Here is a 115,343-nt window from a genome sequence, read left to right as displayed (position 1 = left end):
GTGCAGCAGGGCAAGGCCACCACCAAGCAGGAGGACGTGGCCAAACGCCGCGAGGCCTGCGCTGGGAAAAACCGGAGTGAGCTGACCGACCGCATCGCCGCTCTCGACAAGCAGATCGAAGCGGACCGCGAGATCGCCGCCAGTCTCGATGCCATCGCGAAGGCGCTCGATGAGCGCACCAAGGCTGAGGCCGACTGCCGATCCTGCACCGACGTGCTCGAGCAGAAGCGGAAGGATCTCGAATCCGCCCGCGCCAAGCTCGACAAGTCCATCTCGGAGCATGGCTTCGCCTCCCTGGATGCCGCGCTCGCGGCCGTGATCGATCCGCAGGAGCTCAGCGCTCTCGACGGTCAGGTGCGTTCCTACGAGCAGAAGGTCACGTCCACGAATGATCAGCTCGATGCGGCGACCAAGGACCTGCGCGGCCATCTGGCGGAGGACGGCGGACGCGCCCTGCGGCTGCTGTCGCTCGATGAGCTACCCAAGAACCTCGCCCTGTGGACGGCGGGGGAGTCGGATTCCGATGCGGACGCGGAGCAGGCTGTCGCCGTCCGGCGCACGCATCTGGGCTCCGCCATCGCCGCCATCGACGGGGAGGAGCTGCGCGCCCGCCTCGGCGAGGCGTCCCAGGCGTATGACGATGCGAACAGCGCCTATGAGTCTGCGAAATCGTCATACGACGATTTCGCAGACAAGCGCCAGGCCATCGACGAAGCCGCCGACGACTGGGAGGCAACGCGCACCGAGGCCTGGCCGTACCAGCGCATGAGCCAGCTGCTGCGTGGCAACAACAGCAAGGGCGACAACGCCGATAAGCTTACGATCTCGGCATACGCGGTGCAGCAGATCTTCACCGCCGTGCTGGATGAAACCAATGTCATCCTCAGGGGCATCCACGGCGGCATCTTCCGCCTGAGCTTGGGAAGCGGGGCGAAGGGCAACGCCAAGCAGGGTCTTCCGATCTCCGTCTATGATGCGCGCACGAACAGGAACAGCGACGTCAAGACGCTGTCGGGCGGCGAAACCTTCTTCATCTCGCTGGCGCTGTCCCTGGGGCTGGCGCGCGTCGTGCAGACGCGCACGTCCGGCATCGAGATGGGCGTGTTCTTTATCGACGAGGGCTTCGGAACCCTGGACGACACCTGCCGCCGGGATGTGATCCTCGAGCTTCAGAAACTCGCGGAGCAGGGCCGGTCCATCGGCATCATCTCGCATGTCAGCCAGCTGCAGGAGAGCATCGGCACCCAGATCAAGGTGACGCGCGGCGAATCCGCCGGCGGCAAGGAAGGAGACGGGCCCAGCCGGATCGATTTCCAGCTCGTCTGAGCAAGCCGGCTCGCCTGAGCAACGAGGGGAGGGCCGCAAGGAAGGACAAACGAGGAAGAACCGCAAGGAAGAACGAGCGAGGAAGGACAGCGAATGGGACGCATACCAGCCCAATACGAGAACCAGCGGGTCGGGATCATGGGATACCGCGTGCTTGACCTTGACCTGGATGGCGTGTGCGCGGACTACCGCGGTGCCATCGCCGACTACCTGGCGCGCACGCGCGGCCTTGACCCGCGCACCTTCGGCACGAACGACTCCTACAACTTCTACACGGCCCCCGGCTGGCCCATCCGGAACAACGCGGAGTATCTCGCCGTGCACAGAGCCGCCGAGGCGGAGCATCTGTACGCCACCATGCGTCCCATCCCCGGAGCCCCGGAAGCCCTGCGCCGCCTGGCCGCCGAGCATGTGTACATCCGCATCGTCACGCACCGGCTGTTCGTCAGCGGGCAGCATCGTGCCGTCGTGTCCGACACTGCGGCCTGGCTCGACGCCAACGGGATTCCGTATATGTCGCTATGCTTCACAGGGCTCAAGGACTCCATCGGCGCCACCGTGCATATCGACGATTCGCCGGGCAACGTCGCCGTGCTGCGCGCGGCGGGGCAGCACGTCGTCGTCTTCGACCAGCCGTACAACCGCGCCGTTCCTGGACCGCGCATGCTCGACTGGAGCGACGCGGCCGTCGACAGCCTTCTCGAATGGTTCGAACGGTGGCCGTCCGACGCCGCGGTCGCCGGTGCGTGATCGGCGGCGTCTAATCACCCGTACGCATCCGCCGCATCGTGCGAATCGAACGAATAGCGGATGCCTGTGGCGGGGGACGGCAGACGGTGGGTTAGAATTGCCGTAGGAATCACATGGGCCGTCCGGTGTCCGCGCGAAGGATAGATATGCGCGGGGAGCATCCGGGCGTGCCGCGGCGGCCAAGGGTACCGGGCCGGCGCATGACCGGAAGGCGATTATGGGCGAAGGAATGATCGGGCTTGTGGGCCTTGCCGTCGTCGTTGCCGTTTTGGTCATCGTGACACTATGGCTCGCGCACAAGGCGCGCATCGCGCACGCCCGTAAGTCGGGCGACCGAAGCAACGCGCTCGGCGACGATCGCTGGGACGCCGACTACGAGTGGAGCACCCCACACGCCGATAGCGATGACGACGACCTTCGCCAGGCCGAGCAGGACTGGGCCGCCGAGAACGATTGGAGCGTCAAGCCCGACGCCGACGCCACCGTCAAGCCCGAACCCGTCATCACCTTCGATTCCGAGAAGAACTTCGCGGGCGCCCGTAAGCAGCGGCTGCGCATGCAGACCCGCGCCGAGCGCTCGAACGGCCCGAACCACTATGGCTCCGTGCCGCGCGACATCGCGTACAAGACGCAAAACGGCATCGCGCCGAGCGTGACGCGCGAGGAGCTGCGCGAACCCGTTTCCAATCCCGACATCCGCATCGCCCTGCGCGACAAGCGCCGCGTCTCTGACCGCTTCGCCAGCGGCAAGGTGGGCGAGGCCGGCGAGGAGAAGACCCGCCGTATCGTGGACGAATGGGCCAAGCGCCACCATGCCATCGTGCGCCACGGGTACTTCGTCAACCAGCAGATCAAGGATTCCGACGTCGACCACATCATCGCCTTCGAATCCGAGGGCGTGCAGCACGTCATCCTGCTCGATTCGAAGAATTACGCGCCCGGCATCTACGAACGCGGCCGCCGCAAGCTCGACAAATCCGACACCTGGGAGCTTTTCCTCCAGACCGGATCCATGGATCTGGCCGTCAAGCAGCTCGAGAACACGCTGCTGGGCATGCCGTTCCTTTCCGACGTGCATTGCTACACCGTCATCTGGTGCAGCTCGCGCACCGGCAAGGTGGTGTTGCGCGGTTTCGAGAAAGAGTCCACCATTCCGATCAATGGCGAGGACCTTCCCAAGCTGCTCAATGGCTTTTCCGACGCCAGCGAGCCGAACATGGGCATGAGCCGCGCCATCGAGTGGGCTTTCAGCCCGCGCGGTAAGACCAAGAAGACGTGGAGCCTCGGCATGGAGCGCGAGGAGGAGGCGCGTCGGCGTCGCGAGAACGGCGAAGGCAGTGGGAACGGCGGCTCGCGCGGCGGTGACGGCGGTAAAGGCGGCTCGCGCAAGGGCGGGGCGCGAAAGGGCGACGGTTCGCATAAGGGCGACGGCAAGGCCGGCTCGCGCGGAAATGGCGTGCGGCATGGGGCCGGTGGGCGGCGTGGCAAGCGTGTCGTCGGCAATTCGCGCGGAGAACACAGCGCCGCCGCGCAGATCTTCGCCGATTTCGACGAGCCGATGAGCGTACTCGAAAGCGGCATGGCGCTCGCCGCCGACGGCGCCTCCGCACCCGCGCAGGACGGTGCGCCGAAGGGTGCTGCGAAGGGTGTTGCGAAAGGTTCCGAGAAGGGCGCTGCGAAGGGCGCTGCGAAGGTTGGCAAAATCGTTGCGAAGAACAACGATGTCTCCGATGCGTCGCGGAACGATTCCGAACAGGGCGGCGAGAAGGACGGTGCGCCGTCGGACGATGGCGCCGGGGCCGAGGACCAGACGGCGCTGGCGCGGACCGCCGAGGCCGTCGAGAAGGCTGAGAAGGAGCGCGCGAATCAGCTGCGTGCCCAGGCCGAGCATGAGGTTATGGCTGAGTCCGGCGCTATGGATCAAGGCGTTGACGGGCGCGGCGCGAAGCCGGGCGAGAAGCCGGGCGAGAAGTCGGGCGAGAAACCGGGTGAGAAACCGGGAAGTGCGCCGCATCCCGCGCTGTCCCGCCAGAAGCGCCGCATGTTCCAGAAGCGCAATCGAAAGAACAATCGCAAGACCCGCAAATCCCACTGATCGCCGGTTGGTTATCGCGGTTGGTCGGTTTCCGCGGTTGCTCGGTTGCGGTCGGTCGGTTATCGCAGCCGGTTGGTTTCGTCGCCGGTTGGTCGGTTTCCGCAGCCGGTTGGTTCCCCATCCACTTTCCTATTTACCCACTTTTGCGACCTTTGGGCCGCAAAAGTGGGTGGATAGGGAGGGATTGGTTGGTGGGCCTGCTGTATCCGCTTACTTTTGTGGTCGTTTGGCCGCAAAAGTAAGCGGATAGGGTGATGGGTGGTTGGTGGGGAGCCGCAAAAGTGGGTGGATAGAGAAGGGGAAGAGGGAGATTGCTAACGATAGGGAGAGGGAGATTATCAACGATAGGGTAAGTGACGGCGCACGGCGCCAAGCACATCCCGAATGGGTGTACCATAGGAACGTTGCCCCGGTAGCTCAGGGGATAGAGCACCGCTCTCCTAAAGCGGGTGTCGTGCGTTCGAATCGCATCCGGGGCACCGTTCCGGTGCCGGGCATGCCGTCCGGCATCACGATGAACCGCGGACCGCCTGCAGGCGCGTCCGCGGTTTTCTTTTCCGCGGCGCGTGCCGTGACGATCGCGGGCGCGGCGGCGTCGCCGCCCGCGGTGGCGGCAGCGGCCCGCCTTTCGGCGCGCCGGGCCTTCTCGCGGGCGTCCGTCTCGATGGCCTTCTCGAGCTCCTCCTTGGTGGGGGCGGCCCCCATGGAGACCATGATGGTGTCGTCGGTCAGGTCGTCGAGGGACACGCCGAGGAAGGCGGCTGCCTTGACCATGTCGGCCAGGGACCATGTGGTCTTGCCAGTCATCTTCATGGAGACGGCGGATGTCTGCAGTCCCATGAAGTCGGCCAGCTCGCGCTGGGAGCGGTGCTGTGCCGTGAGGCGCTGGCGGATGTTGAAGGCGACGACGCGTTCGTAGCGCACCGTGCTCTCTTCCACCTCGTCGGTGGGGATGACGCCGGTCACATCTACCTCCGATCCATGTTGTCGAGATTCGTGTCGCGGGAATCCTGGGCGCTGGGTGTCCGTGTCATCGGAATCCGTGGCGCAGAATTCATTGCTGATATAGGGAATTCTAACGAACGAATTTGTGTTCTGTCAAATTGAACGATATTGTATATGTACAAATCAGTCAGAATGAACGATGTGAAAGGAGTCTGAACTTTGAATTTGAAGGAATGGCTTGCGGCGCATGGCGTGAGCTATCGGGAGCTCGCCGAGGGCTCCGGACAGTCCAAGGCCAACATCTCGGGGAAAGTCAACGGGCAGATCGCCTGGCAGCCGCGGGATTTGCGCTTTCTGCACGAAAGATACGGATTGTCGGCGGATTTCGTCCTCGGCATCGAGTCCCCGCCTTCGGATTCCGTGAACGCCGGCGACTGACGGCGTGAAAACTGAAGAGGGGTCCTTGGCACTCATTTCCTCATTTCCATTCCAAGGACCCCTTGGATCACTCCACAGATTCGATGGTGATAGGAGAACCTATGGAAAGCAATCCAATGCACGACCAGGAGATGACTAGACCGGTCGGCAGTCTTTGCAGACAGTCTCATTCTACCGAACGTTCCCCCGAGGCGGGGGAGACGCCCGCATGCCCCCTGCCCGAGGGACTCATGTTGCGTCTGTCCATGCTCCGCCATCCGGCTGGGAGCGCCCGGGGGAGGTCGCGATGAGCATACGTGTCCTGTGGTGGGCGATGGGGACCCACCGCGTCAGGTCGTGCACATGCCGCTGCGTGCTCATGGCCTTGGCCGACGCGACCCCGGACGACCACGGCCTGCATGCGTTCCCCAGTGCCCGTTCCATCGCCGAACGGATGGACCTGAGCCTGCGCACAGTCCAGCGCGAACTCGCGTGGATGGAATCGGCGGGCATCATCCGACGCGGCGACCAGAGCTATGTCTCGCGGTATCCGGCCCAGACCCGCCCCATCGTGTGGGACCTGGACGTCGACGGCCCCGAACCCGGGCCAGATGCCGTCGGCGCGGGTGCCAAGGCAATGCCGGCCGCTACGAAGCCCCAAAAGACCGCGATGGCGAGAGGCAAGGGAACAAGCCAAAAAACAGATACGACAAATTGTCGTAGCACCGATTCCGCCGCGACAGGATGTCGTAGCAGCTACGACACGGATGTCGCACAATATGAACTAAATAACTCTCTCAATTCCCCCCATAATCCCCCTAAAGGGGGATTGCCCCCCGTCGAAGGAAATCACGATGGGAAGAACCGCGCCGGGGGGAGCCGCGACGGAGACGGTCGCGGCGAAGCCTCGACTGCTTCCCCCGTTGCCGATTCACTCTGTCTCCTCGACGCCTTCGACGACGGGCTGCGCTCTGACCCCTACGGCGAATTCGTGCCCGAGGAACCCTCCGGTGGCATCGGGGCTCCCGGTTCCGACGGCGCGGCTGAACCCATCGTCGCACCTGCTGCCGCCCATGCGCCGGCTGCCGCCGGCGGAACATCGTACGCCGTTGCCGGAGTCCCGGCCGGTGCAACCGATGCCGCGCCGGGGGAGCGCGTCCTCCGCGCCTCTCGCCGTCTGGTGGCCGAGCACCATCGCCTCATCGGGGAACGCGGCCTGGCGCCGCGCACCTGGCCGAGGCGAGAGGTCGGCAACGCCTCGTGGCTGATCTCGACGCTCACCGAGGCCGGGCGTGACCCCGACCAGGCCGTCGACGACATCCTCTCGGCGGTCGTGTGGGCCCTGTCTCACGATTTCCACCGTGCCCGCGTGCTGACCCTTCGTTCGCTGGCGTCCGACTGGGCTGCGCTGAGACAGGACATCACCTCGCCGAGATCGCGGCAGGGGCAGGGCACCATCCGGTTCGGGCGGATATCGCCTGGCGTGACGCGCGAATCGGCGCCGGGCGTCTCCCCGGTGGTCGCCGCGTCGTACGCGCCGCACCGCCAGCTAACCCGCGCATATTCCGAGGGGCATGCCGTGTACTGGGGTGAGCAGTGGCTTGAACCATCGAACCTCGGCAAGCTCTACCAGCACTGTTACGACGAGGTGGACCCGGGCGAATGCCCGGTGTGCGCGTCGGACGCGCACAACCGTGACCATCACGGTGACATGGCGCGAATCAGGGATGCACGGAAGGAAGGAACGGCATGAACTCCTGGGACTGGACGCAGCACGCCCGGTGCTCCGAGTACCCGGCCGAGCAGAAGGACAAGATGTGGAACCTCAACCGCAACGCGGGAGCGTCGGTGGAATGTACCAAGGGCAGGAAGATCTGCGAAGGCTGCCCTGTGCGGCCCGAATGCCTCGCCACCGCCATCGTCTACGAGGAGACGGCGGGAATCTGGGGAGGCGTCAACCGTCGCATCCGCCTGCATCTGGCACGGGACGCGAAATTGTACAAGGTGTCTGGTGAAGGACTGCACGCAACGCGTGTCGCCGCCCTCGCTGGATGGATCCGCACCAATCCCGACGCCATCGACAGGGCGAAAGCCAAGGACAGCGAAGAGAAAAGGAAATCGCGCCGCCGCCGCAAGGAACAGGAGGTGTGCGACGCGGCAACACCCGCCGAGTCATCCGATGCCGAGAATCTGACGGTGACGGAACCGGGAGGCGACGGCACAACGGAGACAAGGAGGACGTCATGACGAGATTCACGTACGAGGATTGGGCTCGGCCGCTATTGCTGCCGCATGAAGCGGAGTACATCCTTCCGCCCGACACAGATGACGGTGGGGATTATCAGGTCATCGGCATGACTCTGACCGGCCCTGACCCCATCCGCGCCGAGGTGCTGCGGCTTGTGTCCCTCGACCGCAACGGCACGCCGATGCTGGACATGCTCTTCCGTCCCGTCGAGGCCAAGGAATGGCCTGAGGCGGAGGCCCTGACGGGTATCGGCCCCGCCGCAGTCGCGGGCTGCGAGCACATGTTCCGTTGCGTTCCCGACATCGCCATGACGCTTAGGTGTTGCAACCACATCGTGGGGTACAACGCGTATTTCCAGCTTGCTGCGTTGTTCAGGCGCGGAGTGACATGGCGGGCGTCGGTCACGGACGTGATGGTGGAGGCGGCGCGGATGCTCCCTCTGTGCGGGTATGAATCCCGCAAGGGTTTCCCATCGCTGAGACAGTGCGCAGAGTATTTCGGACGTGGTGAATACATGCCCAAGCATGACGCGTACGAGGACGCGCTGGCGACGCTTGAATGCTATCGGGCGATGCGGGACCACCAGCGGGATATCGAAGAATGGCGCGAAAGGACTTGAAAAGCAGACCGTGAATATATACTATAAAACTGTCAATATGACCGGTTGCACACTGGAGGTTCGATGACGGTTCTCGAATTCCCCGGACGCCGGGGCTCTCTGGCGAACCTGGGCGACGTGGCCGGACTCATCGCGACGCGCGAACGCCCGCGCGGCATTTGGCGCAGGGGCGTGCTCCGTGCCGCGCTCGAATTGCTCGAACGGTTCCCCGACGAACGCGTTCTGGTCGGCGACATCCGACGGACTCTCCTCGACGGTTCGCGGGACTGGCACGAGTACTCGGCGTCGGGCAGGGCGCTGGCGGACGAGGAAGACATCGCCCGCCGGTACCTGACTTCCCGCCGCTTCGAATCCTGGCGTGAGGGAAGCCATCCCCACATCGACCTGGTGATGATGCAGGCGAGGGCTCTGCACGAGGCCTGCGGGCTGATCGAGGAAGCGGCGCTCTTCGTCTGAGGGGCGCGCGAAATGGACGGGGACCATGTCCCGGGAAGGAGGCATCCATGAGGTCGGTGTGGCGCAGATGCTCCGACGAGCTGCCGGAAGGCGGCTGGCTCGTCATTAACAGTGCCGGGAAGATCATGCAAGAGACTCCCGAGGGTGCGCATGTGCAGTACAGCGGCGACGTTGAATCGCTCATCGACGTCGGTGCGAGGATCCGACGCGCACGCGTGCGCAGCGGCCTGTCCCAGACCGAGCTGGGAGACAGACTCGGTGTCTCACAGAGCATGGTGCGGCATTGGGAATCGTCGGACAGCCATCCGACCGACGAAACGCTCGGCCGCATCAGACGGGCGCTGGACTCTGGATTGGGGAACCGGGACGCGGGTGTCGCGGCCTTCGACGGGGGAGCGGCGCTTCGACCACAGGGACGGATGCTGCGCACCAAGGCGGGGTTCCGCCGTCTGAGAATCCAGGTCGGCTTCACGCAGGTCGCTCTCGCCGCTGCGGTCGGCATCAAGAGCGGGATGCAGCACGGCACCATCGATGCCATCGTCAAGGAGTGGGAGAACCCCGGCAGTCCAAGGGAAATTCCCGAGAAGGTCTGGGAGTTCCTCTTCGCAATGCGCAAGCGGCAGCGTGACGACGCCGCGAAGTACGTCGAGGCGCTCGTCCAGATGCATCACGATGTCTCCGCGCCCATCGAGCTGACATACTACCGCACGCAGCCGCAGTACGAGAAGTATTCAAAGCGCTCCGGGGACTGCGGCGTGTACGACGCCATGATTCGTCTGGTGGGCGACGGACTTGAGAAGCGCGGCTATGCCGTGCGGTACGTGTATCCCGAGAAAGACATTCCCGAAGCGACCGAGACGATGGAAGAGGCGATGGAAAGGATGGGACGATGACCAAGGAGACGTTGCGGCAGCGCAAGGAATGGCGCCGGTGCTCTGGGGAGCTGCCAGAGGGCGGGTGGCTCGTCATCAATGGCGTAGGCAAAGTGATGCGCGAGACCGACGACGGGCTGCGCGAACCCTACAACGGTGACGCGTCTGGGCTGATCGATGCCGGTGCACGCATACGCATCGCGCGTATCGCAGCGGGGCTGACGCAGGAAGACCTGGCGAAACGGGTCGGACTGACGCAAGGGACGCTATGGGAATGGGAATCCGGGCGGCGGAATCCCACCAGGGAAAGTCTGGACAAGGTGTTTGACGCCCTGACGCCCCACGATGGCCCGGCGTCCTCGGATGCGTCAGCTGACGGTGCGGCGGATGCAGACACCCATTCCGACGTCGCGACGAGCAGGCCGATGCCTCGCACCAAGGCCAACCTCCGCCGCCTGCGAGACGCCACCGAGACCAGTCAGGCATCGCTCGCCATCGCGGCGGGGCTCGACATCAACAACCCCGCTTCGGTGAAGGACGTGCGGCACTGGGAAGACCCGAAGAACCGGCGCTGGGCGCCGGAACCGGTGTGGCTGATGCTGGAGGACACCCTCACGGACCAGCGTGCGACGGCCAGAGAAACCGCGAAAGCCATCGTGGAGCAGCAACCCGACCGCACGATCCCCGTGACTCTGCACTATTACCGCAACCAGAACCAGTACGAGGCGGACGGCTTCTCAGGCGGCTACGGAGTGTACAACGCCATGGCCAGCATGGTCGGCGACCTCCTTGAGGACGCCGGGTACATGGTCGAGTTCCGTTACCCTGACGAGCGGCTGTGAGTGTCATCGTCGGCGTTTGGCCTCCAGAGCCATGCTGGGCGATGCGGCTAGCAGCAGTCTGATTCCTCGGTGGAGAGCGTCTCTAGCTTGTACCTGTCCCCATAACGATGCCAGAAGAATATGCGGTCATAGCGGCTGATTCTTGTCGGGGCTTTCATTTTTCGCTTTGCCATCTCGACTGCCTTGCGCGCTGTTTCTCGGTCTATCGGTTCCAGCCAGACATCCAGTTGGTTCTCCTCATCCCCGATCGGGGTCCAACCGATCCGTCTGCGCAGAAACAGATTGATGGCCGAACGCGAGGAGCCGGCTGTTCTGATGTCTTCGATGGCGTCCTCCATCATGGAGATGCTTACTTCCTTGCGCTTGAAACCATCGTCTTTCCGCATGAAGTTTGGCCGATTGTTCATCCATGGACGGTGTGCCGTCCAACCAAGTTCGGTCTTGCCTCCATCGGTATTGTCCGGCATCGGGATCGCGGCCTTCACCCGATTGATGTCGCAGAAATCGCCCAGCAGATCTTTCGAATAAAGCCAAGAACGGCACTTCGGACAGCACAACTTGCCATGCGAATCGGAAATGAGCAGGGAACGATAGATTCCTCCACGTGTTTTCGCGTCAAGGTGCGCCATGAAATCAGTGATCGCCGACTCTTCTGATTGGCTGAGCGACATGGCAAGCGCACAGAACTTGGATTCGCTCCGTTCAAGTTCTTCTCGCATTTGTCGGGAGAGCCAGATGCGGCGCGTGGAACCGCATCGATGGCACTGCGTGGCAGCACACAACAGCAGATACGTGAGCGAAGGGCGGCGCTGCAACGATGCAGATTTCCGCAGCATGTCCTTGACCCATAGCGCGAGATCCCTCCATCCGTGGTCATACCAGACGGCGAGGGAGAATGATTCCAGGTCGCACCGGAATGGGAAGCGCAGTGCGCCATCCGTTTCCTCCACTCCGTCCCACCGCGTCGATTCGAGAATGGCAACGGATCGCTGATACGCCCCCTTGATGGAGTATCGATCGGAATAGTCCTCCAGTTCGGATTCGGAAACCGGGTCGAGGGGATGAGTGCATTGCAAAGGCTCAATCCTGGAGTCAAGCCACACGCAATCGTATCCGGCTTCATGGTAATCGGTCGTTCTCTGCGAGAAATCCGATGCGTCCTGCTTCGAAAGCTGGACTTCGACGACCAGAGGGTTCCGGAGGTTGGATTCATCGAACCATATCACGGTGTCCGCTATTCGCCTCTTGCTCTCTGAGACCTCGATAGGGACTTCGGATTCCGCGCGATATCCAAGGGACCGTGCGATGCTTACAATCCACGTTTTTGTGATTGCGTGTTCCGGCGATTCGTTCTCAAGGAATCTGTACTCCGGTGGCAAGGACTGTCCTGGATACAGCGAGAAGAACTGAAAACCGTCCTTTGACGTTTTGCAGTACATCGGTATCGTGCGATCGAAGGTGGTGGTGATGACTGGTTCCTCTTTCGGCGCGTTCTTCTGGCGTCGTTGAAGGTCCAGCCATGCTGGGCGCGCCATTAGACTTGCAGCGACTCTTTCGCCATCAACCAATGCTTCCTGCATATGTTGCCCCCAACAGAATTCCAATGATTTCCGAACATTTTACTCTGAAGTCCGAAGTCCAGATCGAATGTGCCGATGCGCTCGGTGCGATCAATCCGGTTCTCCGGAAAGCCTCGGAACGCGTGCAGAGGGAATGGAAGCTCGCGTTTGGCGGGCGCTTCGCAGAGCCATGCTGCGCCTGTCCACATTTCGGGTGGAATATTCCACTGTTGGGCAAGTGCAAAGCGTTGCAATGAAGCCGTTTCGGTCGGTGTGGCTGAACGAAAAGTCCCTTCGTGGGACGGAATTGTGCACAACCCCTTGTGCGGCAATTCCGTAGTCTGCTATTTTCCTATCAATCGGTCCGGCCCCATGCCGAAAACAATGAAAGGAGATGGCAGTGAATCATGGAGCTCAGGAAGGGGATTCAGAGAAACCATATGTGATTGATGCGTTGAACGCATTCGGCGAAATCCTGAGGGAGAAACGTCTCGCGCAAGGGATGAGCGAGGAGGAACTCGCCGATACGTGCAACATTCCGGTGTCTGATGTGCGTAGTTGGGAATCCGGGAAGGACTGCCCCTTGGGCGGGATGGTGCTTCTGTGCGCGGTCCTACGCACCGATGTGTGCAGCTTATGCCGGGAGATCTCGGAACGGCTCGACCCGACGCGCGTGGATGTGGATCCAGACAGGGGCACGTACCAGGAGTTCTGGCGCATTGTCCAGGGTATGGGCGGCGACTTCATGTGGTGACGAGAACCTCTCATGGACACGGTTGTTGGGGAAACGACGGGGACAGCAGCGAGAGCACGGATTGCGACGGACGCAACCGTGCTAAAACGGGTCGCAACCAATAGGGCGGCGGCACGCACCAAGCCAAGACACGACGGCAGGGCTGCCGTCCGGAAAGGGACATCATGACAAAAACAATTCTCGCGGTGCACGCTGTGATCGTGGCGCACGCGGCAGACGCTGCGGAAGCGGCGGGGCAGTCGGTATCGCCTGGCGCCATCGTGTACATCGTAATCTGCGTATCGCTTGTGCTGACGGTCATCATGGCCATCCTCAGGCCGTTCGTGCCACTCATCGCCACGGCGTTGTCCGCCGTGGCGTCGCTGCTGGGTGCGGCGGGTCGATGGCTCTCCACCCTGGTGCGCAGCCCGCTATGCGCCTTGCTGCAGCTTGCGCAGTTCCTCCTGACCCTCGGCGGATTCGCACTGGTCGGCTGGGGCGTGTGGGAGGCGTTCCACTGGTCGGCACCCGACACGAACCGGCCGCTCGTGGTCGCCGCGTTCGTGTGCGCCGTGATGGCGTGGTTCGCGGGATCCGTCGCACAGGTGTATTCCGAACGCTTCGCACCGCTGCAGACGGCAGGGGCCATGCCTTCTGAAGATACGGCAAGGGAGGAAGATACGGCCGCGGATTGATTCGTGATGTCTCCACCGGCAGATGGCTTAAGGGCAGACAATGGCGGCGCAGGACACACCACCAGACGAAAAGGAGAAAACATGTCACTTGCGCTCACCAGCTTCGCCTCCGACGCCATCGTGCTTGCGGATGGCAGCAGCTCCATGCTGACCACGGTCCTGGAGCTGTTCACCAAGTTCGCCACCATCGGCGGCGCCCTGTGGCTCGTGTGGGGCGCCATCACCCTCGCGGGCGGTCTCAAGGACCAGAACGGCCCCCAGTTGCAGAGCGGCATCTGGCAGTGCCTCGGCGGCGGCATGATTATCGGCGCGGCCGTGCTCTTCGGCACCATCTCCGTGTAAACGGGAGGCCATGCCTTGATCGACTGGATAGTCGCGATGCTCAACGCGTTGGGCGGCGGCGTCGACGACGGCACGGTCAACCTCCTCGGGAACACACCGGCGGAGTACAACGAAACCGTCTATCAGTTCGCCCTCAACGTCAATGACGTCGCGGTCAAGCCAGTCGCGGCGGTCATACTCTCCATCATCTTCACGCTGGAGCTGGCGAAGGTCTCCACCCGCATCGACGGGGATCGCCAGCTCGGTGTGAAGATCGTCGCCGCCGCCATGTTCAAAATCGCGCTGCTTTTGGTCGCGGCGCAGAACGCGAAGCTGTTCCTTGACGCCATCAACGAAATCACTACCACGATTTTCACTGGCATCACCGACGCCATGCCCGCAGGCACGTCTGCGGCGACGAACCTTGGCGATGGTATACGCGACCAGATTGACAGCCATGACTACATGGGGCAGGCGGGCGCCATGCTGATTCTCGTCTTCCCGTTCCTTGCCGCGAAATGCGCCCAATTGGCGTTCCACGTCATCGTGCTGCTGCGTTTCTTCGAACTGTATCTGCTTACGGCCTTCAACTCGCTTCCCATCGCCTTCCTCGGCACGGACGAGACGAAGCCCATGGCCATCGGGTACTTCAAGAAGTACGCCTCCACATGCGTGAAGGCGGTGACGCTGTTCATCGGCGTGTGGATCTACCGCTCGTTCATGTCGACGTTCTCCATCGCCTCCTACGACGGCTCCAGCATCGCCGGATGGTGCATTGGCAACCTCGGCGACTTCCTGATGGCCAGCGTGCTCCTCCTGGGCATGATCGGCCTATCCAATGGCGCCGCGAAGGCACTCGTCGGGGAGTGACGACGCTCCGCATGCCCGCGCATGGGGCGAGACTACAGAAAGGGAATTCATCGTGCTCCAGATGCACGTCTACAAGGAAATCAACACGCTTGAGCCAAAGGTCATGTGGGGCCTGACATGGCGGCAGATGCTCGCCGCAGCCATCATCGTACTGTCCGGAGGCGGACTGTGGGCCGTTTTCTACTTCCTCCTCAAACAGCCGGACGTGGGCATGTATGCGGTCTTCGCCGTATGCACGCCGATAGCCGCCTACGGATGGTGGCGTCCGCAGGGGCTCAAACCGGAGGTCTACGCACGCTATGTTCTGCGCCATGTCGCCGGGCAATCCGTGTACCTACTCGATGGCAAGAAGCCACGCCAGACAGCGAACAAGAAGATGGCATACAAGGAGAAAGGAAAGAACGCACTGTGACCACGGCACCCATCATGCCCACCCAGACTCCCGGGCAGGCACCCGGATACGCATCCGGCCAGATGCCCGTGCAAACCCAGGAAGCAATGCAGGCGCAGATGCAGGACGCAATGCCGATGAAGATGCCCATGTCGGCGGCAACGCCCACGCCCATGCGGATTCCGCTGCAGACGGCAGGCCTAGCGGCGGTTCCTGTCGCAGCTCCTGCAGCGGAAACGCAGCCGGAGCCGAGAGGGGAGAAGAAGGCGAGCAGAGGACATCGAAAGGCCGCCAAGAAAGCCGAAAAGGCTAAGAAAGCGGACACAAAGCGCAAGAAAAGCTCATCGTCTTTCAAAACCGCCAAGCAGATGATTCCCTACGAATCCATGGCGGAATCTGGCGCTTGCTATCTGGGCGACGACCGGTGGAGCATCACGATGTCCATCAGCGACGTCAACTACCAGATCAGCCCCGAGGAACACCAGATGCAGATCCTCGACGGCTGGGCCAAGTGGCTCAACAACTTCGGCGAGGGATCCACAGTGCAGATCGGAATCATGACGCGCATCCTGGATTCGTCCGCCATCACCGAGCAAATCGCCATGCGTACCAGAGACGATGGGTACGACGACCTGCGCCAGGCCGAGAACCAGATCCAGCATGACAAGCTCTCCGGTCTGGCAAGCAACACGCGCACCGACAAATTCGTGACAATCGCCATCACCGAGCCGGATCCCGAGCGTGCCATGCTCACGCTCAACCGCATCGCCCTCGATGCGACGAGCCAGCTCCACGGCCTTGACGGATGCGTGGCGCGACGTATGGACCGTGTGCAGCGTCTCGACCTGCTCGCCAAGTACCTGCGCCCCGGCGAGGAATCCGGATTCGATGAGCGGAGCTTCGCCGCATCGAAACTCGCGACCAAGGATTACTGCTGCCCGTGGGCCATCGATACCAAGGACAAGCGCATGCTCACGCTTGTCTCGGGGCAACGCGAGACCTACCACCGCACGCTGTGGATCCGCGAATACCCGCCCGAGCTCACCGACCAGCTTGTTTCCGAGCTCAGCGGCATCAAGGCGAACATCAACGTTGCCATCCATCTCAAACCCTACGACCGTGGCGACGGCCTCGAACTCGTCAAGCGCACCGTGGCCGAGCTCGACATGCAGGTCATGAGCCAGCGACGGAAGAACATCAAGCAGAACATGCCCGAGGACCAGATGCCCCACGACCTGGCCGATGCCAAGGAGCAGGCGGACGAATTGCTCGACTCCCTGCAACGTTCCAACGAGCGCCTGCTGGATTCCATCGTGGTGATCGGCGTATCGGACGATGACAAGGCGCTGCTCGACCAGCACGTGAAGGACGTGACGGCCGCGTGCCGGCGCCTGTCGTGCGTGCCGGAGTCGCTGGACTACATGCAGATTGAGGGACTGCAGGCCGAGCTGCCGCTGGGCGTGCAGCCGCTGCCCATGAGCCGCACGCTGACCACGAACTCCGCCGCGATCCTGATCCCGTTCACCACGCAGGAGGTGTTCGAGCCGTCGGGCGTGTTCTACGGCACGAACGCGCAGTCCGGCAACCCGCTCGTGGTGGACCGGCGTCTGCGCATGAACCAGAACGGGTTCATCCTCGGAACCACCGGTTCCGGCAAGTCGGCGTCGGCCAAGTCGGAGATGACGAACATCTTCCTGGGCTCCGACGACGACATCGTGATCATCGACCCGGAGCACGAGTACGGCGCGCTGTGTGAGCGCTTCGGCGGGCAGGCGATACGCATCGCCGCGGACTCCGACCAGCACATCAACCCCATGGACGTGGAGCTGGGCAGTGACGAGGGCGACCCGCTGCGCCAGAAGACCAGCGCGCTCATCGCCATGCTCTCCGCGCTTCTGGGCGGTTCGGACGGCCTGGACCCCATCGAGAAGAGCCTCATGGATCGCGTGGCGCTTGACCTGTACCGGGCGCGCGTCAATGCGCCGGAGTTCACGACACCCACGCTGGTGGACCTCGCCGCCGCGCTGGAGGCCACCGGTGAGCCGGAGGGGCACAGGCTCGCCCTCGCCCTGGGCCAGTACACGGAGGGATCGTCGGCTGGTTTCGCCGGGCGCACGAACGTGAGCCTCGACAACCGGTTCGTGGTGTTCGACGTCAACGGTCTGGACGGCGAGATGAAGACGTTCGGCATGATGGTGGTGCTCGACCAGGTGTGGAACCGAGTGATCCGCAACCGCAGGCAGAGGCGCCGCACGTGGCTGTACGCCGACGAGTTCCACCGGTTCTTCAGCAACCCGTACGCCTCGAAGACCTTCCTCGACATCTTCAAGAGGGCGCGAAAGTGGGGCTTGGGAGTGACCGGTATCACGCAGAACATCGAGGAGCTGCTCATCAACGATGACGCGCGCCTCATGCTCGCCAACGCGGACTTCCTGCTGCTCATGAACCAGAACTCCACGGACGCCGACAGCCTGTGCGACCTGCTGCGACTCTCCGCAGAACAGCGCGCGTTCTTCACCGGCGTCCAGTCCGGTCAGGGCCTGCTCAAGTCCGGGGCGGCGTACATTCCGCTCGATGGGCGCATCCGTACAGACAACCCGCTCTACAAGCTGTACAGCACGAAATTCGGAGAATGATGACGAAGAGCACCAGCCACCGTTCTGCTTCCTCGAAAGGTCTGGCGTCATCCGCGTCTGCGCAGACAGGCAAAAGCATGAATGCGAAGGGCGTGAAGAAGCGTCGCAGCGAAGGTTCCTCGCCGGTTGGCGCGGTATCAAGCGTGTATTCACGCATGGGCCGCGTCTCGGGCGGGGATGAGGAAGACCAGGCGTCGAAGCATCTATCGACGTTTGCCTCCGGTGCGCGTGGCGCGACCAAGTCCAGTGCCGCTGCGGTCAAGGGTGGTGTTCGTGTGTCGAAAGCAGCGGTGTCTGCTTCGAAAGCGACGGTCAAGGGCGCCAAGGCGGCCAAAGCCGGAGCCAAGAAGGCCTCCGATGCTGCCAAACGAGCGAAGGCTCTCAAGAAGCAAGGCAAGCTCGGGTCGACCGTCAAGAACGCCGGGCGGGGAAAGATTCGCTCTCTTGCGAGGAAGGGCAAGGTCGGAATCAGGAAGGCGCCGAAGGCTATTGCCAAGAATGGTGCGAAATTTGCGAGGAAGGGCGCGGTCAAAGGTTTCAGGTTCAGCGCTACGAAAGGCATCCCTGGAGCGTATAAGGGAGCCGCGGGCGGTGCCGGGGGCGTCATGTCGCGCATGGCGGGAGACGATTCCACCGCCCAGGCCGCGGCACAGGCGACCGATATGCTGCTGAAAGCACCTGACGGTGCCGTGAGACTGGGACGCACTGCTTTCCATGGAGCCAAGAACGCGCGGAAGGTCGCGCAAACCATGAAGAATGCGCCCAAGGCTGCGCGGGCGACAATGAGGGCGGCCGCGAAAGCCGCCCAGATGGTGCGGGCCATCGCCGCGAAGGTCGCAGCGGCCGTGGCGTCGATGATTGCGGCTGCTGCGCCCATGATGGGCATCGTCGCCATCGTGGGTGTGGTGGTGGGGCTCATCATGAGCATCATCTCATGGCTGCCGTCGTTCATCGGCGGCAGGGAACAGGACCGCTGGGACTCGTACTGCATGTGCCAGGCGGCGCAGGACGGCGCCGCGCCCAACCGCGAGGCATGGCAGACGGCGAAGGATAACGCGGCGGACGTAATCGGTTACAGGGATTCCGATGTCGAGGACGCCGACGTGTTGAAGAAGCTCAAGGATGATTACAACTGGCCGCTGACGGATCCGGCCGCGTGCAACGAGCATGACGAGCCGGAAGACAGCAAGAGTCTGGCCGCGGAATGGAGCGCGGCCTCGGGCAAGTACCTGAGCCAGGCGCAGCTCATCGACGCGGATGCCGCGGCTGTGCGCGAGTCCCGGCAGAAGAAGCTGGGCAACGACGCAAGGAAACGAGTCAGCGACAAGCTCACCACAGCCCGGCAGCTGCTCTCGGATTCCGACGGCAAAACCCAGGACAACGAGGTGCGCCAGACGCTGACCGACCGCATCAATGAGGCGCGGGCGTTGGTGGACTCTGGTTCTTATGATCTCAGCCGTCTTGAAACGATGGAGTCAGACTTGCAGGGGGCGATGGATGACGTGAACGCGAGTATGAAGGAGCGGGAGAAGAGTCAGGCGGGGTGAGAGGTGAGTGTTGCGAGTCATCAGATTGCCTAGACGGGAGGGGCTACAGCGTATGATTCTGTACACCCTTGGCTGTTGAAATCGTATTGAGGGAGGCTGATGCGGCATGAGGAGGAAGACTCAGAGCGAGTTCGTCAGTGAGGTTGCGAAGGTTCTTCCGAATGTCCGTGTCGAGGGCGCATATGTGAATTCGAGGACGAAGGTCGCGGTTTCGTGCGTCGTGTGTGGTTACAAGTGGCAGGCCAATCCTTTTGACTTGATTCGTGGTCACGGGTGTCCGAGGTGCGCGGGGAAGGAGAGGAAGACTCCGGAGCGTTTTGAATCCGAGATTGCGGCGGTCAACCCTGGGATTGAACTGATTGACAGTTACAGGAACACGTCTACGAAGATGCTGGTTCGATGCCGTACTTGCCGCTTCGAATGGTTGGCGAACCCGAGTACGCTGCGCGTCGGCATCGGTTGTCCGTCGTGCGCTGGGACTTTGAAGAAAACCCGGGATATATTCGTTCGCCAGCTCGCGCAGGTGAATCCTGGCATTACCGTTCTTGGGGAGTACCGGAACAACAGGACGAAAATCCTCGTCAGATGCGACAGATGCCATCACGAGTGGAGCCAGACTCCACACAACCTGCTTGACTCCCGGTCTAGGTGCCCTCGGTGCGTCCACTCATCCACTTCGTTCACCGAACAATACATCATTGGTTTCCTCAAACAGCTCGATGGCATTGGCAAGATTCTGGAACGAGACAGGGACGTCATCGGCATGGAGCTGGACGTGTACGTTCCCAGTCTTCGCCTCGCATTCGAGCCGGGTTCTTGGGTATGGCACCGGAACAAGCTTGCAACGGATGCCAGGAAGAGGTCGTTGTGTGCCGCCAAAGGCGTCCGCCTGGTGACCATCTACGATGAGGTGCCGTTGGACGAGACTCCGCAGGCGGAGAACGTGTACTGCGTCCCCTATGATTTCAAGGTCAACAGGGATCGCAGGGGACTGCAGGATTTGCTCATCTCGGTGACGTCTGCCGCGGCAGGCGTTGATTTCTGCGGTTCGGTGGACTGGCAAGCGGTTGAGGATTATGCCTATGCGCATTCCGTGTGTGGAGGTACGGAGGACTTCGTTGCAAAACTGGCGAAGCGTAGTCCCAACATCGCTGTGATAGGGGAATACAAGGGTTCTTCGCAGCGCATTCAGGTTCGATGCAAGGTCTGTGGATTCGAATGGTCGTCGCGCGCGGACACGCTTCTTGAAGGGAACAGCGCGTGCCGGAAATGCGGGCAGCGAAGCTCAGCAAAGAAACATCTGAAATCGCCAGAGGAATTCGTAAGGGAAGTGGCGGAGGAGAATCCCACGGTCGAGTTGACGGGGCGTTATCGGAAAGCGGCGGAGCGAATCGGTGCCAGGTGTAGGCTGTGCGGTTACGAGTGGTCTCCCGTAGCCGGCTCTCTTGTGGGGAAGCATCGCTCCGCTTGCCCTAGTTGCTGGGGTGGGAAGAGGAAACCGAAGTACTAGCGGAGCCCTGTACCGGAGTGTGGTGCGGTTACTTGTGAGGAGAACCGCGCCACATTCCTTTTTGTGATTTATCTGAATTGGTACGGTTCTTTGCGGGAAAGCTGATTAGCCGGCTGTTTCGACCTTCGTGAAATCAATAATGGGTGGGTACAGGGAGCTCACCGTGTTTTTAACGGCATCCAAGTCAGGGTGCTCGTACAGAAATTTTGTTGTCCCTGCCTTCATGGTCTTGAGGAATTGATAAAGATCCAGATTGACACGATAGATGCATTGTTGGTCGTTCTCATTTGTTGTCAATTCCGATATTCCGTTCCCGCCAACTGCGTCTGCGGTATGTACGGTGAATTGGATTGCCTTATAGGGTATTTTCTCTTCTTTCTGGGGAGTATTGGTGCCCTCGTGCAGATAAACACAGCGAAGTTGATAGCAATCAGATCCATTGAAATAATCGTCAACGGTGTCGTCTGTTGTCTTTTGCGCAGCTGCCTTGTGCCATGAAGAAGTTCCCGGGCGGGGCCCGCGGAACGAGAAAGGCTTGACATATGTATCAAACCATTTGGCGTATCGCTCTCCGACCCCTGTGTCAGGCCAGAGTCGGCCACCGCAAATGTCGGGTATCGTTAGCGCAAGAGTTACGGCAGAGATGTACGCTCCTCCATGGAATGCCAGGAGAGCATCGTTCATCCTTCCACTGATGGATGTGTCGATTATTGTCGGGAACTTCGCTTGCTCCATGTCCCACCTCGGCGTCCTGGTACGAGCTTTACTATTTATTGCTATTGCTAACCTATATCTGTGTGATTGTCAGCGTGTCGGCATGGTGTCTGTCGCGGGTATGCGATTGCTTTCTGTTCTGGTGAAGGACGGGGCATCTTTGCAATCACCGTCAATCGCACGAATCATCTGTTACTGCAGCATTCTCGTGATTCATTGATCGGTGTTCGCTGTGCTTAGTGTTTGATGTCGCTGGGTTAAAATGTCAGCATAATGACATATTATCATCCCTATGAATACCAATGGAGAATTGCTCGATTCGAAGGATGACCCTGATGAGCTCATTGCTCGGCTCAGGGAGTCTATGACCCGGCGTCAGCTTGCCGAAGCGCTGCATGTGTCGTCCTCGACCGTGGAGCGTTGGGAGACGGGGAAGGTACAGTGCAAGCTTGCCTATGTGCCGGCTCTCCGCGACCTATATTACGGAACGACGCATGAAACGGGCATGGATTTTACAACAATAGATCTGTTTGCCGGCATCGGAGGCATCCGCCGCGGTTTTGCGCAGAACGGTGGACATGCCGTGTTCGCCTCGGAATGGAACGAATTCTCGATGCGGACGTACCGTACGAACTATGGGTTCGCAGAAGATGTCGCTGGTGACATTACCAAGGTAGACGCTACGTGCATTCCTGATTGCGATGTGGTCTTGGCCGGTTTTCCATGCCAACCTTTTAGTGTCGCCGGAGTTTCCAAGAAGCGTAGTCTTGGGCGGGAAACGGGATTCCGAGACAAGACGCAGGGAACGCTGTTCTTTGATGTGGCGCGCATCATAGCGACGAAACGCCCGGCGGCTTTCATGCTGGAAAACGTGAAAAACCTTACTTCGCATGATCATGGTCGCACCTTCAAAGTCATTCTTGAGACGCTTCGTGATGAGCTCGGTTACGAGGTGCATTGGAAGGTAATCGATGGACAGCATTTCGTCCCCCAGCACCGTGAGCGCATCTACATTGTCGGTTTCAGATCCCCGACGGATTTCACGTGGGATGATTTGAGCTTTCCTGAGCGTAAACCCGTTCTCGCGGACATTCTGCACAAGACCGATGGGACCGAACCGTATCTCGAATGGGATGGTGACAGATTCTTCGATTTCGAGCATCAGAGGGTTCAGGAGAAATACACGCTCACGCCAAGGCTTTGGCAATACCTCCAAGATTACAAGAAGAAACACGAGGCTCTAGGTCATGGGTTCGGCTACGGTCTTGTCACTCCGGACATGGTGTCGAGGACTCTCTCCGCAAGATATCACAAAGACGGTTCCGAAATACTTGTGGCGCAACCGGGCGATCGACCTCGTAGGCTTACGCCGAGGGAGTGCGCTCGTTTGATGGGATATCCCGATGACTTTCGTATCCCAGTGTCCGACACCCAGGCATACAGGCAGTTCGGCAATTCCGTCGTGGTGCCTGCCGTCGCTGAGGTCGCGCGGATTATGAAACCGCATCTTCTCAAGATTATGGGTGAGAACGCTTATCCTGTTGTTGAAGAGGATGAAATTGAGGTGAAGGACGCAATCCGCAGGGCGAGGGAACGAGCAGTGGACGGCGCGAGCCGCGACTGATCTGCAGAGCGGTTGTATCGTTGAGTCATGGAACATGATGGCAGCGACAATGATGTGCAATGGTATGACACCATAACCATCGAGCAGGTCAGGGATGAATTCACCGCCGTAGGCGCGAAGGTGGTCTGGGCGAAGCTCATGGGACGGAACAACAATTCCAAACAGCAAGTCTGGTTGGCGGGCGATCCTTCCGATTTGTCCTTCTTGCCCCTTGGCGTGCCGTCGTATAACGAGGGCACGTCGAGGAAGAAGAAGGCGGGGCCCTTGGTTGTCAGGATTCCTGTCTCATGGAATTGGGTTGTCCCTGGCGTGGGAAGGTTCCTCGCGCCTGATGCGAAGTTGTGTTACTACCCTCAGTATCCAGAGGTGCGTTTCTCGGGTTTCCTACGGGGATGTTCTATGGCGCCGAACGAGCTGATGGGCCCCTCAAAACGCGGATTCGAAGAAGGGAGGGTGCTGTTCTTCGCCACGGTAGACATCGATGGGGAACATCCCACGGTGGTCGCCATGGTTGTAGGGGCTCCTTCGCCTGCCGCTGCCTATATGTATGCGTTGGGTGCTGATGCCGCAGGAAGGCCGAAACCGGTTGTTTTCCCCGGCATGCAGGTGTTAGACGAGATTTCTGTTCTCGAAAACGCACTCAAGGGCTTCGTGGGAGAGAAAGTTGTTCCCTGCAGACTTCTGGGAGACGGAACCGTCATCCGTCCATATATTGCGCAAAACGCAGCGGGCTTCACCCTCGAGGCCGAGATGGGGGTTGGTGAGAATTCGGTACCGGGCCCTGATTTTGATGTTTGGGAGCTGAAGGCTATCAAGCAGGTAAATCTGTTGAAACGACATAATCATAAGGTCACGCTATTCACGCCACAGCCTGATCGTGGCTGGATTACCGAACACCCCCAGACGGATTTCGTACTCAGGTATGGGCATGTGTATAAGACTAATGAACAGGGTAAGCCGGTCTCGTACTATTTCACATCTGGCGATTTTGAGGGAATCGGAACGGATAAGCCGAGTGCGCGGCTTAGGATGCAAATTGAGGGATTCCGAAATTCGAAGGACTTCGATCCCTCGGGAATGATCGAACTCGTTGATAAGGAGACGGGCGAGGTGGCTGCGGGCTGGTCGTTCATGAAGTTGCTTGATCACTGGCAGAGAAAGCACAATCGCGCCGCCTATATCCCGTATGCCAAGGAAGGTGACGGCGAATCAACGCTTTTTGAATTTGGCCCTTTGATTACGCTTGGAATCTCTACGAGTTTCGGTTTGTTCCTTCAAGCCTTTTCTGAAGGCAAGGTGGTGTTTGACCCCGGGGACAAAGCGGTGCTCAGGGATGGCAAGTGGGTCCCGCACAGCAGAAGCCAGTTCCGTATCAACTTGTTTGATATCGGAGCGATATATCAAGAGACGCGCTTCATCGACATCAGGGATGATGATGCTGATGATGGTCAACGGTGATTCCTTCCGCCAGTATTGTCATGAGAGTAAGTGCAATTCCCGAGATACTGATTCTACGGACAGGGCTTCTCAGCATGCTTGCAAAGCCGATTGGATTCCATGTCTGCGTAATGGGATCATCCTCTTGGCGATTCTTTTCGGCTCGTCGTTGTTGCTAAGGTGGCGGATTCTAGTGGTGGTCGCAACATCTTTGTTGTCTATTGGTGTTCATGGTATCGGTCGGCGACGTCGGCGGGCCTGTCGCCGGTCATGACCATGGGCTCGGGGAACCTGGGGCGTCTGGACTGGCCGTCGCCCCGAGGCCTGCGGGCGGTGCGGCCGCGGCGCATGGCCTGCTTGAGCTGGATGCGCAGCTCGCCCCTTCCCTGCACGTAGATGGCCTGGTAGATGGTCTCGTGGCACGCGTTCATGCTGCCGTCGCCGGGATGCTCGAGCCGGAGCCTGCCGGCGATCTGCTCGGGGATCCAGTGCGTGTCCAGGTCCGCCCGGACCTCGTCCCACAGTCGTGTGCCGGGCGCGATCTTGCGGTCCTTGGGGCGTTTGAGGCGGTGGGTGGCCTTCTGCTGGGCGCGGTTCGGGCCGTACCCGCCGCCGATGTCGTCGGCGTTGCGGTGCAGTTCGCGGCTGACGGTGCTGGGCGCCCTGCCGAGGGTCCGGGCGATGGCGCGCACGCCGCTGCCGGCGCGGTGCATGCCGGCGATGGTGATGCGCTCGTCCAGGCCCAGGTGCCTGGCGCAGGTGGTCTTGGGCTTGTCCATGTCGCCACGGCACCAGTCCGCGAGCGGCCGTTCGTTGCGGCCGGTGGAGCGCGTCCTGCCGTTGCGCGAGACCTTCCCGGTGCGTTTGGAAACCCCGACGGCGCGGGCGGCCTGGGTGAAGTTCATGCCCCCGTGCACCAGCTCGAGGTATTTCGCGCGCCTCGCCTCCTGCATGTCGCGTAGCTTGTCGTATTCGGTTCCGTCGAACTCGTACACCATGTCCCGGCTCCTTCCAAAACCCATGGTGTTGCGGCGTTCACTAGGATTCGCCATATTGATGGTTGGGCATTGGGGGCACAGTGCGGTTGGGTGAAGAAGAAGATAATTGTCGGATACTTGACGGATAAATAACCGATATGTAGAATAGGAGACATGGAGGAAACAAAAAATGATAGATTCCGAAGACTTGCGAAAAGTCGCGGAACTCGTCTGATTAGGGAAATCCAAATATTGGGAAACCTGTCGAACAGGAAGAACTACGCATATACCTCCGCGGAGGTTGATGCTTTGTTTGACCCAATAGAGGATGAGCTCAAGCGGGTTCGTGGCTTGTTTGCAGATTCGGAGAAAGATATGGAGAAATGAAATGACCAAGATGGAGCATTATGGTTTTGTTTTCAAACCCAATGGAAATTCTGTGCAGGGTGCAAAAATCCCAGGTGCAGAGGTCTTCGGAAATGATTCGGTTGTAACAGCTCTCGCGCGTGAGTTGGGGCAGAATTCCCTCGATGCAAAGTTGAAGGATGATGACTCTCCCGTGACCATGGTCTTCGAGCTCAGGACTGTCCCGACTACCGAGATTCCTGATGTGGAAAATCTGCGACGACACGCTAACTCTTGCGCTCGGCAATATCCTGACGCTCCGGAACTTCAGGATGCTGTTGATTGTCTGAATAGCGAGACTATCGATGTCCTTCGAATCGGCGACTACGGGACCAAAGGGTTGACTGGCAGTGAGAGCCTTATCGAGGGGCGCGATTCTGTTCTTACAGCTTTGACACGAGGATCAGGATTGAGCGTCGGGAAAACCGATGCGGGAGGTTCTTTCGGCATCGGTAAGGCGGCAGGAATTCTTGCTTCTCGTGCTAGGACCGAATTGTGGGTGACGAAGCCTTACGACTCACCTGAAACTGTTTTTGCGGGAGCTTGCCAGTTCACTACTCATCAAAAACCCGGTTCGAACGATCCTTGCGATCTCCTCGGTGCGATGGGAGTATATACATCTCAAGATCTTCCCAACGATTTTCAATATTTGCGGAACCCGCGTCCGTTTGGTGGGTTCCCGGAAAGAACCCAATCCGGCACAGATACCTATATCCTCGGATATAAGCGTGGCGCGGACGGGGAGGGATTCCTCGATGTGCGAGATGCCATGATAGAGAATTTCATGGTTGCCATCAGTCGCGGACGCCTTGTGGTTAAAGGACATGGTGACGGTCTGTCGTGGCGCCTTGATGCGTCGAATCTCGAAAAGCAGATCGGATCAATGACGGATGAAGCGACTCGTGGAGCGATGCTCGCTTACTATCGTGCAATCCAAGAAGAACCAGTTGTCAAGGCAATTCCGAGGCTGGGTGAGGTGAAACTCTATATCAATATCGATGATTGCATTCGAAAGAGGCTTGACGTGCTCTGTGTGCGCAAGCCGCTTATGAAGGTGCATCATTTTCGTTTGAATTCGCTTTCTGCTGCTTTCGCTGCCGTGTTCGAATGTTCCTCCGACGAAGGTAACAAAAGGCTCAGGCAGATGGAATCTGCTCGACATGACCAATGGGTCGCAACTCGCGGAACACCGGAACAACAGAAGGAATCTAAGCGGATTCTCGATGACATCAGGAAATTTGCTCGAGAAGAGATAAACGCAAGAACGAAGCATGAAATGGGAGATGTCCTCAAAATCAAAGGGCTCAATCTGCTTCTACCTGAAGATTTGCAGCATGCGGACAAGACAAAAGTCAAGGGCACCAATCCTGCTACCGGTGACGGAGACGCCAGAGAGGCCGCAACTCTTCAAGGCAAAGAGACAGAGGGAAAGAGCACCCCTGTTTCAGCGGGGAAAGCGGTTCCCATTAGCGTGATCAAGCCCGCAACGGCTGGAAGTGGTAACGACCAAGTGACAACGGGCAAACGCCAACATGGAATCAATCATCGACCTCCACACCCCGGTCCGCAGCCGGGATTCCCGGCCAAAGGTCATCCGGACAATGAAGGTAAATCGTCCTTGAAGAGCAACAGTCTCAGCATGCGTTATTGGTATGAGCCAGCAACAAATAGCTATGTCTTGGTACTGCGTTCAGTAACGGGAGTTGCGGAGAGCGGTATGCTGCGTCTCGTTGCTTCGCTCGACGGGCAGTTCGATAGGAACTCCGTTGATGTGAATGTAACGAGTGCAGAAGATATCACCGACGATGCGGGCACAAGAAAAGCGTTGACCGTGATTAACAACGGCATCCGAGATGTAACCGTGAGTCCCCAAAAACCGACACGCCTACGCGTGCACGTAGATAACCGAATTCGTCTGCAATTGGGAGTGGCTGACTAATGACTAATACAACATCGTATCCGATTCCTGTCCTTGGCGGTGGAGTTCCTGGAAACTCCGACGTTGCCTCGCGCTGGGAAGTCAAGGATATCACTGTCGAGACCATGACGGAGGATGTCCCGATTCGCATGCGTGTATGTTGTGACGATCCTGATTTGAAGAAGCTCCTTGATGCTGGGGACGTGGCAATCAAGGCGCGTTGGGACTGCCCTTCGACCTTCTCATCCGGATATCTCGATCTTTCGAAGATTCAACCGCATGCGGATGGGGCGACCTATGAGTCAAGTATCGATCAACGAATGATATGTAACTGGGTAACTGTCAGCATATTTGTGGTGGCATGCAGGAATATCCCGGGTTTTCACTGGGAGCGACAGCATCCTGATTACGGTGACGCTGCTTTCGATGTGAGTGCAGGGGATCTCCTTGCGGTCCCGCAGCAATTCTCGTTCATACCGGAGAAACTTTATGATCCGCAGCGCCCGCCTTTGAATTCAATCTTCAATATCGTGCGCGACAACAGTCGTAAAGAAGGTATCAGGACAGAACTGGGACAAGATCAGATTGAAGTCCAATGCGGGAAAGACTTGTTTGATAACCTGCAACTTTGGACCTCTGCGAGACTCCAATTGATGTCGGTCGTTTTCCCGGCGTTGATTGACGCAATCGGTTATATGCAAGAGAACGAGGCACTTGGCGAAAACGGCGACCTTTCGATGAAGTGGTGCAGCACTTTGCGCGAGCTGATTCAGTCGGCAGGCTTGAAAACCGATAAACGTCCTTTGGAATTGGCTCAGAAGTTGCTCAGGCAACCGATAGATGGGTTCCTGGACGAGTATACGAACCAGATAAAGGGCCAGTAGGGTAACGAGGAGGAATCATGAATGACACTACATGCAAGAAACAATTCAATAAGGACGCCGTCACATTGCTCCGTCTCAAACTTAAGGAATGCGATACGTTCGAGGACTATCTTGCTTCCGTCGATGAGCTGTCGAATGATGACCATTATCTGCTTGACAGGGATGCGATAGAACTTGATTCACCTCTTTCTGCGAGCGACGCCGATGGCAATAACGCTATCGCACTGTTCACTGCGGTGGGAGCCATCGATAGAGTAAACGCAACAATTCCTGGGCTTTGGACCTACCTGGCATTCAACACGTGTCGTCAATATATGCTGGAACGTTGGAATCCCGGAAAATCAGGGAACTGGAGACAGCGAGTCAAGGATCGTTGGTTGTTGCCAATCGAGCCGAACCGAGGAAACCTTGTTAGGCATGGAATAGCTCGACTGTGGTGGGCGGCGGAGCTCACGATAGATGATTCGTGCGAACATGTATTGAGCCGTGAAAAGCAGGATCCTTATGCGTATACGCGCTGGATCTTCGAAGTGGAAGATCGGTGGCTCCAGCTCTTTGATCGTTCTGTCGGACAGAATAGCGAAGTGCTCTGGGCGGTCCTTGACTCGATGCAGAAAGACAGAAGCACACCCCAGTCGGCGCTGGCGAAAGCCGTCGGTCGCGATCTTCTGCTCGCAATGTCCACGCGCCGACTGGATGTTCTGCCACCGGACGAGCTGAGAAACGCTGTCGACACTATTCGGGAAGAGGCAAGCAGGGAAGTACTTGCGTCTCGTAAGAAATAGCGAGAAGGTTGGTGTGGCGGGTGTTGCACTGTCGCTCTCCACGCCAACCTCCCGTCCGCTCTCCGTCGCGGAATAGTCATGTTTCCAGTGTCTGAAGTACAACGCTGGTGTGGCCGTTTTGATGTGTATAGACATGTCGTAAGGGGCGCTTCCAGCCGTTCGCTTGGACAAGAAAATACTGGAGTGCTCTATTCCTGCTGGGTGAAACGCGTCGTTGGCGCATCGCTGCGAATCGCCCTACTGCGCTCTATCGACCTTCCACACCCTTCGTCCCCGCCGATCTTCCTCGACAAGAACGGCGCCACGCCGCGTAGCAGGTACACGCATTCGTCGCTGGGGATGACGCCGAGTTCGTCCGGGGTCATGAGCTCTCGCCCCGTGCGCTGGTAATTGATGGTGAATCCGCCGGTCTGTCCTTTGGACTGGCTGGTGGTGCGGGTGTCGATGGTCTGTTTGCCCAGGCGGTCGCTGATCCACTTCGTGGTGGTCTCCTCGTTGCCACCGAGGAACAGCGTGGAATCGCAGTTTCCGGCGATGGTCTCCCACTGCTCCTTGTACAGCGCCTTGAGCTGGGCGAGGTTCTGCACCACGATGCTGGCCGAGATGCCGCGTGAGCGAATGGTGGCGATGAGTGTCGGGAAGGCTGGGATTTTGCCGATGTTGGCGAACTCGTCAAGGAAGCAGTGCATCTCGCGGTTCAGACGTTGCTCGGGGTTGGCGTCGGCCTGCCTGACGGTGGTCTGGAAGAGACACTGGTAGAACACGGCGGCGAGGAAGTTGAACGTGGCGTCGGTGTCGGACAATATGAGGAACACCGCGCTCTTGCCGGCGTCAAGCTCGTCAATGTGGATGGTGTCATCGGCGAGGATCTCGCGCACCTCGTGGATGCTCAGCGGGCTGAGCCGGACGCCGAGGGAGATGATGATGCTTTTCTTCGTTTCCCCTGCGCCCTGACTGTAGCGCCGGTAGCAGCGCAGGGCGAACCGTATGCCCTCCAGCACGCGCCTGGCATCGTCGTCGCATCCGGCCCATTCCGATTCGGCGGCCTTGTCATACACGTCCTGCGCGGATTCCATGAGGATGTCCACGGGGCTCTTGCTCGTGTCGTCCTTCTCGTAGGCGTCCATGAGCTCCAGGAGGTCGGTCACGTCGTTGAGGCTCGGCTCGTGTGCCCCGATGCCGGTTTCGTCGTCCCAGCCGTCCGCGTGCCAGCGGGTAAAGTACACCCAGGCGATGAGCGCGGTGAGCAGCGTGCGCTCCGCCGCGCCCCAGAAGCTGTCGTCCCGAGCGTTCTCCGCGGTGGTGTTGACGATGATGTTCTCCGTGAGCTCGCGGATGGATTTCTCGGGGTGCTCCGCGTCGATGTAGCGCAGGGGGTTGAAATGGCCGGAGTGCGACATGGACTTCAGGTCGAGCGCGTGAACCATGTACCCCGCGTCCTCCAGCGGCCTGCGCATCTCGGCGCACAGCTCGCCCTTGGGGTCGGTGACGACGTAGTTCATGCTCATCTGCCGCATGTTGGGCATGATGTAGTACCTGGTTTTGCCCGAGCCGGACGAGCCGATGACGAGAGCGTTGAGGTTCCTGAGCGTCTTGCGGGTGTCGAGCGAGAGACGCTCGGTGCGCGTCATGAGCAGGTTCCGTGCGGACGTCTTGTCGACGAACGTGGCGATGTCTTTGCGGGAGCCCCATTCGGCCGACCCGTTCTCCTCGCCGTCGCGCATCTTCTTGCGGCTTGCCCACCGGTAGAGCAGGAACAGCGCGACGAGCGCGATTCCGGCGAAGCCCCACGCAGCGTCCGCCTTGGCGAAGCTGGGGCTGAACGGCGCGTTCTCAAGACGGTCGAACATGTGCTCCACGATGTAGCCCATGTCCGCGCCGGATTCATGGTCGGTTCGGATCTGGGCTGCGGTGAGGTCGAACACCCACCATGCCGCGAGGCAGGCAAGCGCCGTCATGACGATGGCGGGTGTCTTGTTGGCTCCCTTGGTCGATTCGGCTCGGGTCTTCATTCTCGTGTCTTCCCTTCGCGGCTGTTGCGGGTGTCGTTTGCACGGCGTATGCCTCCATTGGCGCATTCGTCCGCGCTCCCGCCGTCGGCGGAGGCGCGGCGTTTGGTGGCGACGTGCCGGATGGCGTCGAGGAACTGCGCCGCAGTCCTGGGGCGGGTTCCCGATGGTGGTGCCGTGGGCTGAGTCGGCTGCGTGGGTCGCGTTGTGCTCTGCGTGGCGGCGGGGCGGATGCGCACGAGGGGAGCGTCGTGCCAGCGGATGGCCGCCTCGCCTCCGCACATGGCGGCGACGAGGCGGCCCAGTCCCGTTCCGGTGCCGACGATGCGCACCGCGCCGGCCGACCCGGCGTCGATGCCGTCCGGGTCGGCCGTCACGATCATGTCGGGACTGCGGGTCATCCTTGCCCGCGCCAATCCGCCGACGTGCCGGTGGCGGCCGCCTGGAGCGCCACGTACCAGCCGACGTCCTCGGGCTGGCGGGCGTCGTGCCTGGCGAGTCCCACGGCGAAGATGCGGCCACCGTCGCCGGGATCTCGGTCGATGAGGTACTCGGCGGTTCGCCCGGACGCCCGCAGCTCGACGGAGTCCTGTGCGCCCTCGGGCGTCACTGCGGCGACCCACAGGCGGCTTCCGTCGCGTAGCGTGACGATGCGCGGGACGCCGGTGACGTGGCCGAACACGAAGATCGTGTCGCCGTCCCGGCGCTCGTCTATCGCCGGCGCTTCCGGCGTGCTTCCGTTCCGCGCGGCGGCCGTGCCTTCCTCCACGGCGCCGTCCCGCCCGCTCATCGCGCTCCCTTCCTCGGCTGCTTCCTGCTGCGCTCCGTTGCATTGCGGGCGGCATCCCCGGCCATGCGTTCCTTGACGGTTCGGCGCACCGCGTCGAGGATGTCGGCGGTGCTCCTTTTCGGCTTGGACGCGGGGTTCTCAATGCTGTCCGCGAGGCTGTCGACCGCAGGCGTGGAGCGTTCCGCCGCGGCGGAATGGATCGCCGCGCCCACGACCGGCACCGCTGCGGCTGCGGCAGGTGCCAGGGGAGAGGGAGTGGGCGGCGCGTCCGCCTGTGCCCTCGTGGCGCGTCCTTCGCCGGACTCCTGCGCCTGACGGCGTTGCTCCTGCCGTTGCGTGCGGCTCTGCCGCGACTGCGTTTCGGCGTTCGCGGGCGCGTCTTGCGTCGGCTTTCCCGGCTGTTCTCGCCCGCGCTCCTTTTGCGACTGTTCGGCGGGGGACTGTTCGGCGTGGTTCTGCTCGGTTGTCGTCTGTCCGGCGGGCGTGTTGGCGGTGTCCGTCTTTTCTGCTGCGGGCTTCGTGGCGGTCGTCTGCGTGGGTGCCTCTTGCTCCGCCGCCGGTTCAGGTGTCGGCCGCTCCGCATCCGGCGCTGGTTGCTCCGCCGTCTGCGCGGATGCGGTGGGCGTCTGCGGCGCGGCCTTCTTTTGGTCCTGCACGAGGGGCGCCTCCAGCGACGGCATGTCGATCTTCTGCCCGAGCTGCCGTTCGAGTGCCTTTACCGTGGTGCGGACGTAATCGAGGTCCTTGCCCTGGAACACGATGCCGTGCTCGCCCGCGCCGATGTCCTGGAGGGCGTAGGCGACGCCGCTCCTGTCGAGCGTCGTCTTGATCGCGTCGAGCGTCCTGTCGCTCAGACCGGTGAGCGGGTGCAGGTCCTGCCCGGTGCCATACAGGCGGCGCAGGTCCACTTGCCCGCTCAGGGGCTTGTCCACATGGCGCAGCCACAGCGCTTCGATGCCTTTTGCGCCAAGGGAGAGCACGCATGTCACGATCTGCGCCATCCCCAGGGCGACACCGCCCAGTCCGTTCGCGGCCTGGCCCATCGCCTGCGTGGCGAAGCCGTCGGCCACTCCTTCTTCGGAGATCATCTTGTCCTGTCCTTTCCTCCCGCCCGGCGGGCTTGTGTTTCCTTATGGGGCGTCCCGGCATGGCGCGCGTGCGCCCGCCTCAGGTCGCCCAGATCCCGTTGCATCGCCTCAATCTCGCGTTCGCGCGATTCGAGCGCGGCGAGGCCGTCCGCGTCGGGCGGACGCCCCTCGGCGATGCACTCGTCGTTGGCTATGAGCTGCGCCTGCAGCCCGGCGCGCGCACGGCGGATGTCATCTTCGAGCCCCTCCATCGCGTCAGCCAGAGGGCTGCTGCCGTCAGTCGCGCGGATCGCGGTGTCGAGTCCGCGCACGTCGTCGCGCAGCCTGTCGAGCTTCCTCGCCTGCCGCATCCACGCCTCACGCTCTGCCTCGGTGCGGCCTGCGGGAATCGTCCGCCATGAGTCCGCCGCCATGCGTTCGAGCAGCGCCTCGGGGCGTTTGAAATGCGCATACAGGTCTTCCGTCGCCACGGTGCACAGGTACGCGCCGTCCTTCGACAGCACGGTCTGCGGTTCGTTCGTCGGCAGGAACGCGCGCCATGTGCGCCCGTCCTTGATGACGCACCGCATGGGCACGCTGATGCACTGGCGGCGCCGCGTGCCCGGCAGCCACACGACGGCATGCCCGTCGCCCTGCTCCCTGATCATCGACGTGTCGAAGCTGATCTGGCTCACGGCGCACCGGCCCATGCGTGCCATCACCGTGTCCTGCATGTATGCCATCCCCAGGCGCGAGTCGCGCACCCTGAGTCCGCTTGCCGCGTCCTCGTACACGATGTGCTGGCCGCGCACCGTGACGCGCATGCCCGCCGCGCCCAACAGGGCGGCGAAGGTGGGGAAGTCGCGCGCGTTCTGCGCGGCGATGTCGATTGCTTGGCGCATGGACGACTTGACGCCGACGCCTTTCGCGCTGGCGTAGATTTCGGCGAAGCTGCAGCCATGGCGCCGTTCGATGGAGCGTTCTATGACGCTCAGCCCCTCCCTGCGGCACAGATCGTCGGACACGTCGCGCCACTGAAGGATCGAACGGCGTGTCAGGCGCATGTGCCGTCCGGTCGCCGGGTCGGTCGGGCATAGGATGACGTGGTTGTGGATGTGCTCGCGGTCGGTGTGCGTGGCGATGACGAACCGGTGTCCCGGCGCGATGCGTTCCATGAGCTCCACGCCCAGGGAGTGCGCCCGTTCGGGCGTCACAGGGTCGTCGGGGCTGAAGCTCTGGATGACGTGGTAGGCGAGCACCGAGCCCTTGCGTGGCGCGTTCCTGCCATGCGCGAGCGTGTCGAGCATCTGCCGGGCGAGCTTCTCGGGGTCGCCCTCGCCGGGGTTCCACGACGCTGTCACGAGCTGGCCGCCCTGTGTCTTCGCTCCGTTGACGATGTAGCGCACGGACAGGTTCAGCGTGGCCTTGACCTTGCCCATCTTCACGACTGCCATCCTGAGCCATCGATCCTGTCCTGCGCGTCCTTGCAGATGCGTGAGAGGATTCCGACGGCCTCGCGCAGCAGCGACTCCATCTCCTGCACGTCGCCGGGCTCCCGATGACCCCGCGCGTTCACGCGGTGCGCCACCTGGTTGACGTTCACGCCGATTCTGGCGACCTCATGCGCGAGGCGGTCGGTGTCGGCGGGGATGACGACGCGGCGCACGGAGCCCCACATGAGCAGCTCCCGCGCATGTGCGGAGAACGTCCGGTGCCCTCCGCCCGCGCGCCACAGGGCGCAGGCCTTGCCCCATTCCTGCTCCGTGAAGTAGACCTTGCGCACCACGGGCCGGCTGCGGCCGTCGCGCCAGCTCATCGCCCGCCTCCCGTCTTCCGGCGGGGCGCGGGTATCGGGTCCGGGTGTCCCGCCGTCCCCGGCACGCATGTGCCGGGGCAAGCAGCGAGTGAGGCCTCACTCGCGTTGCTTGCTACGAATTTTCCGTTTCCTGTTTCGAGGTGTGCCGTTCCGGCGTTTTCCGGCATTCCGTTATGGCGTCCGGCCGTGTCCATGTCGTGGCCTCCTTTCGGGTAGGGGGGCGAACCGTGGTTCCTGCTGCCGCCATTGTGGGGGACGGAGTGGCGCGGCGGGTGAGACATCAGCGAATTCCCTCCACCGGTATCCGGCCGGCCGATGTCTCACCGCGGAACGGCGTGGCGCCCATAGCCTTGGAAACCATCCGCAACCAATGGGAAGGAGAACGTATGGCAAAGACCGATATGCAGAGGCGCCGCGCTGCACTCGTGAAGAAAGCGATGGAGGCCAAGCGCCGTGAATACGAACGCGACATGAGGGTCACGGAAGGAATCGTCTCGGCGTTCCTCGACTACCGGGCGGCGCTTGACGCGTTGCGCCGTCGCGTCGCCGAATCGGGCAAAGCGCGGCGCGACGTACTCGGCGTGTTGGAGGGCGTCGGTGACGTTCCCGGTGGGGAGGCGGCGCTGATCTTCGCTGCGCCGTCCGATACGAGCGCGGGTGATATGGGCGGTGACGATGCGATGCCGTCCGGGGCTGCGCAGGGTGGCGCGATGCCGGGTCCGCGGGCTACGGAATGCGTGGAATCCCCGTATGCCGTGCAATGCGGCGGGGGATTGTGAGCGGTTCCGCGTGACATGGCAAGGGGCGCCCGTCCCCTCCCTGTCGGGGAGGGCGCGGGCGCCCCTTGCCGGTCGGCGGCATCCGGTCGGCGCTGTTTGCTTGTCGCCGTGGCGTCAGTATTCGGGGGCGGCGTCGAACCATTCGTCGCCGTAGGGGTTGGGGTCTGGGGTCTCGGTTGTGGGCGTTTCGGGCTTGAGACGTCCGGTGGTGTCGTAGTCACTGCCGGTGAAGTCGCCGTCGATGAACGCGCCGGTTTTCGCCGGCTCGTTATCATCCGGGTGTTTCGTCTGGGGGCGCGGGGCGCTTCCGGTGTGTGCGTCTTCGGGCGTGCGGTCCCATGATGTGTGGCAGGCCATAAGGCTGACGCGGAGGATGGTTTCGTCTTCGCCTCGGTAGTCGTTGTACCGTTCGTGTTCGCGGCCGATGGCGATGACGAACGAGCCCTTGCGCAGGTTCTGGCGTTCGAGCCATTCGAGGTTGCGGCGGCGGACTTCAGCCGACACGTATCGTGTCTGCCCGTCGGCGTCGGTGTAGGCGATGCGTAGGTAGGCGGCGCTGTTGCCGTCGGGGAAGCTCCTGATGACGGGGTCCTTGGTGAGGTTGCCCGCGCGGAATGTGCATGCGGCAAGCCCGGCTGCGCTGGGCTGGGGTGATGTTTCGGTCATGGGTGGTCCTTCCGGGGGTGGTTTGCTGTGTGGTATCAGTGTGCCGTGGTCGTGCGGCGGCGGCGTGAGACTCGGACGGGCTGGGGCGTCGGGTGGTGGGTGGGGCTGGCGGATTTCCCGCTTGCGGGGAATCCGCCAGCCCCACGTGGTCGCCGCCTGGCACGGGGCTGGCCTCGTGCCAGGCGGGTTTCGTCATGCGGTTTCGCGTGGGCGAAAGGTGGCGGCGGGGCGTCTGGCCCCGCCGCCGGGCCGGGCTAGACGCCCATCGTGGTGCGCCATGCGGGCGTCACGTCGAACTCGTGGGCGGTCATGATGATTTGCGCAAGGCTGCAGCCGTTGTCGGTTTCGAGGGCGCGCGCCGCCTCCTTGCCTGCGGCGTCGATGTCGCCGAGCCACCACTTGATGTAGGCGGTGACCGCGTGGAGGTGGGCGGCGTCGCATGCCTCCGTGGCGTTGCCAAGCAGGTCGGCGATGGCGTCGAGGGCGTTCCCGCACTTCGTGGTGTCGGGGAGGGCGGACGGGTCGCGGAACACCTTGTTCAGGGCGTCGAACACGCGGCCCACGCTCTTCGAGTCGTGGGGGTTGCCCGCGATTTCTATGGTGTCGGCCTCGTCCGCGTCTGACAGGACGGCGACGAGCATCGCGTCGCGCATGGAGAGGGTGACGCGGGTGCCGGCGAAGATGCGGGCGGCGGCGTCGGTGGTGAGGATGCCGCCGTTCTCGATGGCGTCCATCCACTCATGCACGGCGGGTGCGAAGAAATCGGTGTCGGTGGTGACGAAACCATGCTTGGCGCGCGCGTCGCGGAACTGCTGCTTCAGTGCGGCGACGTCCTCACGGGAGAGCTTGCCGTTGGCGGGGGTGTCGAAATTGATAGTCATGGTGACTCTCTTTCTGAATCCTTTGGATTCGTTCTCTGTGCCATCTCTTGATGACAGTTATATAGTATAACAGATTTGGCGTGATGTCAACTCGAAACGGCTGTTTTTTCAAGGAAAATAGAGGAAATTTTCGCCCGGGCGTGTCGCGGTTTCCGTTTACTTTGCGTCTTGAAATGGGCATGGTTATCCTTTGTTTCCCATTTTTTCTTTTTGCCTCGCCGCCCTCAACCGTAGGCGAAGCCGTCAGCGAAGGTTCTGTCAAATACCGACGCTCCGACGCGTAGCGTCGCGTGCGGCGGGATTTGACAGGTTCTTCGCTGACGGTACAATCTGCCGACTCCGGCGGCGGGGCAAAAAGAAAAAGATGGATTGTGCGCCCGAAGGGCGCTCCCCGTCTGGGTTCCGCTGCTTGCTGCGGAACCCAGACGGGGAGATTCCAAGAGGGTTTCCCTCTTGGCTGTCCGGCCGATCGGCCCTCGTGGCCGTGAGACCGGCGGGTCCGGCGCGGCGACATGAGATGTTACAGGCGTTGACCGGAACGCACGCTCACGCCGGCGCGCGGGTTCCGTGTTCGGACGATTCCTCCCCTGCCTCGGTGGGAGGATGCCAGGGTCAGCGGTTCCATGGCAGCGGGTCGAGGCGGCAATCGTCACCGGAACAGGAGAACACGGGATTGTTGTCGCTGATGACATTCCCCGCCGCCAGCATGCGCGCCGCTCGATACGCTTTTTCCGCCGCCAGCTCGTCCAGAGGCTCCATCCACGCATCTAGGTCATTCGGGTTGTTCTCCGACGGATGCCATCCCATCCTCTTGCGATGGAAGATGTTGAGCGGGGAGTGCGAGCGACGCCACTCCCGGATGTCACCGAGTGTGTCCTCCATGGCCTGCAGGCTCGTCGCCGTGCGGACGAATCGTTCCTCTTTCGCGGCGGTGAACCCGTCGTCAGCCCATGCGTTGCTGTACGTCCACCCTTCCTCGGACGCGTCCCGCCCCGGTTCCTCCAGCGGTATCGCCGCCTTGGTGTATTGCAGTGACGCCTTCATCTCCGCCGTGCCCAGCGTTCTTCCGCATCTGGGGCAATGCAGGTGCCCGTCATCGCCTCTGGCGAGAAGGGCGCCATCGTTGAACGTCTCCATCCTTCCCGCCATCGCCGCGGCGAATTCCTCGATCGCGTGGCGCTCTCGATCCGTCATCGTCTCATTGAGCACGCAGTCGCCCGGCCGTGCCCGCCGTATCTCGCCGATCATCGCGTCGTTCGCCCAGAACCGTCGTGCGCTGTCGCACTCCTCGCATCTCCTGGCCGAGAACAGCCTGACATACGAGAGCCTTGGACGGGGGTGGAATGAATCCGGGCGTTCCAGGAAGTCGTAAAGCCAGACGTCTAGGTCTTTCCAGTCATGGTCGAACCACACGGCGAAGGTGCGCGTGTCCATGTCGATGCGGAACGGGAACCGCAGGGCGCCCCTGATGGGTTCTACGCCATCCCATCGGAAGCTCTTCAGCATGTCCTCCGAGCACTCATACGTGCCGTCCCGCAGCGAATACTCTGTATGCCTTTCAAGCTCCATGGCCGGGTCGAGCGGGTTCGTGCATGAATGCGGCATCAGATTGAAGTCGAGCCACGCGCAGTCATATCCCGTATCGTGGTAATCCCGCGTGCGCTGCTCGAAGTCGAGGTCGTCCTGCTTCGTTATCTGGATTTCTATCGCCAGCGGCCGACGTCCGGCGGAATCCGGGAAGGTGACGACGGTATCGGCGATCCGGTGCCGCCCGTCCGCCAGCGGCACGGGCTTCTCGCATTCCGCCTGATAGCCGAAGGTTTCGGCCATGGACACGATGAATGCCTTGGTGATGGCGTGCTCCGGCGACTCGTTCCCCAGCCAGTCGGCATCGAAGCCCGCCGGCAGCGTGACGTGCGGATAGAAGCTGAAGAAGTGGAGTCCTGTCCTTCCGTGCGTCTTGCACGACATCGGCTGCCCGAACCCGAATGGATCCCTGGCAATCGGGTCGTCGCGGGTCACTGACTTCTGCCGCATCCGCAACTCATCCCACTGCTGCTGCGGAATGAGGCTGGCGACCACTTTCTCCCCATCGATGATTGCAGTCTGCATGTCCGCTCCCTTCGGGCATTAGCTGTCGTTAAGACAATATTACCAAATGATACGTATGTTGACGGCGTGAGGAACTACCTTGGATTGCTCCCAACTCATCAAGCCGCATGACTAGTGCAATGCGCTTAGAATCTGTGTGCAGGGATGTCAATCGTCCGTCGGTTTGAGTTGCCATCGTTCTTCGAACTCCTCGCACAATAGCTTGACGCGTCGTGGATTCGAACGGAGAGTCTTGTAAACGCCGTCTTTTGTTGCGGCAGTGCCAGGATTGCCGAGTCGTGTGCAAATTTCATAGAGCATCTGGACCGATTGAGTGGCGCAGAAAGGCTTGCCGGCTGTTGCAAGCTGTAGTGCCTTGGGCGCTTCGCTGAGCGCATTTTCCATAAGATTCTCGGGTTTGGGATAATCAGAGTTGTTGGCGATCATCAAATGGTATGTGTGGCTGTTTTCTTCTTTCTTCGTGTAGCTTGTTGCTTGGTTCTCTTTCGATTTCCTGATGGGGGCGACTGGCGACGTGCGCCCTAGGCCAAGATAGGTTACCGGGGCAAGTCCTTGCCGTTCCATACTCTTTGAGAACTCTCCGTTGCGGCAGTCGATGATCGCTGCTTGCGCAATGTCGAAGGTTAATGCGGGGTATGAGGCGAGCACGATCCAATCAACGTTCTTCGAAATCCGATTCAGTTGTTCGTACAGCTCCGTGAACATGGGCAGCTCTCCGTTGTATGTCCGGGTCGTGCCTTCCGCGGTGTTGAGAAACAGGTTCTGAAGGTTGGTGTGAAACTCTATCACGAATCCGATTTCAACGGTCGCGTCAGTGCGATACCGCCGTTGTAGGTTGCATAGGTATGCGGGAATTTTCTTGATGTGTCCATTGTTTCCAAACGCACCCTGCTCTAGCGAACTTACGATGTCCATGATGCACGCGTTTCGCTGCTGGCGCAGTGCGTTGTCGCACGTGTTCAGGAGTAGTTCCGCTATGTCGTCAGTAGGTGGGTTGCCGTGGAATTGTCGGACGAGCTGTTTCCGCTTCTTGTTGGCTTCATTGCTTAGCTGTGCAACTGCTGAAGCGTGGTTTTTGCCTTTGATGAAGTGATCGACACGAAAATGTTCGAGCCCAATGAGCCGTCCGTCAGCTGTCTCAATGGCAAGGTCGGGTCTCTCGATATCAGTGTGGACACGCCCAGATAGAAGGTTGGCGTTTTCCCTTCCCTCTGTTGACTGAGCATTGCACCAATCAATTGCATCAAGGAGCGTTTGGCACTCGTTGCTCTTCTTCGTCATCTTGGCTCCATCTCATTGGTGAAGTTGCCCATTACATATGGTAGAGCTTCGCTCAATTCTGGTTATCTAGTCTGCCGGCATCTCATCGGGCGAGTATCTGCTTGGCGCATTGAACGGTTGTGCGGATCGAAGTGCGGAGACGCTCCATCGCCATCATAGAATTCAACGTCTGCATCATTTTGGGGTCTGCATTGGCTGCGATGGTGCCGGTTGTGTGTTTGAGGCAGATTGACCGATAAGTGAACGGCTGGCGAACATTGTCTATTATTGACTTCCTGTGTGACTTCCTGTGGAATTCATGGAGAGGTCAAGGAGGGGCCGATGGATTTGGGTGCACAGCTGTTCTATAAATGTCAGTTTGATCTGAGCCTGACGGAATACAGCGAGAATAGAGACCTGCTGTGGGAAATCGTGCTTGAACTGACGGGATGGGTGAAATCGAAGCATTATCACCTCCTTGATGAGCGCATCGATATGACAAGGTTGAAGCGAGGAACTGGTAGGACTCCTTTCACGGAAAGGCAAAGGGGGAAGTGGATAACCGTCAAGAGTGCGTTGTTCCAAGATGGCGATACTGTCGAATGGGCGGCGCAAATTGATGAGGAGATGCGGAGAGAGCGCGATGAACAGACGGACATTTATATCGCGCCTCGAAAGTGGACGACCGAAATTAGCTATCGGTCGGTTTCCAAGCAAGATTCGGGTGTGTTTTCCCTGATTCTTTCCTATCAGGACCGTCCTGGATTCCTGGGACCGGCATCACCCGCCCCGAAAGCCTCGGTTCCGCGTCTTGTGAAATTCTTGACGGCGGATGAGAACTTGTATTGCAGCAAATCCGATCTCGACATCGCGGAAATGCTGACGAAAGTCGCGACGCAAGCTGGGGCGGGTGCGATCAGTGCAAGTACTTTTTGGAAACTGGTGATGCGAAGCGATCGCGAATACCCGATTGTTTATATCGCTCTTGACAAGGAGACCGGAAAACCTGCGATTGACCCGGAAAAACTTGACGAGGAGCTGTACCCCAATGCGTTGATTTGCTATCCGACCAGTGTGGCCGAGGATGATGCTGTCCAGAGGGCGTGCCCAATTCCCGATTTGCGTTGTTATACAGACTCGGTCAGGGTGTACCAGACACGTCCCAATTTCGGCGGGGATAACAAGTGGAATGAGTTGAAGAGGCACCGATATTTCACTAGACGAAATATGGATGATTTACCCAGATTGATGCACGGCGCGTCCGGTGACCCATTGATATTCCTCCTCCGTCAAGCGCTGTCGCAGGACGTGCATTTTTATGAGACCGAGGAATTCGTCACTGTTGAAGACGTGGTTCAGCATAAAAAGGTTGCTGAAATCAGAAATGACTTGGAGATGGCCGACGAGCGACTTTCCGAGTATCAATCGCGAATCAGCACTCTTCGCCAGGGCTTTGCTGAGCGTCAGAAAGCGCTGCATGAGCAGGAAGAGCGTCAGGATGCGATAAGCGAGGAGACTGAAGATCTTTCTGCCAAGCTGGAAGATGAGAAAAACAGAAGACTGCAGAGTGAACAAGATGTAGAAGCAGCATTGAATCTCGCTGAGCAGACAGAGAACGAACTGAAACAGATACGGGCCGACTATTCGGAATTGCTTCAAGAGAATTATTCTTTGAAGGCGAAGTACCGTGGTCTCAATAATGAATCCGATGCCGTGGAGGGCAATCAGCGTGAACAGTTGCGCAAGATGCTCACGACGGAACTGCCTGAAGTCTTCTCGGCTAGTGGTGCGAATCCCTATGAGTCGAACCATGCGATCGTGGAAATGCTTTCCAAGCTCTACGATGACAGAATCGTCGTATCCGATAGAGCATGGTCGAGCTTGAAGGACTGCATCACCAGTCCCTCATTGTGCTGGAAGGCGATGATGATGGTCTGTCGTCCGCTATGGCTGGCATATGCGGAGGGCGAAGGGAATATCAATGAGATATTCCGCCAGAATCCAGAAACCCTGGCGGGGTTCGATGTTGCCCTCAGCGAAGGGCGTGAGACGAGAAGAAATCCTCAATTGATGAAGCTTCGCGAGCTTTCCGTTGACGGGAAGCAGTATTCCATAGAGCCTCATTTGAAGAAAGGCAATAAGGAGGATGCGGATTCAATACGCATTTACTATGCATGGGACCCTGAGAGCCGGAAGATAGTCCTTGGCTCGATAGGAAAACATCTTACGAACTATACGTCGCGCAGCATCCATTGAGATTCAGGGCTGTGGCAGGCGAGCAGAACGTTGCGATGGTCGACAGGCTGCATACTGCCGACGACGTGTGGGGCGGAACCGTGGAGTTCCGCCCCACTACCGTATCAGCGAGCGAAAATATCGCCATCAGGCAATCCAGGCTCAGCTTCGCTGGACGTCTGCCCCGTCCTTACGCGATCATCCTCTCGGCCATTCTTTCCACGGCCTGGCGGCGGTGTTCCGGGACGATGCGCTGGTAGTGCTGGATGGCGATGCGCTCGCTCGTGTGACCGAGCTCGTCCATGCATTCGCGGAGGGTTCCGCCGCAGATGAGGAGCATCGTGGCGTGGGTGGCCCTGAGGGTGTGGAAGGTGATGTCGGTGCGTCCCGCGGCTTTGCGGGCGGCGCGGAACTGCTGCTGCACGGTTGTGGGGGAGAGGATGTCGGCTCGTCGCGCCTGGAAGAGCATGGGGTCGTCCGGGTCGCACCAGCGACCGATGTGCTCCCTGATGAAGGGGACGATGACCTCGGGGATGGGCACGACGCGGTTGCTCTTCTTGGTCTTGGTGCGGCACAGTTCGTTGGGACCCAGGTCGTCGCTGCCTCTGTTGACCGAGTGGGCGACGTGCATCTCGAGGCGGTCGAGGTCGATGTCGCTTTTGCGCAAGGCGCATGCTTCTCCGATGCGCAGGCCGCCCACGACGGCCGCGATGTACACGATGAGCCTGTCGTAGCAGGGCATGGCGTGGTACAGCTTCTTCAGTTCCGCCGGTGTGACGGGCTCGACGTCTTCGCGGCCTGATTCCGGCAATGGCGGGAGTCGGAAGGACCACGGGGATTTCTGGATGAGCTTGCCCCATTCGCCGACGCTGCCGTCCTCGGCGGCTTTGAGGATGCGCTTCATGCGCGCGCACTGGCGGTGGAAGGAGTGAGGGCCTTCGGGGTGCTCCGCGTCGTACCAGTCGCGCAGTTCCTTGCGCCTGATCTTGCCAATCTCCATGCCGCCGAAGGCGCGGATGAGGTGCGAGACGTCCGCCTCGAGGTTGCGCCGCGTTGCCCCCTCGGCCCGACGTCCGTCGGCGAGCCTGTATTCACGGATCCACTGGTTTGCGTATTCCTCGAATGTGGGGCCATGCTCCCTCTCGACCCTCTCGCTGGGCGGAGTCCACCGGGCCAGTCCCATCTCGGCCCTGTCGACCAGGGCGTGCTCCTCCTCGAGCCATTGGTAGGCAAGCGCCTTCTGTCCGATGGGGAACGACTTCGAGATCTTCTTGCTGTGGTCGAGCGGCGACGTGTACCGGGCCACCCAACTTGATACCTTTCCTTCTCTGTTCTTCCGGGGGAACACGGTGCCCCATTGCATCCTCATGCGCTTTCTGCCTCCGTTGAGTTCTCAATGTTTCCGATGGGTCGTGGGTATGAAAAAAGCTGCGCTTTCCGGCGCAGCTTCTGTGATACCTAATTTGATACCTTAGCCTGTGATGGTCAGTGCCTTACGGATGAGAGCATATCTTTGAAATAAACACACATGACAAGCATTTGCAATGCAAGAACACCATTCAGTCCGTTTGAATGTTGTTCTCGCATCCGGGGCACCCTTCGCCAGTGTCGGGCCCTTCGTCGGGCCGGCCGGCAACACGATGAACCGCGGACTGCCTGCAGGCGCGTCCGCGGTTCATCGTTTCTTGTATCCCAAGAACCTCCGCATTCTCAGAGATTATGAGAGATCATGGGTCATCATCCAATCCCAAACTTTCGCAGCCTCTTGGCTAGCACTCTCATCATCGGCATGCCAGCTGAGACTGGTGAGCTGCGTGTTGTGTGTAGTGTTGAGCTCCCACAGAAAGTTTTGGCTGGCATCAAGGAAGGTGAGTTGCGTGTTGTGGGTGACGTCGAGCTCCTTGAGCTGGTTGGAGTAGACATCTAGGTAAGTGAGTTGCGTGTTGTGGGTCAGATCGAGTTCCTCCAGATCGTTGTAACAGGCCTGCAGCCTGTCGAGTTGCGTATTGTGGGTCACGTCGAGCTCCGACAGCCAGGTGCTGCTGACGTTCAGATCGGTGAGCTGCGGGTTGTGGCTCACGTCGACTTCCCCCAGTTTGTTGTCGCTGACGTCCAGATCGGTGAGCTGCGGGTTGTGGCTCACGTCGATGTCCGTCAGCAGGTTTTTGAAGACATATAGAGAGTAGAGCTCCGTGTTGTGGCTCACGTCGAGTTCCGTCAGCCGGTTATTGGAGACGTCAAGGCAGCCGAGCTGAGTGCGACGCGTCACGTCGATGTCCGTCAGCTGGTTGGATCTGGCGTCCAGTATGTCAAGTTGTGTGTTGTGGCTTACGTCGAGCTCTGTCAGCTGGTTGTAGCTGGCGTCCAGTATGTCAAGTTGTGTGTTGTGGCTCACGTCGAGTTCCGCCAGCTTGTTTTGTCCAGCGGTCAGCCATTTGATCTCTATGTTATGGCTTACGTCGAGCTCCGTCAGCTGGTTGGAGCTGACGTCGAGATGGGTGAGCTGCGGGTTGTTGCTCACGTTGAGTTCCGTCAGTTTGTTGGAGCTGACGCCCAGATGGGTGAGCTGCGTGTTATGGCTCACGTCGAGCTTCAGCAGCCGGTTGGTGCAGGCTTCCAGCCAGTCAAGCTGCGGGTTGCGGCTTGTGTTGAGATTCCTCAGCCGGTTATAGCTGGCGTCGAGATGGGTGAGCTGCGTGTTGTGGGTCACGGTGAGCCTCGACAGCTGGTTATGGCTGACGTCCAGCCACTCGAGCTGTGTGTTGCGGATTACGGTGAGCTTCGTCAGGTTGTTGTGATCGGCGCTCAGCTTGGTGAGGCGCTTGTTGCGGCTCATGTCGAGTTCCGTCAGCTGGTTGTGGCTGGCGTTCAGCTCGGTGAGGTCGGCGAAGTATTCGATGCCCTCCAGGCTGGCGATGAGGCCCTCTTCGTCCTTGCCTTCGCCTGTTTCGCTCGCGTCTTCCGCGCCTTCTGCGTCTTCCGCGCTGGCGGCCGGCGACCCGGTGTAGCCGCTGACGTCGATCATCGTGACGGCGTCGGCTTCCTCTTTGGTGAGGGTGGCGGGGTTACCGTCCTTGCCGGAGATGTTCTCGATGACGTACGTGCGGAACAGGTCGTCCGGGAAGGTGGTTTCGTCGACGGCGACAGGCCAGGACGTGGTCTTCCTCGCTGCGGTGGTCTTCCTGGCCGCGGTGCTGTTGTTGCCGGTGCTGGTGTTGCTGGTTGCGTTCGTCATTCTCTGTTCCCTTCTTCTTGTGTTGTTTTCTTTTTGCTATTCCTATCCATGCCGCTGAGTCTGCCGGGCTCTGCGGCTTGCGACTCGCTACCTTGCGGGCCAAGTGGAATCATGATATGCCCACGATTTTCCCGGCGTGTCGCGACATGAGATTGGTTGATTTCATCTTGGCGATGGCCATGTTCACAGGTGCGATACGCTTGGAATCGGATCAATGTCTTGGTGTTCGCCCTGCCGTTTGTCCGGTGGGGCTGTTGCATGGGGAGGCGCGGAGGAATGAAGGGGTCGGCGACGAATCTGGTGTCGTTCATGGAAGGTACGGACAAGAGGTTCGTCATTCCCGTGTACCAGAGGAAATACGATTGGAGAGTCGATAACTGCCGTCAGCTGTACGAGGATCTGAAGAGGGTTGTCCGTGACGGGCGAGGACATCATTTCTTCGGCAGCATCGTCTCCTAGGTCGTGGGCGATGGCGCAAGGACCGAATACCGCGTCATAGACGGGCAGCAGCGTCTGACGACGGTCACGCTGCTGCTTTTGGCGGTCTGCGCCATGGTCAGGTCCGGACGTGTGGAGTCGGAGCGTGAGAATCTCGCCGACATGATCATGAACCGCTACATCGTCGATGAGTGGAACGACGGCGACGACAGGATCAAGCTGCGTCCCGTCAGGGGCGACAGGGACGCGTTGCGAAGGCTTGTGGCGGGTGATCCGGACGAGTTCGAGCCGGCCTCGAACCTGACGATCAACTACCGGTTCTTCTGTAAGCAGATTACCAAGGGCGATGTGTCGGTGGATGACTTGTTCGCCGCAGTGGGGAGGCTGCAGGTCATCAGCATTACGCTTGACGGCGATGACGATGACAGCACGGCTGCGGAGGAAAGAGAAAAAATCAGATGCATCAACGGCCTGATACGGCCGGTGTTGTCGCGGAAGCGGCGACCCGCGCACAGACCCCGCGTTGGCGAACACGCCCGACGCATTGGCGGAATGGCTCGAAAGGCCAATCCGCCGGAAACAGTGAAAGGAAACCATCATGAAGAAGCGAATCATCCGAAACCTGACCCCGGAGCAGTTGGCCGACCCCACCGTCATGCACATCCGTCTCAGCGACGGCGCGGCCAAGCTCCACCACGTCGAAGACCACCCGGAGTTCGACGTGACGTGCTACCCGCACACGCCGGACGCGGATTACAGCGTGACGCTTCCCGACGGGTACCGCGCCGACTCGTGGTGGGTCGATGACGACGACCCGAAGCGCGACGAACACAGCGACCTCATGTTCGCCATCGGCCTGTGCCTGAACGCCTACCTCATCCGCTACCCCGACGGCAAGGAAGACATGTCCGGGTGGGAGCGTGTGTTCCCCGAAAGCGCGCGCATCATGCGCGAAGAGGACGAGCGTCACGAGGCGGAGCGGCAGAAGGCCATCGCGGAACGGAAGGCGCGCCACATGGAGGACGTGGAACGCCCGGTGACCGTCACCGTCAAGGAGCCACGCGACTGAACGTGACTGATCGAGTCCGGGCGCGCTATGGCACCGCCCGATCGGAGCCCACCCCGTCCCGATCAGGACGGAATCACTCCGAATGCAAGGCCTTTTTCATCTTCACGTGGGGGATACCGGCTTCGATGAAATAGTCGGAGACGGCATCGTATCCCAGCTTCCTGTAGAAGCCCTCGGCCGTCTTCTGTGCGTCCAAGCGGATCTCCCTGGCGCCGAGCCGTTCCGCCGCGGTCCTCTCCGCGAAGCGCATCAGCTGCGCGCCGGTGCCTCGGCCGTGATGCATGGTCAGGACCCTGCCGAACTGCGCGGCGTCCGGCAGCTCGTCCGCCCCGAACATCCTCAGATAGGCCTCGACGCGGCCGTTTTCATCGGTGGCGAATGCGTGCATGCACTGGTAGTCCAATCCGTCCGCGTCGGGGTAGACGATTTTCTGCTCGCCTACGAACACCGCCGCCCTAGCTCTCATGATCTCATGCAGCTCGTGTGTGGTCAGCTCGTCGAATGCCTTTTCGAAGAATCGCATATCGCTTCCGTTCCGGCCGCGTTCCGGTTTCCGTGATGGCGTTCGCGGCGCCCGTCGCATCAGGTGACTGGTGCGCCAAATGTTCGTTGTGGCAAGTCTAATGCGCGGATGTGATGCCGGGATCCGGTCAATGTTTCAAGGCTCGCGATGGCCGGTGGAGATGATTGGGGAGAGGGATGCCTGAGCCATATTTACCTGAGCCATATGTGGTGTTGCGACATTCACTAGAACCCGCCCGGGCTCGTTTTGTCTGGGGGGGGTAGTTTCTAGACGATGGTTTGCGCCATCGTTTGGAAGGGTGCGGCGTGTGTCGCAGTGTGAATTCAGAGAGGGATCGATATGAGAAACACGATGCGTGCCGTTTCGGCGATGCTTGTTGCGTTCCTGTCCTTGGTTTCGATGGCTGCATGCGGAGGGTCATCGAGTGGTGCGTCGGGCGGTTCGGAGTCCGGCTCGTCGGCGGTCACCTTCACCCAGGCCATTGAGAATCATAAGCTCTGGTTCCTTGTGGAGCCTGGGACGGCGGATGATGACTCTGTCGGCTTTCCTGGCTTGAGTAAGGACGGAGAGATTGATTCTGTTTGGGTGCGTACTGGCGGTGCGAACGGACAGTACCAGTGGGATACTTATTCCACTTCCCTCACTTTCCAGGACATCAATGGGAAGACCGACGACGAAATCATCTCCAGCCTTGGAAAAAGCGGGGAGAAGGCGAGTGGCACGACCCGCACTTATGTCACGACCGATCCGACTGGTAACAATGCCCAAACTGAATTCATCGCTAGTCAATTGACATATGATCAAAGGTGCCGTGGCGGCAATTCAGTACTTTATGACGGCGAGTGCTATCCGCAGGGCGGTGATTTCCTCTATCCCGAGACGCTTGGCGGGATGCCTCTGACGCACACCGCGCAAATCTATGACATGTATTTCCAGGGTCTTGAATCGTCTGAGATATCCACTCCGGGTGAGGATTATTACGATACGCAATTCTTCGTCACTCGCGTGGACGCCGACGATCCGGGAATCATCATGGATAGCCCCAAGGACGGTGCGGTGACGGTCGTCGGATGATTCCCGACGGCGAAGCGCCGGCATGGTGACGATGGAGCCGATGGTGGGAGCGGAACAAAGAGTCACGCTCCCACCATCGGCCCCATCGTATTCACCGTCATAACCCGTTTACGCGTCACTTGGACATGACGCCACCAACGGTCTTGCAGCCGGCATCGCAGTTGAAGTCGGTGAGCTTTTCGTTGTTGCTCAGGTCGATTTCCGTCAGCTGGTTGTCGCTGACATTCAGGAAGGTGAGCTGTGTGTTGTTGCTCACATCGAGCTTCTCCAAGGAGTTGCTGCCGGCGTCCAGTGCGGTGAGATGTGTGTTGTGCGTTACGTCGAGGGTCGTCAGTGTGTTTCCATAGACGTCCAGTTCGGTGAGCTGTGTGTTGTGACTTACATCGAGTTCCGTCAACACATTGCTGCTGGTGCACAGTTCGGAGAGCTGTGTGTTGTGGCTTACATCGAGCTTCTCCAAGGAGTTGCTGCCGGCGTCCAAATCGGTGAGCTGCGTGTTGTGACTCACGTCGAGACTCTCCAGCTGGTTGGTGTTGACGTTCAGATGGGTGAGGTGCGAGTTGTGGCTTATGTCGAGCTCCTCGAGCTGGTTGTCGCTGGCGTCCAGCTCGGTAAGGTTCGCGAAGTATTCGATGCCTTTCAGGCTGGTGATGCAACCCCCTTCGTAAACCATGTCATCGTATACCGTGACGCCGTCGAATGCGAGGTCATTCCCGTTTTCGGGGTCGAATGTCGCCCAGGTGCATTTGCTGATGTCGATCTTCGTGACGGCGTCGGCTTCCTCTTGGGTGAGGGTGGTGGGGTCGCCATCCTTGCCGGAGATGTTCTCCAAGACGTACTCGCAGAACAACTCGTCCGGGAAGGTGGTTTCGTCGACGGCGATGGGCCAAGGCGTGGTGTTGCTGGCTTCGGTGGTCTTGCTGGTTGCGGTTGTCATGTGTCTGTTCCCTTCTTCTTGTTTTTGGGTCTTCTTGTTTGGGCCTACTTGTTTTCCTATCCATGCTGCGGAGCCTGTCAGCCCCCGCAGCACAGCTCGTCTCGCTGCTTTGCGGGCCAAGTGGAATCATCATATGCCCACGATTTTCCCGGCGTGTCGCGAAATTCGGTCGAATCCGGCGACTCGTCTGGCGGGATCCATTTGACGGTGCGGGCACCTAGGTCTTCGCCGAGGGTGTGGTTTTGTACACCCTCGGTGCTGGTTGTGATGGCACCGTCTTTGGGATGGCGACCATCTCGTGATAAGGGCAGGGAAGGACTGTGCCGCATGATAGTCACACGGTTCGCTACGCCGTTCGGCGCTTTCGAGGTGTTGCGCAATGGGCGTTGCGTCGGATTCTCCATCGTGGAGAGTGACCGCAACGTCTATTGCGTCGGCGATACGCCGCTGCATGCGGACGGTGGAGACGAAGACACCGTCAACGCTGTCGTGGAGCTTCCGTCGTATGCCATCGGCATGGGGTGCATCGACACGCCGACTCTCGAAGACCGCTGGTCGTTGCGCAGGCGACGGGGCGATGCCTCCATGGGGCCGTTCCTCACGCCGTGCACGATTACGCGGGGGATATCGTTTCCTTCCTGACCTGCTAGCAGTGAAGTCGGATAGGCCGCGCCGCCTATTACGCGCCGCCCATCACGCAGGTCGGAATACAAGGCGAGGACCGGCGGATTCCCAAACGTCATCAAATGAATGTCATTCGTGTCTGTGCCCAAACCGCGTCGTAAGGCGGTTGAGGGTGCACGGTGGTGCTCCTTCGGCGTGGGTTGTGGCGCCTAAATGGCGATTGGGGCGGGATAATCCGGGTCGAGGGTGCAGAATATTGCACCCTCGATGCGGGTTAGGCTTTGTTGGGCGGCCTGGTGTTGGGCTATCTGCGGCCGAGGGTGCACGATGGCGCGCCTTCAATGGCGGTTATGGCATCGGAATGGCGGTTGGGGCGGGGTAATCCGGGTCGAGGGTGCACGATGGTGCGCCCTCGGTGCCGATTGCGGTTCCGGTTGCGGTGTCGGGACGACGGTTGGGCCGGGACAATGCCTCCTTCGAACCGCTGGACGCCATTCCATGTGCAATCTTTACGATTTCCCTCGCTGTGGGCGGGACTCCGGTGCGATAATCGACGTAATGCTGGCGTGGGGCCGGCGGTCAGAAGAGGGTCAATATGAGTGAACATGACTACAGCTTGCTGGACGGGGCCGCCATGTACGACGTGTTCTACGAAGCGGGCACCAAGCTCGGCGGACGGCTGGTCGCGCTCGATCGGCAGGCGAAGGCACGCGGCGACGAGGCGGAATCTGCGAAATGGAGGGCAGAGCACGTCGCACTGAACCGTGAACGCGCCGCGGTCGATCCCAACGACCGGGCCGCGCAGATAGCGGCGGTGAAACGCTGGAACGCCCGACGTGCGGAGCTGAAAGGGCTTCTCTATGACTGAACCTTCAGATGCGGAGCTGGAGCGGATCTGGCTCTCCGACATTCTCCCCGGCATGTATCCCGGGGTGGAGCCGAGCCCGGAGCCGGTTACGTACTTCCTGGGCGCCCAGCCCGGAGCAGGCAAGACCCGCGGGCAGATGTTCATACAACGGCTGTGCCCCGGATACCTCATGCCCGTCGTCGGCGACGACTTTCGCCAGTACCATCCGGATTACGACTGGCTGATGGAAACGGACCCGCTGTCCATGCCGGACGTGACGGCCAGGGCCGCCGGCGCCTGGACGGGCATGGCGGTGGAATACGCCGACGGCAACCGCATCTCATGCGTGATCGAGGGCACGTGGCGCAACGCCGCCACCGTGCTCGACGAGGCGCGACGAGCCCGGAGCCTGGGCCGCGGCACACGCGCGGTGTTGCTCGCGGTTCCTCCCGCTCTCAGCCGCCTGGGCATCCTGTCGCGCTTCTACGAAGACATGCGCACCGAGGGCAGCGCCAGGTGGACGCCCCCGATGGCGCACGAGACCACCGTGGGGAACCTGCCCCGGACGGTGCCGCAGGTCGCCGGCAGCGGGCTCATGGACAGGCTGACGGTGCTGGAACGCTCGGGAAACGTGCTGTACGACGGCGACAACCCCGCGCGGTTCGTCGCTGCGTGGCAGCAGGGATTCGACAGGACGCTGTCCGCAGACGAAATTGGATTCGCGGCCACCACATGGGAATGCTTGGTCGGGCTCTGCGAGGAGTTCACGCCGAACAATTTAGAGGCACACCACGTCCTGGAGCTGATTCGAGCCGACATCGACAGGTCTGCGGGCGCGGGGGAACAGCCGGATCAACCAATGGAGCCGGAGGAGCCAACGATTCCTCCGCCGATGCCGTGCCAGCCGTCCGACCCGACATGGGTCTGCGGCATCTAGCTGCTCCCGCATGCCTGGCCCGTCCGAAAATCGTGCTGTCCGATGATCAGTGACCGCTTGTCAGCATCGCCATGCTGCCGACCAACCGTCGCCGCGGGGCTATCGTGCTCGGCATGTGCGGCATTGTGTTTGGCGCCATCGGATTCGTGGGACTCGCCGTGGGCGGTGACTTCGGATCCTTTACATCGGGCATGATGCCCGGCGTTCTTATCGGGCTATCGCTGCTCGCTATCATCGTTGCCGGCGCAGGCCGGGGCGATGGCGACGACGCCGGCCACGGCGCCCGCTGACGCTACCGTCGCAGACGCTGCGGTTGTTGCCGCTGCCGGCGTTGCCGTCGGGAAATCCGATGCTGCCGGCAGGAAAACCCACACGATCGGCGGAATGAGAATGACGGCGATGGCGAGCCCCAGTCCCGTGGAATCGTATCTCAGGGGCAGGTCGGCCTTCCGCGTTTGGCGCCGGTACACGTGCGCGATCACATAGACCGCGGTGCACAGAGCCAGCGCGGGAACGAGCATGAGGCGGAACATGTAGTCGTGGCGTGCGGCGACGTTCCAGCCGTTGAGCGCGGCGAGGCGGTCGCCGACGAAGCGGCCGACAAGAAGCGTGACCATGACGGTCGGAATGGGCAGGTAGATGACGAGATGCAGGAGCCCGATTCCGAACGAGGCGAGGAATGACAGGTGTTTTTCCTCGTAGGCGGGGGTGTTGGAGGCATTGGAGGTGCCTGCTGCGTCGGTCGCGGCATCCGTTTCCGTGCGGAATGCGTCCTTCGAATCGATGCGGGTCATACCATCGCTCGTGTCATCGCTCATGGAAGGTCTCTCTTCTCCTTCGCGCCGCCTTGCGCGCCGGCACGGTTCCGCGCGTCGGCGTCATGCGCGTGAACTCATCATATTTCCGCGATTCGCGGGGGCGGGCGGCGCAAGATGAACGGAAGGCAAACAGACGGGGAGAGCGGACGATTGCCCGCATTAAACGGCCTCGGTAAAGCCGTGCCTGATAGAATAAACCCCTAAAATGATAGAATAAATGATAGAAAAAACCGCTTGGATGCGTGTTGCGGGGGGCTTTTCCTAACGCGGATTGCTCGAACGCGTGGGGTCGCGCAAAAGCGGGTATTGCTCTGCAAGCACCCTGGTTGTCCGCTTGAAAGGTTATGTTGAGGCTATCCGTGAGGCGGTTGCGTGAGCAACATCCGCCGTATCGGATGCGAATGCCCTGCATTGAGGCGGGGATTCGCAGGAAACAGGAGACAACGGAGGAACAGTCATGTCATCTGATGAACAGATAATCCTTCCTTTGGGCAGCATCGTCCATGTCAAGGGCGGAACGGAGGAGCAGCGCCTGATGATCGTGGCGCGTGGGTCGCTGACCGAGGTGGACGGTACCACGGGGTATTTCGACTACGCGGCGGTTTCCTGCCCCGAAGGGCTTGTCGATGCCAGCCAGATGCTGTTCTTCAATAGAGAAGACGTGAAAGACGTCGTCTTCGTTGGCTTTCGCGATGCGCGGGAACAGTTCTTCGCGGAGCATTATGACCAAGTCGTTTCCGCCACGCCATATCCGAAACTGCATGTGACGCGTGAGGATAGCCATGAGTGACCTTGTTATCAATGACTCCGATCTGGCATCCCTATCACAGACGCTGAAAGACACGGGGCCGGCGATTGACGGCTTGTCTCCAGAACTGGATGTGTCGCAGACGGTTATCGGGGAGGTCCATCTGTCTCAGGCGATGGAGGAGTTTTCCACGGGAAGCCGATCACGCCTTTCCGACCTATGGAACAAGATGGAAAGCGTTGTCGATTTCTTGGAAAATGTTCGGATATCCTCCTCCGAGGTGGACAATAATCTGCATCTTGATATTAGGGATCTGGATCTGTGAGAGCCAAGAGAGTATGAAGAAGGCGTTCGCACAGATACGTTGTGATTGGGGAATGGAGTGTGAGGTTTCGTGACATATGTTGACAATGAGCGAAAACCGGGGCTGGACTGGTCTGCTCTAAATCTGGATGGGGATCCCGTTCCCGGGGATTGCGGGGACGTGAGTCTCCTTGCCGACCGTTATGCGGACCGATCGGTGACGTGCTCGCAGATTGAGCATGTGCTCGAAGAAGCCATTAGCGATAGAGTGTCTTTCAAAGGCAAATCAGCGATTGCCATGCACAATGCAATCCAGGATTCCATAGGCATCGTCCATAAGCTCGCGCAGGCTTTTGAAGGCGCTAGCAAAGCAATACAAACCTGGGCGTATGCACTTCAGGAGTTCCAGCAGACCGCGGATTCCCTTTGCCAGCAGGCTATGGAGAAAAGGTCCACGATTGGCAAAACCCAGCAGCTTTTGAACGATGCTCGGACCAGCTACAGCCAGATGATGTCGCAAGAAGACGCTGCGTATGACGATCTGGCCAATGCGTCATCGTTGGTCAATCGTTACAACGGTGACCTGACGGATTTGAATGACGATGTGCGCAGTCTTACATACCAAGTGCAGGATTGCGAAGACGAGTATCACTCCAAGGGCAAGGATTTGTCTGGTGACATCGAGACGCATCTGAGCACCCTGCAGGAAATTAGCAATGGATTGACACAGGTTCAGCATTTCCGAACATGCATCGGTGTTTTCGAAGCCACGGGTCATACGAGTTTGGCGATAGGAAAGCGTGCTTTCAAGAATGCGAATGTGGTAACGGGGCAGAAAATCCTCGGCAAAATGGAACGGTATACGGGGAATCTCGAGATTCCCATGAAGGTGCCGAAGCATATTTCGAAATGGCGTCAAGTCGTCAGAGGCGGCATCAAAGGGAGTATCGTTGGCTCTCTTCTCGATGGCGCGCTTGACGGGGCGCAGACTTACTCCGAGAGGGATGAGCAGTATGGTGCGGATACGGCTCGTCAGGATGCGTGGTGGCATTTCGGGATTTCCACCGTGGCTGGCGTCGTGGGTGGAACTGTGTCTGTGTTGGCGACAGGGGCGGCAGCAGGTGCTGTTGCCGGTTCAGTCGTTCCGGGACTCGGCACCGTTGTGGGTGCTGCAGCTGGTGCTATTGCTGGTCTTGCAGTAGGGAGTGTTATTTCGTCTGCCGGAGATGCTTTCTACGATTCCGTCGTCGGTCGCGGAGAGGGTGATGGTTTCTGGGACAAACTTGGGAATAACCTTAAATTCTGGTAATCGGTTACGCTGAACCTTTGGATTCCAACGAAGAGGTGGTGCATATGAGAGGGCGCGATCTGACCCTTATCGGTCGTCTGCCGGAATACCAAATTCCCGTGTATTGGGACGCAGCATCCGAGCGTTTCATCAAGGTGTCACCATATCCCCCGGGCTCGGTGGACAAAGACAGGAAACCCATACCTGGGAAACTTGTGCGGGATGAATACGGCAGACAGATTCCTGCCGAGGATTTCGTGAGAAAAATCCAGAAACAGGCAATGCACAGAGCGACCGTCATGCTTATCGTGATATGCGCTGTGGGCCTCGGATACATTCTGGGCCGTTGGGGGATGAGCGAGTTGCCACCGTCAAAATTCCTTGCTATCCCGGCGCTCGTTGCTGGCATTGTGCTCGGACTCTGGGCAAATTGGTGGGTAACGAAGAAATCGTATACCGGTTTCGTCATGCCTGCTTCGCCGCGTGAAGTGGCCGCCGCCGCCCGCGAGGGAGGTGTCGATTCCGTCCGGGGCTTCCAATATCACCTGGGATCCCTGCCGATGACCATAAGCTTCGTAATCTGCTTTTCGGGTGTGCCGGCGTCGTTGCTGATTGATTTTTGCCTGTCGGATTCAGCTGTCAAAGTGCTTGCGTTTCCGTTCCTTGGCGCGTTGATGTTCCTGGGCGTCGGCATCATTTGGTTCGCGTTCTTCTCTGACCGTTTCGATTCGTGGCGTCACCGCCATCGTGATGCTACGGAAGTCTGGGGTATGTGATGTTTGCCGATTTCTTTCTTCTTTTCTGTATCGGTTTTCTGTTCTCGTTCATCAGCGGCTTGTTCGTAGGTAGCCAGAGCTTCCGACGCCGACGCAAGGCGGCGAGAAAGTATGTATTCCCCTATTTCGAGGAGCATGCCCGGGATTACGATGACTACCCCCAGTCCCGGTGGGATGCGCTGCCGGACGATTACAACCCCTACGACGTGGATGACTGGCCGAAGGACGCTCCGTCGGGTGATGCGCGCGACGTCTCGCCTGCGGGCAGGCTTGGTTACAGCAAGGACTACGACTTGCTGCACTGGCAGGTGACGCCGAGACACGGCGCGAGATAGCGGATCGATGCCTGAACGAGATGGCACTGCGCGGTAGGCTGGGGGCATGACGGAACGAACCGAGACCTGTGCCGGATGCGTGTACGATTCCCCTGCCGGGCGCATGATTCTGCGCACTTCGACGAAGGGACTGGCGCAGGCGCGATTCGCGCAGACGACGGGCGCGGCGCTCGCCGGAGAGGCGGCGGGTTTTTCGCAGATGCGGTCTGCGCAGGTGGGGCCTGCGGATACGGGACGTGTGCCTGAGAAGGCGCGGTACATGCTTGACGAGGCGCGGCGCTGGCTCGACGCGTATTTCACGGGCGCCGACCCGGGCGCCGTGCCGCCGCTCGACCTTGCCGGAACGAATTTCCAGCGCCTTGTGTGGTCGGCGTTGCTCGAGGTGCCCTACGGCACCACATCCACGTACCGCGAGCTCGCGCGGCGGGTGGGGGAGCGGCGCGGCACGCCGACGTCAGCGCGGGCGGTCGGCGGGGCGGCCGGGCGCAATCCGGTTCTTGTCATCGTGCCGTGCCATCGCATCGTCGGCGCGGACGGGAGCCTGACCGGCTATGCCGCCGGTCTCGATCGCAAGCGCCGTCTGCTCGCCCTGGAGGGTGTCGTTCTGTGATTGCCGCACCGCACGGACGTGACTTCCACGCGTGATAGGGTGAACGTGTTTGGCGGGGGTGTCGGCGGCGAATGCAGGACTTGGGCCCCGCGGCGGCGTGCGGCCCTCGCCAGGTATCCGCACCGGCCACGGACCGCCCGGCCCGGGGCCGCCAACCCCAAGGAGAGCCAAGAGCAATGGAGAAGTTCTTCCATCTCAAGGAGAACGGCACCACGGTATCCACCGAGATAACCGCCGGTCTGACCACGTTCTTCGCGATGTCGTATATCATCGTCGTCAACCCGCAGGTCCTGAGCAAAACCGGTATGCCATGGGGCGGCGTGTTCCTCGCCACCATCATCGCGGCCGTCATCGGAACGCTCGTCATGGGCCTGTTCGCCAACGTCCCGTATGCGCAGGCGGCGGGCATGGGCCTCAACGCCTTCTTCACCTACACCGTCTGCTTCGGGCTGGGCTTCACCTGGCAGGAGGCGCTGTGCATGGTGTTCCTGTGCGGCGTGATCAACATCATCATCACGGTCACGAAGATCCGCAAGATGATCATCCGCGCCATCCCGCCGGTGCTGCAGAACGCCATCGGCGCAGGCATCGGCCTGTTCGTGGCGTATGTGGGCATGCTCAACGTCGGATTCATCCAGTTCACGCCGAGCGACCCGGCCGCGGCCGCGAACGGCGGCGCCATCAGCGCCACGCCGGGGCTCGCCACGCTGAACACGCCCACGCTGTGGCTGTTCCTCATCGGGTTGCTGCTCGCCATCGTGTTCACCGTCACCAAGGTGAAGGCCGGGCTGCTGCTCACCATCGTCATCACGGCCCTCGTCGGCATCCCGATGGGGCTGACGAGCATGGCGAACTCCGTGTCGGTGGGCGAGGCGTTCTCGCAGCTGCCCACCACCTTCGGCGCCATCTTCACGGCGCAGGGATTCCCGGCGCTGTTCTCGAATCCGGCGCGCATCCCGCTTGTGCTCGTCACGATTTTCGCGTTCTCGATGTCCGACACCTTCGACACCATCGGCACGTTCATCGGCACCGGCCGGCGCACCGGCATCTTCTCTGAGGAGGACGAGAAGGCGCTCGAGGACGGCTCCGGATTCAGCTCGAAGATGGACCGCGCGCTGTTCGCGGATTCGATCGCCACGTCGATCGGCTCCATCTTCGGCACCTCGAACACCACCACCTACGTGGAGTCCGCGGCGGGTATCGGCGCGGGCGGCCGCACGGGCCTGACCTCCGTGGTCGTCTCGCTGTGCTTCATTCTGTCGATCTTCCTGTCGCCGCTGATCTCCGCCGTGCCGAGCGCCGCGACCGCAGGCGTGCTCGTGATCGTGGGCTGCATGATGGCGTCGAGTCTCAAGGAAGTCGCCTGGGACAACATCGAGGAGGCGATTCCTGCGCTCTTCGCCGCCGTGTTCATGGCATACTCGTATTCGATTTCGTACGGCATCGCCGGCGGCTTCATCACGTACTGCATCGTGATGACGTGCAAGAAGAAGGCGAAGGAGGTCTCCGCGGTGATCTGGGTGGTCGCGGCGCTGTTCATCCTCGACTTCGTGTGCATGGCGCTTTTGTGACGGCTTGCGCCGTCGTGTGACGGCGGCGTGAGTGCCGGCGGCGCCACACCTTCGGGAACCGTGGCGCCGCCACAATAACAGCGGTACGGCCTGCGTACATTTTCGAGGCGTTATCGCCTAGAAAACGGTGATTTCTGTACGCAGGCCGTACCATTGTTTTTGCGTGCCCCGGTCTCCGATTTCCCGGGGAAACACACTCCGGTTCCGTGGCGGGTCATGCGAAAATGGCTTGTTTCTGCGGTTCTTCAGTGGCCGGGGCGTGTTCGCGAAAGGAGCCGGACTGTATTTCGGGGTTTGTGGGGTCCGGAGCGGCGACACGACGACGTAGTTTCAACGGTTTCGGGCCCTGTATACTCGGCCCACCCCCGAAAAAGGACCCCACAAACCCGCAAATACCCCCTCCGCAGGTGTTCGATATGCTGCCTGACCGATGTCTTTTCGGGAACAGTGGTACGGCTTGCGGATATTTTCGGGGAGTTTTCGCCTAGAAAACGGTGATTTCTGTACGCAGGCCGTGCCGTCATTGTCCAGCGTCTCCTTGCACATCCTCCTGACCATCGGATAGGACGGGCAGGGGGTTGTGCGACGGATGGTTGTAGGATGGGCGGGTACCCCGGATTGGGATCGGGCATGCGACGGCCGCCGCCCGGCGCGCGGGGAATGCGAAAGAGATCAGGAGAAGGGTTATGTATTGCCCGCAATGTGGCACGATCTGTTCCGACGGCGCGAGGTTCTGCACGCAGTGCGGCTTTGCGTTCGCCGATACGATGGGCGCAGCCGGTGCGCTCAGCGTTCCTGGCACGTCGGGTTCCGGTGCGTCGGATGTCGTGTCAGCGGTGGCGCAGACGCCCGCGGGTGTGGCGCCGGCTTCTCCGTACGATGACGCCGACGACGATTGCGTTCCCACACTTCAGACACGATTCCTCGATATGCCGTATCGCGAGCCTGCGCCGCTTGACCTCGGCCTCGTGCTCGATCCGCAGACCGATGGTGCCATGACGTTCCGTTCCGCCGCGTTCCGTCACGATCCAGAGCCGCAGCCAGCCGCGCCCGCGCCTCCTGCGCCGCCCGCGGTATCCGCGCCCGCTGCAATGTCCGTGCCCGCTCCGGCCGCCGTTCAGGCTCCTGTTCGGACACCCGTCCAGGCTGCGGCGCAGATCCCGTCGCCGGCCCCGTCGCCGGCCCAATCGTCCGCCCAGTCGCCGGACACGGTCCACAACCTGCACGGTGTCAGCCGTTTCACCGATTTCACGCCGCTTCTCGACATCACCGGCATGCACCGCAATCGTTCGGATGCCGCGAATCCCACCTCCGCGAACCCCGCCGCGCCTGCCGATGCCGGCACCGACGCCTCGCATCGTGGAGTCGCGGGGCGCGCCATCCTCCCCGCGCTCGCCGGCATCGGCCTAGGCGCGTTGTTCGCCTTCCTCGTCAGTCTTATCGTGGCGCTGCCCATCTGGGTGATTGCGGCGAATTGCTCGCCGGCCCTTCGCGCCGACGCGGGCGCGTCGCTCCTGGGCTCCTTCGCGCTTCTCAACACGTTCGGGCTCGGCGCCTCGATCACCACGCATATCGGCGCTGCCACACTCGCCACAACCATGTCATCGCTCGGACTGTCCGGCATCGCGCTCGCCGTGGGAACCGCCGTGGGCGCCTACCGCGTGGCGCGGCATGCGGCGCCCTCGCGCGCCGGGGGAATCGTGGGCACGGTTGTAACCGCCGCAATCGGCGCGGCGCTCGCGGCGGCGCTGGCGGCCGCGACCGGCGCCGGCGCCACGCGCATGTTGCGTGGCGCCTACGGCGCGCTCGCAGCCGACGCAGGCGCCGGCAATGCTTCGGCAGGCGGGACGACGGCCGCCGGCGGCTTCTCCGGCCTCGACATCTCCGCCATCGCCGTCTCCTGCGATGCCGGATACCTTGCGCTGCGTGTCGCACTTCTCGCCGGGCTCGGCGCCGCCGTCGCGTTCGCACTCGCCTGCAGTTGCGCGGGCGCGGGGCAGGACGGCCTGTTCCCGGCCCTGCGCGCATGGCGCCGTCACGCGCGCGGATGGTCGCGCACGCTGGTCGAAACGGGGCGGTTCCTGCTTATCGCCTCCGCTGTGCTCGGCGTGGCATATGCGGCCGTGGCCGTGCGCGCGCTGGTGGAGTCCGCGTCCGGCGGGCGGGTGTCGCTGTGGCCGAACGCGCTTCTGGCGGGATGCCTGCTCGCCGATCCGGCGTGGGTCGGCGGCGCAGGCGGGGCAGGTGGCGCAGGAACCAGCCTCGACTCCAACCTTCTTCTTCCCGGCATCAACGCGACCGCCGCGATTCTCGCCATCGCAGTGGTGGCATCGTATGCCGGCACCTTCGTGATGATGGCGCTCGGGCTGATGCTTGGCAAGGGCGTCGATTACTCGCTCGGTGTCGGCGCGACGCGACATGACACCACGATGTCGCTGACCGGCAGCAGCTGGATTGACGCTTTCGTGCCGTCACTCGGTGGCGTGAATGGAGCATTCGGCGGTGCCGACGGCATGGCGGCGTGGGTGCGAGTGGCGGCGATCGTGACGATCGTTCTGCTCGTGGCTGGCGCGTGCGTGCTGGCGCTGCGCGCCGCCGCCCGCGCGTGCTGCGACCGCGATGACACCGGTTGGACCGGTTGCTGGATCGGCCTGCTCGTGGCGCTTGCCGTGACGGCTGTGCTCTGGGCGCTGTTCCGCGGCGTGAGCTTCACTCAGACCTTCGATGCGGGGGCGGGAACCGGCGCCGGTGCGGCCGGCGGTGCACTTGATGGTGCGGCCGGCGGTGCACTTGGCGCAACGGCCGAGAACAGTTCCGGATTCTTCGCGGTGCATCCGATCGTGATTCTTATGGTGCCTGCGTTCCTTGCCATCGTGAGCCTGCTGGCGCGCACCGTGGCGGCGCCCGCGGTCCGTTCGTCGCGCGCGCTGTGGAACCTCGCGCACCGCGGCGCGGCGGCGGTGGATGGCGCGAGCGGAAGTGCCGTGCGTGACCTGACATGGGACGATATCGTTGCGATGAAGCGGGCGGCGAAGGAGGCGGCGCCTGTTGTGGCTGGGCCGGCGATGGCCGGGGTGGCGGCGCCTGTTGTGGCGGCACCTACGATGCCTGCGGCTCAGGTTGTGGCTCCGGTTGCGGCGTCCGCCTCCCAGACGATTCAGCCCGCCGTTCAGACGATTGCGCAGCCGGCAATCGTGGCATCGCAGCCGATGCAGCAGCCGGCCTTCGTGCCGCAGCCCGCATCGCAGCCGGTCTCCGGGCCGAGTGCGGGCGGGGCGTACCGCGAGCTGCCGGTCAGCGGATATGAGCGCACGGCCGTGCTGCGCCCCATGCCCGCCGGTTTCAACGCCGCACAGGAAGCGGGGAGTGCGTCTACTGCGCAGGGCGCGGGGTATGCGTCGGGTGCGGTGGGCAACGCGGATGCGTCGTGGCAGTATGCGTCGTCGGATGTGTATCGCGTTGTGCCGGGAATGCGGCATGTGATCCAGCAGACCGTCGATCCCGCGCAATACGCCCAGGAGCAGGTCCGTTTCCAGCAGATTCCGGCTCAGCCGGGAGCGGTTCAGGCGGGTGCGATTCCGGTGATGCCGGTCCAGGCAGGTGTTGCTCAGACGAGTGCTGATCCGGTGTTGCCAGTTCAGCCGGCGTCTGGTCAGCCGGCGCCGATCCCTCCGACCCAGCGATCCGCCAACTGATCCCGCGCCCCAACGGTGCTTCTCGCTGGCAGTGTGCTGACCAGTGAGGGCGACTGTTGGGATGGGAGGGGCCTGTTTGCAACGCCGGCTTGGTCAACAGTGCTTCTCGCTGGCAGTGTGCTGACCAGTGAGAGCGACTGTTGGGATGGGAGGGGCCTGTTTACAACGCCGGCTTGGTCAACAGTGCTTCTCGCTGGCAGTGTGCTGACCAGTGAGAGCGACCGTTGGGGAGGAGGGCCAGTGTTTTCAACGGCGGGGTCGTCAACGGTGCCTCTCAGTGGCAGTCCACGCGCCAGTGAGGCCGAGTGTTGGGACGGGAATCGTTGGGAATGCGTCGGTTTTTCTCTAACGGTGCCTCTCGCTGGCAGTGTGCTGACCAGTGAGGGCGACTGTTTGGCGAGAAGGGCCAGTGTTTTCAACGATGGTTTCGCTAACAGTGCTTCTCGCTGGCAGTGTGCCGACCAGTGAGGGCGACCGTTGGGGAGAAGGGCCAGTGTTTTCAACGATGGTTTCGCTAACAGTGCCTCTCACTGGCACTGTGCCGACCAGTGAGAGGCACTGTGGCCGGGAGAAAGCGCGATGTTGGGAATAGTTGCGTGAAGAGTGGGAGGGAAACGATGACGGGGTGTCGGGGCAAAGCCGATGGTCGCCGTGCCGGCATGACGATGGACCGGTGTATGGCATATGCGGACTTCATGCGGTGCGGTCTGTGTACGATGCGACGATGACCGGAGGGTTATGCGGCGGTTATGCGATGGGAATGGCATGGGCGCCGGTGTGTCGCGGTTGTATCATGGCATTATTCGGTCAGTGTTGCCGCCCAGGGACGGGTGATGATGCAGGGCGGATGGGGATCCCACGGGCACGGCGTATTCACTGCGCCCGGTGCGTGATCTGGAGAGAGAAAACGATTCGAGAAAGAACGAAACGAGAAGGGAGTTTCCATGAATTGCCCTTATTGCGGTAACGTGGCACCCTTGGGCGCGCAGGTGTGCCCTGCGTGCGGCCAGGACCTGACGGCCTTCGTCGCACAGACTCAGGCAACACAGACTCAGGCAACACAGACTCAAGCAACACAGACGCAGGCAGCGCAGCAGGCGCCCGATGCGGCGCAGGCCGCTGCATACCAGCAGCCGCTGCAGGCCACGGACCAGTCCGCCCAGCAGGCGGTTGCGCAGCCGGTGGCCCAGGCCCAGTATGCGCAGTCCGTCCAGCAGACGATTGCTGTCGATTCGGCCCAGGCGGCCCAGCAGCAGTACGCGCAGCAGCCCGTCGCACAGACTCAGTATGCGCAGCCGGCGGCCCAGCCCCAGTATGCTTATGCGCAGCAGCCCGCCGTGCAGCCGGCAGCTCAGCCTGCCGCGCAGCCCCAATTTGCGCAGCAGCCGGCCCAGCCGCAGTATGGTCAGCCGCAGTACGCCCAGCCCCAGTACGGGCAGCCGCAGCAGTACGTGCAGCAGACTCCGAGGCAGACCAGCGAGGCCGCGCTCAGGCTGCAGGCGGATATGAAGAGCCCACTGATATGGCAGGCCATCTTCGCCGGCGTCGGCATCGCCTTCGCCGCGGTCGTTGCGATGGCGCTTGTTACGCTGGTTTTCCTGAAAATCTTCTCGCCTGACGCCTCCTCCGCGGTCAGCGACATCATGTCTTTCTCCAGCGACGAGGAAGACGCTTTCAGCTCGAAGAGCTTCCTGTGGCTTCTTCTCATCGGGCTAGGCGGCAGCCTGCATGCTTCCGCGTCGGGAAGCCCCATCTCGATGACCGAGAATTTCTCCGCCATCGGCCTGCCGGCCATCGGCATGGTAATCGGCGCCGCATTCGGCGTCTACCTGCTGGCGCGCAAGGGCGCGTTCAAGGTTGTGTGGACCGGCTTGCTCGGTTCCGTCATCGGCGCCGTCGCCAGCGGTTTGGTCTCGCTGATTCTGGGCGCCATCTCCGCCGTCTCCACCGAGGACGTGACCGTGACGTTCGCCACGGCGCACACGTTCCTGTCCGTCTTCATCTTCGTTCTGCTCGGCGAGCTCGCCGGCTTCGCTCTCGCGCAATCGCATAAGGAGGAGGCGAACGTCTTCCTGGCATGCCGTCAGTGGCGCCGTCACGCGCGCGGATGGCAGCGCACGCTCGTCGAGTTCTTCGAATTCGTCTTCGCAGTCTTCGCCGTCCTGGGCTTTGTGGCGTTGCTTGTCCTCCAGTTCAAGGGCAGGAGCTACGATTCGAGCGATGGCACTGAAGCCCAGGCGATTGCATGGCTGTTCGCCATCATCATTCTGACGACTTTCGGCACGCTCGTGGTTGATCTGCTTGTCATCGCCAGCTTCGCGGGCATATCCTACTCGCTTCGCGGCGTGGTGGACGGTACGATCGACTTTGGCTGGTTCATGAGCAAGAACCACAAGGAATTCAAGGGGATTTCCGACGCTGACGAGATCAATGACGCGGTGTCCAAGTTCTCGTGGGTGCCGTGGGTGCTGCTGGTGTGCCTCGTTCTAGCACTTGTCTATGTGGCACTGCGCGAGGCGGTGCGCAACCAGTACGACCCGGCGAAGGCCGGATGGGACCAGAGCTGGCAGGCGCCCGCCGTCGCCTGCGGCATCGCGCTTGTTTACTGGCTTGTCTTCCCTGGTCTGAATGCCGAGAATATGCTCACATTCAAGATCAGCCCGCTTATCATCCTGACGCTTCCGGCCTGCGTGTTCATCGTCGAGGCGCTGTCCCGCACGCTGGGAACGGCCATCATGACGCCGAACAGCCCGCTGTACAGCATCGCGCTGGGCGGTGCCGTGGCTGTGGACGGCGCCGCTCCGGCCGCCGCCCCCGCTGCGCAGATGACTGCCGCCGCGCCGGCGGGTGCATCGTATGCAGCCGCGCAGCCGACGTACCAGCAGCCGACTGCGGGAACCGCGCCGGCGCAAGGTTACCAGCAGCCCGCCGCGTATGCCGCGCAGCCTGCACAGGCCACCTATGCCCAGACGACCGTTGCTCAGCCGCAGGCAGCTCAGCCGCAGGCAGCTCAGCCGCAGGCAGCTCAGCCGACGTACACGCAGCCGACGTACACGCAGCCGACGTACACGCAGCCGGGTCAGGGCGGTCAGCCGACTGCCTAGCGTCATCGGCGCGCAATTCGCGACACGCCGATGACGGAGCCGCGATATGCTGCAAATAAGCCGATTCGGTAGGAATTGCTCCCCGGAGCCCCCGCGCTTCGGGGAGTTTTTCTATGCTGGAAAACCCACATGCCGGAATCCCGGGGAGGCAGGAGGCATCGTGAGCGGGTTCTGCACGAACCGCATCATGATCGATCCCGCGCCCGTCGACGAACGCATACCACGCACGCCCTGACAGGGGAACGGGCGGCGATACCAGAATCGAAACCAGCGAACGGACCGGCTGCGCGCCGGACGGGAACGGCGGCAGCCGGTTCTGTCAGGATTCCGCCAGGATCCCGTCACGATGAGAATCGGCAAAACCGCTGCGTCGGCACCGCCGACACCGGTTCACAGACACCGGCTCACAGATACCGGCGTCACAGGCACGGACGAACCGAAACAGACGACATCAAGGAGTTGTGAATGGGAGATTTCACGCGACTGTACAATCGCGAGGCATCGCGCATCGACGGCGGTGTCGCGTTCGCAATCGTCGACGCCGTGAGGAGCATCGCCCACCAGAAGGTGGCGGAGCGCGGCCGTGTCATCGCGTGGAACGGCAGCGGCAAGGGGCATTCCCTGGCGATCGGCGTGTCGCGGGACAGCCGCACCCACGCCACGCTCATCCATCTGAGTGGCTTCGTGCCCGCCGAGGACCCGAAGGATACCGGCAGTGCCGACACATGCCTCGTCGGCCTCACGGCCTCCGTTCTCGGCGGCGTGTGCACGGTTATCGACACCCACTGCGAGTGCAGGGACTTCCTCGCCGAAGAGGCTGCCCGCCTCAAGCGCGCGGCATCCCGCAGCACCGCCGGCTGGGACGGGGATTTCGACGATTCCGATGATGATTTCTCCGGCACCTCCGCCTTCGGATCGAAGGCGCGGCACATGATGTCCTCGACGGACGACCAGGCGGGGCAGGACCTGCATCCGGTGGTCTGCAAGCATATCGCCGCATTGAGCTACTGGTTCATGCTGAGGCCCCGCGCTTTTCAGGTCGACGATGGCGGCTCGGCGGCACCCGCTCCCAAGACGACTCCTGCGCGCCGTACATCCACCGACGTGCGCTCCATGCTTATCGGCGAGGAGTCACGCCGCACGGGAGCCCGCCGCAAGGCCCGCGAAGAGGCCGTGCGCGAGATCGATGCGATCCGCGAATCCACGAAGGACATCAACGACGCCGATGAGGAACCGGCCGTTGTGGCGACGAAAAAGCCCAAGCGCCGCGGCGCGGAGCCTGTCGTCCCCACTCCCGGATCGGTGCGCCTGATACCGCAGGTCCAGCAGACGCCGGGCGGCTGGGAGCTGTCGGCGCGCTTGGCCTGTGGCGACGCCAACTACGTCGTGCCAAGCCTCAATCGTTTCATCGTGGCCGTGCGCGACAGCCGTTTCGCCACCTATGGAAAGCGCCTGGCCTTCGTACACGACCGGGAACTGTTCGACGCGCCGGCGCGCGCCTTCCTCGACTACCTGACGCGTCTGCGCGATACGCGTACCCGCATCATCATGACGGGCATGTACAACGCGGACAACTACCTTCTCGGATTCGAGAAGCAGGCCCAGCTGAGCGACAGCGAGTTGTGCGAGCTGCTCGACATGTTTGCGCCGCTGCCGACCGACCACGTGCCCGCCGACTGGGCGTATATGCCCGTTTTCGCGGGAGGAAAGACCCCGTTCGACCTCGCGCGCGACAACGAGGCGAGCAATATGGCGGCGATCGAACGCCAGCACGATGCGGCCGCCGCGCGCGCCGATGAAAGCGCCGCTATGGACGCCACCGCAACCGCGCCTTCCGCGCCAGCCGCCGCGCGCGCCGACGCGCCCCTTCCTGGCCACGAGATCGCCGTACGCCTGCCCGACGATTACGGCGGCGTGACGGACATACCGATCTTCGAGGGCGATCCGGCGCTGTTCTTCACGGTTTCCGTCATCGATTCGCGCAACACCGCGGTGTTCGTGCCGCAGACCCGCGAGCGCATCGTCGACGTCGAGGCGGACCATCCGCTCGGCGTGTCGATCGGGGGAGGGGCCATCGTCCGCTCCTTCGTGCACGGCGCCCGCAGTTCCTACGTGCTCCTCGCCTCGCCGCAGACCGATGGGCAGCTTGCGTTCTTCCGCTGCTCGCCTGAATTCGCCGCGCAGCATGACGTCATCGAGATGATGTGCGGCACCGAACGCGCCTACGTGGAATCCGCCGACTGGCCGGCTTTCGTCTCGGTCGTCCTGCCGCGTCTCGAATCCGCCGGCATGCATATCACGGTTCCGCGCCTCGAGGACCCGGACGCCACGCTGCGCCCGCAGGACCCGGACGTCTCCTTCTACCTCGACCGCACCGATGAAGGCATCACCTGCGAGCTTGTGGCCGGGTACCCGAACGGCACCGTGCAGCTGCTGCCCGACCAGGGCACGATGCACGCGGACCGCGAGTTCGACGACCCCGGTCGCGACCTGGGCCGCGACCGCCCGGCCGAGAAGGACGCCGTGGACTTCGTCGACCGCCTTTTCCCGGACAGGAACGGCCAGGGCATTGGATTCATCGAGGACCGGGACGACGAGCAGATCATGCTCCTCATGCGCTACGGCCTCAAGGCCCTGCACGAATACGGCACCGTGTACGCGACGCCCGCCTTCGACGGCATCGTGCCGCGTCCGTCCGGCGCCATCCGCCTGGGCGTCACGATGCGCTCGAACCTGCTCGAGGTGACGCCTCTGGCCGATGAGATTCCCAGCGACGAGGTGGCCGGCGTGCTGGCGAGCTACCGCAAGAAGCGGCGCTTCCACCGCCTGCGCAGCGGCGACATCATCGACCTCGCCTCTCAGCAGACCGAGGAGGCGCTCGGGCATCTGGACGAGATCTCCGACGACATCGGCCTGTCCGCGTCGCGTCTGTCTTCGGGAGCCGTGGACCTGCCCGCCTCGCAGGCCTTCGTGCTTGCGGCCTACGGCGACGAGGTGGAGGGAGACGAGTCCTTCCGCGCCTACGTGCATGACATGGATGTGATCGACCCCGAATCGTACGCGGTGCCCGAGGGACTCAACGGCACGATGAGGCCGTATCAGGTCGAGGGCTTCCAGTGGCTGCAGACTCTGTATGACAAAGGCTTCGGCGGCATCCTTGCCGACGAGATGGGCCTGGGCAAAACCATCCAGACGCTCGCGATGATCCTCGCGCGGCGCGGGGACGGGCCGGCGCTGATCGTGTGCCCGGCCTCGCTTGTGTACAACTGGGAGGCCGAATGCCGCAAGTTCGTGCCCGGGTTGAGGGTTGAGACGGCGGCGGGTACGAAAACGCAGAGGCGTAGGGTTATCGACGAGTTGCAGGCCGCGGGCGCCGCGCACCACGATGTTTCCGACGATGTTTCCGACGATTCTGCTGCCGCTTCCGCCGGCGCTGCCGACAGCGCTTCCTCCGACGACGTTTCCGCTGCCGACGCCGCCTCCGACGGCAACACGCCGGACATCGTCATCACATCGTATGACCTGCTGCGCCGCGATATCGAGGAATACGAGGGCGTGCACGTCAACGTCATGGTGCTCGACGAGGCGCAGTACATCAAGAATCCCGGCACGAAGGTGGCCCATGCGGTCAAGCGCATCGACTCCTCGCACCGCTTCGCGCTGACCGGCACGCCTATCGAGAACCGCTTGAGCGAGCTGTGGAGCATCTTCGACTTCCTCATGCCCGGCCTGCTGCGCAGCTACTCGTCGTTCCGCGCGCGCTACGAGCTGCCGATCGCGAGGGCCATGGAGGACGGCATGAACGATTGCCCCGAGGCCGCGCGCCTGCAGGCGATCGCGCGCGTGTTCATCAAGCGCCGCCTCAAGTCCCAGGTGCTCAAGGACTTGCCCGAGCGCCTGGAGACCACGGTCAGCGTGCATCTCGAGGGCAAGCAGCGCACGCTGTACGCGGCGCAGGAACGCCGGCTGCGCGATATGCTCGACGGCCAGTCCGACGATGACGAGTCCAGCGCCGGCATCCCCGTGCTCGCCGAGCTGACGCGCCTGCGCGAGATCTGCTGCGATCCGCGCCTCGTGTATGACAACGCCCCGGCGTCGTCGGCCAAGCTCGACGCCATCGTCGACATCGTGGGATCGAGCGTCGACTCGGGGCGGCGTGTGCTCGTGTTCTCGCAGTTCACGTCGTTCCTCGACATCATCGGCCATGCGCTGGATGCGGCCGATATCGCGCACGAGTCGCTCGTCGGCTCCACGCCCAAGAAGAAGCGTGTGGAGCTGGCCGACGCGTTCAACGCCGGGAAGGGTGCGGCCGTCATGCTCGTCTCGCTCAAGGCGGGCAACACGGGCCTGAACCTCGTGGGCGCCTCCGTGGTGGTGCATGCCGACCCGTGGTGGAACTCCGCCGCGCAGGACCAGGCGACGGGCCGCGCCCACCGCATCGGGCAGACGCGCGACGTGGACGTGTATCAGGTCATCGCCGCCGACACCGTGGAGGAACGGGTGCACGAGATGCAGGAGCGCAAGGGACGTCTCGCGCGCACCTTCACGAACCCCGACGCCTCGATGGCCGATCCCGCGTTCGGCCCCATGATGCCGAACGACGCGGTGCCGGGCGTCGGCGCCCTCACGCGCGGCGACGTGCTGCGCCTGCTGTCGTAGAGGCGGCCACGCTTCGCAGGGCCGCTACGATAGAAGGCAACAGAGACAAGGCAACTGAGACAAAACAACGGAGAAACAGGCAATAAGGGGGAGACATGCACCAGTGTGAACGATGCTATGCGATGGTGCCGGACACAGCCCCGCTGTGCCCGGCATGCGGAGCGCCGCAGCCCGCCGGGGGAGCGGCTGCGTCACGGCCTGCCGCGCAGCCCACCATGCGCCTCGCCATGCCATCGGGCACGCCTCCGCGTCAGGCGGCGGCGTCATCGTATGCCATGCCGCCGCAGGCGGCGCAACCCCTGCCACCGCAGCCCCTGCCACCGCAGGCCGTGCAGCCCCTGCACCAGCCGCGTTTTCGCAGCGTCGGCGCGCGAGCGGCCCGCACGGTCGTCTCGGCCGCCCTCATGGGCGCCGCCTTTGCCATCGCCGCGGCGCTCGCCTTCACCCTTCTGACGATGATTTTCGACGCGCTCAGCGTGTCCAGCTTCGCCCGCTACGTCATGGCGCAGGTGCCCGGCCTGTCGGACGCCCCGTCGTCATCGGACGGCATGTTTTCGCAAAGCCAGCGCAATGAGATCGCCAGCACCGTCACGCCCAGCGTCTGGACGCTTGTGGGCATCGTCATGGCCATGGGCATGGGCGGGTCGTGGGATCTCGGCCTCGAGGTCGGGTTCTTCGGTTACGGCGGCAGTGGCAAGGGCGAGATCGTTGGTTCCATGGGAATCGTCGGCCTGTCCATGGTCATCGCCGCGGCCTTCGGCGCCTACCTGTTCGCGCGCTCCGGCCATGGGCGGCGCCAGCGCTGGACCGTCCCCGCCTGCGGGCTCGGATGCGGCCTCGTGACGCTCGCCGCCTTCGCCATCATCGCGGGCACCGGGCGGCATAACGAGGACTATATGTCCATCATCACCTCCACATACACGGCGCTGACGCCGCGCAGCTGCCTGCTTGCCTTCCTCACGGCCGCGCTTGGCGCCGCGCTCGGCATGCTCCTGGGCAACCGTGTGCCCGGGGCTCGCGGCGTCTTCGCCGCGTCGTGGCGCTGGCTGCACCGCCAGGGCGGCTACCTGCGCACGCTGGGCGAGGGCATCGTGTTCTCGCTGCTGCTGTTCGGCGTGGCGAGCATCCCGTACTCGCTGCTCATGACGATGTCGATCGGGGCCGAAAGCTCGGGCATCGTCAGCAATCCAGGCGACGTGCCCGCCGCTTGGATTGCAGCAGAGCCCCTCGGCGCATGGTCGGGCGTCGTGCCGCTGCTGCCGTCCGTCATGCTGTACCTTATGCTCGTGTGCTGTTTCGGGCGCGTCACGCTGCAGTTCTCGGAGTCGGCTCCGTACGGGGTGTCTTCTTCACTGACGCAGGGTTCGTCGCTGCCGTCGGCCCAAGGCCACGACGCGCTTGCCGAGCTGCGCGCCGGCGCGGGCCTGGGATCGTTCTCGTGGCTCAAGTATTCGTGGTTCGCCTGGGCTGTGTTCGGTGCGTTCGTGCTGCTCACCGTGTACCTCGTGCTGCGTGCGGCGGGGCGCTACCGCGTGGACCGCGACTCCGCGCGCATGTCCACCGTATGGCAGGCCCCGCTGGTGATGCTGCTGATGGCGGCCATCGTGCAGTTCGCGTTCATGATGCCCTCGGGCATCCTGGCGGTGGACCTGTCGTCGATTCTGGGAAGCGGTGCCACGGGCGGCCTGCGCGCCGTGCTCGTGCCCGCGGTCTGGGACTGCGTGCTGCCGGCCGTGTGGATTTTCCTTGTGGACGGGCTCGGGCGGCTTCTCGGCGCGGGTGCCGGGCTGCGGCCGGTGATCGGCACGGGCGGCGGCGTGTACCCGGGCGAGGCTGGCGCGCCGCTCAAAGGCCTCGCGCCGATCGAGGACGAGTGGCATGTGCGCGCGTTCCTCAGCGCCCAGGCCGCGGCGCTGCGCGACGATGACGAGCTGTATGCGCGGGTGGTGGATATGAATGGCGAGGCGGACGGCCGCGGATTCGGCGGCGGGGCTGTCGTCGCTGGCGCCGGCGCGGCGGGGCACGCTGGCGCTGGCACGGTCGGTGCGCATGGCGTCGTCGGCCGGACGGAGGCACCATCGTGGAGCGGCGCGCCCGAGCAGACGTGGAGGCCCGAACCCGCGTCCGGCGAGTGGCATCCGCAGTACGTCTACGATTCCCACGCCCCGCGCCCCGACGATCCGCGTCCTGACGATTCCACAGACGCGGCGCAGATTCCGTGGAACGCGGCCCAGCGGCCCGCCTCCGCCTACGGTTCCGCCTATCCCACTGCTCCCAACCCCGGCTCCGTCCCCAACCCCGGCTTCCGGAACTGATTCCAGGCAGTCACAGGCTCCCACAAAACAATGTGATGGTTTACGGACATTTTCGAGGCGGAATCGGTCCTTTCGGGCTCATTATTGTCCGCAAGCCATCACATTGTTACAGAGGAGGAGAAGAAGAAGGTGGCGGGGCGCTTGGTTGCATCTGCGCTACCGGGCGCTAGCGCTACCGGGCGCTAGTGCTTGTTGGGGTGGATGATGGCGTCGACGGCGTCCTGGGCGGCGTCGGATTCGGCGATGAGGTCGTACTCCTTCGAATCGATGAGGTTCGTCGGCTTCTCGCCGCGGGCCTTCTGCGCCTCCTGCAGCTTGTTCGAGATATCGACCGCATCGTCGGGATGACGCAGGCCGATGATGTCGAGCAGCTCCTTGGATACGGCGCCGGTCATGCGCACGTAGGCCAGGGCCTCGTCGGAATCGCGCGACTCGATGATGAGCAGCTCGTAGGCCGGGTTGCGCAGAGCCACCGGCGGCACCGGCTTCTTCTTCTGCTGGGCGAGCTGCTGGTTGACGTTGTCGAGCATGGCGTGGCGCTGCACGAGCTGGCGGCCGCACACGCGCTTGAGCTCCGCCAGCGTGGCCGGCCACGCGTCGTTGCCGACAAGCTGATGCATGCGCGGCACGTACCGGATGCCGAGCTTCACCGTGGCGTTCGCGATGTTATTCGTATACAGCTGCTTGAGCGCCTCGGTATCGTGCCCCATCTGGATGACGGCCTCGGTCATGCCCAGCCATCCGCTCATGCCGAGCTCGCTGTTCTGCGCGATGTTCAGCGACATCAGCAGCGACTGGTTCGCCTTGCGCGTCAGCTCCACGCTGGGCTGGTTCTCCTTGTTGATGGCGCTGAGCACTTCGCGCGCCGCGTCCACGTCGCCGGTGAGCACGGCGCTGGCCAGGTCGATCGTCTGCAGATTCACGTCGGTCGGGTTCGTGGAGCGCAGCGTTTCGAGCGCCGCGGAATCGTGCGACAGGGCGGCGACATCGTGGCGCACGATCGCCAGCCTTTCGCGCGACCACCCGATGTCGAAGCCGCGCTCCTGGCACGCCTCCTCGCTGGTGTCGGTGCCCAGCGCCGCGTCCGCCTTCTCGAGCATGTCGTACGCCCACATATTCGTGTCATCCCAGCGGGCGAACGGCAGGGCGCAGCTGAAGATCGGGATGCCGCCCGACATGATGTGCATGACGAGCTTGTTGCAGCCCAGCGTGGTGAGCATGTCGAGCGCGCGCCCGCTCACGTCCGGCGCGGCCTCCTCGCTCATCCACGTCATATAGCGTGAGATCGGCAGCATCAGCGCGTGCACATGGGAGCGCGCGGCGCCCTTCGTATCGTTGAAGATCTCGCTGACCTCGCACAGGAAGCGCACGGCCGTGCACAGGTTGCGCGTGGCGTTGAGCCAGTCACTGGAATGCAGTGCGTTGTCCACTACGGAGCCGACCGTGGTGAACAGGGGACAGTCGTTGTCGAGCGGGACGGAGCGCATCTGTTCGGCCTTCTGCTCGCTTGTCTGGTCGGGGCCGGGCGTGGTGAAGTCTGTCAGGGCGTCCTTGAGCATGCGCTCCACCTTGGTTTTCGAGAACAGCGGCGTGGTGGTGCTCGGTGCCTCGTCGGCGGCGGTGTCGGCCCAGGCGGTGGTCCAGATGAGGGTGAACGATTCGGGGCCCGTGCCCTCGAGCGAGCTCGTGTCATGCTTGGCCACGATGGCGTCGAGCAGTCCGTCGTACATCTCGTGGGGGATGTCGGCCATGCGTGTGGTGGCGAGGTCGCGCGCCGCCTGGACGGCTTCGGGCGCCGTGTGCTCCGGCGGTTCGCCGTCGCGCAGCAGGTAGTAGGCCGCGGCGATGTGGCGGCACGGGGCGGCGCTGGCGGCATCCGACGATTCCGACGTGGCCAGGCCATGCGTCGTGTCATCGGCGCAGGTGCAGGTGGCGCTCGGGCCGTCGGACCCCGCCGTCACCTCGACCGTGTACGCGAGGTCGGCGCGATGCACGATGATGCGGCGCGTATCGCCGTCACCGGCATCGTCCTTCGCCGGTTCGACGAGGCCGCGGCGCCAGTAGTCGCGGGCGCGTTCGAGCGTCGACGAGGGGAAAGAGCTTTCGAAACCGGCCAGGCCGGCCTGCAGTGCTTCGGACATCGTTATCCTTCCGTTCCTTGGGGCAGCGATACGGCATGCCGCGCCGGGCGCGCCGGCATGTTCATGCTCCCACTCTATCGTGACGATGATATACGCGGGCCAGGTTCGCCTCGCGGGAAGGTCATGCGCCTGAGCGTGCCGTCACGGTACAATCCGAATAGACGTTGAATGGAGGAGAAATGAGCAGGACCACGGATCCCTCCGCGGGTCGCGGGGACAGGACGGCCTGGGCCGAGGATGCCGCGTCGGATGCGAATGCGTCGCATGGGGCGGCATCCAGCAATCCGCGCCGCAACTGGGGCGCGGCCAACGGATTCACCGCTGTGAGCAACGGCGAGGCGGCCGGAGCGCCGGTCGCGGAACCGTCCCGGCGATCCGTCGCGAATCGTGAATCGTCGAACCGCGAACGTTGGAAGGACGGCGCGGACGTCTCGCCGGTGACTCCGCGGCAGAGCGAACCCTCCGGGCCTTCGCAGTACATGGTGGCCTACGACGATGCCGTCAAGGAGTACAAGCGCATCAACTCCGAGTACCAGAACGGCATCAAGCGCGCGGAATCCGCGCTCAACCGCGCGAAGAAGGACCACGCCGCCGCCGTGTCCGCCGCGCAGAAGCTTGCCGACGACGAGAAGGCGAAATACGAGGCGCCCATCGGCAAATTCGCCCGCGCCACGCTCTACATCGACGCAATCGCCTACGGGCGGCTGCTGTTCTCGTTTATTCCGAACGCCACGGCCACGCGCATCCTTGGCGCGCATGACGCCATGCGCGACAGCCTGTCGTATCCGAATACGATTGCCGGGACGTATTCCGCCAAGCTTGCGGCGCGCGCCTGCGGGTCCGACGATGCCGCCGAGCAGCGCTTCATCGAGGTGACGAGTGGCAATGACATCCTTCTCATCCAGTTCAACGAGAAGGACGAGCAGAACGCGCGGCTTTTCGCTTCCAATATCGTCACCGCCGCGCAGAACCTCGAGTCCGCCCGCAGGAACCACGAGGAGCGCATGGCGAATTTCCAGGACAACGTGCAGCGCGTCAGCGCCGACATCTCCACCATCCGGCAGGCCGAGCGCGACCTGGCCGATGCCAAGGCCGACACGCACGACCTCGAGGCGGCGCGCACCCGCGTGGATTTCGCCCGCGCGGCCGTGCCGACGCTGGAGCTCGAGGCGCGGCGGCATCGCGAGCGGCGCAAGAAGCTCATCAACGCGGCCGTGATCGCGGCGATCGTGGTGGTTGTTGTGCTGGCGATCGTGATTATGCGCAGCCTGGGGTGAGGCGGCGCTGAGCGGCGTGGGATCGGGTGCGTGACGCAGATGCGCCCCGATTGCCACGGCGCGCGCCCGGGTCGGTGACGTGAATCAGGCCGTGGGAATCGTGTATCCGGACCAGTTGACGACGGCCTCGATGTTATTGCCGTCCGGATCGAGTGCGAACGCCGCCCAGTAGCCCTCGTGATAGGCGCGCGGGCCCGGCGCGCCGTTGTCACGGCCGCCCGCCGCGAGCGCCGCCTCGTGGAAGGCGCGGACCGCCTCCTTGCTCGGCGCGAGGAACGCGATATGCGTGGGCTGCGGGCGCTGGCCGGGCTCGAGTGGGGAGACGTAGAAGTCGCTATGGGGCGTGCCGTCGTCGACGCCGAATCCGATGGTCGGCTCGTGATGCGCCTTCGGGACGTATCCCAGCGGCGCCAGCGCCGCCGTGTAGAACGCGATGGAGCGTTCGATGTTGCTGACATGCAATGTGATGTGATCGATCATGCCCCCATTATGGCGCGGAACCTCACGCTCGCCCGGGAACGCTTGCCTTTCCGAGGGGAATCATGGGACCCTCCCCGGAACAGTGCCTCTCGCTGGCAGTGTGCTCGCCAGTGAGGCGGACTGTTGGCGAGGGGGTCGTTGGGAATGGGTGGGTTTTTCTTCAACGGTGCCTCTCTTTGGCAGTGTGCTCGCCAGTGAGGCTGACTGTTGGGGTGGGGATTGTTGGGAATGCGTCGATTCTTTTCCAACGGTGACTCTCACTGGCAGTTGAGCAACCACTGAGACCGACTGTTGGGGGAGGAGCCGTGTGTTTTCAACGATTGAATCGTCGACGGTGCCTCTCAGTGGCACCGTGCCCGCCAGTGAGACCGACTGTTGGCGCAGATGGCCAGTGTTTTCAATGGTGTGGTTGGCAACGGTGCCTCTCGCTGGCACGTCAGGCGCCAGTGAAGGCCACTGTTGGGGACGTGGCGGTTCCGCCCCTCTGTGAACGCAGGATCGCGCGGATCGAGCGGACAATGCGGACCGTGCGGAGGTTATGGGCGGCTATAACTAGCCGATATAAAGCGGTCGGCGGGCCGGCGCGCGGGGTGCCGTATGGTGTAATCGTTTTCGCACGAAGGCGCGTCGCGCCGGATTCAGCTGTGTGAAAACGCCAGAAAGCCCTCAGGGGCACGTCAGACGTGCCGGGTTGGGGAACGCCGGCACCAAGAGCGCGTGGTCGAAAGTCCGCGCGCTTTTTCTTTTTCCGGAACACGATTTTCCCGTCGCGTTCGGAAAGCGTCCGGGCAAGGGCGTCCGCCTCCCGCCGTGTTCTTCGCGGAGGCGAACACGATGGCGCCATCGTGGGGCGAAATGCCTAATATGGGCGTAGATTCCGGTCCCGCCCGGACCATCGGCTCACGGAGCAGAAGGGAATGCGACCTATGGCTTATAACAGCACCAATGATTCATCGTCCGCGGAAAGCGCAGGGCAGGCCCCCGCCGCGCAGGCCTCCGCCCTGACCGACCCCGCGCCGTCCGCATCGGCGCCGACCGACCCCACCGCCGCGCTCCTCGACCCGGACACGCATATCCCCCTGGCCTACGACCCGGCCACCGGCTACACGCCCGAGCAGCTCGTCGCAATCCGCCATTACCTGCACCAGTGGCCCGAACTGGGCTTCCACGAGACGGCCACCACCGCATACCTCAGGCGTCTCATGGAGCAGATCGGCATTCCCGTGCTCAGCACCCCCGATCTGCGCACCGGCCTCGTTGCGCGTATCACCGGCGCCAAGCCCGGCCCGCATATCGGCCTTCGCGCCGACATCGACGGCCTCCCGGTCACCGAGATCGCCGACGTCCCCGTGCACTCCCAGGTGGAGGGACGCATGCACGCATGCGGCCACGACCTGCACATGACCTACCTCATCGCCGCCGCCTCGCGCCTCGCTGCGCCGGCCAGCCGCGCTGCGCTCGCGGGCACGATCGATGTGCTGTTCCAGCCCGCGGAGGAGACGAGCCTCGGCGCGAAGGAGGTGATCCGCACGGTGCTTGACGAAGGCGGCTTCGACCAGGGCGCCGGTCCGCTCGACGCCTTCATCGGCGCGCATAACATGCCCGACTACGCGCCCGACGAGATCGCCGTGGGAGACAAGCCCATGATGGCGTGCACCATTCGTTTTGGAGTCACGCTCCACGCGCAGGGGTCGCATGGCGCGCGCCCCGAATCCGGCACCGGCCCGATCGAGGCGATGGCCACGATGATCTCCACGCTGCAGACCATCGTGAGCCGCAACATCTCGCCGTTGCACCCGGCCGTCGTGTCGGTGACGAGCGTGCACGCGGGCTCCGTGTGGAACGTGATCCCCGCCGAGGCGCAGTTCCTCGGCACCGCGCGCGTGTTCTCCGACGATGACGAACGCACCGTGCATGACCGCTTCTTCACAATCGTCAACTCCATCGCGCAGGCCTACGGCATCACGGCCGACATCGACTGGCCCGAGCCGCAGGTGGTGATGGAGTCCGACCCCACGCTCGGCCGCGCGGTGGCCGACGACGTGCGCGAGGGCGGATACGCGCGCCTCGCGCCGATCGTGCAGCAGATGCCGGGCGAGGACTTCGCCGAGTTCAGCAAGCGCACGCGCGTGGTGTTCGCCTTCATCGGCTCGAACGGCCGCGACGACCGCCACTACATCCATTCGCCCAAGTACGTCGGCCTCGACGCGTCCATTCCAACCGGCGCGGCCTTCTACGAGCATGCGGCGCGCCGCGTGCTCGCGGAAATCGCGGCGGGGCGCTGACGGCGCCTGGCGCGTAGGTTTCGAGGGCGCAGGTTTTGCGGGCGCAAGCTTTACGATTTGCCCGCCGTGTCGCGCAATCGTTGTGCCGCACCGCGCCGCAGAGCCCACCGCGCCGCACAACCAAAGGAGAGACAATGCCATCCACATTCCATACACGCATCCCCGAGCTCATGATGGCCTCCGGGCCGTGCTCGGTCTACCCGCAGGTGCTGCGCGCCATGGGGCAGCAGATGGTGCACCACCGCACCGATAACTTCGTCGAGCTGCTGCTGTCGATCAGCGGCGACCTGAGCGAGCTGTTCCACACCAAGAACCGCGTGCTGCCGGTCGAGGGCGAATCCATCCTCGGCCTGGAGATGGCCGCGTACAACCTCGTGCGGCCGGGCGACGTATGCATCAACCTCGCCACCGGTTACTACGGCTCTGGCTACCAGAAGGTGCTGCGCGGCTGGGGCGGAGACGTGGTGAACGTCGAGACGCCGTACAACACGTCGTTTACCATCGGGCAGGTGCGCGAGCTGCTCGACGCGCACCCGGACGCGAAGGTGCTCGCCTTCGTGCATTCCGAGACGCCAAGCGCGTCCGAGAACCCGCTGCGCGAAATCTGTGAGGAATGTCATCGTCGCGGCGTGCTCACCATCGTCGACTCTGTGTCCGGCGTCGGCGGCAGCCCGCTCGAATTCGACGACTGGGGCTGCGATGTGGTGGTGACCGGTACGCAGAAATGCCTCGGCGCGTCGCCGGGGCTGTCGCTGGTGGCGCTGTCGGACCGCGCATGGCAGCGCATCGACGAGAACGACTGGCGTTACGACCGCTCGTATCTCTCGTTCAAGCCGTGGCACGGCTGGCTCGAGCGCGACTATGTGCCGTACACGCCGTCCATCTCGCTGCTGTACGGGCTCAAGGCGGCGCTTGACATCATTGACGACGAGGGGCGCCAGAACGTCATCGACCGCCATATGCGCTCGGCGCGCGCCTGCCGCGCCGGCATCCGCGGCATGGGGCTTGACCTGTGGGTGGATCGCGACGAGAACATGGCGAACTCCGTCACCGCCGTCACGGTTCCCGAAGGCATCGACGACACCGTGCTGCGCGGCATGCTCGACGATGAATACGGCCTGCATATCTCCGGCGGACTCGGCCAGGAGGCCGGCAGGCTCATGCGCATCGGGCATATGGGCTACACCGCCACGCTCGAGAAGGTGCTTACGGCGCTGAGCTGCCTCGGCTCCGCCCTGACGCGCATGGGGCACCCCGTCGATATGACGCAGGGGCTCGCCGCCGCGAGCAAGGCCTACGCGGCGCCGCTGTCCGAGTAGTTCGGGTGGTTCCGGGCGGCCGGCGGGTTTTCCGGTGCGTTTTCCGGCGGGTTTTCCGGCGCGTGACCCGGCACATCCTCGCGCGAGGGGAGCGGCGCGACGATCTCATCGTAGAGACGGCGCAGCCGCTTCTCGCGCGCGGCGACGGTTTTCAGCTCGCATTCCCACACCACGATGACGCGCCACCCCTGCGCCTCGAGCTCAGCGTGCTGCTTCGCGTCACGCTCCCTGTTGCGCGTGAGCTTCGCCGTCCAGAACTCCACGTTCGACTTCGGCACCGAGCTCGACGCGCAGCCGTGCATGTGCCAGAAGCATCCATTGATGAACACCATCGTGCGGTATTTCGGCAACACGATATCCGGATGCCCCGGGTAGCGCCGGTCGTTCTTGCGGAAGCGCAGTCCGCGACGGAACAGATACGACCGGGTCAGCGTCTCGATGGACGTGTCTTTCCCGCGAATCTGGCTCATGATATAGCTGCGCGACCCGCGCTCGTATCCGGACCGCTTGGCCTTGCGGTCCGCGGCCCGGTCCGCCTTCTGCGCCTTCGTCATGCGCCGGCGGGCGTGGTGCGGGTGCGGCGTGGCATCGGTGTGGCTCGGGTGCGGAGCGTCGTCGGGCCGGGTTTCGTTCTGCGTGTGTTCCGACATATGCCGCCTCATCTGATGTGGTTATGTACGTGCTTGGTTGCGTTCGCCTGGTTGCACGGTGTTGTGGCGCGCCGATGGCGCGGCTTCATCTTAGGCCGCCTCACTCTTCCACGATTCTCCCGACCCGATCCGGGCACAGTGCCTCTCGCTGGCACTTCACGCGCCAGTAAGACCGACTGTTGGCGGGAGAGGCCCGTGTTTTCAATGGCGGGGTCGTCAACGGTGCCTCTCAGTGGCAGTCCACGCGCCAGTGAGACCGACTGTTGGTGGGGGAATCGTTGGGAATGCGTCGGTTGTTCTCCAACGGTGCCTCTCAGTGGCAGTCCACGCGCCAGTGAGGCGGACTGTTGGGGCGGGAGGCGAGTGTTTTCAACGGCGGGGTCGTCAACAGTGCCTCTCAGTGGCACTCCACGCGCCAGTGAGACCGACTGTTGGTGGGGTAATCGTTGGGAATGCGTCGGTTGTTCTCCAACGGTGCCTCTTACTGGCACTGTGCTCGCCAGCGAGATGGACTGTTGGCGGGAGGGCTGAGTGTTTTCAACGATGGGATAGTCAACGGTGCCTCTCGCTGGCACTGTGTCCGCCAGTGAGACCGACTGTTGGGACGGGAATCGTTGGGAACGCGTCGGTTTTTCTCCAACGGTGCTTCTCGCTGGCACTGTGCCCGCCAGCGAGGCGGACTGTTGGTGGGGGAATCGTTGGGAATGCGTCGGTTGTTCTCCAACAGAGCCTCTCGCTGGCACTCCACGCGCCAGCGAGGCCGACTGTTGGCGCAGTCGGAGATGGCGCCGGAGCCAGGGCGGGCGGTGCGGATTGTGGAGGACCGGTTCGTATAATGCAGTCGAAGATTGGAGTCCCGCGCAGGGCGGGCGGCGAAAGGGTGGCGCAGATGGCTGACGAATCCCGACATCGGCGCCGATCCGGGGCGCATACGCCGGCGCATGCGTCGCATTGGCGCGAAGACGGCTTTTCGCTCCGCATCGCCGGGGCAATCGTATGCCTTTCCATGGTGCTTGCCACGGGTCTGGGACTGTCGGCGCGCGCCTCGCGTAACGCGGCGCTGCAGGCCGAGGCAAGCGCGTCCGCGGATGCCATGGCATACGATGGCGCCGCCGCAACCGACGCTGCGAACCCCACCGACCCCGTCGCCTCGAACCCCACCGACTCCGCCACCGATCCGGCTCTCACCGCCCGTACCACGGCGGCCCTCGCCGAGCTGAGAGCCGACCTCAACTCCATGATCTCCGGCTACGACGGCACGTGGTCGGTATACGCATCCACCCTCGCCGACGGCAACTCGATAAGCATCAACAGCTCGAGCACATACTCGGCCAGCGTCATCAAGCTTTTCGTCATGGCCGCCGTGGAGCAGGCCATCGAAAGCGGCGCGCTCGCGGACACGCCCGAGGTCGCGAACCACCTCGAGCAGATGATCACCGTGAGCTCGAACGACGACACGAACAGCCTCATCGAGATCCTCGGCGGCGGCAGCGCGGAGGCGGGGCTCGCCGCCGTGAACGCCTTCGCCGCGTCGCAGGGCTTCACCGACACCACGATGAGCGAGCTCATCGGCCTGCCGACGGGAGACCCGAATCGCAAGCAGACGTCGGTGAACGATGTGGGCCGCCTGCTGTCGATGGTGTACCACGGCACGCTCGTGAACGCCGACGCGAGCGCACGCATGATGGCGCTGCTCCAGGCGCAGCAGCTGACCGGGAAGATCCCGGCGGGCGTGCCCGCGGGAACCGTGACGGCGAACAAAACCGGCGAGATCACGGGTGTGGAGAACGACGCGGCGATTATCTGGACGGGCGGCGCCACGGACTACGTGCTCGTCATCTTCAGCAGCGGCGTGCCGGATTCCGCCACGGCGCGCGCGAATATCACGGCTATGTCGACGGTGGCGTGGAACGCGCTGTCGGCGCTGTGAGAGACATACGATATCCCCGCTGCGCACGGTGCGCGGCCGCGCATGCATCCAGGCCGCCCGCGTCCGCGCCCGCACCGCATCCCCGCATCCGCGCTCGCACCCCAAAACCGGCGCAATCATGCGGAAAACCGCCCGTGCGGGCAAATGTTAGGGGTCGTGGCATAATAAAAACGCATTTTTCCGCAATCCGTATATTTGATAGGTGAAAACGTGGCACAGACATCCAATGACATCAAGAACGGTTCCGTCATCAACCTCGATGGCAAGCTGTGGCAGGTCATCAAGTTCCAGCATGTGAAGCCGGGCAAGGGCCCTGCCTTCGTGCGCACCACCATCAAGGACGTCATCTCCGGCAAGATCGTTGACAAGACCTTCAACGCCGGCATCAAGATGGAATTCGAAACCGTCGACAACAGCACGCTCCAGTTCTCCTACCGCGACGGCGACAACCTCGTGTTCATGGACATGACCACCTTCGAGCAGGTCATGATTCCGGCCTCCCTCATCGGCGACCAGGAGAAGTACCTCCTCGAGGGCACCGACTGCATCGTGTCCTCTCACGACGGCACGCCGATCGCCGTCGAGCTTCCGGCCTCCGTGGTCCTCACCGTGACGCACACCGAGCCGGGCCTGCAGGGCAACCGCTCCAACGCCGGCACCAAGCCCGCCACCGTCGAGACCGGCGCCGAGATCCAGGTGCCGCTGTTCATCAACGAGGGCGACAAGGTCAAGATCAACACCGCCGACGGCTCCTACGTCGGCCGCGAGAACTGATCCGACCCGCACGGACCGCGCGGAACGTCAGCGCAGCGACACGTAGGCTCAGCGACATCGTAGGCTCAGCACAGAGGCAAGACAGGAATCCAGGCAGCAATGGCTCGATCAACCGCACGCAAAAGGGCGCTTAACACCCTGTACGAGGCAGATGAGAAGAATCAGGACATCGCGTCCCTTCTCGAGGAACGCATCGCGTATTCCGGCACGCAGTCGCCGCTTCCCGAATACGCGATCGAGATCTGCCGTGGCATCGCCGAGCATCGCAAGGCCATCGACCGCATGCTGAACCGCTATTCCACCAAGTGGACGGTGGGCCGTATGTCGGTGATCGACCGCAACATCCTGCGCATCGGCGCCTGGGAGATCATGTACAACGACGACGTGCCGGACGGCGTCGCCATCGACGAGGCCATTTCCCTGGCCAAGACGATGAGCGACGGCGGCTCGCCGTCCTTCGTGCACGGTCTGCTGTCGGCCGTGTCGACGCATAAGAACGACGCCGACGAGGAGTTCGAGACGTCGCGTCCGACGTCCGACGATGCTGCGTCTGCGGCATCCGGCGGCGACGATTCCTCGGTTGCCGACGATTCCCGTGCCGACGATTCCAGCGACGAGTGGGGTGAGTGGGACGCCGACCTGACGGCCCCGTCCGCCGAACCCGCGCCGTCGGAAACGGAGCCCGCGCCGTCCGCAGCCGACGATACTGCTGACGAAACAGCCGCCGACGATACAGCCGACGATACGGCGCCCGCCGCATCGTCCGCTCCCGCATCCGATGACGCACCGACGGATCCCACATCCGCCGGCGATGCACCGTCCGTTGAATCGGAAGGCTGACCGATGATTTCCAAGACCCGTTGCTTGTTGCTTCGGGTCTTTATTTTTGCCCTCCGGCCCCTGAGCCCCGCGGCCATGCGCCCCGGGACGGGGACAGGCGGGCCAGCGCCGCACCGGCGGGTTGTTATCCGCGCGAATGCGTATAGTTGTAAAGAATAATCCACAACGACGAGGGGCCATAGTGAGTGTGAACGACTCTGTTGCAGCCGCGAATGCAGATTCTTATTCCTTGAATGACGCTGTTCTTGTGTTGGAGGACGGCCAGGTCTACGTGGGCGACCCGTACGGAAGCACGGGCCAGACGCTCGGCGAAATCGTCTTCGCCACCGGCATGACCGGATACCAGGAGACGCTGACCGATCCCAGCTACGACCGGCAGATCGTCGTGCAGACCTTCCCGCATATCGGCGATACCGGCGTCAACGACGAGGACCCCGAGTCCTCGCGCATCTGGGTAGCCGGATACATCGTGCGCATGCCCAGCCCGAACGTCAGCAACTGGCGCGCCGACGGCAGCCTCGAGGACGACCTCAAGCGCAACAACATCGTTTCCATGAGCGGCATCGACACCCGCAAGCTCGTGCGCCATCTGCGCTCCGCGGGCGTTATGCGCGCCGGCATCTTCTCCGGCGACGCGCTCAAGGCCGCGGACGGCGGCCTGCGCACGATCGACGACATGCTCGCCGCCGTCAAGGCCTCGCCGCTGATGAGCGGCGCCCACCTGGGCCAGGAGGTCAGCACCGCCAGCGAGTACATCGTCGAGCCCTGCGGCGAGTTCGAGGGCAAGGATCCGCTGTACGAGGTGGTCGCCTTCGACATGGGCATCAAGGCCATGACGCCGCACCGCATGGCAGAGCGCGGCTGCCGCGTGCACGTGGTTCCCACCGGCACCACCTTCGAGCAGGTCGAGGCCATCAACCCCGACGGCGTGTTCTACTCCAACGGCCCGGGCGACCCGGGCACCGCGGACAAGGAGGTCGAGCTCCTGCGCCGCATCCTCGACGCGGGCTACCCGTTCTTCGGCATCTGCTTCGGCAACCAGCTGCTCGGCCGCGCCCTCGGCTTCGGCACATACAAGCTCAAATTCGGCCACCGCGGCATCAACCAGCCGGTTATGGACCTGACCACCTCCAAGGTGGAGATCACCGCGCATAACCACGGCTTCGCCGTCGACGCCCCGATCGGCGAGACCGTGCCCAGCCCCTTCGGCGACGGCCACTTCGGCCGCGTGCGCGTGAGCCACGTCGACCTCAACGACAACGTGGTCGAGGGCCTCCAGTGCCTCGACATCCCGGCCTTCTCCGTGCAGTACCACCCGGAGGCGGCGGCCGGCCCGCATGACGCGGCCTACCTGTTCGACCGTTTCTGCGACCTTATGAAGAACAACAAGAAGGAAGGTAAAGCCAATGCCTAAGCGCTCCGACATCCATTCCGTGATGGTGATCGGCTCCGGCCCGATCCAGATCGGCCAGGCCGCGGAGTTCGACTACTCGGGAACCCAGGCCTGCCGAGTCCTTCGTGAGGAAGGCATCCGCGTCATTCTCGTCAACTCCAACCCGGCCACGATCATGACCGACCCGGAGATGGCCGACGCCACCTACATCGAACCGATCGACGTGCCGATTCTCGAGAAGATCATCGCCAAGGAGCGCCCCGACGCCCTCCTGCCGACCCTCGGCGGCCAGACCGCCCTCAACGCCGCCATGGCGCTGGGCAAGGCCGGCGTGCTCGACAAGTACAACGTCGAGCTCATCGGCGCCTCCCTCGAGGCCATCGACCGCGGCGAGGACCGCGAGCTGTTCAAGAAGGTCGTCGACGAGGCGGGCGCCGAATCCGCCCGCTCCGAAGTGGCGCACTCCATGGAGGAGGTCGACCGCGTGGCCGAGGACCTCGGCTTCCCGCTCGTCGTGCGCCCCTCCTTCACGATGGGCGGCCTGGGCTCCGGCATCGCGCATAACCCCGAGGAGCTGCACCGCATCGCCGGCGCCGGCCTGCACTATTCGCCGACCGACGAGGTGCTTCTCGAGGAAGGCATCGAGGGCTGGAAGGAATTCGAGCTCGAGCTCATGCGCGACCGCAAGGACAACGTCGTGGTCGTCTGCCCGATCGAGAACGTCGACCCCGTCGGCGTGCACACGGGCGACTCCATCACCGTGGCCCCGGCCTTCACGCTGACCGACCGCGAGTACCAGAAGCTGCGCGACATCGGCATCGCCATCATCCGCGGCGTGGGCGTCGACACGGGCGGCTGCAACATCCAGTTCGCCGTCAACCCCAAGACCGGTCGCATCATCGTCATCGAGATGAACCCGCGCGTGTCGCGTTCCTCCGCGCTCGCCTCGAAGGCCACCGGCTTCCCGATCGCCAAGATCGCCACGAAGCTCGCCCTGGGCTACACGCTCGACGAGATCCAGAACGACATCACGAAGTCCACGCCGGCCTCCTTCGAGCCGACCATCGACTACGTGGTCACCAAGGTGCCGCGCTTCGCGTTCGAGAAGTTCCCGGGCGCCGACACCACGCTCACCACCTCCATGAAGTCGGTGGGCGAGGCCATGGCCCTCGGCGGCAACTTCCAGGAGTCCCTCGGCAAGGCCATGCGCTCCATCGACAAGCGCCACATGGCGTTCAGCTGGGACGGCCCCAAGCCGACGGTCGAGGAGACCGCCGAGCTGCTTGTGGCCGCGCATACGCCGACCGAGCATCGCTACCAGCAGCTGCAGCGCGCGATCTGGGGCGGCGCCACGCTCGAGCAGATCTACGATGCCACCAAGGTGGACCCGTGGTTCATCGAACAGCTCATCGGCATCAACGCCACCGCCATGCAGGTCAAGGAGGCCGACGAGCTGACGCCGCGCCTTCTCAAGAAGGCCAAGCAGGCGGGTCTGTCCGACCTGCAGATCGCGCACCTGCGCGGCCTGGGCGACGCCGGCGAGAACGAGATCCGCGCCCTGCGCTGGAAGCTCGGCATGCACCCGGTGTACAAAACCGTCGACACCTGCGCCGCCGAGTTCGACGCCGCCACGCCGTACTACTACAGCTGCTACGCCGACGAATCCGAGCTGCGCCCGCGCAAGCGCGAGGCCGTCATCATCCTGGGCTCCGGCCCGAACCGCATCGGCCAGGGCATCGAGTTCGACTACACCTGCGTGCACGCGGTGCAGGAGCTCGGCAAGGACTATGACACCATCATGGTCAACTGCAACCCGGAGACCGTCTCCACCGACTACGACATCTCCGACCGCCTGTACTTCGAACCGCTGACCTTCGAAGACGTGCTCGAGATCTACGAGGCGGAGAAGGCCATGGGCCCGGTCAAGGGCGTCATCGTGCAGCTCGGCGGCCAGACGCCGCTGTCGCTCGCCGCGCGCCTCAAGGCCGCCGGCGTGCCGATCCTCGGCACCTCGCCCGAATCCATCGACCTGGCGGAGAACCGCGAGCTGTTCGGCAAGGTGCTTGCCGAGAAGAAGCTCAACGCTCCGCGCTACGGCACCGCGCTGTCCCTCGACGAGGCCTTCGAGGCCGCCCACTCCATCGGCTACCCGGTGCTCGTGCGTCCGTCGTACGTGCTCGGCGGCCGCGGCATGGAAATCGTGTACGACGATTCGCAGCTCGAAACCTACGTCAACCGCGCGCTCGCCGAGGCCAAGGCGGATACCGTCGTCTCCGGCCGCCTTGCCTCGCCGCTGCTCATCGACAAGTTCCTCTCCGACGCCATCGAAATCGACGTGGACGCGCTGTTCGACGGCAAGGAGCTGTACATCGGCGGCATCATGGAGCATATCGAGGAAGCCGGCGTGCATTCCGGCGACGCCGCGTGCTCCCTGCCGCCGAACACGCTCTCGCAGGACCAGATCCGCCGTCTGCGCGAGGCCACCTATGCCATCGCCGAAGGCGTGGGCGTGCAGGGCCTCATCAACGTGCAGTACGCCTATATGAGCAACACGCTGTACGTCATCGAGGCGAACCCGCGCGCGTCCCGCACCGTGCCGTTCGCGTCGAAGGCCACCGGCACCTCCATCGCGAAGGCCGCCGCGCGCCTCATGGCCGGCGAGACCATCCAGCAGCAGCGCGACCGCGGCCTGCTTCTGGCCCACGGCGACGGCGGCGACATGCGCCCCGGCCAGCCGATCGCCGTCAAGGAGTCCGTGCTCCCGTTCAAGCGCTTCCGCACCGAGGCGGGCAAAACCGTCGACGTGCTGCTGGGGCCCGAGATGCGCTCCACGGGCGAGGTCATGGGCTTCGATCGCGACTTCCCGCACGCCTTCGCCAAGAGCCAGCTCGCCGCGTACGAGGGCGGCCTGCCCAAGGGCGGCAACGCGTTCCTGTCGGTCAACGACACCGATAAGCGCCATCTGCCGCTGATCGCGCGCCGTCTGCAGGAGCTCGGCTTCGACCTGTACGCCACTGAAGGCTCGGCATCCGTGCTGCGCCGCTACGGCATCCAGTCGAAGATCGTCGACAAGATCCGCGGCCGCATGGATACGCCGACCGGCTCAGCGCCCGTCGCGCACGCCGCCGGTTCCATCGGCAAGAACGTGGTGGAGCTGATCGAGGACGGCACGATCGACCTGATTCTCAACACGCCGAACTCCCGCGGTTCGCGCGCCGACGGATACTCGATCCGTGCGGCCGCCATCGCGGCGGATATCCCGCAGTTCACGACCATCACCGAGTTCTCGGCCGCGCTGCTCGCCATCGAGGCCGTCAAGGCCGGCGACTACGAGGTCATGAGCATCCAGGAGCACTCCAAGCAGCTCTTCGAGATGGAGGCCAAGGCGGCGCGTGAGGCGGCCGCCGCGACCGAAGCGCCGGACGGGGAGTAGAACGCCGGACGGCAGGAGTGCCGGACGGGTGTGACACCCGTCGGTGTGACGTCCCGTCTGCGTAGCAGGCTCCGACAAGGCTCCGCTGGGCTGTGCCCGGCGGGGCCTTTCGTGTTCCTGGGGCGGGCGGGCGCGGTAGCGCGTTGACGGGCGGGAAAATCGTATTCCCGCGGCGAATTCGGGAAAGAATCGGATTCGCGCCGCCAATCGCGCCCGCGAGGTCGTAAAGTGGAAGGGAATCCAGCCTCGCACGACACGGGCCTGACACAAGGAAGAAGTTGAGCAGATGAACGAAACAGTGCCAACAAGCGGTTCGCCTCGCCAGGAATTCGGACTCAGACTCGCGGCGGCCATGGAGGAGCATGGTCCGCTGTGCGTCGGCATCGATCCGCACCGCAAGAACCTGCATGACTGGGGCTACAACATCGACGCGGAGGGCGCCGAGCTGTTTGCCATGCGTATGCTGCAGGGCGCGCAGGGCCGGGCCGCCGCCGTCAAATTCCAGATGCCGATGTTCGAGCGATACGGCTCCAAGGGCTTCGCGGCGCTCGAACGCGCCCTGTACGCGGCGCGGCAGATGGATATCATCACCATCGTGGACTGCCTGCGCGGAGGCCTTCCCACCACGCTCTCCTCGATCGCAGACGCCTACCTCAAGCCCGAGGGCCCCATGGCGACCGACGCCATCACGCTTCTTCCGTATTACGGCTTCCATTCGCTCGACGGCCTTGTGAACGATGCACTGAACAACGGTTGCGGCGTGTTCGTGGCCTCGCTGACGCCGAACCCCGAGGGCGCGCACCTGCAGTCCGCCATCCGCCAGGCCGGCGAGTACGCGGGGCAGACCGTGGCCTACGGCATTGCGCAGGATGCGCAGAAATACAACGCCGAGTTCCCCGGGTCCATGGGTTCCGTGGGCCTCATCATCGGCGCGTCCATCGGCAAGTGGATGAAGGAGGGCGGCGTCGATCCCGCGCAGTTCACGGGGCCGATTCTGTCTCCGGGCTACGGCTGGCAGGGCGCCACCGACGAGGATCTCAAAACCGTGTTCGCCGGCACGCACGGCAACGTCCTGGTCACCGTGGCGCGTTCCATCGCGGCGCAGGGGCCGGATATCGCCGAGCTGGGCAAGGCCGTGACGTCGATCGGCGACGAGGTGCGCCGTGCCATGGAGCAAGCGCAGCATACGCCGCCGCATACCACGGAAGAGTCCGATGACGGTGCGTCGCAGGGCGTGTTCATTCCCTCCGGCGCGACGATGGCCGCGGCGTCTGCGGCGGGCGCGGGAAATGCGGGCGCTGCAGACGCCGGGGATGCGACGAACGGAGTTTCTTCATCTGCCGATGCCGGCAACACGCCGGAAGGTTCCGGCGTGTCCGGTTCCGCCCTCGGACATGACGCCCTTCTGTCCGGGGCACCGTCCCCGTCCGGGGCCGCCGTCGCGGTGGACGACACACAGGCTGCCGCGCAGGGCGCCGCACCGTCGGATACGGCGGGCGCCCCGTCCGCCGCCGCGCCCGTGACGCCGCAGACGGCCGGCGGGTATATCGTGGGTGACGCGATTCTTTCGGCGGACGACGCCGAGGAAATCGTGCATGACGAAGACGAAGTCGATGAGGCCGAGGACGAGGAACTCGACGAGACGGAAGCCGAGGACATCCGCTCCGACGCTCAGGAGGACGGCAAGAACAATGACTGATTCCGCGACACGCGCGACAAACACCGCCGCCACGGCGGACGACGGGACCGCTGAGGCCTCGGCAGGCGGCGCCAGGCGCCGGCTCATCGTGTTCTCCGGACCCACGGCCGTGGGCAAGGGCACGGTGGAGAAGCGCCTGCTCGAGCGGCATCCCGAGATATGGGTGTCCGTGTCGGCCACGACGCGCGACCGCCGACCCGGCGAAACCGATGGCGTGGACTACCACTTCGTGACCGAGGACGAGTTCGCGGACATGGAGAGGCGCGGCGAGTTCCTCGAAACCGCCGTTGTGCACGGCATGGCGCATTACGGCACGCCTATCAAGCCGCTGCTTGACCACATGAACGCGGGCATCCCCACCATCGTGGAGATCGACCTGCAGGGCGCGCGCCGTGTCAGGCAGCGCGCGAAGGAGCTCGGTCTCGACGTGGTGTATGTGTTCCTTGCGCCGCCGACTTTCGAGGATCTGGCGAAGCGCCTGGAGTCGCGCGGAACCGAGACGCCCGAGCAGCGCGCGAAGCGCCTCGAGACGGCGCGCGTGGAGCTCGCGGCCGAGCCCGAATTCGACGTCGTCATCACGAATGACGAGGTCGACAGGGCGGCGGATGAGCTGTGGTCGGTTATCGCGAGCGAGTACGGTCTGTGACTGCGGCGCGGTTGTGATGGCGGCGCATGACTGCGTGAGATGACGGCGTCCGGGGCGGGTTCTGCGCCCCGGACGCCGCTTGTTTTCAGACGATTTGCGCATCGTTCGGCACCGGTTTAGAGTGTCGGGTATCGACGGAAACGTCGTCAGGCGTCGGCCAGTGGGGTATGGCCATGGGGGTCATTGCAGTCGCGCCGTGAAGAGTCCATGGAGTCGAGCCGTATTCGTCCGTCCGGCGGGGGCCGGGATGTGCGGGGGAATCGGTGACTTCATGGGGGAGGGAGAATCGTATGCCAGGAACAGCACCGACGGTGGCGGTCGTTGACGCGCAGGCCGAGAAGAGGGCCGAGGAGAGGCTTCTTACGCTGTTTGAGCATGACAGTACGTACTGGCACCGCTGCGAGGAGCGCGTGCCCGGCGAATACAAGGACGAATGTGCGGTGGCCGACCGCGTGCTCGGCTCGTACAAGACGATGCGCAGCGTCTACTACCACATGATGAGGTTCAACCAGCCCCAGGGCATCAGCAACGTGGGCAAGAAAACGATGCTCGAGACCTTCCTCGGGTGGCTGGACGCCGAGATCATCCTCCACCAGGACGGCTGGTACATGAAGTGGAGCATCGGCGGGCGCAAGGGCCCGGAGCAGTCCTACCTCCTGTATGCGCGGGGGAAGGCGGAGAAAGCGGTCCGGACAGTGCGCAAGGAGAGCAGCGGTGACACGAGGCCGATCCATTCCCCGGAGGTCGTGGAGTTCCTTCGCTTCTTTGACCCCGACCTGGACGAGAACGAGTTCTACATCATGGAGTGATGGCCGGAACGATTACACGGAAAACGGACGGCAGGCATGGAAACGGCGCCCGTCGCGCAGGTGCGCGGGGCGCCGTTGTGCATTCCGCCTCGTGAAGTCGGGCGAGGATGGGAATCGTAGCGACGATGGCTTCTCAGGCGAGCACGGCGGCGGCCTCGGCGCCCGTCATGCCTTCCGTCACTCCGGCCTTCTTCGCGGCCTCGGTCATGCCCTTGATGGGGTTGGCGAGCACCGCGGCGAAGTCGGCGCCGCCCACGAGCACGGCCGCGTCGCCGAACTTGTCGGCCGCCGCGAGGTTGAGATACCCGCACATGAGGTAGCCCTTCGTGCCCTGCACGAGGATCATGTTCGGATGGCCCTCACCGCCGGGCGCCGTCACCATCGTGCCCTGCACCGTCTTGCCGTTCGCGTCAAGCTGTTCGATTGTCAGCATCGTTCCTCCCTTGGTCTGGCCCCGTCCATCGGGGCGCGTCTGCCGATATCTCAGTGATACCACCGCGGCGTCAGATCCGGCCGCACTTTTCCACAACAATGTGATGGGTTTCGGACAGAAAACACGATTTTTCCGTTCGGAAACACCCGATTGTGTCCGCAGGCCATCACAGTGTTACGAGGGATGGGTGTTACGAAAGGGCCCGTGGAGGCATGGCTTCCACGGGCCCGATTACGACAGTCCTAGACGGTCGGCTAGCCGATCAGTCGAGGTTGGCGAGCTTGTTGATGAGCTCGGGGTCGCGCGTGGCGCCCTTGTCGGCCGAGCGCGCGAAGGCGGCGTAGGCCTTGAGCGCAAGCGAGACCTTGCGGTCGCGGTGCGGGCGGTAGCCCTCGCCGTCCTCGATCTTCTTGCGGCGCGCGGCGAGAACATCGTCGGGCACGTTGAGGCTGATCGAACGCTCCGGGATGTTGATCTCGATCTCGTCGCCGTTCTCGATGAGGGCGATCGGACCGCCGGCCGCGGCCTCGGGGGCCACGTGGCCGATGGACAGGCCGGAGGAGCCGCCGGAGTAGCGGCCGTCGGTGATAAGCGCCACTTCCTTGCCGATGCCCTTGCCCTTGACGAACGCGGTCGGATACAGCATCTCCTGCATGCCCGGGCCGCCCTTCGGGCCCTCGTAGCGGATCACGAGCGCGTCGCCCGGCTTGAGCTTGTCGCCGAGGATGGCCTCGCACGCCTGCTCCTGGGAATCCACCACGAACGCGGTGCCCTTGAAATGCCAGATGGACTTGTCGACGCCAGCGGTCTTGACCACGCAGCCGTTCGGGGCGAGGTTGCCGCGCAGCACGGCGAGGCCGCCCTCGGTCACGGCCGGATGGTCGATGTCGTGCACGGCGCCGTTGATCGGATCCGTGTCGAGCGTGTCGAAGGTGTTGGACTGCGACCAGGCCTCGACGGACTTGACGTGGCCCGGCGCGGCGTGGAACAGGCGCTTGGCCTCCTCCGTGCAGGTGTCGCGGCGGATATCCCAGTCGTTGAGCTTGGACTCGAGGTCCGGGTAGTCGACGGAGTGCACGTCGCGGTGCAGCTTGCCGGCGCGGTCGAGCTCGCCGAGGATGCGGCAGATGCCGCCGGCGCGGTGCACGTCGGAGATCTCCCAGTCGCCGGACGGGGAGGCCTTGCAGATGCACGGCACGGTGTGCGAGATGCGCTCGATGTCGTCGAGCGTGAAGTCCACGTCGGCGCTCTGCGCGGCGGCGAGGATATGCAGCACGGTGTTCGTGGAGCCGCCCATGGCCACGTCCATGGTCATGGCGTTCTCGAAGGCCTTCTTCGTGGCGATGGAGCGCGGCAGCACGGACTCGTCGTCCTCGTGGTAGTAGCGGTTGGCGAGCTCCACGATGAGCTTTCCGGCCTTGTCGAACAGCTCCTTGCGGTAGGCGTGCGTGGCGAGCGTGGTGCCGTTGCCCGGAAGGGCCAGGCCGATGGCCTCGGTCAGGCAGTTCATGGAGTTGGCGGTGAACATGCCGGCGCAGGAGCCGCAGGTCGGGCACACGGAGCGCTCGTAGGCGAGCAGCTGCTCGTCGGAGACGTTGTCGTCGGCGGAGGCGCTCATGACGTCGATGAGGTCGGTTTTCTCCTCCTTGCCGTTGACCACCGTCACGCCGGCTTCCATCGGGCCGCCGGAGACGAAAATCGTCGGGATGTTCAGGCGCAGCGCGGCCATAAGCATGCCCGGCGTCACCTTGTCGCAGTTGGAGATGCACACGAGGGCGTCGGCGCAGTGCGCGTTGACGGAGTATTCCACGGCGTCGGCGATGATGTCGCGGCTCGGCAGGGAGTAGAGCATGCCCGTGTGGCCCATGGCGATGCCGTCGTCCACGGCGATGGTGTTGAACTCGCGCGGGATGCCGCCGGCCTCCTTGATGGCCTTGGAGATTTCGCGCCCGAGTTTTTGCATATGCACGTGTCCGGGCAGGAATTCGGAGAAGGAGTTGGCGACGGCCACGATCGGCTTGCCGAAGTCCTTCTCGTCGACGCCGGCCGCGCGGTAGAGGGCGCGGGCGCCGGCGAACATTCGACCATTCATAACTGTTGCAGATCTCATTTTCATGTCTCCCAATCTATCCGCATTCGCGCGCGCGACATAACCGTATGTCGAATAGCGAACCTGGCGCCCGGACGGGAGGGTGCGGCGGGGCGTGGCGGGGTGGCGGGCTGTGGCGGGGTGGCGCGGGCCGTTGAGTGTGAGTGTTCGTGTGCGGTGAAGGGCGTTGAGTTGGGTTTTGCGGGGTTTTGGTGGGGTCGGGGCCCTTCAGTGTGAGCGTTTGTGCGCGGTGAAGGGCGTTGAGTTCGGTTTTGCAAGGTTTTCGCGGGGTCAGGGCCGTTGAGTGTGAGTGTTTGTGTGCGGTGAAGGCGGTTGGCTTGGGTTTTGCGGGGTTTTGGTGGGGTCGGGGCCGTTGAGTGTGAGTGTTTGTGTGCGGTGAAGGGCGGCGGCTCGGGTTTTGCGGGGTTTTCGCGGGGTCAGGGCCCTTCAGTGTGAACATTTGTGTGCGGCGAAGGCCAGCGGCATCGTTTCGTTCCCTATGCCAGGTCCCCGCTCCGTTCGTGGCGAGGATTGTTCGCCATGAAGGTGCTTTTTCCCGCGATTTCGCTGTCTCTGTTGCGCAATGGCCGTTCGTGGCGATGATTGTTCGCCATGAAGTCGTTTTTCCGCACGATTGGTCCGATGGCCGCCCGGGGTGTTGCCTCGTGGCGAGGATTGTTCGCCATGAAGGTGCTTTTCCCACGATTTCGCTGTCCCCGTTGTGCAATGGCCGTTCGTGGCGAGGATTCTTCGCCATGAAGGGCCGGATTTGCGTCTTAGCCTGGCCAAGGCGGGTGCATCGTGGCTCGTGGCGAGGATTCTTCGCCATAAGGCTTCGCGTGGCTCTCACATTGTTCTTGGGACGGGGAGGCTGGGGCGTGTCGGGGACGGGGAGGGGCCTATTGGAGGGCGGTTCCATCCCCGGCGATGGCGGTTCCATCCCCGGCGATGGTCTTGGCGGATAACAATGCGATGGCTCCGACGACGGCGGAACGATGGGAAAATCGTGGAGGAAGCGGGGGATTGTGGCGGCATGGCGCGGCCTGTTGTATACTGTGACTTTGCATGCGATGAGGGCGACGCGCGTCAGCGTCCCCGTCGCCGAGTCTCGGTTATCAAAGCAGTCTGGAGCACAACACTATGCCACTGGGTACCAGCCCCGAACCGAAGGGCCTTGCCGATCCGCCGATCGACGACCTCATGAAGCGCACCAACCACAACAAGTACGCGCTCGCGGTGTTCGCCGCCAAGCGCGCACGCCAGATCAACTCCTACTTCACGCAGCTCAACGAGGGCCTGCTGCAGAACGTCGGCCCGCTCGTGGAGTACCAGAACAACGAGAAGCCGCTGTCCATCGCGTTCCGCGAGATCAACGACGGCCTGCTCGAGGAGACGCTGGGCGAGGACGACGTCAACGAGGGCAACTGAGGTTCCTTCCGAGGTTCCTCGGGTTTCCCACAGGCATCCGCTGCGGCGGGTGCCTTTTGTTTTGCCTTTGTTCTGCCTCCGGCTGGGTCGTGCCATTGTTCGGGCCCGCTATCGATCGGGTCGATGGCGGGCCATCGCGGCGGACGATGCCGGGGCGGCCGCGTTTGTGCCGCGTCGCGATTATGATGTAACCGATTCGCCTTCCGTCGCAAGCCAACGGCATCGCGCCCCGGTTCGCGGGAGTGCTGCATCGTTCCTTACATCAATAAGTGTGCCGCAACAGGCTGTAAAGGAGTAACCATGTCCGAACCGCATCTCATCACGGCGGAATCCGTCACCGAGGGCCATCCCGATAAGATCTGCGACCAGATCTCCGACGCCGTCCTCGACCAGCTGCTCGCCCAGGACCCGCATTCCCACGTCGCCGTGGAGACGTGCGCCACCGTCGGCGCCTTCCTCGTGTTCGGCGAGGTGACGAGCTCCGGGTACGTCGACATCCCCGCCACCGTGCGCTCCGTGCTTCACCGCATCGGCTACACGAGCTCCGCCATCGGCCTCGACGCCGATTCCTGCGGCGTGCTCGTGTCTCTGACCGGTCAGTCGGCCGAGATCAACCAGGGCGTCAGCCGTGTCGCGAACAGTGACGAGGAGCGCTACGAGACGCAGGGTGCCGGCGACCAGGGCGTGATGTTCGGATATGCCTGCGATGAGACGGATGTTCTCATGCCGCTGCCCATCACGCTGGCACATCGTATGGCGCAGCGCCTTGCGCAGGTGCGCAAGGACGGCATCGTGCCGCATCTGCGCCCCGATGGCAAGACGCAGGTCACGGTGGCCTACGATGACGACGGCGTGCCGCGCGAAATCGAAACCGTGCTTATCTCCACCCAGCACGACCCCGAGGTGCACCAGGACTGGCTGCGCGACCAGCTGCGCGAGGAGGTCATCGATCCCGTGCTCGACGAGGTGTGCGGCGACCGCATCAAGCACACCGGCTACCGCATCCTCGTGAACCCGACCGGCTCCTTCGTGCTCGGCGGCCCGGCCGCCGACTCCGGCCTGACCGGCCGCAAGATCATCGTCGACACCTACGGCGGCGCCGCGCACCACGGCGGCGGCGCGTTCTCCGGCAAGGACCCGAGCAAGGTGGACCGCTCCGCCGCCTACGCGGCGCGCTGGGTGGCCAAGAACATCGTGGCCGCGGGCCTCGCGCACCGCGCCGAGGTCCAGGTGGCCTACGCCATCGGCGTGGCAGACCCGGTGAGCGTGAACGTGGAGACCTTCGGCACGGAGCGCGACGGCGTGACGCGCGGGCAGATCGAGAAGGCCGTGCGCCAGGTGTTCGACCTGCGCCCCGCCGCCATCATCGACGAGCTCGACCTGCTGCGCCCCATCTATTCCAAGACCGCCGCCTACGGCCATTTCGGCCGCACCGACGTCACCTTCCCGTGGGAGGTCACCGACAGGGCCGAGGCCCTGCGCGCCGCCGCGCTCGGGGAGTGACGCCGCGCATCCCGTCCTCCGCCGGCCTGCGTTCTCCGCTATGGTGGTAGGCATGGATGACTCGGATGCGGAAGAACAGATCACGCTCGACGCGCTGCTTGACGAAAGCGGCGCGTCGTCGCGTTCCGGGCGCCGCACCCGCAAGCCGCGGGCCAGGCGCAAGCCCAAGACGCCGCCGACGCGCACGCCGGCGCAGGACGACCCCATCGCGCATGTCATGCTCTACGAGCAGGCCGCGCACCTGGGGCGCACCTTCGACTACCTCGTGTCAGTGAAATACGATGCCGACGCCCGGCCCGGCGTGCGCGTGCGCGTTCCTTTCGGCGGGCAGACGCTCGACGGGTTCATCTGGTCGCGCGGACATTCCACGGATGTGCAGCCCTCGAGCCTGCGCTTCATCAAATCCGTTCTCTCGCCCCAGCCCGTGCTCAACGCCGTGATGCGCCACGACCTCGAATGCATCGCCGACCATTTCGGCGGCACCGTGGCCAATATCATGCGCGTCGCGATTCCGCCCCGCATCGCCTACGTGGACGCGGAGACGGACCGCATGCGCCCGCGCCGCAAATGGAGCGAGCGCATCGAAAGGCGCGAACAGGAGGAATGCGCGCGCATCCGCCGCTGCTATGCGAACGCCGACGGGCTCATCGAGGCCATCGACACGCCGCGGTGGGGCTGGGACGACGAGGCTGCGGACGACGCGACTGCGGACGACAGGGGCAGGGCGGCGCCGCATGATGCCTCCGCCGAGGCGCACGATGCCTCCGCCGATGCTGCCGAGGCGCACGATGCCGCCGCTGGAACCGCCGGAATCACCGGAATCGCCGGAACCGTGCACGCGCCCGCGCCGCATGATGCGCCGCGCATCGTCTGGGACTCCCTGCCGGGGCCCGGCACATGGGCGGATGACGTGGCGTGGATGGTCGCCAGGGCGCTGATGCACGATCGCCCCGTCGTGGTGGTGCTGCCCGATTCGCGGCATGTGGCGCAGGCGGTCGAATCGTTGCGCGCCATGGGCCTCAAGGAATTCTCGAGTGTCCTGCCGCCGCGCCAGGCCGCGCTGCAGGAGGTGCCGCAGGACGCGCCGGCCGCGCTGCGCTCCGCGCTGGACCACGACGGCGACGTGTGGTGGCGCGGCGATGCGGCCGTCATGCTCAGCTCCATGCCGCAGGACGACCGCTACCGGGCCTTCCTCGCCATGTCCCTGGGAGCCGTGCGATGCGCCGTCGGCACGCGCGGCGTCATGTACGCGCCGGTGGGTGACAATCCGCTGTTCGTTCTCGTGGATGACATGGTCTACCAGAACGCAGACGGCTTCATGCCCTATGCCAATGCGCGCGGTGTGCTCGAGGTGCGCGCCAGGGAGCACCGCGGCACCCTCGTGGTGACGGGGCATACCCGCAGCGCGCAGGCGCAGTGGGATGCCGAGCGCACTGACGTGTCCGTGCTCGAGGTGCATGCCACGCATGACGCTTTGCGCGAGCTCATGCCCCATATGCTGTGGCTCGACCACGAGGAGCTGCAGCGCCGGCTCGACCCCACCATCGGCGCGCGCATCCCCATGACGGCCGTGCGCCTGCTGTCGAAGGGTCTGGAGCGGGGCCCCGTGCTGCTGTCGCTGCCCGCCGATGCGCCGTCCGACGCGCTCGCGTGCGCCTCATGCCATGAGCGCGCCCGCTGCACGCGCTGCACGGGGCCGCTGGTGCGCCGCGGCGACGGTGCGTCTTGCGATTGGTGCGGCGCGCCGGCGGGGCAGTGGGCATGCCCCGAATGCGGGGGCACGACGCTGCGCGCCGTGCGTGTCGGCGCACGGGGCACCATGGAGGAGCTGACGGGGCTGCTGCGCGGCGTGCCGGTGGTTATGTCGTCGCAGGTGCAGGGCATTGTGCCGCGCATCGGGCCGGACCCGTGCGTGGTGGTCGCCACGCCGTGGTGCGAGCCGTTCATCGAGGCCCCGGCAGGATCCACGATGGCAGGGTCGGCGTCCGGAGGGCCCACAGTGGCAGGGTCCACGATGGCCGGGCGGACGCCTTACGCGGCGGTCGCCATCCTCGACGCATGGACCAGCCAGTACCGGCAGGGTCTCGACGCGCGCGTCGACACGCTGGTGCGATGGATGCACGCCACATCCCTGTGCGCGCCGGCGGGCGACGACGGGTGCGTCATGCTCCTGGGGGAGACCTTCCCCGAGGTCGGCGACTCGCTGATGGCCTGGGACCCGCGCGTTCTTGCGCGTCAGGAGCTCCAGGAACGCGCCGACGCGGCGTTTCCGCCCTGCGTCACGGTGGCCGATGTCTGGGGCAATCGTGATGCCGTCATGAACGCCCTGCGCGCCATCGGAGCTTTGAACGACGGAGACTTCGCCATGATCGACACGCCGATGGGGGCCATGCCTTCCGTGCTTGGCCCCATTCCCATTCCGCCGCCCGAAACCGTCAGCGACCGCACGCTCGACGGCATGAACGACCGCGTGCGCGCCGTGGTGCGCGTGCCCAACGCCCGCGCCGACGAGCTTGCGCACCGTCTTCACGTGGCCGAGGCCGACCACGCCGCACGCGGCAACCGCGTGGAGCTGCGCTTCCAGATGTACCCCAAGGACCTCGCCTGACGGGCGAGGATCCCGGCGTGTGCCATGCGACGACGCGGTGCGTCGGTGTGCAGCGCGGTGTGCGTCGGCTTCTTGCGCGGGCGTCTGGCTTGCGCAGGCATCTGGGAGGCGCGTGTGGCACAATGCACACAGGCCGGCCGGGCCCATGCCCGGCCGCTCGAATATGGCCGGGCGTCGTGACGGCGCCTGAGGCCGGAAGGAGGATCCGATGGACGTCAGCGAGTATGGCAAGGCGGCGCAGGGCATGCCGCGTGACACGATCGTCTCCCGCGGCCCCGCCGCGGCGGCGCAGGGGCGCCCCGTCACCGACGTCGTCTTCGACTTCGGCAATGTGCTCACCATCTGGAACCCGCGCATGGCGCTTATCGGCCGCTACGGCGAAGAGGCCATCGACGCCTTCCTTGACAACTCCGTCTCCGGATTCGTGGACGCCTACTCGATGGTCGACGCCGGCGCCACCACCAAGGAGGCCTGCGAGTGGATGGCGCGCACGCACGGCGAGCAGTGGGCGAGCATGTACCGCTACTACTGCGCGAATTTCGAAGACACGCTCATCGGCTCCGTGCCCGGCTCGCGCAAGCTGGTGCTCGACATCAGGAACGCCGGACTCGGCGTCTGGGGCCTGAGCAACTGGGGCTTCGAGGACTTCCCGGTGGCCCGCCGCGTCTTCCCCTCGCTGCAGCTTCTGGCCGACTACGTGGTGTCGGGATTCGTCAAGGTGCGCAAGCCGTACCCGCAGATCTACCGCATGGCCTACGAGCGCTTCGGCATCGACCCGGCCGGCGCCGTGTTCATCGATGACAAGCCCGAGAACATCGTGGGAGCCAACGAGACGGGTATGCGCGGCATCTGCTTCGGCGGCGACCCCAGGGCGCTGCGGCGCGCGCTCGCGGACGCCGGCGTGCCCATTCCGCGCGGTGACGCGCATCCGGGCGACGAGGTGGCCGCGTAGGTTCGGCGCCATCCGGCAGCCGAGCCTTTCGGCAGCCGAGCCTTTCGGCAGCCGAGCCTTCCGGTAGCCGGCCGATGGCACAATGGGTGGATGGCATGCGGGGCAGCGGCCGGCGCATGCACGGACAAGGAGCGATATGAGGATTCTTTTTGCAGGAACGCCCGACGTGGCCGTCACGTCTCTGAGGATGCTGGCGCAGGCCGGCGGCGATATCGAGCTCGTGGGCGTGCTGACGCGCCCCGACGCGCCGCAGGGACGCGGCCGCAAGGTCATGCCGAGCCCCGTCAAGGTGGCGGCCCAGGAGCTGGGGCTGCCGGTTCTCGACAGGAATCCGCGTGACGAGGGCTTCCTCGACGATCTCAAGGCCTTCGGGGCCGAGGCGGCGGCCGTGGTGGCGTATGGCAACATCCTGCGCCCGAACGTGCTCGACGCCATGCCGGAGGGCTGGTACAACCTGCATTTCTCACTGCTTCCGCAGTGGCGTGGCGCGGCCCCGGTGCAGCGCTCCATCTGGTCGGGTGAAACCGTGACCGGCGTCACGGTGTTCCGCATCACCGAGGGCATGGACGAGGGTCCTATCCTGGCGCAGAGCACCACCGAGATCGGGCCGCATGAGACAAGCGGCGAACTGTTCGCGCGCCTGGCCGAGGATGGCGGGCATGTGCTGTGCTCCGCCATGCAGCTGGTGGCCGAGCACCGCGCCCTGCTCGTGCCGCAGCCCCAGGGGGCGTATGAGGTGGCGGCCAAGATCCGCACCGAGGACGCGCATATCCGCTTCGACGTGCCCGCCTTCGCGGCGGACCGTCAGATCCGCGCCTGCACGCCCGAACCCGGAGCCTGGTGCGTCGTGCACGCGGGGGCAGCGGACGCGAAGGCCGGGGATGCCGACGGATCGAAGCTGCACGTGGACGAGGCGCGCATCGCCGATGCCCGGGCCGTTCCCGAGGCCTGCGCCGAGCGCTTCCGCGCGCTGCGCCCGGGCGAGCTGTTCGTCGACAAACGCCATGTGTGGGTGGGCACATCCACGGACCCGCTCGAGCTGCTGCGCGTCAAGCCGCAGGGCAAGAAGGACATGCGCGGCGCCGACTGGGCGCGCGGCGCGCGTCTGGGGGAGGACGCGTACTGTGACTGAACCACATGACGGTTTTGCGCATGGCGGCGCCGGCAACGATGGCGGAAAGCACGATGGCGGGAAACACGATGGCTCCCGCCACTCCGCGCCCCGGCGCGGCTCCGGTCGGCCGGGACGCGGGCGCGGGGCGCATCGTGGAGTGGCACCACACGATGCGACACCACGCGACACGCCTCGGAACAACCCGCGTGTCGTGGCCTATGACATCCTCACCGACGTTCTCGCCAAGGACGCCTACGCGAACCTCCTGACGCCGCGCCTGCTGTCCGGACGCGACATGCCCGAGCGCAACCGCGCCTTTGCCACCGACCTCGTCTACGGAACGCTGCGCTGGATGCGCCTTCTCGACGCCATCGTCGCGGCCGCCGCCAAACGCCCGCGCGAGGCGATCGACGGCGCCACGCTGACGGTTCTTCGCCTCGGCGCCTACCAGTCGTTGTTCCTCGGCGTGCCCGACCACGCCGCCGTCTCGCAAAGCGTCAGCCTGGCGCGTCGCCGCGTCGGGGCGCACGCCGGCGGCTTCGTGAACGCCGTGATGCACCGCGTCGTGGCGCGCGGGCTCAAGGAATGGCAGTCCATCGTCACCTCGCGTATCCCGCGCGACCACGCCGCCGAGCGCCTGGGCGTGCGGTGGAGCCACCCCGACTGGATCGTGCAGGCGCTCGACGCCTCGTGGCGTGCCTCCGGATACGATGACGCCGCGTGGCGTCACGTCGCGGAGGGTGCGGATGGCGCGGCGGAGGGTGCGGCGCCTGGCGCGGCTCCTCGTGCTACGTCGGATGTTGCGCTTGGCAGCGCCATCGATGCGCTGCTTGAGCGTGACAACGAGCCGCCGAGCGTCACGCTCGTGGCGCGTCCAGGCCTTGTGACGCGCGACGAGATCATCGCGGCTTTGCCTCATACGGCGCAGCACGAACTCGGCCTGTGGAGCCCCTATGCGCTGCGTGTGCATGGCGTGACGCCGGAGCGTCTCGCGGCGGTGCGCGGGCACCGCGCCGGCGTGGAGGACGAGGGATCGCAGCTTGCGGCGCTCGCTCTCGCCGCATGCCCGCTGGACGGGCCGGACACGGCCTGGCTTGACATGTGCGCCGGGCCCGGCGGCAAGACGGCGCTTCTCGCCTCGATTGCGGCGGGGCGCCACGCCACGGTGACCGCGAACGAGCCCACGCATCACCGCGCCGACCTTGTGCGCGAGAACGTGTCGGCGTTGCCCGACGGTGTGATCGATGATGTTCTTGAGCTCGACGGGCGCATGCTGGGGCAGATGTTCCCCGGACGCTTCGACCGCGTGCTTGTGGACGCCCCGTGCTCCGGTCTCGGCGCCTTGCGACGCCGCCCCGAGGCGCGTTGGCGCAAGGACGAGGCCGATTTGACGGCCCTGACGCAGCTGCAGCTGGGCCTGCTCGAATCCGCCCTGCGCGCCGTGCGCCCCGGCGGCGTGGTGGCGTATGTGACATGCTCGCCCGCGCTGCCCGAGACGACGCAGATCGTGGACGCCGCGCTTGAGGGGCATCCCGAAGCGGAGCGGTGCGACGCCACGGCCGTGCTGCACGGCGTGAACCCCGGCATCCCGCTTCCGGCGCGTCCCGGCGATGTGCAGCTGTTCGGGCACGTCCACGACACCGACCAGATGTTCATCAGCCTTCTGCGCCGGACCGCATAGGGCGACGTAGGTTCTTCCTTGGAGACGTGGCAGGGGAGGGCGTGACGGGGCGCCGCGTGCGGCCTGGCGAGGCACATGCGGCGCCCCGCGCGCCTTGGGATATGCCGCGTTGGCATGGTCAGGGATATCCATATGGTCCGGGATATGAAAAAGCCGCCATGGGGAAATGGCGGCTATAAACAAGGATCTCCGGACATCTTTGTCAGAGACCCACGGGCTATGCCCGTAGAATTCGTATTGGCTCTGAGGGGAAAGGGAGAGACAAAACCTCGCGCCAATCTCCGCGCTTCCTTTGGTTTCCACATCGGCACAAGACTCGAGTGATAGGGAGTTTATGAATCTCCTGCCTTGGCTTGCCGAAGCAAGCGATGGATTCCTCGAAAACCACGGTTGAATTCTAAGCCCTCAAGCTGAATGGAGTGTTTGCCTGAGAACGATTAAAACTATATAGCCTCGTTTCAACGAGTTGTTGAGCAAAGGCCAAAAATATGTGTAAAAAAAGACAACAATGAAGAATATGTGTAACAAACTGTAATGCGAACCTGTGGGGTAATTTTAGTAAACAAATGAGATGTTTAGTGTACAAGTCCCTTGCACCGCCTAAAACTCGCGATTTGGAGTCAGTCTATTCTCTGACGTGTGTGGCACTCCGGCTCTGTGAGGTTATGGAAAAGTCCTTCGTCTTTTTTCGGCGTGTCGCGCTCCTTCGGCGTGTCGCGAAAGGCCTTGATTTCCAAGGGCTTTCTCGGCGTGTCGTTCGAACGGAAAACGAATATCGAACACCACCTCGAACATTTTTCGCTTCGCTGGGCATCCCCGCTTCGCGGGAATCCATCGGTCGCGTTCCAATTACGGCAAATGTTAGTAAATATTACATTGCGTCTTCTACTTAATCGACTTAACTGTTCGACATGTTCGACAAATCACGCCGTCTGTGCGCGCTGCGGAAGGTGAAAAACACCTCCTGCGTGAACTCTTGGTGAACCATGGCGTGGGGAATCGGCGTCTTCGGCGTGTCGCCCGTCCGCAGGAGATGGGGAAGGCGGGCGCGGTCGGCATCATCGCCGCCTGCGCCCGGTGCCGGGCTTTAACGGGCGCCCTCGGCAGAAGCGCCGTCGATAATCGGCAGCGCAAGGCGCAGGTCGCGGGTGGTGATCGAATGGGGCGCGGTCTGGCGCACGATGGGCTTGGCGCAGAACGCGATGCCGGTGCCGGCCGCGAGAATCATGGGGATGTCGTTCGCTCCGTCGCCGATGGCAATCGTGCGGTCCATCGGCACGCCGTCCTCGGCCGCCCATGCGGTGAGCGCGGCGAGCTTCGATTCCTTCGTCACGATGTCTCCGTCGATCTGCCCGGTCAGCACGCCGTCGCGCACCACCAGGCCGTTCGCCAGGCAGCGGTCGATATGCGCGCGGCGCACGAGTTCGTCGGCCACCTCGTGGAATCCTCCGGACACCACGCCGACGGTCCAGCCGCGGCGGTGGCATTCGTCGATGAGGTCGAGCGCGCCGGTGGTGAAATGCGTGCGGCCGATCACGTCATGGAACACCGTGTCGGGCAGGCCCTTGAGCAGGGCGACGCGTTCGCGCAACGCCTCGCGGAAGTCGATTTCGCCGCGCATGGCGCGTTCGGTGATCGCGGCGATTTGCTCGCCGTGACCCGACGCGTCGCCCAGAAGATCGATGACCTCCTCGTCGATAAGTGTGGAATCGATATCCATCACGAGGAGGCGTCGGCATGATGCGTTCTGTTCAGTGGGGGTCATTATCGGCTTTCTTCACGATTCGGCGGGCTGTGCGGCCGCATAAACACGGCTATTCTACATGGCGCCCTCTCCATGCGGAAGGGTGTGGCGCGGGCCCCGGGGCCTTCCGGAAACCCATCGTGCACCGGTGGATGCGCGGGACCTGTACCGCCCGTCAGGCGGATTGCGCTGGTCGCGAACCGCGTGACGCGGCTCTCCAGCGTGCGTCGTACCGTGGTGGCAGCGGGTCCGACGCGGCGGCCGGGTTTTCGGCCGGCGGCGGGCGGAACGGAATATATCAGTAAGGAGCGCATATGGACGCACTGACAGGCAACGGCGCGGGCGCCGGCGCTGGAAACGACGTCGCTGGGAACGACGTCGCGGCCAATCGTGGGACCGACAGCAATCGCGGCGCCGCGTCTGACTGCGCCGCGGACACCGCCGCCTACGCCCCGGCCTCGCCGGATATGACCTCCGAACGCGGCCGGTACGAGGCCCGGCTCGACGAGATGGCGCGCCGCCTCGACGCCATGCACGAGCGTAACCACGCGCTCGCAGCGGCGCTCTCGAAAGCGGGGGAGCAGCTGACCGACGCGCGCTCGCGCCTCAACGACCTCGCGCATCCGCCGACCACCTACGCGGTGTTCGTGCGCGTCGACTCCACGCGCATCGACCGCGGCGTGCAGCGCGCCACCGCGGAGGTTATCCAGGGCGCCCGCCGCATGATCGTTGTGGTCTCGCCACAGGTGAAGGTCGACCACCTGACGCCCGGCCAGAGCGTGTTGCTCAACGACAATCTCGTGCTTGTGCGCGCCGTGTCCACCACAATCACCGGCCCCGTGCGCCGCGTGCGCTCCTTGCTGGGCGCCGACCGGCTCCTGGTGGACGATTCCTCCGGCGCCCGTGCGGTGGTGCTGCGCGGCGGCGGCATCGCACGCCGCGACGTGGCCGAGGGCGATGACGTGCTGCTCGACGCATCCGGCCACTACGCCGTCGAGGTCCTTCCGCGCTATGATGCCAACGATCTCGTGCTCGAGGAGGCGCCCGACGTGACCTTCGCCGACATCGGCGGCCTCGATGAGCAGATCGAGCGCATCCGTGACGCCGTGGAGATGCCCTTCCTGCATCGTGACCTGTACGAACGCTACGGCCTCAAGCCCCCGCAGGGCGTGCTTCTGTACGGTCCTCCGGGCAACGGCAAGACGCTGATCGCCAAGGCCATCGCGAACGCGCTGTCGAAGGGCTTCATGCAAGACGACGCGCCCGCCTCCCAGGCGGCGCATGCGCCGGCGGACCCTCATGCGCTGTCGGCCGCACAGACCCCCGACACGCCTCGAAGCCCCGGCGTGTTTCTCTCCGTCAAGGGCCCTGAGATCCTCAGCAAATACGTGGGCGAGGCCGAACGCACGATGCGCTCCGTGTTCGCCCGCGCCCGCGAGCGCGCCGCCCGCGGCGTGCCCGTCATCGTGTTCATCGACGAGATCGACTCGCTGCTGCGCACGCGCGGCAGCGGCGTGTCATCCGATATCGAGACCACCATCGTGCCGCAGTTCCTCACCGAGCTCGACGGCATCGAATCGTTGGACAACGTCATCGTGATCGGCGCCTCGAACCGCGTCGACATGATCGACCCCGCCGTCCTGCGCCCCGGCCGCCTCGACGTGAAGATCCGCATCGACCGCCCCGGCCCCGAGCAGGCCGTCGACATCCTGCGCCGCTACATCACCACCGACCTGCCGATCGACGAGAACGAGACGCCCGACAGCCTCATCAACGCGGTGGTGACCGACGTGTACGAGAAATCGCACCGCCGCCACATCTGCGCCGTCTACGACTCGAAAGGCGTGCGCAGCGACGTGTACCTGGGCAACCTGTGCTCCGGCGCCATGCTCGCGAGCATCGTGAACCGCGCGAAGATGGCGGCGCTCAAGCATTCCATTGCGAACGGCGGCGAGTCACTGATCACGCGCGACGGGCTGCTGCAGGCGGTGCAGCAGGAGTTCGCGGAGTCCAGCGATGCCGCGAGCCAGGCGTATACCTCGCAGAACGTGCAGCAGTGGGCGCGCATCGCCGGCATCGGCGACAATGTCTCGCAGGTGCTGCTGTCGACCGGCGACGCGGCGCTGTCAGGCGGCGCGAGTTTCCTCACGGACGGCGGCATCAAATAGACACGGTGCGCCACGCAGCCCGCCGCGACGGCGGCGTGGCGGCAGGACGGCGTGGCGACAAAACGGAAGGACAGGCGAATGGCTTACCACGATATCGACGGCGCACAGCGCATCTCCGGAACCGGCGGCGCGGCGTCCCCCGCGCCCGGGGCGTTCCTCGGCTCGCCGGCGGCGGACCCCGCGTCCCCGGCGCGCAGCCCCATGGGCGTCATCGGCATCGAAACCGAATACGCGGTCAGTGACCTCGCCGATCCCGGCGCCAATCCCATCCAGCTGAGCCATGACGTGATCGACGCGGCCGGCGACGGGGCCCGCGCCGCCATCCGCTGGGACTACGGCCTCGAAGACCCTGTCAACGACGCGCGCGGCACCCGGCTCGAACGGGCGCTCGCGGATCCCGGCATGCTCACCGACTCCCCGCAGTTGCGCGCCACGAACCGCCTGCAGGCCAACGGCGCCCGCATCTACGTGGACCATGCGCATCCCGAGTACTCGGCACCGGAGGCCGTCGGCCCCTTCGAGGCCCTGGCCTATGACCGCGCGGGTGACGCGCTGATGCTCGACGCGGCGCGCCGCGCGAACGAGGCGACCGGACGGCGCATCGTCCTGCACCGCAACAACGCCGACGGCAAGGGCGCCAGCTGGGGCGCGCACGAGAACTACCACGTGCCGCGCGCCGTGCCCTTCTCCTGCCTGGCGCGCCTGTTCACCATCCACGCCGTCACGCGTCAGATCTTCACCGGCGCCGGCCGCGTGGGGCTCGGGGAGCGCGGCGAGGAGGCGGGTTTCCAGCTGTCGCAGCGCGCCGATTACTTCCACGCGCGCATCGGGCTGCAGACCACCTTCGACCGGCCCATCGTCAACACGCGCGACGAATCGCATTCCACCGGCGACTTCCGCCGCTTCCATGTCATCGTGGGCGACGCCAACCGCATGGACGTGCCCGAGGCCCTGAAGCTGGGCACGACGGCGCTCATCGTCTGGCTCGCCGGCGCCTTCGAAGCCGCCGACATGGACGCCGACGCGCAGATCGCCGCGCTGATGCCGGCCGACCCGGTGGCCGCGATGCACGACGTGTCCCATGACCTCACGTTGCGCCGGCCTTTCGAAACGGAAACCGGCGAGCGCCTCACCGCCTGGCAGGCGCAGATCAGGCTGCGCGGCCTCGTGTACGCCGCCGCGGCGCGCGTCTGGGGCTGCACGACGCAGGGCGAGCCCCTGTGGCCCGACGATGCCACGCGCCGCGTGGCCGGCATGTGGGGCAGGGCGCTCGAGGACGTGGCACATGTTATGCAAGCCGGCGACGACGCGCGCCTGGGGCTGCGCGCCGAGGCGGGGCGGCTCGAATGGCTGCTCAAATGGCAGATCCTCGAAAGTCTGCGCCGCCGCCGCGCCCTGGACTGGACGGACGCGAGGCTGCGCGCCGCGGATATCGCATGGGCGGCGCTCGAGCCGCGTGGCTCCGTGTTCGAATCGGTCAGGCCCCGTTCCGAGAGGCTGGTGGACGATTCCCAGATCCGGCAGGCGCAGGAACTTCCGCCGCGAGACACGCGCGCGTGGCTGCGCGGCCGCCTCGTGGACGGCGCGCCCGGAATCGTGCATGCCGCGGGATGGGGGCGCATCGTTCTTCACGATTCGACCGGCGAACCGCATCCCATCGACTGCGCCGACCCGCTGGCGCATACCGAGGCCGCCGACGGGGCGGCGCTCGAAGCGCTGCTCGCGGCCGCGGGGGAGGACGGCACGCCGGGGGATGACGCGATTCGCGCCTTCCTGAGTGCCATCGGCGCCTGATCTGCGTTCGCTCCGTCAGCGAATATCACGCCGTCAGCGAATATCACGGCGCAATACCGGCCTGCCGTGCGAGGCGTATAGAATATTTCCGACGGACGCCAGCAAGCCGGCGCCGCCGCCCGGAGGATGCGGATATCGGCATCGTCCGCCGGCATGAACAGAAGAACCGAATAAGGCAGAGGAACACAAGAACACCCATCAGTAACGAAAACCGAGAACACACCGATATCACGGCAGGCGGGCAACCGCCGGCCACCGTCCGACGGCACCCCATCATCCGCTAGGCAGCGGCGCGCACAGCGCCACGAATGGGGGCGGATGCAGCCGGAGGACGGACGCGAGGCACCGGACGCGCCCAGCGGGCGACGGAACGAGACAACCGCTGCACGCGGGTCCGACGGAACCCCGCAATCCCTTTCGCGGAACGCCTCCCGGCGTCCCGCCCACAGGAACGGCACGGCACGGGCCCATCCCCCGGCAGACCGCGCCCCGGCGCGCCGTGAGACGCGCCGTATACATCGTGTAAGACATCGTGCAAGGAAGGGTCATATGAGGAACATCATCACCCCCACGCCCACCGGCGGCCAGGGCTCCGAGGAGCCCGTCGACGCGCAGAAGGCGCTCGAGACGTCGGATACGAATCTCATGCGCTCGCTGACCTTCGACATCTCGCAGGTCGCCACCCAAGCGGGCGCGCAGGCGCTGCGCATGCAGCTGCGCCCGCACAGCACCCAGGCCAGGCAGGAAGAGCCGGGCAAGGCCTACACCACCGACGTCAACGACGCCATCATGGACTTCCTGCGCGCCAAGGTCAGCGCCATCAACCCGCTCAACGGCTTCTGGGAGGACGGCGGCGGAGACCGGACGCCGGGCAACCGCTTCTGGAGCCTGTGCCCGCTGGACGGCGCCATCAACTTCATGCGCAACCTCAGCGAATGGACCATCACCATCGCCATCCTCGAGGTAAACGGCCAGGGGGAGGTGTATCCGATCCTCGGCGTCGTGTACGCGCCGGCGCTCGGCCTCATGTACCTCGCGGCGCGCGGCGAGGGCGCCATCCGCATCCGCCGCACCCCGCAGGGCGAGGAGAAGCGCGAGGCCGTCATCCCGTCCGCCACGCGCTCGCTCGACGGCTCCATGATCTGCTTCGGCATGTCGTATTTCCCCGAGGAATCCAAACAGGTGCTCGAGAAGGCCGCGTCGCTGGCCGGGCATCCGGCCGACATCAAGCGCATCGGCCCCGCCTCGCTCGACCTGTGCAAGGTGGCCGACGGAACATACGATGCCTACTTCGAATCCGCGCTGCACTCGTGGGACGTCCCCGCCGTCGCCGCGGCCACGGCCGTGGTCTGGGAGGCGCAGGGCACGCTCGAGAGATGGGACGGCGGGAAGATTCGCTGGAGCTCCGACAACGATGTGCTCGCCACGAACGGCCTGCTGCGCGACGAGCTCATCCCGTACCTGACCGGGACGCCGGGCGCAGGCGCGGGGACGGGCGCGTAGAGCACGGAGCCGGGCGCGTCTGGCGGCGACGATGCGGCCGCGCCGGGTGACGCGGCCTGAGGCGTGAGGTAATCTAGCCTACGGAACGCCGGCCCCGCTCCGGGCGGGGCCACAGTAAGGCCGACGGACCGCGCACGAACCGCGCGCCGTCCGCGCAGGCCGAACAGGGCCATACAGAGGCCATCATCAGGCCACACAGGAGGTCACAATGCCGCAGGAAGGTCAGATTCGCAAGCCGGTCACCGCCGCGAACGCCATCGTGAACGCCGCCGGGAACGCATCCCAGACGCAGGCCGCGCCGTCCGTCGAATACCAGGACGCCGCCGAGGGCCTCGACTCCGTTCTCGACGACATCGAATCGGTTCTCGAGAACAACGCCGAGGACTACGTCAACCACTTCGTCCAGAAGGGCGGCGAGTGACAGGTGCCGCAGCTCAGGGACAGCCGATCGCGCATCTCCATGTCCGACCTGCCGCAGGCCGATCCGAGCCTGCGCCGCATCTTCGGCATCGAAACCGAGTACGGCATCTCCGTGACGGGCGCCGAGCGCGAACCCGATCCGGGAACCGTGGCCATGCTCATGTTCCGCCCCGTCGTGGCGGCCACGCGCAGCACCAATACGTATACCGCGAACGGATCGCGCCTCTACCTTGACGTCGGCTCGCACCCCGAGTACGCCACGGCCGAGGCGACGCGCCCCATCGACGCGCTGCGCATGGACGCGGCGGGGGAGCGCACGATGCGCCGCATGGCGCTCGACGCGCAGGAGCTCGTGAGGTCCGAGTACGGGGCGAACGCACGCGTGCACCTGTACAAGAACAACGTCGACTCGGCCGGTCACTCCTTCGGCTGCCACGAGAACTACCTCGTGCGTCGTGATATCCCGCTGTCGCTGCTGGGGCGCGAGCTCATCCCGTTCCTCATCACCCGCCAGCTGTACACGGGCGCCGGCACATGGGCCGCGGACGGCTCCTTCCGCCTTTCGCAGCGCGCCGACTTCCTTGACGACGCCATTTCCAGCTCCACCACACGGTCGCGCCCCATGATCAACACGCGCGACGAGCCGCTGGCCAACTCCGACATGTACCGCCGCCTCCACGTGATCCTCGGCGACTCGAACCGTTCGCAGATCGCCACCTGGATGAAACTCACGTGCACGCATCTGGTGCTGTGCATCCTCGAATACGCCGTGCACCACGGCCTCGAGACGGGGCTGCAGGGCATGGAGCTGGCCGATCCGGGAAAGGCCATCAAAATCGTGGCGCGGGATATGACCGGAACCGTGCCGCTGGACATGGCCGATGGCACGCGCAAATGCGCCCTCGAGATCCAGGGCGTGTACCTGCGCGAGGCGGACCGCTTCGTGCGCGAGCACGGCGACGACGTGGCGCTGGATGTGGCAGACGCGCCCGAATGCCTCGAACTGTGGGCGAAGGCGCTTGACTCCGTGCATTTCGCCGACATCACCGAGCTGTCGAGCTGGGTGGACTGGGCTGCGAAATACCGCTTCGTGCAGTCCATGAAGCTGCGTCACCCCGATCTGGGGGCCGCGCGCATCCGCCAGTTTGACCTCGACTACCACGATGTTGCCAACGGGCATATCTTCGAATCCCTTGTGGCACACGACCAGATGCGTCTGATGCTCGACGACGCCTCCGTGGACGCAGCGCTCGACACGCCGCCGGCGGATACGCGCGCGGCCTTGCGCGGCGCGTTCGTGGCCGCCGCGGGCAAGACGCCGGGCTGCACGTGGTCCGCAGACTGGACGCATGTGGCCGCCTCGGTGGACGGGAGGCAGGCCGAGACGCAGCTGCTCGACCCCTTCGATCCGACGCCCACGCCCGGCTACGAGCGCGTGATGGAGCTGCTTCAGGCTGCGAAAACCGCGTAGGGCTCGGCTTGCGTCGGCTCAGGCGGCGAAAACCGCGAGGTAGTGGCCGTGCGTTTCGAGCGGAATATCGGCGTGCCAGCGCATCCGCGGCTCGAGGCGTTCCATTTGCGCGCCCGATTCCGCGCCCCAGGTGAAACGCGATCCGGTGGCGCGGATCGACGGCATGTCAGCGTCCGCAATGAACTCCGGCGTGATGGTTTCCGACACGAAGGTGGCGCCGGGGAAGTACTCCGCCACGATGGACATGATGGTGCCCAGGGAGGAATCGCTCAGGTACATCGACAGGCCTTCCATAAGCACAAGCGTCGGGGGCACGGGGACGCGGTTCAGACGATGGCCGGCGGCCGGGCGCGGCGTGGGGTGCGTCGCGGCTTGCGGCGATGACGGGGCGGACGGCGTGGCCGATGCGGTGCGCGGGGCGGACGGCGACACGGATGGCGCGATCGGTGCGCCGTCCATGGCCTCGCGCACGATCCGCGCCCACTCGGGCGAGGTCGCGTCCGCCGCGATATCGGTGAGGTTCCGGCTATGGCCCAACAGCAATCGTCGCGCCTCGACCACGTCGGGCAGGTCGACGTTGAACCAGCGCATATCCGCCGTGGCGATGCGGTGGAAGCGCGTGTCGAGCCCGGCCGCGAGATTCACGACGGCCCCGTGCGGATGCAGGGCGGCGAAGGTCGTGGCCAGCGTGTCGAGCGCGCGAGTGCGGGACACGACCGCCTCGGCCAGGGCGTCATCACGCATGGCGGCGGTGAAATCGTAATCGAGGCGGCGCAGAAGGCTCATGGCCAGCATGTCGCCTGCGTACAATCCGCGCATGGCCAGCGTCTGCAGCATGGTTTCGCTCACGCCGTGCAGGCGCGGGGTGAGCGATGGCGCGGCGGAGGCCGATGTGCGGGACGGAGAGGCGGCGGTTGGGGCGGTGGACATGGACGTGGTGACGGTGAACATAACAACTCCTGTGATGGCGGGCGGCCCGGATATGGATATGGTGGGCCGTCCTGAGGCGCCTACGGCGGCGCCGGATATGAATGCTGATACGGGTACGCTCTGCCCGTCCGCGGATACAGCGGATCCATCGTGGAAATTCCTGGTGGAAATTCACAGCGGAAACTCGCGGGACGCGGCGGAATCGTAAAAGAAAATGACGTCAGGCGGCGCGGCGAAGACTCGCGGCGCTCGCGGACGCGCCAGCTGGCGGTTATGCCCGGTTATGCCCGGTTATGCCCGATCGGACGGACAGCTCGGTGTCTGACAGCTCGGTGCACAGAAGGCGGACAGACAACACAGGGCGCGACTCCCGGCAGATGCAACAACGGCCTGGACGGTCAGTGTTCGCGCCATGATTCCTCCTTTGTCTGTCGACTACCGTCAGGATATCACGCCTGATGCGCCTCCGTGCTACACCGGCGTGAGGGGTGGGTGGGCTTCGCTGGCGGGTGGTGTGCCAGTGAGAGGCACTGTTGGAGAGGCGGGTGTTGGGAATGCACGATTTTTCCGCGAACAGTGGGTCTCGTTGGCGGGTGGCGTGCCAGTGAGAGGCACTGTTGGGGAGGCGGGTGTTGGGAATGCACGATTGTTCCGTCAACGGTTGGTCTCGTTGGTCGCTCCGGTGCCAGTGAGAGGCACTGTTGGGCGGGGGATCGTTGGGAATAGGTCGTC

General features: G+C 63.6%; 85 protein-coding genes, 1 tRNA gene and 5 pseudogenes (1 of these 91 running past the window's edge). 65 read left to right on the top strand and 26 right to left on the bottom strand.

The features are described from left to right. The 4 genes from PSRA_RS05235 to PSRA_RS05220 all read left to right on the top strand — a co-directional run. On the top strand, positions 1-1,326 hold the 3' portion of the coding sequence (locus PSRA_RS05235; protein ID WP_094660848.1) for an AAA family ATPase. Its footprint begins 2,172 nt before the window's first position; the window shows 1,326 of its 3,498 coding nt (coding positions 2,173-3,498); the start codon falls outside the window, past its left edge; it ends in the stop codon at positions 1,324-1,326. Positions 1,327-1,419: 93 nt separating this feature from the next. Beyond that, on the top strand, positions 1,420-2,076 hold the full coding sequence (locus tag PSRA_RS05230) for a 5' nucleotidase, NT5C type (RefSeq protein ID WP_094660847.1): 657 nt from the start codon (positions 1,420-1,422) through the stop codon (positions 2,074-2,076). 217 nt (positions 2,077-2,293) lie between these two features. Further along, on the top strand, positions 2,294-4,171 hold the full coding sequence (locus PSRA_RS05225) for a nuclease-related domain-containing protein (RefSeq protein ID WP_094660846.1): 1,878 nt from the start codon (positions 2,294-2,296) through the stop codon (positions 4,169-4,171). A gap of 406 nt (positions 4,172-4,577) precedes the next feature. Further along, positions 4,578-4,650, top strand: a tRNA-Arg gene (locus PSRA_RS05220). A 97-nt stretch (positions 4,651-4,747) separates the two neighbouring features. On the opposite strand, the pseudogene PSRA_RS09790 reads toward PSRA_RS05220, so the two are convergent. Next, a pseudogene (locus PSRA_RS09790) lies at positions 4,748-5,095 on the bottom strand (helix-turn-helix domain-containing protein); the annotation flags it as partial. Between the two features lie 240 nt (positions 5,096-5,335). Between PSRA_RS09790 and PSRA_RS05210 the strand changes: the two are divergent. From PSRA_RS05210 to PSRA_RS05180, 7 genes are all read left to right on the top strand, one after another. Then, positions 5,336-5,554 carry a helix-turn-helix domain-containing protein gene (locus tag PSRA_RS05210; RefSeq protein ID WP_094660845.1) on the top strand — a complete coding sequence of 73 codons (219 nt, stop codon included), beginning with the start codon at positions 5,336-5,338 and terminating at the stop codon, positions 5,552-5,554. Between the two features lie 358 nt (positions 5,555-5,912). Then, positions 5,913-7,286 (top strand): helix-turn-helix domain-containing protein, encoded by a 1,374-nt coding sequence (locus PSRA_RS05205; protein WP_143516342.1) that lies wholly within the window; start codon positions 5,913-5,915, stop codon positions 7,284-7,286. Continuing rightward, the gene (locus tag PSRA_RS05200) at positions 7,283-7,780 is read left to right on the top strand and encodes a WhiB family transcriptional regulator (RefSeq protein WP_094660843.1); all 498 of its coding nucleotides are present in this window, start codon (positions 7,283-7,285) and stop codon (positions 7,778-7,780) included. The genes PSRA_RS05205 and PSRA_RS05200 overlap by 4 nt, the downstream gene beginning before the upstream one ends. After that, on the top strand, positions 7,777-8,400 hold the full coding sequence (locus PSRA_RS05195; RefSeq protein ID WP_094660842.1) for a 3'-5' exonuclease: 624 nt from the start codon (positions 7,777-7,779) through the stop codon (positions 8,398-8,400). Before PSRA_RS05200 ends, PSRA_RS05195 begins: the two co-directional genes overlap by 4 nt. Before the next feature lie 63 nt (positions 8,401-8,463). After that, on the top strand, positions 8,464-8,856 hold the full coding sequence (locus PSRA_RS05190) for a hypothetical protein (protein WP_094660841.1): 393 nt from the start codon (positions 8,464-8,466) through the stop codon (positions 8,854-8,856). A 47-nt stretch (positions 8,857-8,903) separates the two neighbouring features. After that, positions 8,904-9,749, top strand: a complete 846-nt coding sequence (locus tag PSRA_RS05185; RefSeq protein WP_094660840.1) for a helix-turn-helix domain-containing protein — start codon at positions 8,904-8,906, stop codon at positions 9,747-9,749. Then, positions 9,746-10,570, top strand: a complete 825-nt coding sequence (locus PSRA_RS05180; protein ID WP_094660839.1) for a helix-turn-helix domain-containing protein — start codon at positions 9,746-9,748, stop codon at positions 10,568-10,570. The genes PSRA_RS05185 and PSRA_RS05180 overlap by 4 nt, the downstream gene beginning before the upstream one ends. 47 nt (positions 10,571-10,617) lie before the next feature. Here PSRA_RS05180 and PSRA_RS05175 read toward each other — a convergent pair whose 3' ends face one another. Continuing rightward, positions 10,618-12,150: a competence protein CoiA family protein gene (locus PSRA_RS05175; RefSeq protein WP_143516341.1), complete on the bottom strand. Its 1,533-nt coding sequence runs from the start codon at positions 12,148-12,150 to the stop codon at positions 10,618-10,620. A 373-nt stretch (positions 12,151-12,523) separates the two neighbouring features. On the opposite strand from PSRA_RS05175, the gene PSRA_RS05165 reads away from it, so the two are divergent. From PSRA_RS05165 to PSRA_RS05130, 8 genes are all read left to right on the top strand, one after another. Continuing rightward, a complete protein-coding gene (locus PSRA_RS05165; RefSeq protein WP_094660836.1) occupies positions 12,524-12,883 on the top strand; it encodes a helix-turn-helix domain-containing protein in 360 nt (119 codons plus the stop codon). A 164-nt stretch (positions 12,884-13,047) separates the two neighbouring features. Next, positions 13,048-13,557, top strand: coding sequence for a hypothetical protein (locus PSRA_RS05160; RefSeq protein ID WP_094660835.1), 510 nt, complete (start codon positions 13,048-13,050; stop codon positions 13,555-13,557). 144 nt (positions 13,558-13,701) lie between these two features. Beyond that, a complete protein-coding gene (locus tag PSRA_RS05155; RefSeq protein WP_094660889.1) occupies positions 13,702-13,899 on the top strand; it encodes a hypothetical protein in 198 nt (65 codons plus the stop codon). Between the two features lie 15 nt (positions 13,900-13,914). Beyond that, entirely contained in the window at positions 13,915-14,748 is an 834-nt protein-coding gene (locus tag PSRA_RS05150; protein WP_143516340.1) for a VirB6/TrbL-like conjugal transfer protein, CD1112 family, read from the top strand. A 61-nt stretch (positions 14,749-14,809) separates the two neighbouring features. Beyond that, complete coding sequence (locus tag PSRA_RS05145; RefSeq protein ID WP_245834913.1) at positions 14,810-15,160, top strand: PrgI family protein; 351 nt, start codon at positions 14,810-14,812, stop codon at positions 15,158-15,160. Further along, positions 15,157-17,775, top strand: a complete 2,619-nt coding sequence (locus tag PSRA_RS05140; protein ID WP_245834908.1) for a VirB4-like conjugal transfer ATPase, CD1110 family — start codon at positions 15,157-15,159, stop codon at positions 17,773-17,775. Before PSRA_RS05145 ends, PSRA_RS05140 begins: the two co-directional genes overlap by 4 nt. Beyond that, a complete protein-coding gene (locus tag PSRA_RS05135) occupies positions 17,772-19,322 on the top strand; it encodes a hypothetical protein (RefSeq protein WP_094660832.1) in 1,551 nt (516 codons plus the stop codon). Before PSRA_RS05140 ends, PSRA_RS05135 begins: the two co-directional genes overlap by 4 nt. A gap of 106 nt (positions 19,323-19,428) precedes the next feature. Further along, positions 19,429-20,832, top strand: a complete 1,404-nt coding sequence (locus PSRA_RS05130) for a zinc-ribbon domain-containing protein (protein ID WP_094660831.1) — start codon at positions 19,429-19,431, stop codon at positions 20,830-20,832. Between the two features lie 105 nt (positions 20,833-20,937). Here PSRA_RS05130 and PSRA_RS09165 read toward each other — a convergent pair whose 3' ends face one another. After that, positions 20,938-21,567 (bottom strand): hypothetical protein, encoded by a 630-nt coding sequence (locus PSRA_RS09165; protein WP_143516339.1) that lies wholly within the window; start codon positions 21,565-21,567, stop codon positions 20,938-20,940. A gap of 271 nt (positions 21,568-21,838) precedes the next feature. Between PSRA_RS09165 and dcm the strand changes: the two genes are divergently transcribed. Together dcm and PSRA_RS05115 are read left to right on the top strand one after the other, a co-directional pair. Beyond that, positions 21,839-23,170, top strand: a complete 1,332-nt coding sequence (dcm, locus tag PSRA_RS05120) for a DNA (cytosine-5-)-methyltransferase (protein ID WP_094660829.1) — start codon at positions 21,839-21,841, stop codon at positions 23,168-23,170. A gap of 27 nt (positions 23,171-23,197) precedes the next feature. Then, on the top strand, positions 23,198-24,628 hold the full coding sequence (locus tag PSRA_RS05115) for an MvaI/BcnI family restriction endonuclease (protein WP_094660828.1): 1,431 nt from the start codon (positions 23,198-23,200) through the stop codon (positions 24,626-24,628). A gap of 215 nt (positions 24,629-24,843) precedes the next feature. Here the strand turns inward: PSRA_RS05115 and PSRA_RS05110 are convergent. Next, a pseudogene (locus tag PSRA_RS05110) lies at positions 24,844-25,605 on the bottom strand (transposase); the annotation flags it as partial. 367 nt (positions 25,606-25,972) lie between these two features. On the opposite strand from PSRA_RS05110, the gene PSRA_RS09160 reads away from it, so the two are divergent. Genes PSRA_RS09160 through PSRA_RS05095 form a run of 3 tightly spaced genes read left to right on the top strand, consistent with a single transcriptional unit; the run spans position 25,973 to position 29,576 of the window. Continuing rightward, complete coding sequence (locus PSRA_RS09160) at positions 25,973-27,928, top strand: hypothetical protein (protein WP_143516338.1); 1,956 nt, start codon at positions 25,973-25,975, stop codon at positions 27,926-27,928. Further along, positions 27,928-28,791, top strand: a complete 864-nt coding sequence (locus tag PSRA_RS05100; protein ID WP_143516337.1) for a hypothetical protein — start codon at positions 27,928-27,930, stop codon at positions 28,789-28,791. Before PSRA_RS09160 ends, PSRA_RS05100 begins: the two co-directional genes overlap by 1 nt. A 17-nt stretch (positions 28,792-28,808) precedes the next feature. Beyond that, on the top strand, positions 28,809-29,576 hold the full coding sequence (locus tag PSRA_RS05095) for a DUF6339 family protein (protein WP_094660824.1): 768 nt from the start codon (positions 28,809-28,811) through the stop codon (positions 29,574-29,576). 188 nt (positions 29,577-29,764) lie between these two features. Here PSRA_RS05095 and PSRA_RS05090 read toward each other — a convergent pair whose 3' ends face one another. Genes PSRA_RS05090 through PSRA_RS05065 form a run of 6 tightly spaced genes read right to left on the bottom strand, consistent with a single transcriptional unit; the run spans position 29,765 to position 35,258 of the window. Next, entirely contained in the window at positions 29,765-31,588 is a 1,824-nt protein-coding gene (locus tag PSRA_RS05090; RefSeq protein ID WP_158216327.1) for a VirD4-like conjugal transfer protein, CD1115 family, read from the bottom strand. Continuing rightward, positions 31,585-31,986 carry a hypothetical protein gene (locus PSRA_RS05085; protein WP_143516336.1) on the bottom strand — a complete coding sequence of 134 codons (402 nt, stop codon included), beginning with the start codon at positions 31,984-31,986 and terminating at the stop codon, positions 31,585-31,587. The genes PSRA_RS05090 and PSRA_RS05085 overlap by 4 nt, the downstream gene beginning before the upstream one ends. Continuing rightward, entirely contained in the window at positions 31,983-32,375 is a 393-nt protein-coding gene (locus tag PSRA_RS05080; protein ID WP_094660821.1) for a hypothetical protein, read from the bottom strand. Before PSRA_RS05080 ends, PSRA_RS05085 begins: the two co-directional genes overlap by 4 nt. Beyond that, a complete protein-coding gene (locus PSRA_RS05075) occupies positions 32,372-33,463 on the bottom strand; it encodes a DUF3801 domain-containing protein (protein ID WP_094660820.1) in 1,092 nt (363 codons plus the stop codon). Before PSRA_RS05075 ends, PSRA_RS05080 begins: the two co-directional genes overlap by 4 nt. Further along, positions 33,460-34,896, bottom strand: a complete 1,437-nt coding sequence (locus PSRA_RS05070) for a relaxase/mobilization nuclease domain-containing protein (protein ID WP_094660819.1) — start codon at positions 34,894-34,896, stop codon at positions 33,460-33,462. Before PSRA_RS05070 ends, PSRA_RS05075 begins: the two co-directional genes overlap by 4 nt. Further along, positions 34,884-35,258 carry a MobC family plasmid mobilization relaxosome protein gene (locus PSRA_RS05065; RefSeq protein WP_158216326.1) on the bottom strand — a complete coding sequence of 125 codons (375 nt, stop codon included), beginning with the start codon at positions 35,256-35,258 and terminating at the stop codon, positions 34,884-34,886. The genes PSRA_RS05070 and PSRA_RS05065 overlap by 13 nt, the downstream gene beginning before the upstream one ends. A 386-nt stretch (positions 35,259-35,644) precedes the next feature. Between PSRA_RS05065 and PSRA_RS05060 the strand changes: the two genes are divergently transcribed. Next, complete coding sequence (locus PSRA_RS05060) at positions 35,645-36,037, top strand: hypothetical protein (RefSeq protein WP_094660817.1); 393 nt, start codon at positions 35,645-35,647, stop codon at positions 36,035-36,037. 114 nt (positions 36,038-36,151) lie between these two features. Here the strand turns inward: PSRA_RS05060 and PSRA_RS05055 are convergent, their stop codons facing one another. The 4 genes from PSRA_RS05055 to PSRA_RS05040 all read right to left on the bottom strand — a co-directional run bounded on the left by PSRA_RS05055 (position 36,152) and on the right by PSRA_RS05040 (position 40,977). Next, the gene (locus PSRA_RS05055) at positions 36,152-36,703 is read right to left on the bottom strand and encodes a single-stranded DNA-binding protein (RefSeq protein ID WP_094660816.1); all 552 of its coding nucleotides are present in this window, start codon (positions 36,701-36,703) and stop codon (positions 36,152-36,154) included. A gap of 254 nt (positions 36,704-36,957) precedes the next feature. Continuing rightward, complete coding sequence (locus PSRA_RS05050; protein ID WP_094660815.1) at positions 36,958-37,584, bottom strand: hypothetical protein; 627 nt, start codon at positions 37,582-37,584, stop codon at positions 36,958-36,960. A 612-nt stretch (positions 37,585-38,196) separates the two neighbouring features. Then, positions 38,197-39,696 (bottom strand): competence protein CoiA family protein, encoded by a 1,500-nt coding sequence (locus PSRA_RS05045; RefSeq protein WP_094660814.1) that lies wholly within the window; start codon positions 39,694-39,696, stop codon positions 38,197-38,199. A 147-nt stretch (positions 39,697-39,843) separates the two neighbouring features. Continuing rightward, positions 39,844-40,977, bottom strand: a complete 1,134-nt coding sequence (locus PSRA_RS05040; protein WP_094660813.1) for a hypothetical protein — start codon at positions 40,975-40,977, stop codon at positions 39,844-39,846. Between the two features lie 321 nt (positions 40,978-41,298). On the opposite strand from PSRA_RS05040, the gene PSRA_RS05035 reads away from it, so the two are divergent. Further along, entirely contained in the window at positions 41,299-43,212 is a 1,914-nt protein-coding gene (locus PSRA_RS05035) for a hypothetical protein (RefSeq protein WP_094660812.1), read from the top strand. 169 nt (positions 43,213-43,381) lie between these two features. On the opposite strand, the gene PSRA_RS05030 is transcribed toward PSRA_RS05035, so the two are convergent. Next, the gene (locus PSRA_RS05030; RefSeq protein ID WP_245834907.1) at positions 43,382-44,497 is read right to left on the bottom strand and encodes a tyrosine-type recombinase/integrase; all 1,116 of its coding nucleotides are present in this window, start codon (positions 44,495-44,497) and stop codon (positions 43,382-43,384) included. Positions 44,498-44,908: 411 nt separating this feature from the next. After that, positions 44,909-46,426: a leucine-rich repeat domain-containing protein gene (locus tag PSRA_RS05025; protein ID WP_094660810.1), complete on the bottom strand. Its 1,518-nt coding sequence runs from the start codon at positions 46,424-46,426 to the stop codon at positions 44,909-44,911. A gap of 258 nt (positions 46,427-46,684) precedes the next feature. On the opposite strand from PSRA_RS05025, the pseudogene PSRA_RS09785 reads away from it, so the two are divergent. Both PSRA_RS09785 and PSRA_RS09365 read left to right on the top strand, forming a co-directional pair. Continuing rightward, positions 46,685-47,239, top strand: a pseudogene (locus PSRA_RS09785) (DUF262 domain-containing protein); the annotation flags it as partial. A 223-nt stretch (positions 47,240-47,462) separates the two neighbouring features. Further along, positions 47,463-47,933, top strand: coding sequence for a hypothetical protein (locus tag PSRA_RS09365; RefSeq protein ID WP_245834905.1), 471 nt, complete (start codon positions 47,463-47,465; stop codon positions 47,931-47,933). Positions 47,934-48,006: 73 nt separating this feature from the next. Here the strand turns inward: PSRA_RS09365 and PSRA_RS05005 are convergent, their stop codons facing one another. Then, positions 48,007-48,456 (bottom strand): GNAT family N-acetyltransferase, encoded by a 450-nt coding sequence (locus PSRA_RS05005; RefSeq protein ID WP_158216324.1) that lies wholly within the window; start codon positions 48,454-48,456, stop codon positions 48,007-48,009. A gap of 339 nt (positions 48,457-48,795) precedes the next feature. Here PSRA_RS05005 and PSRA_RS05000 point away from each other — a divergent pair, with 339 nt between their 5' ends. Further along, positions 48,796-49,530, top strand: a complete 735-nt coding sequence (locus PSRA_RS05000) for a hypothetical protein (protein WP_143516334.1) — start codon at positions 48,796-48,798, stop codon at positions 49,528-49,530. A 115-nt stretch (positions 49,531-49,645) separates the two neighbouring features. On the opposite strand, the gene PSRA_RS04995 is transcribed toward PSRA_RS05000, so the two are convergent. Continuing rightward, a complete protein-coding gene (locus PSRA_RS04995) occupies positions 49,646-50,467 on the bottom strand; it encodes a leucine-rich repeat domain-containing protein (RefSeq protein WP_094660804.1) in 822 nt (273 codons plus the stop codon). 327 nt (positions 50,468-50,794) lie between these two features. Here PSRA_RS04995 and PSRA_RS04990 point away from each other — a divergent pair, with 327 nt between their 5' ends. The 3 genes from PSRA_RS04990 to PSRA_RS04980 all read left to right on the top strand — a co-directional run bounded on the left by PSRA_RS04990 (position 50,795) and on the right by PSRA_RS04980 (position 52,875). Beyond that, on the top strand, positions 50,795-51,109 hold the full coding sequence (locus tag PSRA_RS04990; RefSeq protein ID WP_094660803.1) for a hypothetical protein: 315 nt from the start codon (positions 50,795-50,797) through the stop codon (positions 51,107-51,109). A gap of 577 nt (positions 51,110-51,686) precedes the next feature. Continuing rightward, positions 51,687-51,959 (top strand): hypothetical protein, encoded by a 273-nt coding sequence (locus PSRA_RS04985; protein ID WP_094660802.1) that lies wholly within the window; start codon positions 51,687-51,689, stop codon positions 51,957-51,959. After that, entirely contained in the window at positions 51,952-52,875 is a 924-nt protein-coding gene (locus PSRA_RS04980) for a zeta toxin family protein (protein ID WP_094660801.1), read from the top strand. Before PSRA_RS04985 ends, PSRA_RS04980 begins: the two co-directional genes overlap by 8 nt. A gap of 215 nt (positions 52,876-53,090) precedes the next feature. Here the strand turns inward: PSRA_RS04980 and PSRA_RS04975 are convergent, their stop codons facing one another. Beyond that, positions 53,091-53,693 carry a hypothetical protein gene (locus tag PSRA_RS04975; protein ID WP_094660800.1) on the bottom strand — a complete coding sequence of 201 codons (603 nt, stop codon included), beginning with the start codon at positions 53,691-53,693 and terminating at the stop codon, positions 53,091-53,093. A 457-nt stretch (positions 53,694-54,150) separates the two neighbouring features. On the opposite strand from PSRA_RS04975, the gene PSRA_RS04970 reads away from it, so the two are divergent. The 11 genes from PSRA_RS04970 to PSRA_RS04920 all read left to right on the top strand — a co-directional run bounded on the left by PSRA_RS04970 (position 54,151) and on the right by PSRA_RS04920 (position 73,097). Further along, positions 54,151-54,483 carry a DUF4176 domain-containing protein gene (locus PSRA_RS04970; protein WP_094660799.1) on the top strand — a complete coding sequence of 111 codons (333 nt, stop codon included), beginning with the start codon at positions 54,151-54,153 and terminating at the stop codon, positions 54,481-54,483. Beyond that, positions 54,476-54,766 (top strand): hypothetical protein, encoded by a 291-nt coding sequence (locus PSRA_RS04965; RefSeq protein WP_094660798.1) that lies wholly within the window; start codon positions 54,476-54,478, stop codon positions 54,764-54,766. The genes PSRA_RS04970 and PSRA_RS04965 overlap by 8 nt, the downstream gene beginning before the upstream one ends. Before the next feature lie 69 nt (positions 54,767-54,835). Beyond that, a complete protein-coding gene (locus tag PSRA_RS04960; protein WP_094660797.1) occupies positions 54,836-56,053 on the top strand; it encodes a hypothetical protein in 1,218 nt (405 codons plus the stop codon). A gap of 44 nt (positions 56,054-56,097) precedes the next feature. After that, positions 56,098-56,808, top strand: a complete 711-nt coding sequence (locus PSRA_RS04955) for a hypothetical protein (RefSeq protein WP_094660796.1) — start codon at positions 56,098-56,100, stop codon at positions 56,806-56,808. Next, the gene (locus PSRA_RS04950) at positions 56,808-57,143 is read left to right on the top strand and encodes a hypothetical protein (RefSeq protein ID WP_094660795.1); all 336 of its coding nucleotides are present in this window, start codon (positions 56,808-56,810) and stop codon (positions 57,141-57,143) included. Before PSRA_RS04955 ends, PSRA_RS04950 begins: the two co-directional genes overlap by 1 nt. A gap of 46 nt (positions 57,144-57,189) precedes the next feature. After that, positions 57,190-57,753: a methylated-DNA--[protein]-cysteine S-methyltransferase gene (locus tag PSRA_RS04945; protein ID WP_245834904.1), complete on the top strand. Its 564-nt coding sequence runs from the start codon at positions 57,190-57,192 to the stop codon at positions 57,751-57,753. Positions 57,754-57,929: 176 nt separating this feature from the next. After that, a complete protein-coding gene (locus tag PSRA_RS04940; RefSeq protein WP_094660794.1) occupies positions 57,930-59,324 on the top strand; it encodes an NCS2 family permease in 1,395 nt (464 codons plus the stop codon). A gap of 686 nt (positions 59,325-60,010) precedes the next feature. Continuing rightward, positions 60,011-63,019 (top strand): zinc ribbon domain-containing protein, encoded by a 3,009-nt coding sequence (locus tag PSRA_RS04935; RefSeq protein ID WP_094660793.1) that lies wholly within the window; start codon positions 60,011-60,013, stop codon positions 63,017-63,019. 968 nt (positions 63,020-63,987) lie between these two features. Next, entirely contained in the window at positions 63,988-66,123 is a 2,136-nt protein-coding gene (locus tag PSRA_RS09490) for a hypothetical protein (RefSeq protein WP_211280484.1), read from the top strand. Between the two features lie 465 nt (positions 66,124-66,588). Beyond that, positions 66,589-70,782, top strand: a complete 4,194-nt coding sequence (locus PSRA_RS09360) for a DEAD/DEAH box helicase (protein ID WP_158216323.1) — start codon at positions 66,589-66,591, stop codon at positions 70,780-70,782. A 95-nt stretch (positions 70,783-70,877) separates the two neighbouring features. After that, positions 70,878-73,097 carry a hypothetical protein gene (locus PSRA_RS04920; RefSeq protein WP_143516333.1) on the top strand — a complete coding sequence of 740 codons (2,220 nt, stop codon included), beginning with the start codon at positions 70,878-70,880 and terminating at the stop codon, positions 73,095-73,097. A gap of 182 nt (positions 73,098-73,279) precedes the next feature. Here the strand turns inward: PSRA_RS04920 and PSRA_RS04915 are convergent, their stop codons facing one another. Beyond that, the gene (locus tag PSRA_RS04915) at positions 73,280-75,238 is read right to left on the bottom strand and encodes a hypothetical protein (protein ID WP_094660791.1); all 1,959 of its coding nucleotides are present in this window, start codon (positions 75,236-75,238) and stop codon (positions 73,280-73,282) included. 179 nt (positions 75,239-75,417) lie between these two features. Between PSRA_RS04915 and PSRA_RS04910 the strand changes: the two genes are divergently transcribed. Further along, entirely contained in the window at positions 75,418-76,515 is a 1,098-nt protein-coding gene (locus PSRA_RS04910; protein WP_094660790.1) for a hypothetical protein, read from the top strand. Between the two features lie 84 nt (positions 76,516-76,599). Here PSRA_RS04910 and PSRA_RS04905 read toward each other — a convergent pair whose 3' ends face one another. Beyond that, a complete protein-coding gene (locus PSRA_RS04905) occupies positions 76,600-76,995 on the bottom strand; it encodes a VOC family protein (protein ID WP_094660789.1) in 396 nt (131 codons plus the stop codon). Between the two features lie 926 nt (positions 76,996-77,921). Here PSRA_RS04905 and PSRA_RS04900 point away from each other — a divergent pair. Together PSRA_RS04900 and PSRA_RS04895 are read left to right on the top strand one after the other, a co-directional pair. Continuing rightward, positions 77,922-79,280, top strand: coding sequence for a M20 metallopeptidase family protein (locus tag PSRA_RS04900; RefSeq protein WP_094660788.1), 1,359 nt, complete (start codon positions 77,922-77,924; stop codon positions 79,278-79,280). A gap of 134 nt (positions 79,281-79,414) precedes the next feature. After that, positions 79,415-80,599, top strand: a complete 1,185-nt coding sequence (locus tag PSRA_RS04895; RefSeq protein WP_094660787.1) for a pyridoxal-phosphate-dependent aminotransferase family protein — start codon at positions 79,415-79,417, stop codon at positions 80,597-80,599. On the opposite strand, the gene PSRA_RS04890 is transcribed toward PSRA_RS04895, so the two are convergent. After that, complete coding sequence (locus PSRA_RS04890) at positions 80,575-81,153, bottom strand: very short patch repair endonuclease (protein WP_094660886.1); 579 nt, start codon at positions 81,151-81,153, stop codon at positions 80,575-80,577. The two genes, PSRA_RS04895 and PSRA_RS04890, sit on opposite strands and share 25 nt — an antisense overlap. Positions 81,154-82,138: 985 nt before the next feature. Here PSRA_RS04890 and PSRA_RS09665 point away from each other — a divergent pair. The 8 genes and pseudogenes from PSRA_RS09665 to PSRA_RS04850 all read left to right on the top strand — a co-directional run bounded on the left by PSRA_RS09665 (position 82,139) and on the right by PSRA_RS04850 (position 92,773). Next, a complete protein-coding gene (locus PSRA_RS09665; protein WP_143516332.1) occupies positions 82,139-83,179 on the top strand; it encodes a serine hydrolase in 1,041 nt (346 codons plus the stop codon). 210 nt (positions 83,180-83,389) lie between these two features. Then, positions 83,390-83,953 (top strand): elongation factor P, encoded by a 564-nt coding sequence (gene efp / locus PSRA_RS04880; RefSeq protein ID WP_094660785.1) that lies wholly within the window; start codon positions 83,390-83,392, stop codon positions 83,951-83,953. Positions 83,954-84,052: 99 nt separating this feature from the next. Then, positions 84,053-84,622: pseudogene (gene nusB, locus PSRA_RS04875) on the top strand (transcription antitermination factor NusB); the annotation flags it as partial. Between the two features lie 352 nt (positions 84,623-84,974). After that, the gene (carA, locus tag PSRA_RS04870) at positions 84,975-86,207 is read left to right on the top strand and encodes a glutamine-hydrolyzing carbamoyl-phosphate synthase small subunit (protein WP_420820555.1); all 1,233 of its coding nucleotides are present in this window, start codon (positions 84,975-84,977) and stop codon (positions 86,205-86,207) included. After that, positions 86,200-89,619 carry a carbamoyl-phosphate synthase large subunit gene (gene carB, locus PSRA_RS04865; protein WP_094660782.1) on the top strand — a complete coding sequence of 1,140 codons (3,420 nt, stop codon included), beginning with the start codon at positions 86,200-86,202 and terminating at the stop codon, positions 89,617-89,619. The genes carA and carB overlap by 8 nt, the downstream gene beginning before the upstream one ends. A 286-nt stretch (positions 89,620-89,905) precedes the next feature. Continuing rightward, positions 89,906-90,799: pseudogene (gene pyrF / locus PSRA_RS09575) on the top strand (orotidine-5'-phosphate decarboxylase); the annotation flags it as partial. 511 nt (positions 90,800-91,310) lie between these two features. Beyond that, positions 91,311-91,964 carry a guanylate kinase gene (gene gmk, locus PSRA_RS04855; RefSeq protein ID WP_094660780.1) on the top strand — a complete coding sequence of 218 codons (654 nt, stop codon included), beginning with the start codon at positions 91,311-91,313 and terminating at the stop codon, positions 91,962-91,964. 290 nt (positions 91,965-92,254) lie between these two features. Continuing rightward, positions 92,255-92,773 (top strand): hypothetical protein, encoded by a 519-nt coding sequence (locus tag PSRA_RS04850; RefSeq protein WP_143516331.1) that lies wholly within the window; start codon positions 92,255-92,257, stop codon positions 92,771-92,773. A 133-nt stretch (positions 92,774-92,906) separates the two neighbouring features. Here PSRA_RS04850 and PSRA_RS04845 read toward each other — a convergent pair whose 3' ends face one another. Continuing rightward, complete coding sequence (locus PSRA_RS04845; protein WP_094660778.1) at positions 92,907-93,206, bottom strand: DUF1805 domain-containing protein; 300 nt, start codon at positions 93,204-93,206, stop codon at positions 92,907-92,909. Positions 93,207-93,468: 262 nt separating this feature from the next. Continuing rightward, positions 93,469-95,322, bottom strand: a complete 1,854-nt coding sequence (ilvD, locus tag PSRA_RS04840; protein WP_094660777.1) for a dihydroxy-acid dehydratase — start codon at positions 95,320-95,322, stop codon at positions 93,469-93,471. A gap of 1,113 nt (positions 95,323-96,435) precedes the next feature. On the opposite strand from ilvD, the gene rpoZ reads away from it, so the two are divergent. From rpoZ to PSRA_RS04810, 6 genes are all read left to right on the top strand, one after another. After that, on the top strand, positions 96,436-96,723 hold the full coding sequence (gene rpoZ / locus PSRA_RS04835; RefSeq protein ID WP_094660776.1) for a DNA-directed RNA polymerase subunit omega: 288 nt from the start codon (positions 96,436-96,438) through the stop codon (positions 96,721-96,723). Positions 96,724-97,023: 300 nt separating this feature from the next. After that, a complete protein-coding gene (gene metK, locus PSRA_RS04830) occupies positions 97,024-98,226 on the top strand; it encodes a methionine adenosyltransferase (RefSeq protein ID WP_094660775.1) in 1,203 nt (400 codons plus the stop codon). 52 nt (positions 98,227-98,278) lie between these two features. Beyond that, positions 98,279-100,834, top strand: a complete 2,556-nt coding sequence (locus PSRA_RS04825; protein WP_094660774.1) for a primosomal protein N' family DNA-binding protein — start codon at positions 98,279-98,281, stop codon at positions 100,832-100,834. A 208-nt stretch (positions 100,835-101,042) separates the two neighbouring features. After that, entirely contained in the window at positions 101,043-101,786 is a 744-nt protein-coding gene (locus PSRA_RS04820; RefSeq protein ID WP_245834902.1) for an HAD family hydrolase, read from the top strand. A 136-nt stretch (positions 101,787-101,922) separates the two neighbouring features. Beyond that, a complete protein-coding gene (gene fmt / locus PSRA_RS04815) occupies positions 101,923-102,918 on the top strand; it encodes a methionyl-tRNA formyltransferase (RefSeq protein WP_094660773.1) in 996 nt (331 codons plus the stop codon). Beyond that, positions 102,911-104,581 (top strand): transcription antitermination factor NusB, encoded by a 1,671-nt coding sequence (locus tag PSRA_RS04810; RefSeq protein ID WP_211280483.1) that lies wholly within the window; start codon positions 102,911-102,913, stop codon positions 104,579-104,581. The genes fmt and PSRA_RS04810 overlap by 8 nt, the downstream gene beginning before the upstream one ends. Positions 104,582-105,668: 1,087 nt before the next feature. Here PSRA_RS04810 and serB read toward each other — a convergent pair. Next, entirely contained in the window at positions 105,669-106,346 is a 678-nt protein-coding gene (serB, locus tag PSRA_RS04805) for a phosphoserine phosphatase SerB (RefSeq protein ID WP_094660771.1), read from the bottom strand. 446 nt (positions 106,347-106,792) lie between these two features. Here serB and arc point away from each other — a divergent pair, with 446 nt between their 5' ends. The 5 genes from arc to PSRA_RS04780 all read left to right on the top strand — a co-directional run bounded on the left by arc (position 106,793) and on the right by PSRA_RS04780 (position 113,681). Continuing rightward, positions 106,793-108,493, top strand: coding sequence for a proteasome ATPase (gene arc / locus PSRA_RS04800; RefSeq protein WP_094660884.1), 1,701 nt, complete (start codon positions 106,793-106,795; stop codon positions 108,491-108,493). Between the two features lie 201 nt (positions 108,494-108,694). Further along, complete coding sequence (gene dop, locus PSRA_RS04795) at positions 108,695-110,287, top strand: depupylase/deamidase Dop (protein ID WP_094660883.1); 1,593 nt, start codon at positions 108,695-108,697, stop codon at positions 110,285-110,287. A 645-nt stretch (positions 110,288-110,932) separates the two neighbouring features. Further along, on the top strand, positions 110,933-111,790 hold the full coding sequence (locus tag PSRA_RS04790) for an inositol monophosphatase family protein (protein ID WP_094660882.1): 858 nt from the start codon (positions 110,933-110,935) through the stop codon (positions 111,788-111,790). Between the two features lie 208 nt (positions 111,791-111,998). Next, positions 111,999-112,211, top strand: a complete 213-nt coding sequence (locus tag PSRA_RS04785) for a ubiquitin-like protein Pup (protein ID WP_094660770.1) — start codon at positions 111,999-112,001, stop codon at positions 112,209-112,211. A gap of 3 nt (positions 112,212-112,214) precedes the next feature. Further along, positions 112,215-113,681 carry a proteasome accessory factor PafA2 family protein gene (locus tag PSRA_RS04780; RefSeq protein WP_094660769.1) on the top strand — a complete coding sequence of 489 codons (1,467 nt, stop codon included), beginning with the start codon at positions 112,215-112,217 and terminating at the stop codon, positions 113,679-113,681. Positions 113,682-113,699: 18 nt separating this feature from the next. Here PSRA_RS04780 and PSRA_RS04775 read toward each other — a convergent pair whose 3' ends face one another. Continuing rightward, the gene (locus PSRA_RS04775) at positions 113,700-114,632 is read right to left on the bottom strand and encodes a class I SAM-dependent methyltransferase (protein WP_094660768.1); all 933 of its coding nucleotides are present in this window, start codon (positions 114,630-114,632) and stop codon (positions 113,700-113,702) included. Positions 114,633-115,343: the final 711 nt, after the last annotated feature.

It is taken from the genome of Pseudoscardovia radai (assembly GCF_002259605.1).
Classification (GTDB): Bacteria; Actinomycetota; Actinomycetes; order Actinomycetales; family Bifidobacteriaceae; genus Pseudoscardovia; species Pseudoscardovia radai.
Note: the sequence above shows the minus strand (reverse complement) of the source record. Positions and strands in the feature narration are given on the sequence as shown.

Bases quoted from the DNA above. Each gene is read 5' to 3' on its own strand.
- PSRA_RS05230 (WP_094660847.1), top strand. From the start codon at position 1,420: ATGGGACGCATACCAGCCCAATACGAGAACCAGCGGGTCGGGATCATG.
- PSRA_RS05225 (WP_094660846.1), top strand. From the start codon at position 2,294: ATGGGCGAAGGAATGATCGGGCTTGTGGGCCTTGCCGTCGTCGTTGCC.
- PSRA_RS05205 (WP_143516342.1), top strand. From the start codon at position 5,913: ATGGCCTTGGCCGACGCGACCCCGGACGACCACGGCCTGCATGCGTTC.
- PSRA_RS05200 (WP_094660843.1), top strand. From the start codon at position 7,283: ATGAACTCCTGGGACTGGACGCAGCACGCCCGGTGCTCCGAGTACCCG.
- PSRA_RS05195 (WP_094660842.1), top strand. From the start codon at position 7,777: ATGACGAGATTCACGTACGAGGATTGGGCTCGGCCGCTATTGCTGCCG.
- PSRA_RS05190 (WP_094660841.1), top strand. From the start codon at position 8,464: ATGACGGTTCTCGAATTCCCCGGACGCCGGGGCTCTCTGGCGAACCTG.
- PSRA_RS05185 (WP_094660840.1), top strand. From the start codon at position 8,904: ATGAGGTCGGTGTGGCGCAGATGCTCCGACGAGCTGCCGGAAGGCGGC.
- PSRA_RS05180 (WP_094660839.1), top strand. From the start codon at position 9,746: ATGACCAAGGAGACGTTGCGGCAGCGCAAGGAATGGCGCCGGTGCTCT.
- PSRA_RS05175 (WP_143516341.1), bottom strand. From the start codon at position 12,150: ATGCAGGAAGCATTGGTTGATGGCGAAAGAGTCGCTGCAAGTCTAATG.
- PSRA_RS05165 (WP_094660836.1), top strand. From the start codon at position 12,524: ATGGCAGTGAATCATGGAGCTCAGGAAGGGGATTCAGAGAAACCATAT.
- PSRA_RS05160 (WP_094660835.1), top strand. From the start codon at position 13,048: ATGACAAAAACAATTCTCGCGGTGCACGCTGTGATCGTGGCGCACGCG.
- PSRA_RS05155 (WP_094660889.1), top strand. From the start codon at position 13,702: ATGCTGACCACGGTCCTGGAGCTGTTCACCAAGTTCGCCACCATCGGC.
- PSRA_RS05145 (WP_245834913.1), top strand. From the start codon at position 14,810: ATGCACGTCTACAAGGAAATCAACACGCTTGAGCCAAAGGTCATGTGG.
- PSRA_RS05135 (WP_094660832.1), top strand. From the start codon at position 17,772: ATGATGACGAAGAGCACCAGCCACCGTTCTGCTTCCTCGAAAGGTCTG.
- PSRA_RS05130 (WP_094660831.1), top strand. From the start codon at position 19,429: ATGAGGAGGAAGACTCAGAGCGAGTTCGTCAGTGAGGTTGCGAAGGTT.
- PSRA_RS09165 (WP_143516339.1), bottom strand. From the start codon at position 21,567: ATGGAGCAAGCGAAGTTCCCGACAATAATCGACACATCCATCAGTGGA.
- dcm (WP_094660829.1), top strand. From the start codon at position 21,839: ATGAATACCAATGGAGAATTGCTCGATTCGAAGGATGACCCTGATGAG.
- PSRA_RS05115 (WP_094660828.1), top strand. From the start codon at position 23,198: ATGGAACATGATGGCAGCGACAATGATGTGCAATGGTATGACACCATA.
- PSRA_RS09160 (WP_143516338.1), top strand. From the start codon at position 25,973: ATGACCAAGATGGAGCATTATGGTTTTGTTTTCAAACCCAATGGAAAT.
- PSRA_RS05100 (WP_143516337.1), top strand. From the start codon at position 27,928: ATGACTAATACAACATCGTATCCGATTCCTGTCCTTGGCGGTGGAGTT.
- PSRA_RS05095 (WP_094660824.1), top strand. From the start codon at position 28,809: ATGAATGACACTACATGCAAGAAACAATTCAATAAGGACGCCGTCACA.
- PSRA_RS05090 (WP_158216327.1), bottom strand. From the start codon at position 31,588: ATGAAGACCCGAGCCGAATCGACCAAGGGAGCCAACAAGACACCCGCC.
- PSRA_RS05085 (WP_143516336.1), bottom strand. From the start codon at position 31,986: ATGACCCGCAGTCCCGACATGATCGTGACGGCCGACCCGGACGGCATC.
- PSRA_RS05080 (WP_094660821.1), bottom strand. From the start codon at position 32,375: ATGAGCGGGCGGGACGGCGCCGTGGAGGAAGGCACGGCCGCCGCGCGG.
- PSRA_RS05075 (WP_094660820.1), bottom strand. From the start codon at position 33,463: ATGATCTCCGAAGAAGGAGTGGCCGACGGCTTCGCCACGCAGGCGATG.
- PSRA_RS05070 (WP_094660819.1), bottom strand. From the start codon at position 34,896: ATGGCAGTCGTGAAGATGGGCAAGGTCAAGGCCACGCTGAACCTGTCC.
- PSRA_RS05065 (WP_158216326.1), bottom strand. From the start codon at position 35,258: ATGAGCTGGCGCGACGGCCGCAGCCGGCCCGTGGTGCGCAAGGTCTAC.
- PSRA_RS05060 (WP_094660817.1), top strand. From the start codon at position 35,645: ATGGCAAAGACCGATATGCAGAGGCGCCGCGCTGCACTCGTGAAGAAA.
- PSRA_RS05055 (WP_094660816.1), bottom strand. From the start codon at position 36,703: ATGACCGAAACATCACCCCAGCCCAGCGCAGCCGGGCTTGCCGCATGC.
- PSRA_RS05050 (WP_094660815.1), bottom strand. From the start codon at position 37,584: ATGACTATCAATTTCGACACCCCCGCCAACGGCAAGCTCTCCCGTGAG.
- PSRA_RS05045 (WP_094660814.1), bottom strand. From the start codon at position 39,696: ATGCAGACTGCAATCATCGATGGGGAGAAAGTGGTCGCCAGCCTCATT.
- PSRA_RS05040 (WP_094660813.1), bottom strand. From the start codon at position 40,977: ATGACGAAGAAGAGCAACGAGTGCCAAACGCTCCTTGATGCAATTGAT.
- PSRA_RS05035 (WP_094660812.1), top strand. From the start codon at position 41,299: ATGGATTTGGGTGCACAGCTGTTCTATAAATGTCAGTTTGATCTGAGC.
- PSRA_RS05025 (WP_094660810.1), bottom strand. From the start codon at position 46,426: ATGACGAACGCAACCAGCAACACCAGCACCGGCAACAACAGCACCGCG.
- PSRA_RS09365 (WP_245834905.1), top strand. From the start codon at position 47,463: ATGAAGAAGCGAATCATCCGAAACCTGACCCCGGAGCAGTTGGCCGAC.
- PSRA_RS05005 (WP_158216324.1), bottom strand. From the start codon at position 48,456: ATGCGATTCTTCGAAAAGGCATTCGACGAGCTGACCACACACGAGCTG.
- PSRA_RS05000 (WP_143516334.1), top strand. From the start codon at position 48,796: ATGAGAAACACGATGCGTGCCGTTTCGGCGATGCTTGTTGCGTTCCTG.
- PSRA_RS04995 (WP_094660804.1), bottom strand. From the start codon at position 50,467: ATGACAACCGCAACCAGCAAGACCACCGAAGCCAGCAACACCACGCCT.
- PSRA_RS04990 (WP_094660803.1), top strand. From the start codon at position 50,795: ATGATAGTCACACGGTTCGCTACGCCGTTCGGCGCTTTCGAGGTGTTG.
- PSRA_RS04985 (WP_094660802.1), top strand. From the start codon at position 51,687: ATGAGTGAACATGACTACAGCTTGCTGGACGGGGCCGCCATGTACGAC.
- PSRA_RS04980 (WP_094660801.1), top strand. From the start codon at position 51,952: ATGACTGAACCTTCAGATGCGGAGCTGGAGCGGATCTGGCTCTCCGAC.
- PSRA_RS04975 (WP_094660800.1), bottom strand. From the start codon at position 53,693: ATGAGCGATGACACGAGCGATGGTATGACCCGCATCGATTCGAAGGAC.
- PSRA_RS04970 (WP_094660799.1), top strand. From the start codon at position 54,151: ATGTCATCTGATGAACAGATAATCCTTCCTTTGGGCAGCATCGTCCAT.
- PSRA_RS04965 (WP_094660798.1), top strand. From the start codon at position 54,476: ATGAGTGACCTTGTTATCAATGACTCCGATCTGGCATCCCTATCACAG.
- PSRA_RS04955 (WP_094660796.1), top strand. From the start codon at position 56,098: ATGAGAGGGCGCGATCTGACCCTTATCGGTCGTCTGCCGGAATACCAA.
- PSRA_RS04950 (WP_094660795.1), top strand. From the start codon at position 56,808: ATGTTTGCCGATTTCTTTCTTCTTTTCTGTATCGGTTTTCTGTTCTCG.
- PSRA_RS04945 (WP_245834904.1), top strand. From the start codon at position 57,190: ATGACGGAACGAACCGAGACCTGTGCCGGATGCGTGTACGATTCCCCT.
- PSRA_RS04940 (WP_094660794.1), top strand. From the start codon at position 57,930: ATGGAGAAGTTCTTCCATCTCAAGGAGAACGGCACCACGGTATCCACC.
- PSRA_RS04935 (WP_094660793.1), top strand. From the start codon at position 60,011: ATGTATTGCCCGCAATGTGGCACGATCTGTTCCGACGGCGCGAGGTTC.
- PSRA_RS09360 (WP_158216323.1), top strand. From the start codon at position 66,589: ATGGGAGATTTCACGCGACTGTACAATCGCGAGGCATCGCGCATCGAC.
- PSRA_RS04920 (WP_143516333.1), top strand. From the start codon at position 70,878: ATGCACCAGTGTGAACGATGCTATGCGATGGTGCCGGACACAGCCCCG.
- PSRA_RS04915 (WP_094660791.1), bottom strand. From the start codon at position 75,238: ATGTCCGAAGCACTGCAGGCCGGCCTGGCCGGTTTCGAAAGCTCTTTC.
- PSRA_RS04910 (WP_094660790.1), top strand. From the start codon at position 75,418: ATGAGCAGGACCACGGATCCCTCCGCGGGTCGCGGGGACAGGACGGCC.
- PSRA_RS04905 (WP_094660789.1), bottom strand. From the start codon at position 76,995: ATGATCGATCACATCACATTGCATGTCAGCAACATCGAACGCTCCATC.
- PSRA_RS04900 (WP_094660788.1), top strand. From the start codon at position 77,922: ATGGCTTATAACAGCACCAATGATTCATCGTCCGCGGAAAGCGCAGGG.
- PSRA_RS04895 (WP_094660787.1), top strand. From the start codon at position 79,415: ATGCCATCCACATTCCATACACGCATCCCCGAGCTCATGATGGCCTCC.
- PSRA_RS04890 (WP_094660886.1), bottom strand. From the start codon at position 81,153: ATGACGAAGGCGCAGAAGGCGGACCGGGCCGCGGACCGCAAGGCCAAG.
- PSRA_RS09665 (WP_143516332.1), top strand. From the start codon at position 82,139: ATGGCTGACGAATCCCGACATCGGCGCCGATCCGGGGCGCATACGCCG.
- carB (WP_094660782.1), top strand. From the start codon at position 86,200: ATGCCTAAGCGCTCCGACATCCATTCCGTGATGGTGATCGGCTCCGGC.
- gmk (WP_094660780.1), top strand. From the start codon at position 91,311: ATGACTGATTCCGCGACACGCGCGACAAACACCGCCGCCACGGCGGAC.
- PSRA_RS04850 (WP_143516331.1), top strand. From the start codon at position 92,255: ATGCCAGGAACAGCACCGACGGTGGCGGTCGTTGACGCGCAGGCCGAG.
- PSRA_RS04845 (WP_094660778.1), bottom strand. From the start codon at position 93,206: ATGCTGACAATCGAACAGCTTGACGCGAACGGCAAGACGGTGCAGGGC.
- ilvD (WP_094660777.1), bottom strand. From the start codon at position 95,322: ATGAAAATGAGATCTGCAACAGTTATGAATGGTCGAATGTTCGCCGGC.
- rpoZ (WP_094660776.1), top strand. From the start codon at position 96,436: ATGCCACTGGGTACCAGCCCCGAACCGAAGGGCCTTGCCGATCCGCCG.
- metK (WP_094660775.1), top strand. From the start codon at position 97,024: ATGTCCGAACCGCATCTCATCACGGCGGAATCCGTCACCGAGGGCCAT.
- PSRA_RS04825 (WP_094660774.1), top strand. From the start codon at position 98,279: ATGGATGACTCGGATGCGGAAGAACAGATCACGCTCGACGCGCTGCTT.
- PSRA_RS04820 (WP_245834902.1), top strand. From the start codon at position 101,043: ATGGACGTCAGCGAGTATGGCAAGGCGGCGCAGGGCATGCCGCGTGAC.
- fmt (WP_094660773.1), top strand. From the start codon at position 101,923: ATGAGGATTCTTTTTGCAGGAACGCCCGACGTGGCCGTCACGTCTCTG.
- serB (WP_094660771.1), bottom strand. From the start codon at position 106,346: ATGACCCCCACTGAACAGAACGCATCATGCCGACGCCTCCTCGTGATG.
- arc (WP_094660884.1), top strand. From the start codon at position 106,793: ATGACCTCCGAACGCGGCCGGTACGAGGCCCGGCTCGACGAGATGGCG.
- dop (WP_094660883.1), top strand. From the start codon at position 108,695: ATGGGCGTCATCGGCATCGAAACCGAATACGCGGTCAGTGACCTCGCC.
- PSRA_RS04790 (WP_094660882.1), top strand. From the start codon at position 110,933: ATGCGCTCGCTGACCTTCGACATCTCGCAGGTCGCCACCCAAGCGGGC.
- PSRA_RS04785 (WP_094660770.1), top strand. From the start codon at position 111,999: ATGCCGCAGGAAGGTCAGATTCGCAAGCCGGTCACCGCCGCGAACGCC.
- PSRA_RS04775 (WP_094660768.1), bottom strand. From the start codon at position 114,632: ATGTTCACCGTCACCACGTCCATGTCCACCGCCCCAACCGCCGCCTCT.